The 92034-nt window shown below is 49.5% G+C and carries 89 protein-coding genes, 1 other RNA gene, 3 pseudogenes and 1 other annotated feature; of the genes and pseudogenes, 49 read left to right on the top strand and 44 right to left on the bottom strand.

The genetic code is table 11. From position 1 onward, the window contains the following. Nucleotides 1-241: 241 nt before the first annotated feature. The 3 genes from clpB to rluD all read right to left on the bottom strand — a co-directional run bounded on the left by clpB (nt 242) and on the right by rluD (nt 4651). Nucleotides 242-2815 (bottom strand): ATP-dependent chaperone ClpB, encoded by a 2574-nt coding sequence (clpB, locus tag KO1_RS24900; protein WP_004104610.1) that lies wholly within the window; start codon nt 2813-2815, stop codon nt 242-244. A gap of 127 nt (nt 2816-2942) precedes the next feature. Further along, nucleotides 2943-3674: a purine nucleoside phosphorylase YfiH gene (yfiH, locus tag KO1_RS24895; RefSeq protein ID WP_004104612.1), complete on the bottom strand. Its 732-nt coding sequence runs from the start codon at nt 3672-3674 to the stop codon at nt 2943-2945. Further along, the gene (rluD, locus tag KO1_RS24890) at nt 3671-4651 is read right to left on the bottom strand and encodes a 23S rRNA pseudouridine(1911/1915/1917) synthase RluD (protein ID WP_004104614.1); all 981 of its coding nucleotides are present in this window, start codon (nt 4649-4651) and stop codon (nt 3671-3673) included. Before rluD ends, yfiH begins: the two co-directional genes overlap by 4 nt. 132 nt (nt 4652-4783) lie before the next feature. On the opposite strand from rluD, the gene bamD reads away from it, so the two are divergent. The 4 genes from bamD (at nt 4784) to pheA (ending at nt 7550) form a co-directional block, all read left to right on the top strand. Beyond that, nucleotides 4784-5521, top strand: a complete 738-nt coding sequence (bamD, locus tag KO1_RS24885; RefSeq protein WP_004104615.1) for an outer membrane protein assembly factor BamD — start codon at nt 4784-4786, stop codon at nt 5519-5521. A gap of 271 nt (nt 5522-5792) precedes the next feature. Beyond that, complete coding sequence (gene raiA / locus KO1_RS24880) at nt 5793-6128, top strand: ribosome-associated translation inhibitor RaiA (RefSeq protein WP_004104616.1); 336 nt, start codon at nt 5793-5795, stop codon at nt 6126-6128. A 106-nt stretch (nt 6129-6234) separates the two neighbouring features. Beyond that, nucleotides 6235-6359 (top strand) — a sequence feature (Phe leader region). Beyond that, a complete protein-coding gene (gene pheL / locus KO1_RS28365) occupies nt 6236-6283 on the top strand; it encodes a pheA operon leader peptide PheL (RefSeq protein ID WP_101706155.1) in 48 nt (15 codons plus the stop codon). It overlaps the preceding feature by 48 nt. Before the next feature lie 30 nt (nt 6360-6389). Further along, on the top strand, nt 6390-7550 hold the full coding sequence (gene pheA / locus KO1_RS24875; RefSeq protein WP_004104617.1) for a bifunctional chorismate mutase/prephenate dehydratase: 1161 nt from the start codon (nt 6390-6392) through the stop codon (nt 7548-7550). Here the strand turns inward: pheA and KO1_RS24870 are convergent. From KO1_RS24870 to aroF, 3 genes are all read right to left on the bottom strand, one after another. After that, nucleotides 7547-8419 carry an SMP-30/gluconolactonase/LRE family protein gene (locus tag KO1_RS24870; RefSeq protein ID WP_024274571.1) on the bottom strand — a complete coding sequence of 291 codons (873 nt, stop codon included), beginning with the start codon at nt 8417-8419 and terminating at the stop codon, nt 7547-7549. The genes pheA and KO1_RS24870 overlap by 4 nt on opposite strands. A gap of 68 nt (nt 8420-8487) precedes the next feature. After that, nucleotides 8488-9609 carry a bifunctional chorismate mutase/prephenate dehydrogenase gene (gene tyrA / locus KO1_RS24865; RefSeq protein ID WP_004104619.1) on the bottom strand — a complete coding sequence of 374 codons (1122 nt, stop codon included), beginning with the start codon at nt 9607-9609 and terminating at the stop codon, nt 8488-8490. Between the two features lie 9 nt (nt 9610-9618). Beyond that, complete coding sequence (aroF, locus tag KO1_RS24860; protein WP_004104620.1) at nt 9619-10689, bottom strand: 3-deoxy-7-phosphoheptulonate synthase AroF; 1071 nt, start codon at nt 10687-10689, stop codon at nt 9619-9621. A gap of 344 nt (nt 10690-11033) precedes the next feature. Between aroF and yfiR the strand changes: the two genes are divergently transcribed. The 3 genes from yfiR to KO1_RS24850 are packed head-to-tail and all read left to right on the top strand — an operon-like array spanning nt 11034 to nt 13253. Beyond that, complete coding sequence (gene yfiR / locus KO1_RS27740; RefSeq protein ID WP_004104622.1) at nt 11034-11543, top strand: regulatory sequestration protein YfiR; 510 nt, start codon at nt 11034-11036, stop codon at nt 11541-11543. After that, the gene (dgcN, locus tag KO1_RS24855) at nt 11536-12759 is read left to right on the top strand and encodes a diguanylate cyclase DgcN/YfiN (protein WP_023321443.1); all 1224 of its coding nucleotides are present in this window, start codon (nt 11536-11538) and stop codon (nt 12757-12759) included. Before yfiR ends, dgcN begins: the two co-directional genes overlap by 8 nt. An 11-nt stretch (nt 12760-12770) precedes the next feature. Beyond that, nucleotides 12771-13253, top strand: a complete 483-nt coding sequence (locus KO1_RS24850) for an OmpA family protein (RefSeq protein ID WP_004104626.1) — start codon at nt 12771-12773, stop codon at nt 13251-13253. Between the two features lie 4 nt (nt 13254-13257). On the opposite strand, the gene KO1_RS24845 is transcribed toward KO1_RS24850, so the two are convergent. From KO1_RS24845 to ffh, 7 genes are all read right to left on the bottom strand, one after another. Beyond that, nucleotides 13258-14628, bottom strand: a complete 1371-nt coding sequence (locus KO1_RS24845) for a PepSY-associated TM helix domain-containing protein (RefSeq protein ID WP_016808272.1) — start codon at nt 14626-14628, stop codon at nt 13258-13260. Between the two features lie 53 nt (nt 14629-14681). After that, on the bottom strand, nt 14682-15119 hold the full coding sequence (locus KO1_RS24840; RefSeq protein WP_004104630.1) for a DUF2946 domain-containing protein: 438 nt from the start codon (nt 15117-15119) through the stop codon (nt 14682-14684). Between the two features lie 120 nt (nt 15120-15239). Then, on the bottom strand, nt 15240-15587 hold the full coding sequence (rplS, locus tag KO1_RS24835; protein WP_004104634.1) for a 50S ribosomal protein L19: 348 nt from the start codon (nt 15585-15587) through the stop codon (nt 15240-15242). Between the two features lie 39 nt (nt 15588-15626). Continuing rightward, nucleotides 15627-16394 (bottom strand): tRNA (guanosine(37)-N1)-methyltransferase TrmD, encoded by a 768-nt coding sequence (gene trmD, locus KO1_RS24830; RefSeq protein WP_004104636.1) that lies wholly within the window; start codon nt 16392-16394, stop codon nt 15627-15629. A gap of 45 nt (nt 16395-16439) precedes the next feature. Then, entirely contained in the window at nt 16440-16988 is a 549-nt protein-coding gene (rimM, locus tag KO1_RS24825; protein WP_004104638.1) for a ribosome maturation factor RimM, read from the bottom strand. Nucleotides 16989-17006: 18 nt separating this feature from the next. After that, nucleotides 17007-17255: a 30S ribosomal protein S16 gene (rpsP, locus tag KO1_RS24820; RefSeq protein ID WP_004104640.1), complete on the bottom strand. Its 249-nt coding sequence runs from the start codon at nt 17253-17255 to the stop codon at nt 17007-17009. A 235-nt stretch (nt 17256-17490) separates the two neighbouring features. Continuing rightward, nucleotides 17491-18858: a signal recognition particle protein gene (gene ffh, locus KO1_RS24815; protein ID WP_004104641.1), complete on the bottom strand. Its 1368-nt coding sequence runs from the start codon at nt 18856-18858 to the stop codon at nt 17491-17493. A 164-nt stretch (nt 18859-19022) separates the two neighbouring features. On the opposite strand from ffh, the gene KO1_RS24810 reads away from it, so the two are divergent. Beyond that, entirely contained in the window at nt 19023-19814 is a 792-nt protein-coding gene (locus KO1_RS24810; RefSeq protein ID WP_004104642.1) for a cytochrome C assembly family protein, read from the top strand. Nucleotides 19815-19832: 18 nt separating this feature from the next. Beyond that, entirely contained in the window at nt 19833-21122 is a 1290-nt protein-coding gene (locus KO1_RS24805) for an HlyC/CorC family transporter (RefSeq protein ID WP_004104643.1), read from the top strand. A gap of 64 nt (nt 21123-21186) precedes the next feature. Here the strand turns inward: KO1_RS24805 and grpE are convergent, their stop codons facing one another. Beyond that, a complete protein-coding gene (gene grpE, locus KO1_RS24800; RefSeq protein WP_004104644.1) occupies nt 21187-21777 on the bottom strand; it encodes a nucleotide exchange factor GrpE in 591 nt (196 codons plus the stop codon). Between the two features lie 124 nt (nt 21778-21901). Here grpE and nadK point away from each other — a divergent pair, with 124 nt between their 5' ends. The 3 genes from nadK to bamE all read left to right on the top strand — a co-directional run bounded on the left by nadK (nt 21902) and on the right by bamE (nt 25017). Further along, nucleotides 21902-22780, top strand: a complete 879-nt coding sequence (gene nadK / locus KO1_RS24795) for an NAD(+) kinase (RefSeq protein WP_004104646.1) — start codon at nt 21902-21904, stop codon at nt 22778-22780. An 86-nt stretch (nt 22781-22866) separates the two neighbouring features. After that, a complete protein-coding gene (gene recN / locus KO1_RS24790) occupies nt 22867-24528 on the top strand; it encodes a DNA repair protein RecN (RefSeq protein WP_004104647.1) in 1662 nt (553 codons plus the stop codon). A 147-nt stretch (nt 24529-24675) separates the two neighbouring features. Continuing rightward, nucleotides 24676-25017, top strand: a complete 342-nt coding sequence (bamE, locus tag KO1_RS24785; protein ID WP_004104649.1) for an outer membrane protein assembly factor BamE — start codon at nt 24676-24678, stop codon at nt 25015-25017. A gap of 70 nt (nt 25018-25087) precedes the next feature. Here the strand turns inward: bamE and KO1_RS24780 are convergent, their stop codons facing one another. Both KO1_RS24780 and KO1_RS24775 read right to left on the bottom strand, forming a co-directional pair. Continuing rightward, nucleotides 25088-25378 carry an RnfH family protein gene (locus KO1_RS24780; protein WP_004104651.1) on the bottom strand — a complete coding sequence of 97 codons (291 nt, stop codon included), beginning with the start codon at nt 25376-25378 and terminating at the stop codon, nt 25088-25090. Further along, nucleotides 25368-25805, bottom strand: a complete 438-nt coding sequence (locus tag KO1_RS24775) for a type II toxin-antitoxin system RatA family toxin (protein ID WP_004104653.1) — start codon at nt 25803-25805, stop codon at nt 25368-25370. The genes KO1_RS24780 and KO1_RS24775 overlap by 11 nt, the downstream gene beginning before the upstream one ends. 149 nt (nt 25806-25954) lie before the next feature. Between KO1_RS24775 and smpB the strand changes: the two genes are divergently transcribed. The 4 genes from smpB to KO1_RS24755 all read left to right on the top strand — a co-directional run bounded on the left by smpB (nt 25955) and on the right by KO1_RS24755 (nt 28794). Further along, on the top strand, nt 25955-26437 hold the full coding sequence (gene smpB / locus KO1_RS24770; RefSeq protein WP_004104655.1) for an SsrA-binding protein SmpB: 483 nt from the start codon (nt 25955-25957) through the stop codon (nt 26435-26437). Between the two features lie 143 nt (nt 26438-26580). Then, nucleotides 26581-26944: a transfer-messenger RNA gene (gene ssrA, locus KO1_RS24765) on the top strand. A gap of 165 nt (nt 26945-27109) precedes the next feature. Beyond that, nucleotides 27110-28339: an integrase domain-containing protein gene (locus KO1_RS24760; RefSeq protein ID WP_023329935.1), complete on the top strand. Its 1230-nt coding sequence runs from the start codon at nt 27110-27112 to the stop codon at nt 28337-28339. Between the two features lie 38 nt (nt 28340-28377). After that, complete coding sequence (locus tag KO1_RS24755) at nt 28378-28794, top strand: hypothetical protein (RefSeq protein WP_000448924.1); 417 nt, start codon at nt 28378-28380, stop codon at nt 28792-28794. Here the strand turns inward: KO1_RS24755 and KO1_RS24750 are convergent. The 5 genes and pseudogenes from KO1_RS24750 to hxsD form a co-directional block, all read right to left on the bottom strand. Then, nucleotides 28781-30593 (bottom strand): annotated as a pseudogene (locus KO1_RS24750) (DUF6119 family protein). The gene KO1_RS24755 and the pseudogene KO1_RS24750 overlap by 14 nt on opposite strands. A gap of 68 nt (nt 30594-30661) precedes the next feature. Then, nucleotides 30662-31297 (bottom strand): His-Xaa-Ser repeat protein HxsA, encoded by a 636-nt coding sequence (gene hxsA / locus KO1_RS27730; protein ID WP_023329937.1) that lies wholly within the window; start codon nt 31295-31297, stop codon nt 30662-30664. Further along, a complete protein-coding gene (hxsC, locus tag KO1_RS24740; RefSeq protein WP_000005567.1) occupies nt 31294-32406 on the bottom strand; it encodes a His-Xaa-Ser system radical SAM maturase HxsC in 1113 nt (370 codons plus the stop codon). Before hxsC ends, hxsA begins: the two co-directional genes overlap by 4 nt. Continuing rightward, a complete protein-coding gene (gene hxsB, locus KO1_RS24735; RefSeq protein WP_045395107.1) occupies nt 32399-33787 on the bottom strand; it encodes a His-Xaa-Ser system radical SAM maturase HxsB in 1389 nt (462 codons plus the stop codon). The genes hxsC and hxsB overlap by 8 nt, the downstream gene beginning before the upstream one ends. Further along, a complete protein-coding gene (hxsD, locus tag KO1_RS24730) occupies nt 33787-34059 on the bottom strand; it encodes a His-Xaa-Ser system protein HxsD (RefSeq protein WP_023329939.1) in 273 nt (90 codons plus the stop codon). The genes hxsB and hxsD overlap by 1 nt, the downstream gene beginning before the upstream one ends. Nucleotides 34060-34290: 231 nt before the next feature. Here hxsD and KO1_RS27725 point away from each other — a divergent pair. The 4 genes and pseudogenes from KO1_RS27725 to KO1_RS24715 form a co-directional block, all read left to right on the top strand. Continuing rightward, nucleotides 34291-34560: pseudogene (locus KO1_RS27725) on the top strand (integrase); the annotation flags it as partial. A gap of 151 nt (nt 34561-34711) precedes the next feature. Next, nucleotides 34712-35950, top strand: a complete 1239-nt coding sequence (locus KO1_RS24725; RefSeq protein WP_023329940.1) for an ABC-three component system protein — start codon at nt 34712-34714, stop codon at nt 35948-35950. Beyond that, a complete protein-coding gene (locus KO1_RS24720) occupies nt 35940-36626 on the top strand; it encodes an ABC-three component system middle component 1 (RefSeq protein ID WP_023329941.1) in 687 nt (228 codons plus the stop codon). The genes KO1_RS24725 and KO1_RS24720 overlap by 11 nt, the downstream gene beginning before the upstream one ends. Then, on the top strand, nt 36589-38910 hold the full coding sequence (locus KO1_RS24715; RefSeq protein WP_064407154.1) for an AAA family ATPase: 2322 nt from the start codon (nt 36589-36591) through the stop codon (nt 38908-38910). Before KO1_RS24720 ends, KO1_RS24715 begins: the two co-directional genes overlap by 38 nt. Nucleotides 38911-38979: 69 nt before the next feature. Here KO1_RS24715 and KO1_RS24710 read toward each other — a convergent pair whose 3' ends face one another. Next, a complete protein-coding gene (locus tag KO1_RS24710) occupies nt 38980-40149 on the bottom strand; it encodes a PIN domain-containing protein (RefSeq protein WP_023329943.1) in 1170 nt (389 codons plus the stop codon). Nucleotides 40150-40368: 219 nt separating this feature from the next. Here KO1_RS24710 and KO1_RS24705 point away from each other — a divergent pair, with 219 nt between their 5' ends. The 4 genes from KO1_RS24705 (at nt 40369) to KO1_RS24690 (ending at nt 44053) form a co-directional block, all read left to right on the top strand. Beyond that, the gene (locus tag KO1_RS24705; protein WP_023329944.1) at nt 40369-41208 is read left to right on the top strand and encodes a DUF3800 domain-containing protein; all 840 of its coding nucleotides are present in this window, start codon (nt 40369-40371) and stop codon (nt 41206-41208) included. Between the two features lie 196 nt (nt 41209-41404). Continuing rightward, complete coding sequence (locus KO1_RS24700) at nt 41405-41800, top strand: hypothetical protein (protein WP_045395111.1); 396 nt, start codon at nt 41405-41407, stop codon at nt 41798-41800. Between the two features lie 10 nt (nt 41801-41810). After that, on the top strand, nt 41811-43082 hold the full coding sequence (locus KO1_RS24695; RefSeq protein WP_023329946.1) for a relaxase/mobilization nuclease domain-containing protein: 1272 nt from the start codon (nt 41811-41813) through the stop codon (nt 43080-43082). A 305-nt stretch (nt 43083-43387) separates the two neighbouring features. Further along, entirely contained in the window at nt 43388-44053 is a 666-nt protein-coding gene (locus KO1_RS24690; protein WP_023329947.1) for a hypothetical protein, read from the top strand. A 57-nt stretch (nt 44054-44110) separates the two neighbouring features. Here KO1_RS24690 and KO1_RS24685 read toward each other — a convergent pair whose 3' ends face one another. From KO1_RS24685 to KO1_RS24655, 7 genes are all read right to left on the bottom strand, one after another. Beyond that, nucleotides 44111-44524, bottom strand: a complete 414-nt coding sequence (locus KO1_RS24685; RefSeq protein WP_023329948.1) for a hypothetical protein — start codon at nt 44522-44524, stop codon at nt 44111-44113. 97 nt (nt 44525-44621) lie between these two features. Beyond that, entirely contained in the window at nt 44622-45020 is a 399-nt protein-coding gene (locus KO1_RS24680; protein WP_023329949.1) for a hypothetical protein, read from the bottom strand. Beyond that, entirely contained in the window at nt 45021-46652 is a 1632-nt protein-coding gene (locus KO1_RS24675) for a hypothetical protein (protein ID WP_023329950.1), read from the bottom strand. Next, the gene (locus KO1_RS24670; RefSeq protein ID WP_064407153.1) at nt 46649-47962 is read right to left on the bottom strand and encodes a tyrosine-type recombinase/integrase; all 1314 of its coding nucleotides are present in this window, start codon (nt 47960-47962) and stop codon (nt 46649-46651) included. The genes KO1_RS24675 and KO1_RS24670 overlap by 4 nt, the downstream gene beginning before the upstream one ends. Before the next feature lies 1 nt (nt 47963). Then, nucleotides 47964-49169: a site-specific integrase gene (locus tag KO1_RS24665; protein ID WP_064407151.1), complete on the bottom strand. Its 1206-nt coding sequence runs from the start codon at nt 49167-49169 to the stop codon at nt 47964-47966. 380 nt (nt 49170-49549) lie between these two features. Beyond that, entirely contained in the window at nt 49550-49756 is a 207-nt protein-coding gene (locus KO1_RS24660) for a helix-turn-helix transcriptional regulator (protein ID WP_001075424.1), read from the bottom strand. Nucleotides 49757-49846: 90 nt separating this feature from the next. Beyond that, nucleotides 49847-50704 carry a DUF6387 family protein gene (locus tag KO1_RS24655; RefSeq protein ID WP_023329953.1) on the bottom strand — a complete coding sequence of 286 codons (858 nt, stop codon included), beginning with the start codon at nt 50702-50704 and terminating at the stop codon, nt 49847-49849. Between the two features lie 975 nt (nt 50705-51679). Here KO1_RS24655 and KO1_RS24650 point away from each other — a divergent pair. Together KO1_RS24650 and KO1_RS24645 are read left to right on the top strand one after the other, a co-directional pair. Beyond that, entirely contained in the window at nt 51680-52156 is a 477-nt protein-coding gene (locus KO1_RS24650) for a GNAT family N-acetyltransferase (RefSeq protein WP_029779368.1), read from the top strand. A 230-nt stretch (nt 52157-52386) separates the two neighbouring features. Beyond that, nucleotides 52387-52851: pseudogene (locus KO1_RS24645) on the top strand (PTS transporter subunit EIIC); the annotation flags it as partial. 64 nt (nt 52852-52915) lie between these two features. Here KO1_RS24645 and KO1_RS24640 read toward each other — a convergent pair. The 3 genes from KO1_RS24640 to KO1_RS24630 all read right to left on the bottom strand — a co-directional run bounded on the left by KO1_RS24640 (nt 52916) and on the right by KO1_RS24630 (nt 56441). Then, entirely contained in the window at nt 52916-54613 is a 1698-nt protein-coding gene (locus KO1_RS24640) for an FKBP-type peptidyl-prolyl cis-trans isomerase N-terminal domain-containing protein (protein WP_224226724.1), read from the bottom strand. A 215-nt stretch (nt 54614-54828) separates the two neighbouring features. Further along, a complete protein-coding gene (locus KO1_RS24635) occupies nt 54829-55233 on the bottom strand; it encodes a YuaE family lipoprotein (protein ID WP_004104699.1) in 405 nt (134 codons plus the stop codon). Nucleotides 55234-55529: 296 nt separating this feature from the next. Beyond that, a complete protein-coding gene (locus tag KO1_RS24630) occupies nt 55530-56441 on the bottom strand; it encodes a LysR family transcriptional regulator (protein ID WP_020476661.1) in 912 nt (303 codons plus the stop codon). Between the two features lie 115 nt (nt 56442-56556). Here KO1_RS24630 and speB point away from each other — a divergent pair, with 115 nt between their 5' ends. The 8 genes from speB to KO1_RS24590 all read left to right on the top strand — a co-directional run bounded on the left by speB (nt 56557) and on the right by KO1_RS24590 (nt 64349). Beyond that, nucleotides 56557-57507: an agmatinase gene (gene speB, locus KO1_RS24625; protein WP_024274595.1), complete on the top strand. Its 951-nt coding sequence runs from the start codon at nt 56557-56559 to the stop codon at nt 57505-57507. Between the two features lie 10 nt (nt 57508-57517). Further along, the gene (locus KO1_RS24620; RefSeq protein ID WP_016810054.1) at nt 57518-58366 is read left to right on the top strand and encodes a sugar phosphate isomerase/epimerase family protein; all 849 of its coding nucleotides are present in this window, start codon (nt 57518-57520) and stop codon (nt 58364-58366) included. A gap of 12 nt (nt 58367-58378) precedes the next feature. Next, a complete protein-coding gene (locus KO1_RS24615; protein WP_004104710.1) occupies nt 58379-59455 on the top strand; it encodes an isopenicillin N synthase family dioxygenase in 1077 nt (358 codons plus the stop codon). Between the two features lie 9 nt (nt 59456-59464). Further along, a complete protein-coding gene (locus KO1_RS24610; protein ID WP_004104712.1) occupies nt 59465-60268 on the top strand; it encodes an ABC transporter substrate-binding protein in 804 nt (267 codons plus the stop codon). Nucleotides 60269-60292: 24 nt separating this feature from the next. Further along, nucleotides 60293-61810 (top strand): amino acid ABC transporter permease/ATP-binding protein, encoded by a 1518-nt coding sequence (locus KO1_RS24605; protein ID WP_004104714.1) that lies wholly within the window; start codon nt 60293-60295, stop codon nt 61808-61810. A gap of 3 nt (nt 61811-61813) precedes the next feature. After that, nucleotides 61814-62542 (top strand): class II aldolase/adducin family protein, encoded by a 729-nt coding sequence (locus KO1_RS24600; protein WP_004104716.1) that lies wholly within the window; start codon nt 61814-61816, stop codon nt 62540-62542. Between the two features lie 5 nt (nt 62543-62547). After that, the gene (locus KO1_RS24595; RefSeq protein WP_004104718.1) at nt 62548-63480 is read left to right on the top strand and encodes a 2-hydroxyacid dehydrogenase; all 933 of its coding nucleotides are present in this window, start codon (nt 62548-62550) and stop codon (nt 63478-63480) included. Nucleotides 63481-63554: 74 nt separating this feature from the next. Beyond that, complete coding sequence (locus KO1_RS24590) at nt 63555-64349, top strand: SDR family NAD(P)-dependent oxidoreductase (RefSeq protein ID WP_004104723.1); 795 nt, start codon at nt 63555-63557, stop codon at nt 64347-64349. 56 nt (nt 64350-64405) lie between these two features. Here KO1_RS24590 and KO1_RS24585 read toward each other — a convergent pair whose 3' ends face one another. Beyond that, nucleotides 64406-65599, bottom strand: a complete 1194-nt coding sequence (locus KO1_RS24585) for an MFS transporter (RefSeq protein WP_004104724.1) — start codon at nt 65597-65599, stop codon at nt 64406-64408. A 65-nt stretch (nt 65600-65664) separates the two neighbouring features. Then, a complete protein-coding gene (locus tag KO1_RS24580) occupies nt 65665-66441 on the bottom strand; it encodes an SDR family NAD(P)-dependent oxidoreductase (RefSeq protein ID WP_004104725.1) in 777 nt (258 codons plus the stop codon). Between the two features lie 145 nt (nt 66442-66586). Between KO1_RS24580 and KO1_RS24575 the strand changes: the two genes are divergently transcribed. Further along, a complete protein-coding gene (locus KO1_RS24575; protein WP_004104726.1) occupies nt 66587-67531 on the top strand; it encodes a LysR substrate-binding domain-containing protein in 945 nt (314 codons plus the stop codon). A 15-nt stretch (nt 67532-67546) separates the two neighbouring features. Here KO1_RS24575 and KO1_RS24570 read toward each other — a convergent pair whose 3' ends face one another. From KO1_RS24570 to exaC, 7 genes are all read right to left on the bottom strand, one after another. Continuing rightward, a complete protein-coding gene (locus KO1_RS24570; protein ID WP_004104727.1) occupies nt 67547-68320 on the bottom strand; it encodes a transporter substrate-binding domain-containing protein in 774 nt (257 codons plus the stop codon). 36 nt (nt 68321-68356) lie between these two features. Further along, complete coding sequence (locus tag KO1_RS24565) at nt 68357-69151, bottom strand: CatB-related O-acetyltransferase (protein WP_004104728.1); 795 nt, start codon at nt 69149-69151, stop codon at nt 68357-68359. Between the two features lie 154 nt (nt 69152-69305). Next, nucleotides 69306-70400: a fimbrial protein gene (locus KO1_RS24560; protein WP_024274596.1), complete on the bottom strand. Its 1095-nt coding sequence runs from the start codon at nt 70398-70400 to the stop codon at nt 69306-69308. 18 nt (nt 70401-70418) lie between these two features. Then, nucleotides 70419-72962, bottom strand: a complete 2544-nt coding sequence (locus KO1_RS24555; protein WP_024274597.1) for a fimbria/pilus outer membrane usher protein — start codon at nt 72960-72962, stop codon at nt 70419-70421. A 25-nt stretch (nt 72963-72987) separates the two neighbouring features. Next, entirely contained in the window at nt 72988-73647 is a 660-nt protein-coding gene (locus KO1_RS24550; protein ID WP_032692342.1) for a fimbrial biogenesis chaperone, read from the bottom strand. Between the two features lie 160 nt (nt 73648-73807). Beyond that, nucleotides 73808-74404 carry a fimbrial protein gene (locus KO1_RS24545; protein WP_016810044.1) on the bottom strand — a complete coding sequence of 199 codons (597 nt, stop codon included), beginning with the start codon at nt 74402-74404 and terminating at the stop codon, nt 73808-73810. Nucleotides 74405-75067: 663 nt separating this feature from the next. Beyond that, the gene (exaC, locus tag KO1_RS24540) at nt 75068-76588 is read right to left on the bottom strand and encodes an acetaldehyde dehydrogenase ExaC (RefSeq protein ID WP_004114686.1); all 1521 of its coding nucleotides are present in this window, start codon (nt 76586-76588) and stop codon (nt 75068-75070) included. A gap of 251 nt (nt 76589-76839) precedes the next feature. Here exaC and KO1_RS24535 point away from each other — a divergent pair, with 251 nt between their 5' ends. The 4 genes from KO1_RS24535 to KO1_RS24520 all read left to right on the top strand — a co-directional run bounded on the left by KO1_RS24535 (nt 76840) and on the right by KO1_RS24520 (nt 79968). Continuing rightward, the gene (locus KO1_RS24535; RefSeq protein WP_047720733.1) at nt 76840-78615 is read left to right on the top strand and encodes a sigma-54-dependent Fis family transcriptional regulator; all 1776 of its coding nucleotides are present in this window, start codon (nt 76840-76842) and stop codon (nt 78613-78615) included. Between the two features lie 250 nt (nt 78616-78865). Next, complete coding sequence (locus KO1_RS24530; RefSeq protein WP_004104742.1) at nt 78866-79165, top strand: ArsR/SmtB family transcription factor; 300 nt, start codon at nt 78866-78868, stop codon at nt 79163-79165. A 9-nt stretch (nt 79166-79174) separates the two neighbouring features. After that, the gene (locus KO1_RS24525) at nt 79175-79696 is read left to right on the top strand and encodes a rhodanese family protein (RefSeq protein WP_047720732.1); all 522 of its coding nucleotides are present in this window, start codon (nt 79175-79177) and stop codon (nt 79694-79696) included. Between the two features lie 92 nt (nt 79697-79788). After that, nucleotides 79789-79968: a GDFGVC terminal motif YodC-like protein gene (locus tag KO1_RS24520; RefSeq protein ID WP_004104744.1), complete on the top strand. Its 180-nt coding sequence runs from the start codon at nt 79789-79791 to the stop codon at nt 79966-79968. 46 nt (nt 79969-80014) lie between these two features. On the opposite strand, the gene stpA is transcribed toward KO1_RS24520, so the two are convergent. Continuing rightward, nucleotides 80015-80416, bottom strand: a complete 402-nt coding sequence (stpA, locus tag KO1_RS24515) for a DNA-binding protein StpA (RefSeq protein WP_004104745.1) — start codon at nt 80414-80416, stop codon at nt 80015-80017. A gap of 704 nt (nt 80417-81120) precedes the next feature. Here stpA and alaE point away from each other — a divergent pair. Further along, complete coding sequence (alaE, locus tag KO1_RS24510) at nt 81121-81570, top strand: L-alanine exporter AlaE (RefSeq protein ID WP_004104747.1); 450 nt, start codon at nt 81121-81123, stop codon at nt 81568-81570. A 41-nt stretch (nt 81571-81611) separates the two neighbouring features. Here the strand turns inward: alaE and KO1_RS24505 are convergent, their stop codons facing one another. Beyond that, nucleotides 81612-81962, bottom strand: a complete 351-nt coding sequence (locus tag KO1_RS24505; RefSeq protein ID WP_004104757.1) for a DUF2002 family protein — start codon at nt 81960-81962, stop codon at nt 81612-81614. Between the two features lie 149 nt (nt 81963-82111). On the opposite strand from KO1_RS24505, the gene KO1_RS24500 reads away from it, so the two are divergent. Then, nucleotides 82112-82438 carry a DUF883 family protein gene (locus KO1_RS24500; RefSeq protein WP_004104759.1) on the top strand — a complete coding sequence of 109 codons (327 nt, stop codon included), beginning with the start codon at nt 82112-82114 and terminating at the stop codon, nt 82436-82438. A 69-nt stretch (nt 82439-82507) separates the two neighbouring features. Here KO1_RS24500 and pdxR read toward each other — a convergent pair whose 3' ends face one another. After that, complete coding sequence (pdxR, locus tag KO1_RS24495) at nt 82508-83869, bottom strand: MocR-like pyridoxine biosynthesis transcription factor PdxR (RefSeq protein WP_024274599.1); 1362 nt, start codon at nt 83867-83869, stop codon at nt 82508-82510. 87 nt (nt 83870-83956) lie between these two features. On the opposite strand from pdxR, the gene KO1_RS24490 reads away from it, so the two are divergent. From KO1_RS24490 to proX, 8 genes are all read left to right on the top strand, one after another. Continuing rightward, entirely contained in the window at nt 83957-84388 is a 432-nt protein-coding gene (locus KO1_RS24490; protein ID WP_004104764.1) for a carboxymuconolactone decarboxylase family protein, read from the top strand. A gap of 183 nt (nt 84389-84571) precedes the next feature. Beyond that, complete coding sequence (nrdH, locus tag KO1_RS24485) at nt 84572-84817, top strand: glutaredoxin-like protein NrdH (RefSeq protein ID WP_004104766.1); 246 nt, start codon at nt 84572-84574, stop codon at nt 84815-84817. Then, the gene (gene nrdI / locus KO1_RS24480; protein WP_004104769.1) at nt 84814-85224 is read left to right on the top strand and encodes a class Ib ribonucleoside-diphosphate reductase assembly flavoprotein NrdI; all 411 of its coding nucleotides are present in this window, start codon (nt 84814-84816) and stop codon (nt 85222-85224) included. The genes nrdH and nrdI overlap by 4 nt, the downstream gene beginning before the upstream one ends. Continuing rightward, the gene (nrdE, locus tag KO1_RS24475) at nt 85197-87341 is read left to right on the top strand and encodes a class 1b ribonucleoside-diphosphate reductase subunit alpha (RefSeq protein WP_004114699.1); all 2145 of its coding nucleotides are present in this window, start codon (nt 85197-85199) and stop codon (nt 87339-87341) included. The genes nrdI and nrdE overlap by 28 nt, the downstream gene beginning before the upstream one ends. A gap of 10 nt (nt 87342-87351) precedes the next feature. After that, the gene (gene nrdF, locus KO1_RS24470) at nt 87352-88314 is read left to right on the top strand and encodes a class 1b ribonucleoside-diphosphate reductase subunit beta (protein ID WP_023329965.1); all 963 of its coding nucleotides are present in this window, start codon (nt 87352-87354) and stop codon (nt 88312-88314) included. 345 nt (nt 88315-88659) lie between these two features. After that, a complete protein-coding gene (gene proV, locus KO1_RS24465; protein ID WP_004104775.1) occupies nt 88660-89862 on the top strand; it encodes a glycine betaine/L-proline ABC transporter ATP-binding protein ProV in 1203 nt (400 codons plus the stop codon). Further along, nucleotides 89855-90919 carry a glycine betaine/L-proline ABC transporter permease ProW gene (gene proW, locus KO1_RS24460; RefSeq protein ID WP_023329966.1) on the top strand — a complete coding sequence of 355 codons (1065 nt, stop codon included), beginning with the start codon at nt 89855-89857 and terminating at the stop codon, nt 90917-90919. Before proV ends, proW begins: the two co-directional genes overlap by 8 nt. A 60-nt stretch (nt 90920-90979) precedes the next feature. Next, nucleotides 90980-91975: a glycine betaine/L-proline ABC transporter substrate-binding protein ProX gene (gene proX, locus KO1_RS24455; protein WP_004114704.1), complete on the top strand. Its 996-nt coding sequence runs from the start codon at nt 90980-90982 to the stop codon at nt 91973-91975. Nucleotides 91976-92034: the final 59 nt, after the last annotated feature.

Below are 92034 nucleotides of genomic sequence, written 5' to 3'. Positions count from 1 at the left end.
GTTTAATTTCGCTTTTCTCTGCCGGTATTCATCGCTGAATCCCGCTGACCCGGCGGGCTGTAAGCCGTTATTCCGTGTCAGTGGAGGCGCATTATAGGGCGTAATTTCAAAGTGACAAGCGGTATTTTCAAAAAAAAACTCACCCGCTTAATTTTCAGCCAAATCGCCAGCAGGAAAGAGATTATTGCCTGGTTTTTAAACAAAAACGAGCCCCAGGGGCCCGTTTTTGCTGTTTTGTGATTTACTGCACTGCCACTATCCGGTCATCTTTCACAACCAGTTGCACTGCTTTACCCGGTATCAATTCACCGGAGAGGATCTGCTGCGCCAGCGGGTTTTCGATCTGTTGCTGGATAGCACGTTTCAGAGGACGTGCGCCATAAACAGGATCGTATCCATTTTCGCTCAGCAATTTCAGCGCTTCATCAGACATGTGGACTTCGTAGCCGCGTTCCTCAAGTCGTTTATACAACCGCTGCAGCTGAATCTGCGCGATAGAAGCAATATGTTTTTCACCCAGCGGATGGAAGACAACCACTTCGTCAATACGGTTGATAAACTCTGGACGGAAGCTTTGACTAACCACGCCCAGCACCATCTCCTTCATATGGCCATAATCCAGTGCCCCAAAGCGTTCCTGAATAAGGTCGGAGCCAAGGTTAGAAGTCATGATGACCACCGTATTACGGAAGTCGACCGTTCTCCCCTGCCCATCGGTCAAACGTCCATCATCCAGCACCTGCAGCAGAATGTTAAAGACATCCGGGTGCGCTTTTTCCACTTCATCCAGCAGGATGACAGAATAAGGACGACGACGGACCGCCTCGGTCAGATAGCCGCCTTCTTCATAGCCCACGTATCCCGGAGGCGCCCCAACCAGACGTGAAACGGAATGTTTCTCCATAAACTCTGACATGTCGATACGTACCATTGCATCGTCGCTATCGAACATAAAGTTGGCCAGAGCTTTACAGAGTTCTGTTTTACCCACCCCGGTAGGCCCAAGGAACAGGAACGAGCCAATCGGCCTGTTAGGATCGGATAAACCAGCACGGCTACGGCGAATCGCGTTAGATACTGCTTCCACCGCTTCGTTCTGACCAATAACGCGGCTATGCAAATCCTGCTCCATACGCAGCAGTTTCTCACGTTCACCTTCAAGCATTCTGGCCACCGGAATACCCGTCCAGCGAGCCAGCACTTCCGCGATTTCGGCATCCGTTACTTTGTTACGCAGCAGACGCATCGTTTTGCCTTCAGACTGCGTTGCCGCCGCCAGCTGTTTTTCCAGCTCAGGGATCTTGCCATACTGGAGCTCGGACATTCGCGCCAGATCGCCGACGCGACGCGCCTGCTCAATGGCGATTTTAGCCTGTTCCAGTTCAGCCTTAATGGTCTGAGTGCCGGAAAGCGAGGCTTTTTCAGCCTTCCACTCTTCCTCTAATTCTGAGTACTGACGTTCTTTATCCGCCAGTTCCTCATTTAGCATATCCAGTCGCTTAATGCTGGCGTCATCAGACTCTTTCTTCAGCGCCTGCTGCTCCAGCTTGAGCTGGATGATACGGCGGTCGAGCCGGTCCAGCTCTTCCGGTTTTGAGTCAATCTGCATCCGAATGCTGGAAGCGGCTTCATCGATCAGGTCGATGGCTTTATCCGGCAGCTGTCGATCGGCAATATAACGATGGGACAGCGTGGCTGCCGCCACAATCGCCGGGTCGGTGATCTGCACGTGATGGTGCAGTTCATACCGTTCTTTCAGACCACGCAAAATCGCAATGGTATCCTCAACAGTCGGCTCCGCCACGAATACTTTCTGGAAACGACGTTCCAGAGCGGCATCTTTCTCAATATACTGCCGGTATTCATCCAGCGTTGTGGCACCCACACAGTGCAGTTCACCGCGCGCCAGCGCCGGTTTCAGCATGTTGCCGGCATCCATTGCACCGTCTGCTTTACCTGCCCCCACCATCGTGTGCAGCTCATCGATAAACAGGATAACGTTACCTTCCTGCTTAGCGAGATCGTTCAGTACGCCTTTTAAGCGTTCTTCAAACTCACCGCGGTATTTGGCACCCGCCACCAGCGCGCCCATATCCAGCGCCAGAACTCGACGGCCCTTCAGCCCTTCCGGCACCTCGCCGTTAACGATCCGCTGCGCCAGCCCCTCAACAATGGCCGTTTTACCTACGCCAGGCTCACCGATGAGCACCGGGTTATTTTTGGTACGACGCTGCAGAACCTGAATCGTACGACGAATTTCTTCATCACGACCGATGACCGGGTCAAGCTTGCCCTGCTCGGCACGCTCGGTCAGATCGACGGTAAATTTTTTCAATGCCTGACGTTGATCTTCGGCACCCTGATCGTTCACGCTTTCACCTCCGCGCATTTGTTCAATCGCCTGACTCACGTTGGCGGTTGTTGCTCCGGCAGATTTTAAAAGGTCGGTCAGCGTACCGCGTGATTCAAGCGCAGCCAGAACGAACAGTTCTGACGAAATAAAGTTGTCCTTTCTCTTTTGCGCCAGCTTGTCGCAAAGGTTCAGAATACGCACTAAGTCCTGGGACGGTTGAACATCACCACCGGTACCTTCCACCTGCGGCAAACGGCTTAGCGCCTGTTCAATATTCGTGCGTAGCTCTCCGGCGTTGATGCCAGCCGAAGTTAATAAAGGACGTACCGATCCCCCTTCCTGATTCAGCAAGGCGCTCATAAGATGAAGAGGTTCGATGAATTGGTTGTCGTGCCCAAGCGCAAGGGACTGGGCATCGGCAAGAGCAAGCTGGAATTTATTGGTAAGACGATCCAGACGCATAACTCCTCCCATAACAGGTCAAATTTGCTACTGGAGATTAAATGAGGTCATCCCTCAATTATTCAAGGTTAAAGACCTGAACTATGCAAAAATAAGTTTGCCTTCTGGATCGTCTTAGTTCGGCAGGTTATATCAGCCAGATGAAACTTGCCATACGACCCGTCATCTTGTCGCGGCGATAAGAGAAAAAATCATCCTTTTCGCTGAGGGTACAGCGGTCACCGCCGTAAATCTGCTCAACGCCAACGCCCGCCAGACGCTGACGAGCCAGTTGATAAATATCAGCAAAATATTTTTCGCCCGCGGGACGAAATGCACGTTCCGCCAGGGCATCTTTTGCCATAAAAGCTTCCCGCACTTCCGGGCCGACCTCAAACGCATCCGGCCCAATGGCGGGCCCAAGCCAGGCCATGATATTTTCCGGTTTATCGGCGAAACAGGCGATGGTTTCTTCCAGTACGCCTTCGCACAGCCCTCGCCAACCGGCATGCGCAGCCGCAACTTCAGTACCCGCGCGGTTACAAAAAAGCACCGGCAGGCAGTCAGCGGTCATCACCGCGCAGACCGTCCCCGGCACATTGCAGTACGAAGCATCCGCTCGCTTTGACTCGTACGGCCCGCCATCGAGTCGCAAAACTGCCGTACCGTGAACCTGCTCCAGCCATACCGGATATGACGGCAGGCCGCCAGCGGCGAACATACGCCGACGGTTCTCTTCTACGTACTGTAGATTGTCTCCACAATGGGCGCCGAGATTAAGTGAATCGTATGGCGATAAACTTACCCCGCCAGCGCGCGTAGAACTACAGGCAGCCACGCCTTCCGGCATCGGCCATTGCGGTACAATCAGTTTAGTCATAGCCAGTCGATATCGTCTTTATGGGCTTCAAAATCCGCGCGCATGGCATCAATCAAATCCACCATGTCCTGTGGAATTGGCGCATGCCATTCCATCTCAATTCCGCTGATCGGATGGTATAAGCGTAGCATGGTGGCATGCAGCGCCTGACGATCGAACTTCCGCAGGGCAGCGATGAACTCTTCGGATGCCCCTTTGGGCGGACGCGGGCGACCGCCGTAGACCTGATCGCCCACCAGCGGGTGAGTAATGTGCGCCATATGTACGCGAATCTGGTGCGTACGGCCGGTTTCCAGGCGCAGGCGCAGCCGAGTATGGATGCGAAAATGCTCCATAATCCGGTAGTGTGTTACCGCCGGTTTTCCCATGGGATGTACCGCCATATGCGTACGCTTGGTCGGGTGGCGGCTAATCGGTTCTTCAACCGTTCCGCCAGCCGTCATATGACCAATCGCCACCGCCTCATACTCGCGGGTGATTTCGCGCAGCTGCAGGGACTCCACCAGTCGGGTTTGCGCCGGAATAGTCTTCGCGACCACCATCAAACCGGTGGTGTCTTTATCAAGACGGTGCACAATCCCCGCACGCGGCACGTCAGCAATGGCCGGATAGTAGTGCAACAGCGCATTCAGCACAGTACCGTCAGGGTTGCCCGCGCCAGGATGCACAACTAAATCGCGCGGTTTATTAATTACGAGGATGTCATCATCTTCATAAACGATATTGAGCGGAATATCCTGTGCCTGGAAACGAACTTCTTCTTCGATTTCAACATCGATAGCAATCGTCTCCCCTCCCAGAACTTTCTCTTTCGGCTTGTCGCTGACGCTGCCGTTTACCAGCACTCTCTGGTCAAGGATCCATTCTTTTATGCGCGAACGCGAATAATCCGGGAACAATTCGGCCAAAGCCTGATCTAAGCGTTGTCCGAGTTGATTTTCGGACACCGTTGCGTTGAGTTGTACTCGTTGTGCCATATACAGCTTCTTCGTTTTAACGTTGGGTTTTACGGCTTTGCCGTTTAATATAGTGTGCTATTGTAGCTGGTCTTAATCGGGAGCAGGAACAGAGATTCTCCCGCATAAACATTTTGAGGAAGTCAAAACGTCATGACGCGCATGAAATACCTGGTGGCAGCAGCCACACTGAGCCTGGCTTTGGTGGGTTGCTCTGGCTCAAAGGAGGAGGTGCCCGATAATCCGCCGAATGAGATCTACGCGACCGCTCAGCAAAAGCTGCAGGACGGTAACTGGAAACAGGCAATAACGCAACTGGAAGCGTTGGATAACCGTTATCCCTTTGGACCTTATTCCCAACAGGTGCAGTTGGACCTGATTTATGCGTACTACAAAAACGCAGACCTGCCGCTGGCTCAGGCAGCCATCGATCGCTTTGTACGCCTGAACCCTACGCATCCTAACATTGATTACGTCATTTATATGCGTGGTCTGACAAATATGGCGTTGGATGACAGTGCGCTGCAGGGCTTCTTTGGCGTCGATCGCTCCGATCGCGACCCACAACACGCGCGTGATGCCTTTAACGACTTCTCCAGGCTGGTCCGTGGCTATCCTAACAGTCAGTACTCTACCGATGCTTACAAGCGTATGGTGTTCCTGAAGGATCGCCTGGCGAAGTACGAGCTGTCAGTGGTCGATTACTATACCGATCGTGGCGCATGGGTTGCAGTGGTTAACCGCGTCGATGGCATGCTGCGTAATTACCCGGATACGCAGGCCACCCGTGATGCGCTACCGAAGATGGAAAATGCCTACCGTCAGATGCAAATGAACGCTCAGGCTGACAAGGTTGCGAAGATCATTGCGGCTAACAGCAAGAACACCTGATAGTCGGTCGCTAAACAAAACGGCAGCCCAAGGGCTGCCGTTTTTTTATTCGTTAAATAGTTTAGCTGAAGCGGTTTAGCCCCGAGTTAACTCATCAAATATGGCTCTCTTTCTGCCATTCGACAAGTAAAATCTCGCCTGTTCCTGTCCTTTCTCACAAAACAGATTCGTTGACAAAAAGTGACAATAAAATGTGATTTAAATCACGCTTTTTGACATTAGGCGAGGTATGCTGAATTCACCAAGACGGGAAAGACAAGAGGTAAAATTTATGACAATGAACATTACCAGTAAACAAATGGAAATTACTCCGGCAATTCGCCAGCACGTCGCAGACCGTCTCGCCAAACTGGATAAATGGCAAACTCACTTAATCAACCCGCATATCATCCTCTCTAAGGAGCCGCAGGGTTTTGTCGCTGACGCAACCATCAATACGCCGAACGGTCACCTGGTTGCCAGCGCACGGCACGAAGACATGTATGCCGCAATCAACGAATTGATCAACAAGCTGGAACGGCAGCTAAATAAAGTGCAACACAAAGGGGAAGCCCGCCGCGCCGCCACATCGGTGAAAGAGGCAGGCTTTGTGGAAGAAGAAGAGTAATCCTTAACTTAAGCTTGTGTCATGCCACGCGCCTTCGGGCGCGTTTTTTATTGACAGAGTGAAAACAGTACAGGTACTGTAATCCCCACTAACTCAAGGAATTCATCGTGAAACTCATCCCGTTCTTCTTCGCATTCTTTTTTACCTTCCCCTGAATGGGAGGCAATTCGTCGTGTGATAAAGAATGCGAAGACGAACAATAAGGCCTCCCAAAAGGGAGGCCTTTTTTATTGATAATCAATAACAAGAAAGGCAACACATATGACCGAGGAAAACCCATTACTGGCCCTACGCGATAAGATCAGCGCTCTGGATGAAAAACTGCTGGCGCTGCTGGCGGAACGCCGCGGCCTGGCCGTAGAGGTTGGAAAAGCCAAGCTGGCATCGCACCGGCCGGTGCGGGATATCGACCGCGAGCGCGATCTGCTTGAACGCCTGATGACGCTGGGAAAAAAACACCATCTTGATGCCCACTACATCACACGCCTGTTTCAACTCATTATTGAAGACTCGGTCCTTACCCAGCAAACGCTGCTCCAGCAGCATCTGAATAAAATTAATCCGCACTCTGCACGAGTCGCGTTTCTCGGGCCCAAAGGTTCATACTCGCATCTTGCGGCTCGTCAGTATGCCGCCCGCCACTTTGAACAGTTTATCGAAAGCGGCTGCGCTAAATTCGCGGATATCTTTGAGCAAGTGGAAACCGGTCAGGCTGATTACGCCGTCGTCCCTATTGAAAATACCAGTTCTGGCGGCATCAATGATGTTTATGACCTTCTGCAGCACACCAGCCTATCTATCGTTGGCGAGCTGACGCTGCCTATCGATCACTGCGTGCTGGTTTCAACATCCACCGATGCGCAACAGATTACGACGGTCTACAGCCATCCGCAGCCGTTCCAGCAGTGCAGCCAGTATCTAAGCCGCTATCCGCACTGGAACATTGAATATACCGATAGCACGTCTTCGGCGATGGAAAAGGTCGCTCAGGCAAAATCGCCAACCGTTGCCGCTCTGGGCAGCGAAGCAGGCGGAGCGCTGCACGGTTTGCAGGTACTGGAACATTGCCAGGCTAACCAGACGCAAAACATCACCCGCTTCCTCGTTCTGGCGCGTAAAGCGGTGGAGGTCTCCGATCAGGTGCCGGCGAAAACCACTCTGTTGATGGCTACCGGCCAGCAAGCCGGGGCCCTGGTAGAAGCGCTACTGGTGCTGAGAAACCATAACCTGATTATGACCAAGCTGGAATCGCGTCCTATTCATGGCAATCCGTGGGAAGAGATGTTTTATCTGGATATCCAGGCCAACCTGGAGTCAATGCCAATGCGTAAGGCATTAAAAGAGCTGGCCGAGATAACCCGTTCAATGAAAGTACTGGGATGTTATGCCAGCGAAAACGTGGTGCCGGTCGATCCGGTTTAACGTTCTGTAAACGGCAACTTCTTCATCCCTGCCACGGTCACCGGCAGGGTGAAGATCGCGCCGGAAAGCGGATATTTCGCCCGCTCTTCAGCATCCATATTCTCCCGCGTGGTCGTGATATAGAGCGTTTTCATATCCGCTCCGCCAAAGCACACCATCGTCGGGCAACGCACCGGTAGACGGTACTCCTCCAGTTGCTCGCCCGTCGGAGAAAAGCGCGCAATACGCCAACCGTCAAACATCGCGCTCCAGTAGCAACCTTCAGTATCGATGGCCGCGCCATCAGGAATGCCCTCACCGGGCTGAAAGCGACGAAAGACCTCGCGTTTACCCACCTCGCCCTGCTCATCCAGCGGTGTACGATAGATAACGGCATTGGGCGTATCCGAGGTATACATCCACCGCTTGTCTTCACTAAATGCCAGACCGTTGGCGCCATGAATGTCGCACTGGATAACCTGCGGAGAGAGATCGTTATCAACGCGCATCAAGAGCGCGCCGTTAAAATCTCCCGGTCCCCAGAAAGTCCCGGCATAAAAGCGGCCATCGCGATCGGTTCCGCCATCGTTAAAACGGGCTAATTGCGGATTACTGGGGTTATCGCAGACTTTTCGCTGCAGTAATCCATGAACATCGGTGAGCCAGATACCGCTACGTAAAGCGACGATAAAACCGCCCTTTTCGCGTAGTGCAAAACAGCCGGGCTCTTCGGGAAACTGCAGTACCTGATGATCGCCCGTCTGCACGTCGTAGCGATGAATTTCGCACTCCATAATATCGGCCCAGTACAATGCCTGTTCGGCTTCGCTCCAGGTCGGACATTCCGGTAAATGCCCGGTGTAATCAAACAGCGGTTGTGGTTCAGCCATCGTTTTCATCCCTATAAAAAAAGCCAGCGGGTCACCCCTCTGGCTTTATTGTATACGTCTTTTAACACTTACTGCCGATTATCATTTGCCTGACGCAGCAACGTCCGGCTTTCGCTCTGGAAGCGCTGGGCATAATCACCGAACCAGTGCTCGACCTTACGGAAGCTGTCAATGAATGCCTGTTTATCCCCTTGTTCCAGCAGGCCGATAGCTTCACCGAAGCGCTGGTAGTAGCGCTTAATCAGCGCCAGGTTGTTTTCTGAGGACATAATAATATCTGCGTAGAGCTGCGGATCCTGGGCGAACAGCCGGCCAACCATCGCCAGTTCAAGGCGATAAATCGGTGACGACAGCGCCAGAAGTTGCTCAAGTCGCACGTTCTCTTCGGCCAGGTGCAGGCCATAAGCGAAGGTGGCAAAGTGGCGCAACGCCTGAATAAAGGCCATGTTCTGATCGTGTTCGACGGCGCTAATACGATGGAGCCGCGCGCCCCAGACCTGGATTTGTTCCAGGAACCACTGGTACGCCTCAGGCTGGCGGCCATCGCAATACACCACGACCTGCTTCGCCAGGCTGCCGCTGTCAGGCCCAAACATGGGGTGTAATCCCAATACCGGTCCGTTATGCGCGGCCAGCATCGCCTGTAGCGGTTCCGCTTTCACCGAGGCCAGGTCGACCAGAATGCAGTCCGCCGGCAGCGGCGGCAGTTGAGCAATCGTTGCCGCTGTTGTGTGAATCGGTACGCTGACGATGACCATTCCGGCATCGGCGACGATCTCCTCGGCCCGAGACCAGTCGTCTTTCTCGAGGATACGCACCTGATATCCGGAAAGCGTCAGCATTTTTTCAAACAGTCGCCCCATTTGCCCGCCGCCGCCGACGATCACCACCGGACGCAGATTCGGATAAAGCGTTTTAAAACCTTTATCGTTCTCGCTGGAGTAAGACTCACGCATGACGCGACGCAAAACATCTTCGATAAGATCCGGCGGAACCCCTAGCGCCTCAGCCTCCTCACGGCGGGAGGCCAGCATCGCCGATTCACGTTCAGGGACGTAAATCGGCAGACCGTATTGGCTTTTAACTTCTCCGACTTCCGCAACCAGCTCCAGGCGCTTAGCCAGCAGTTCCAGCAGCGCTTTATCGACTTCATCAATTTGATCGCGTAACGCGGTCAGTTCAGCAACCATATAATCCTCTTACGCCAGACGAGCCGCCAGATGGCCTCGCAGATCCTTATCAAGTTCGCGGAGCAACGCATCGGTGGTTTCCCAACTAATGCAGGCATCGGTCACGGAGACACCGTATTTCATATCGCAACGCGGCTGCTCAGAGGACTGGTTTCCTTCGTGGATATTGCTCTCAATCATCAGACCAATAATGGAACGATTACCATCTTTAATCTGCGCGACGACGGATTCAGCAACCGCAGGCTGGCGGCGGTAGTCTTTATTAGAATTCCCATGGCTGCAATCTACCATCAGAGAGGGTTTCAGTCCCGCCTGAGTCATCTCTTTTTCGCACTTCGCGACATCTTCCGGGCCGTAGTTGGGCGCTTTACCGCCACGCAGAATGACGTGTCCGTTTGGATTGCCCTGCGTTTGCAGCAGACACACCTGACCGGCCTGGTTAATACCGACGAAGCGGTGCGGCATTGCGGCAGCGCGCATGGCGTTAATTGCCGTTGCAAGGCTGCCATCGGTGCCGTTTTTAAAGCCGACCGGCATCGACAACCCGGAGGCCATCTCGCGGTGAGTCTGAGATTCTGTCGTACGCGCGCCGATGGCGGACCAGCTAAACAGATCGCCGAGGTATTGAGGACTGTTAGGATCCAACGCTTCCGTCGCTAACGGCAGCCCCATATTGACCAGCTCAACCAGCAGACGACGCGCAATCTTCAAGCCGCCTTCTACATCAAACGAACCATCCATATGCGGATCGTTAATCAGCCCTTTCCAGCCAACGGTGGTGCGGGGTTTCTCAAAATAGACGCGCATGACCAGATAGAGGCTATCGCTGACCTCTTCGGCAAGGGCTTTAAAACGACGAGCGTACTCAATGGCGGTTTCAGGATCGTGAATCGAACAAGGACCACATACCACCAACAGGCGCGGATCGCGACCGGCGATGATGTCAGAGATGGTCTGACGAGACTGCGCGATCTGCGCTTCCTGCTCAACGCTCAGAGGGAATTCAGCTTTCAACTGATCCGGCGTGATCAAAACCTGTTCGTCAGTAATATGTACGTTATTCAGCGCGTCTTTTTGCATGATTGCGATCCTGTATAGCTCGTTTGCGATAGTTATTGCCTCAGCGAGGATGACGTAACGATACCATATGAAGTAAAGATTTCAATCCATATTCCGTAAATTTTACTTTACAGTTATAAATTAAATCGCGCCAGATTCACTTCATACTGTACAGTTATATTTACAACAAGCATGCAGGTTCAGCACTTCCCCTCTTTTCACTCCATTCTTTTACGAAAAATCCTGGTGAGAATTATCTTAAAGCGGCGGGGCTGGCTAATGACGGTTTTCAGCAATAATGCTATTCTTCGCCCGGGTTTCAGCAATCTGCATCCCCCGCGCTATGACAACCTGACGGATCCGTAATGACAGTTCTTCACCGTCTCTTTTTGACTTTAGTACTATCGCTCGTGGGTATCTCTGCTGTTGCCTCCGAACCGTCTGAAAATGTTCGGACGATCGTTTCGGGAATCGTGACCTATACACGCTGGCCGCAGTTATCCGGCCCGCCAAAGCTTTGTATTTTTTCGACATCACGTTATATCCATAGCCTGGCCGAAGAAGCACCGGAATTATTGCCTTATAAACCCGTGATTGTTCGTAATACGGAAGAAGCCTTACAGACGACCTGCGATGGTTTTTATTTTGGCAGTGAATCTCCGACTCAGCAGTCTGAATTTACAGCTAAATATGGAAACCGGCCCCTATTGCTTATTGCGGAACAAAACACCGATTGCTCTATTGGCAGCGCATTTTGCCTGCTTATAAACAATGAGAGAGTCAGATTTTCCGTAAATCTGGATGTACTGACGCACAGCGGCGTTCGGGTTAATCCCGATGTGCTGATGCTTGCCCGGAAAACATCACATGAATAAGGATTTTTCTCAGGCCCCGCGCCCCACATTTAAAAGAGCGCTACGCCGTATCAGCATGATAAGCGTTGTTATCTCTATGACACTGGTCTGGCTATTGCTCTGCGCCGCTTCCATATTCACACTCAAGCAATACGCACAAAAAAATCTGGAGCTCACCGCCGCCACGATGGGCCGTAGTCTGGAAGCCGCGCTGGTCTTTGGCGATAGCGCGGCGGCTGAAGATACCCTGGCCACGCTGGGCAAGCAGGGACAGTTTTCGCAGGCAATCCTGGTCGACGGTCGGCAGAAGCCCTTTGCCTCATGGCATAACGATGGCCTGGCCAGGCAGGATAAAGTCAGCGACGTTATCAGCAAATGGCTATTCCCGGAACCCACGGTACAACCTATCCTGCACCAGGGAAAAGTTATCGGTGAACTTCGTCTGACCGCGCTGGACAGGCTGATAAGCTATTTCCTCGGTATCTCAATTATTGTGCTAACCGGCAGCATTTTTCTCGCCTCATGCATTGCATTGCTGCTTACCCACTCGCTGCATCGCGGCATCGTGGCTGCGCTGCAGAGTATTACCGAGGTAGTCCATGATATCCGCGAAAATCGCCATTTCTCTCGTCGGGTCCCCGAAGAGCGTATTGAAGAGTTTCACCTCTTTGCCCAGGACTTTAATAGTCTGCTGGGCGAGATGGAGGACTGGCAGCGGCAGCTTCAGGCTAAAAATGCCCAGCTTCTGCGTAGCTCCTTGCACGATCCGTTGACCGGCCTGGCTAACAGAGCCGCTTTCCGCAACGTTATTAATGCGTTGATGAAAGACGAAACCGTCCATGGTAGTTCTGCGCTGCTGTTTCTTGACGGCGATAATTTCAAGCTCATTAACGATAACTGGGGCCATGCTGCCGGCGACAAGGTGTTAATTGAGGTCGCCAGCCGCCTGATGGCCTTTGTCGGCAAACAGCACCAGGCGTGGCGTCTCGGCGGCGATGAATTTGCCGTTCTGCTGCGCAATGTTCATACAGAGGCTGAAGTTCAGGCACTCTGCAGCGCATTGTCGGAACAGTTTATCCCGCCGTTTAATCTCCACAACGGCCACACCGTCAGGCTGTCGCTGAGTATTGGTTACGCATTAACCTGGGAACATGCCTCCGCGGAAAATCTGCAAGAACTTGCCGACCAAAATATGTATCGGATGAAACACCAGCGCTTACAGCGAACGCAAAAATAAAAGGAATCACCATGATCGGGAAATATTTTGCTCCTGCTTTACTGGCCGCACTTTTTCTAAGCGGCTGTCAGGCTCCGCAAGGAAAATTCTCTGCAGAACAAATTGCAGCAATGAAGTCATACGGCTTTACTGAAGCCAATGGCGACTGGTCATTAGGAATATCTGACTCCATATTATTCGACAAAAACGACTATCACCTGCGTGCCGATAGCAAACAGCAAATTCGCACTATGGCTTCGCGTCTGGCCACCACCGGAATTACCCATAGTCGTCTCGAAGGACATACTGATAATTACGGCGAAGACGCTTACAACGAAATGTTATCGCTTAAACGCGCGAACAGCGTTGCGGATGCCTGGGCCGAAGGGGCAAATATTCCGCGCACCAATTTGACCACTCGCGGGCTCGGGAAAAAGTATCCGATAGCCAGCAACGCTACCGCACAAGGACGCGCTGAAAACCGCCGCGTCACGGTGGTTATCAGCACGCCTTAAGCACCTATTCGACTGACTTAGCCTCTGTCATCGCCGTTGCTGCGCGCCAGCGCAGATAATCAACGGCGAGACACAGCGCGAGGCTAATCCCCATTAGCGGCAGCGCCAGCCCCAACATCACTGTGATAACGCCGATCGACAGACGAGCAGGCCATGCTAAGCCCAGCCACGCGTGGAGCAGCGTATTAGCCGGGTTAAAGGCCGAACTCGCGGGACGGCGTATCCACCACAAACGGTACCCCACCACGATCATCACGCAGAGTGCAATCCCGAATACGATAAGCAGTAGCTGATTGGCAAGCCCGAACAAAATTCCCATATGGAAATCCACGCCCCAGCGGGTTAGTTTAGCCATCAGCGGAAAGTCGGAAAAATGAGTGCGGTCCACGACCTGCATATTTGAACCATCGATCGCTACCGCATCAACCTGTGTCGGCCAGCTTCTGTCAATTTCATTTACCGTCCACGCCCGTCCGGAGGCCGACGGAGGACGAATCTCCAGCTTGCCTGCTTCCAGCCCGGACTTGCGAGCAGCCTGCAGGACCTCGTCAAAATCCTCTACGCGAAGTGGGACGTTCGTCTTCTCCATCGCCCCGTGTCTCATATGATGTTCCGCATGTGGATCCTGTATTGCCGGAGTGGTTCTTTCCAGCTGCGCGTTCACCTGCGGCGTCAACCAGCCAAAGGCGGCGCGCATCTTGTCGACGTTACTGCCCGCCCATTGTGACCAGGTCAAACCGGTCGCAGAGAATAACAGCATACCGATTAACAGCGCCCAGCCGAGAGAAACATGCAGGCGACGGTTATTCTGCACTCTATTATTTATACGACGACGCGGTCGGGTCATCGACCACAGCGCGATCCCGCCAAGAGCGGCAACCCACATCCAGGAGGCTGCCAGCTCGCTGTACAGTCGGCCTAAGTTACCCAGCAGCAAAGAGCGATGGGCATAATCAATCCACTGCCGCAGCGGCAAAATACCGCTGGTGCCGTAAACCGGCATATCACCTGTCACGCGTAACGTCACCGGATCGACAAAAATTGCCCGAGTTTCAGACTCGCCAAGATTTGGATCAATAAACATCACTCGGGTAGTATCGCCAGCCATAATCCCCGGTCGAACCGCGTGCAAACGGAGGTTTCCCTGGACCGCCTCCATTGCTACGGTAATTTGCGCGCTCAGCGGCTGCTTTTCGCCGCTGAGCGTCCCCTCCAGAGTCTCTTTATAGAGCCAGCTTTCCAGCTGCGGGGTGGCGACATAGAGCGTACCGGTTAGAGCCGCCACGAAGATAAACGGTCCGATAAACAGTCCGATATAGAAATGAAGACGACGCAGCAGGTTCAGCCATGCCGCGCGCGAGGTGCAGGTAGTCATACTTTTCCTTTTTGAGAGCAAAAGAGAACGTTGCGCAGTGCGCACATGATTTTTTAGTTAAGGAAGCAAGCAGACTGTTGCGGCGGAGCGCGGGTATGAGGGTAAAGCCAGGGAAAGTAGTGCCAGTGTTTCCGTTCCGGACGGAAAACCGGTGCGCTATAGCGTCGAAGCACCAGGCTGATCAGCAGTACCAGCGCAAAAATCATCCCTGGCACGTGGGCTAATAGTACGCAGTAGCCGCAGGCTTCAGCATGATCGACCGGCATGCTGTGCGCGTGTTCCGCAATCGAGGCGTCAGTATGCATCATGGGCATCTGATGTGATGGCATCTCTTGCGTCATTTCCATCGTTAAATGGTGCATACCGCTCATCGGATCTTTTTGCAGCGCGACAGAGATCAGCGGCGCCACCACGATCAGCAGGATCGCAAACAGCGCCAGCCACGCGGCGTGCCGTTGTGATGCCGGGTGATGAAAAATAGTGCTGACCACGGTCCCTCCGAATGAGGGCCATATTGTAAATGATTCTCAATGAAATAGTTAAAATGAAGATAAAAAAAGGGCTGGCCCATCAGGCCAGCCCTCTCATTCAGGATGTCGCGAAAGCGAATCTTAGTTAAGACGCTCTTTGATACGAGCAGACTTACCGGTACGCTCACGCAGGTAGTACAGTTTAGCTTTACGTACAGCACCACGACGTTTGACAGAAATGCTGTCAACTACCGGAGAGTGAGTCTGGAAGACACGCTCAACGCCTTCGCCGTTGGAAATTTTGCGAACAGTGAATGCAGAGTGCAGACCGCGGTTACGAATAGCGATAACCACGCCCTCGAATGCCTGCAGACGTTTTTTGGAACCTTCAACAACCCATACTTTCACTTCCACGGTATCACCCGGACGGAAGGAAGGTACGTCCTGCTTCATCTGTTCTTGTTCAAGTTGCTTAATAATGTTGCTCATAATTTAATCTCTTATCCTGGGTAAACTGATATTGGGGGCTTACGCCATCCCATCATGTTTATGTTGCTGTTGCGCGAGTTCCTTTTTGAACTCCGCCAGCAACCTTGCTTGCTCTTCAGTCAGAGCCAGGTTTTCCAAAAGTTCAGGTCTTCTAAGCCAGGTTCGGCCCAGCGACTGCTTCAGACGCCAGCGACGTATCTCCGCATGGTTTCCCGACAGCAATACCGGCGGTACTTCCATACCTTCTAACACTTCAGGGCGCGTATAGTGCGGGCAATCCAGCAATCCTTCAGCAAACGAATCTTCGATTGCCGAAGCTTCATGACCCAGAACCCCCGGAATAAACCGGGAAACGGAATCAATCAGCGTCATTGCCGGTAGCTCACCACCGCTGAGAACGTAATCGCCGATTGACCATTCTTCATCAATTTCGGTCTGAATTACGCGCTCATCTACGCCTTCGTAGCGACCGCACACCAAAATCAGCTTCTGATTTGTTGCCAGTTCGCTGACGCCAGCTTGATCAAGCTTGCGCCCCTGAGGTGAAAGATAAATCACCTTTGCGCCTTCACCTGCCGCGGCTTTTGCTGCATGAATCGCATCCCGCAAAGGTTGCACCATCATTAGCATCCCCGGTCCGCCGCCGTAAGGACGATCGTCCACGGTACGGTGCCGGTCATGAGCGAAATCTCGAGGACTCCAGCTCTGGATGCTCAGCAGGCCATTTTTTACTGCCCGGCCAGTTACCCCGTAATCGGTAATTGCGCGGAACATTTCTGGAAACAGGCTAACGATACCTATAAACACAAGCCAATCCCCATAGTGCCGTTTTTTACCGTTTATTCGGAGAATTTAAAAACCAGGATCCCAATCTACTTCGATAGTACGAGTAGCGAGATCGACTTTCTTGATAACCTGCCCATCGAGGAACGGAACCAGCCGCTCCTTGATACCAAATGCATCTTTCAGGTTTGCCTTGATGACGAGAACGTCATTAGACCCGGTTTCCATCATGTCGATGACTTTACCGAGGCTATAGCCTTCAGTGGTCACTACCTGGCAGCCCATCAGGTCTTTCCAGTAATAGTCACCCTCTTCAAGCGCAGGCAGCTGCGATGAATCCACAACAATTTCGCAATTAGTCAATAGATTCGCTGCATCGCGATCGTCAATGCCTTTCAGCTTAATGACGATATCCTGATTGTGGTGGCGCCAGCTTTCCAGCTCAACAACCTGCCACTGACCCGCCTTCTGGATAAACCAGGGCTGATAGTCAAAAATGCTTTCGGCGTCTTCGGTGGAGGAAAACACTCTGAGCCAACCACGGATACCGTAGGAAGAACCCATTTTGCCCAATACAATCGGATCAACAGGTGCTTGTGCGGTGTGTTGCTTGCTCATCATGACCACCGTGACAGATTAAGCTGCTTTGTTAGCGGCTTTGATCAGCGCAGCTACGCGATCGGAAACAGTCGCGCCCTGGCCAACCCAGTGAGCGATACGATCCAGATCCAGACGAGTTCCTTCTTCGGTCGCAGAAGCGATCGGGTTGAAGAAACCAACGCGCTCGATGAAGCGACCGTTGCGTGCATTACGGCTGTCGGTAACAACAACCTGGTAGAACGGACGCTTTTTCGCGCCGTGACGTGCTAAACGAATAGTAACCATAACATCCTCTTGTGTGAATAAAACACCGGGCCCCATCGAGGAACGGAGCCCGGTGTCATATTAAAAGCCCGAAAATTTTACTGATTTCTGGGGAAATTGCAATCAGCAGTTATAAACTCTGCTGTGGAAGGGCACCGCAGATACCCTAAATTGGGTACCTGCGAGTAATTCATAGCCAGAGCGCGCCAACAATGGGACAGGAAAGAAGGGCGCGCCGGCAGCAATAGCCACAATACTATCGGCCTCCGGGGAAACCTGGCGGCATCATACCTTTCATTCCACGCATCATCTTCATCATGCCGCCTTTCGACTTCATCTTCTTCATCATGCGCTGCATATCGTCAAACTGCTTGAGCAGACGGTTCACATCCTGCACCTGCATTCCGCAGCCTGCGGCGATACGGCGCTTACGCGAACCTTTAATAATTTCCGGTTTAGCGCGCTCTTTCAGCGTCATCGAGTTGATGATGGCTTCCATACGCACCAGCACTTTGTCGTCCATTTGCGATTTAACGTTGTCCGGTATCTGCCCCATGCCCGGCAGCTTGCCCATCAGGCTGGCCATACCGCCCATGTTTTTCATCTGACGCAGCTGTTCAAGGAAATCGGTCAAGTCAAAACCATCGCCTTTTTTCAGCTTAGAGGCCAGCTTTTCAGCCTGCGCGCGGTCGACCTTACTTTCGATATCCTCGATCAGAGACAGGACATCGCCCATGCCGAGAATACGGGAAGCGATACGATCCGGATGGAACGGCTCCAGCGCTTCGGTTTTCTCGCCAACCCCGAGGAATTTAATCGGCTTGCCGGTGATATGACGAATCGACAGCGCCGCGCCGCCGCGGGCGTCGCCGTCCACTTTGGTCAATACAACACCGGTTAACGGTAGCGCTTCGTTAAACGCTTTCGCGGTATTCGCCGCATCCTGGCCGGTCATCGCATCGACAACGAACAGGGTTTCTACCGGATTAAGCGTTGCATGGACCTGCTTAATCTCGTCCATCATCGCTTCATCAACGTGCAGACGACCAGCGGTATCCACCAGCAGCACGTCGTAGAATTTGAGCTTCGCTTCTTTCAGCGCGGCATTAACGATATCAACCGGTTTCTGGCCAACGTCAGACGCAAAGAAATCGACGCTAACCTGCTCGGCCAGCGTTTCCAGCTGTTTGATCGCCGCGGGACGATAAACGTCAGCGGAAACCACCAGGACTTTCTTCTTGTGCTTTTCACGCAAGAATTTACCCAGCTTAGCGACGCTGGTCGTTTTACCCGCCCCCTGCAAACCGGCCATCAGAACTACGGCAGGCGGCTGCGCGGCTAAATCGAGCGCCTGGTTCTCTTCGCCCATCGCGGCAACCAGTTCGTTGCGCACGATTTTGACGAACTCCTGCCCCGGGGTCAGGCTTTTATTAACTTCATGACCAACCGCGCTCTCTTTAACACGGTTGATGAAGTCACGAACCACAGGCAGAGCAACGTCCGCCTCCAGCAGCGCCATGCGCACTTCGCGCAGAGTATCTTTAATATTGTCTTCAGTAAGGCGTCCGCGGCCGCTAATGTTGCGCAGCGTACGCGACAAACGATCGGTTAAATTATCAAACATTGTCTCTCGCCTGAGGTGGAAACGGTCGGTCGCCGCAGCGACACAAAAACGGAATGGGCGCAGTATAACACGACATAAACGCGAATGTGCTGCAACGGTTGGAGCCAGACTCGCGTGACGTTATACTGCTTCTCTCTACTATTTAGTCAACAGTCGACGCGCATATGCCTGTTTTTGCTCTACTCGCCCTTGTCGCCTACTCCATCAGCCTCGCGCTGATCGTCCCTGGTCTGTTACAAAAAAACAGCAGCTGGCGGCGGATGGCGATTCTTTCCGCAACTATTGCGTTGATTTGTCACGCCTTTGCGCTGGAGTCACGCATTTTTCCCGGCGGCGAAAGCGGGCAAAACCTCAGCTTATTAAACGTGGGATCGCTGGTTAGCCTGATGATCTGTACGGTGATGACCATCGTCGCATCGCGCAATCGCGGCTGGCTGCTGCTGCCCATTGTCTACACCTTCGCCCTGATCAACCTCGCGTTCGCCACCTTTATGCCGAACGAGTACATCACGCATCTGGAAACCACGCCGGGGATGTTGGTCCACATCGGCCTGTCGCTCTTTTCTTATGCTACGCTGATTATCGCCGCGCTCTACGCTCTGCAGCTGGCGTGGATTGACTATCAGTTAAAGAACAAACGATTGACCTTCAGTAGCGAAATGCCGCCGCTGATGAGCATCGAACGTAAAATGTTTCATATCACCCAGATAGGCGTGGTGCTGTTAACCCTGACGCTGTGTACCGGGCTGTTTTACATGCATAACCTGTTTAGTGCGGAAAACATTGATAAAGCCGTACTCTCTATCGTGGCGTGGTTCGTTTATATCGTCCTGCTTTGGGGCCACTATCATGAAGGGTGGCGCGGACGCCGGGTCGTCTGGTTTAACGTGACTGGCGCAGGCCTGCTGACGCTGGCCTACTTTGGTAGCCGCGTATTGCAACAGTTCATGAGCTAAGTCTTTAAGGAATCCCTAGTGGAACATATCTCCACCACCACGCTGATCGTAACGCTGATCATCATGGTGGTTATCTCCGCCTATTTCTCCGGTTCTGAAACCGGCATGATGACGCTAAATCGCTATCGCCTGCGTCATATGGCCAAGCAGGGCAATCGTCAGGCAAAACGCGTTGAAAAGCTGCTGCGCAAACCTGACCGTCTGATTAGCCTGGTCCTCATTGGCAATAATCTGGTTAATATTCTCGCTTCGGCGCTCGGCACCATCGTGGGTATGCGCCTGTACGGCGATGCAGGCGTTGCCATTGCCACCGGGGTTCTGACGTTCGTGGTGCTGGTATTTGCGGAAGTGCTGCCCAAAACCATTGCGGCGCTCTACCCGGAAAAGGTCGCCTATCCCAGCAGCCTTCTGCTCGCGCCGCTGCAAATACTGATGATGCCGCTGGTGTGGTTGCTCAACACCATCACCCGCATTCTGATGCGCATCATGGGCATTAAAACCGATATCGTCATTAGCGGGGCGCTCAGCAAAGATGAACTGCGTACTATCGTTAATGAATCACGCTCGCAAATCTCCCGCCGCAATCAGGACATGCTGCTGTCGGTTCTGGATCTCGAGAAAGTTAGCGTGGACGACATCATGGTCCCGCGCAATGATATCGTCGGTATTAATATTAACGACGACTGGAAGTCCATTGTCCGCCAACTGACCCACTCTCCCCACGGCCGCATCGTGCTGTACCGCGACACCCTTGACGATGCCATCAGCATGCTGCGGGTACGCGAAGCTTATCGCCTGATGACGGAGAAAAAAGAGTTCACAAAAGAGGTAATGCTGCGCGCCGCCGACGAAATTTACTTCGTGCCGGAAGGGACGCCGCTCAGCACCCAACTGGTAAAATTCCAGCGCAACAAAAAGAAAGTGGGCCTGGTGGTGGATGAATATGGGGATATTCAGGGCCTGGTCACGGTTGAGGATATCCTCGAAGAGATCGTCGGCGATTTTACGACCTCCATGTCGCCTACGCTTGCAGAAGAGGTAACGCCGCTTAACGATGGTTCAGTGATTATCGACGGTACCGCCAACGTACGTGAAATCAATAAAGCATTTAACTGGCATCTGCCGGAAGATGAAGCGCGAACCATTAACGGTATCATTCTGGAAGCTCTCGAAGAGATCCCTGCCCCCGGCACCCGCGTGCGCATTGAACAGTATGATATCGATATTCTTGATGTTCAGGAGAATATGATTAAACAGGTGAAGGTTATGCCGGTAAAACCCATTCGTGAAAGCGTGGCGGAGTCATAGCATACCTGGCACGGTGCAGGTCTGAATAGAAAAACGGCTACCTCATGGTAGCCGTTTCGCTTATTTACTTCGCTTTCGCTACGGTTACCATCGCCGCGCGAATAGTACGGCCATTCAAGGTGTAGCCCTTTTGCATAATGCCCAGAACGTTACCTGCCGGTACGTCCTCGGACTCAACCATCGCAATGGCCTGATGCACGTTCGGATCCAGCGGCACGTTAGTATCGCCAATGACTTCCACGCCAAACTTACGAACCACGTCCAGCATCGACTTCAGCGTCAGTTCGATACCTTCAACCATCGGCGCCATATCCGGGTTGGCTTTATCAGCCACTTCCAGGGCGCGGTCCAGGCTGTCGATGACCGGCAACAGTTCGTTGACGAACTTCTCAAGCGCAAACTTATGCGCTTTTTCGATATCCTGCTCGGTACGACGGCGCAGGTTATCTTCATCGGCTTTCGCACGCAGCAATACTTCACGTTCGCGCTTCTGGGCTTCAACGAGCTGAGCTTCCAGATTCGCAATTTTTTCATCGCGCGGATCCACCTGCTCAGCCGAAACCTCAGGCTCTACCGCCTCAACGTCATCGTGCTGCTCCGTGATAATTTCTTCCGGGGCTTGCCCCTCAGGCGTTTTCTGTTCTTTACTACTCATGAATTTCTCCGCGTTTTTTTCGCATTCATCTCGCTAACTTCGCTTATTATGGGGATCAGTTTCCGGGTTTCAAGGGAACGCAGCCAGATTGTCACTATTCATTTAACTCAAGGACATCCAGATCATGAAGAATCACTTCAAGTGTATAGGCATTGTGGGACACCCTCGTCACCCAACCGCGCTGACCACACATGAAATGCTCTGGCGCTGGCTGTCCAGCAAAGGTTATGAAGTTCTGGTTGAGCAGCAAATCGCTCATGAATTACAGCTCAGCAATGTGAAGACCGGGACGCTGGCGGAAATTGGCCAGCAGGCAGACCTGGCCGTCGTGGTTGGCGGCGATGGTAATATGCTCGGCGCGGCGCGGACGCTGGCGCGCTACGATATTAACGTTATTGGCATTAACCGCGGAAATCTCGGCTTTCTGACCGACCTCGATCCGGACAACGCGCTACAGCAGCTCGCTGATGTGCTCGAAGGCCACTATATCGCCGAAAAACGCTTCCTTCTGGAAGCTCAGGTCTGTCAGCAGGATTGCCAGAAGCGTATCAGCACGGCGATTAACGAAGTCGTCCTGCACCCCGGTAAAGTAGCGCATATGATTGAGTTTGAAGTCTATATTGACGAAGTGTTTGCTTTCTCTCAGCGCTCAGATGGGCTCATCATCTCCACGCCCACCGGCTCCACGGCCTATTCCCTCTCCGCCGGCGGGCCGATCCTCACCCCTTCGCTGGATGCTATCACCCTGGTGCCTATGTTCCCGCATACGCTTTCGGCCCGGCCGCTGGTGATCAACGGTGACAGTACTATTCGCCTGCGTTTTTCGCAGCGCTGCAGCGACCTCGAAATTAGCTGCGATAGCCAGATAGCGCTGCCCATTCAGGATGGAGAAGATGTGCTGATCCGCCGGTGTGATTATCACCTTAATCTCATCCATCCTAAAGATTACAGCTATTTCAATACATTAAGCACTAAGCTTGGCTGGTCGAAAAAATTGTTCTGATTTTATAGCCAGCCCCTTTACTGGATAAAAAACCCGATTATACTGTACGAAAACACAGTAATGGTTTTTCATACAGGAAGGCAGCTATGTTGGCACAACTCACTATCAGTAATTTTGCTATCGTTCGTGAGCTGGAAATCGATTTTCACAGCGGTATGACCGCTATTACCGGCGAGACCGGCGCCGGTAAATCGATCGCTATCGACGCGCTGGGGCTGTGCCTGGGCGGTCGGGCGGAAGCCGATATGGTGCGCAGAGGCGCCAGCCGGGCTGATTTATGCGCGCGCTTCTCCCTGAAAGACACGCCGGCCGCACAACGCTGGCTGGAACAAAACCAGCTGGAAAGCGGGCGTGAGTGTTTACTTCGCCGCGTTATCAGCGCAGACGGCCGCTCTCGCGGCTTTATTAACGGTACGGCGGTGCCTTTATCCCAGCTCCGCGAACTGGGACAGCTTCTTATCCAGATCCATGGCCAGCATGCGCACCAACTGTTGACTAAGCCTGAACATCAGAAGACCTTACTTGATGGCTATACCGGTGAGTATGCGCTTACTCAGCTAATGGCTGAGCGCTATCGTCAGTGGCACAAAAGCTGCCGCGATCTGGCGCAGCATCAGCAGCAAAGCCAGGAGCGCGCCGCGCGTGCGGATCTGGTGCAGTATCAACTAAAAGAGCTCAACGAGTTTAATCCGCAGCCGGGCGAATTCGAGCAAATTGATGAAGAGTACAAACGTCTGGCCAACAGCGGCCAATTGCTGTCGACCTGTCAGCATGCGCTGTCGGTGATGGCAGACGGCGAAGAATCCAATCTGCAAAGCCAACTCTATGCCGCAAAGCAGCTGGTGAGCGAGCTGGTTGGTATGGACAGTAAACTCTCCGGAGTGCTGGATATGCTTGAAGAAGCATCTATTCAGCTTAGCGAAGCCACGGACGAGCTGCGTCATTATCACGATCGCCTCGATCTCGATCCGAATCGTCTGTTCGAACTGGAACAACGTATCTCCCGACAAATTGTCCTGGCGCGCAAGCATCAAATTACGCCCGAGGAGCTTCCAGAATTTTACCAGTCACTGCTGGAAGAGCAGCGTCTGCTGGATGATAGCGCCGGTTCCCTGGAATCCCTCAGTCAGATGGTCGTGGAGCATCATCAGTTAGCCCTTGAGACGGCGAAGCAGCTACATGCCCTGCGTCAGAATAGCGCTGATGAGCTGACTCGGTTAATTACGGAGAGTATGCACTCACTTTCAATGCCACACGGTGTATTCTCCATTGATGTCGCGTTTGATGAGCGTCATCTCACCGCTGAAGGCGCAGACCATATTGAATTCCGGGTAACCACCAACCCGGGTCAGCCGCTGCAGCCAATCGCTAAAGTTGCTTCCGGAGGCGAACTCTCGCGTATTGCGCTGGCGATTCAGGTGATCACCGCGCGGAAAATGGAAACTCCGGCATTGATTTTTGATGAAGTAGATGTCGGTATCAGTGGCCCTACGGCAGCGGTGGTGGGCAAACTGCTGCGCCAGCTAGGTGAGTCAACCCAGGTGATGTGCGTTACCCACTTACCGCAGGTGGCCGGTTGCGGACATCATCATTTCTTCGTCTGCAAGGAAACAGACGGTGAAATGACCGAGACGCATATGCACCCTCTGGATAAACGCGCTCGCTTGCAGGAACTGGCCCGTCTGCTGGGCGGCAGTGAAGTCACTCGTAACACTCTGGCAAACGCGAAAGAGTTGCTTGCCGCGTAAACTTTTTGATTTTCACAGAGTCATAGTGAACAGCAAATTGCCGATAGACCTGCAGCCGAAGGTTCCCAACCGGGCAAAGGTCTATTATCATCGGCATATTACAGATGAGCCACGTACTGCTCGGGCCCAAAAAGGAATCAAATCACTATGCGCTGTAAAACGCTGACTGCTGCCGCAGCGGTTCTTCTTATGTTGACCGCAGGCTGTTCCACTCTGGAACGAGTGGTTTACCGTCCTGACATCAACCAGGGTAACTATCTGGCACCAACCGATGTAGCAAAAGTTCGTGTCGGCATGACGCAACAACAGGTTGCCTATGCCTTGGGTACGCCGATGATGTCGGATCCGTTTGGCACTAATACCTGGTTCTACGTTTTCCGTCAGCAGCCTGGGCATGAAAAAGTTACCCAGCAGACGCTTACCCTGACCTTTAACAGCAGCGGTGTGCTGACCAACATTGATAACAAACCTGCCCTGACGGCGGAGTAATAAAGCTATCAATACACAAAAAGCGCTCATTGAGCGCTTTTTTTATATCTGCATCTTTGGTGCGAAACGGTTACTTTCCGGCGTTTTTCTCCGCCCGCTGACGACGTAGCTCTTTCGGGTCAGCAATCAACGGACGATAGATTTCGACCCGATCGCCATCATGGACGCGATCCTGAAGCTTAGCCGGGCGGCTATAAATTCCCACTTTGTTTTTCGTCAGATCGATATCGTCACGTAGCGCCAGAAGACCGCTGGCAACAATCGCCTGCTCGACCGTCGCCCCCTCCTCAAGCTTGACGCTTTGCAGATACTGTTTTTCCGGCAACGCGTAGGCCACTTCAACCACGATTTTAGCCGGCACTGTAGACCTCTTTAGCGCGCGTCGTAAATGCCTGCACCATATTCATAGCCAGTTCTTTGAAGATACGACCAAACGCCATTTCAATCAGCTTATTGGTGAATTCAAAATCGAGATGAAACTCAATTTTGCACGCTTCCGGGCTTAAAGGGATAAATTTCCAGCCGCCAATCAGCTTTTTAAACGGACCATCGACCAGACTCATCAGGATACTCTGGTTACTGGTGAGCGTATTTCGCGTTGTGAAGGTCTTACTGATACCCGCTTTGGATACGTCAACCGCCGCAGTCATTTGCGTCGGCCCAAGCTCCAGAACCCGGCTACCGGTACAGCCCGGCAGAAAATCAGGGTAGGACTTTACATCATTTACCAGTTGATACATCTGTTCAGCACTGAACGGCACCAGCGCGGTACGGCTAATCTGAGGCATAGCAGGTTCCACATATAAACACAGGGCAAATAATATCATTTATCTGCTGCTAAAAAAAACGCTGTACCGCAACTCGTGCTAAGATAGCCCATTACGCCTCGCAGGAAGATTGAGGTACGACTGTTTTAAGACGATGACTTCAGGATACTATGACTAAGAAAAAAGCCCACAAACCTGGATCAGCCACCATTGCGCTGAATAAACGCGCTCGTCATGAATACTTTATCGAAGATGAATACGAGGCGGGTCTTGCCCTGCAGGGATGGGAAGTAAAATCTCTCCGCGCAGGTAAAGCCAATATTGGCGACAGCTATGTCATTTTGAAAGATGGCGAAGCCTATCTGTTTGGCGCCAACTTCACGCCGATGGCGGTAGCGTCCACCCACTACGTATGCGACCCAACGCGTACCCGTAAGCTTCTGCTCAATCAGCGTGAACTGGATACCCTATACGGGCGTATCAACCGTGAAGGTTACACCGTGGTCGCTCTTTCCCTGTACTGGAAGAATGCCTGGTGCAAAGTCAAAATCGGCGTAGCGAAAGGTAAGAAACAGCACGACAAGCGCACCGATATAAAAGATCGCGAGTGGGCAGTTGATAAAGCCCGCATTATGAAACACGCAGGTCGTTAATTGCCCTTCTCTTGAGGGTCAGCCAGCTGGCCCTCACGCTATATTGTTGTTGATGCTGATTTTTCATCCACTCTGGCGCCATAATCCTCAAAACGAGGGCTGGTCAGCGCATTCATAAATCTGTTATACTCAACGTACACATTGGGGCTGATTCTGGATTCGACGGGATTTGCGAAACCCAAGGTGCATGCCGAGGGGCGGTTGGCCTCGTAAAAAGCCGCAAAAAAATAGTCGCAAACGACGAAAACTACGCTTTAGCAGCTTAATAACCTGCTCTGAGCCCTCTCTCCCTAGCTTCCGCTCTTAAGACGGGGATCAAAGAGAGGTCAAACCCAAAAGAGATCGCGTGGAGGCCCTGCCTGGGGTTGAAGCGTTAAATCTAATCAGGCTAGTCTGGTAGTGGCGTGTCCGTCCGCAGGTGCCAGGCGAATGTAAAGACAGACTAAGCATGTAGTACCGAGGATGTAGGAATTTCGGACGCGGGTTCAACTCCCGCCAGCTCCACCACTTTTTAGTTGTTTGAAGTTAAATGAAGTCTACTAAGCCCGCACAGCACAAGCTCTGCGGGCTTTTTTACGTCTATTGTCGTCCAGTGAGAATTGCTGAGAACTACGAGTTATGGCACCCTGAATGGGACCCACTAAGAAGGGTCCAAAAACCGAGGGTCCCAAAATGGCAAAAATCGCTAAGAAGCTCACTGACACTGAAATCAAAAGCACCAAGCCAGCCGACAAAGAAATCAACTTGTTTGACGGAGATGGTTTGATACTACGAATCGCTCCCCTCTCGAAAGGAGGAAAGAAGAATTGGTATTTCAGGTATGCAGTGCCAGTGAGTAAAAAAAGAACCAAAATGAGCCTTGGGACCTATCCTCACCTTACACTGGCAAGAGCCAGAGCCTTACGTGATGAATATCTTTCCTTTCTGGCAAATGGTGTTGATCCACAAATCCATAACAACGATAAGGCGAAGGCATTAAAGAGTGCTACTGAGCACACTCTCCAAGCCGTAGCGCGGAAATGGTTAGATGAGAAGGTAAAGACATCAGGTATCTCACAAGACCATGCAGCAGACATCTGGCGCAGCTTAGAGAGAAATGTCTTTCCTGGTCTGGGTAATGTCCCTATCAATGAGATCCGGCCTAAGCTCTTAAAACAACACCTTGATCCTATTGAGCAACGAGGCGTATTGGAAACTCTACGCCGTATCATTTCACGTCTGAATGAAATCTTCCGGTGGGCAGCTACTGAAGAACTTATTGAGTTCAACCCGGCTGACAACCTTGGTCAAAGATTCAGTAAACCAAAAAAGCAAAATATGCCTGCCCTTCCCCCAAGCGAATTGCCAAGGTTTATGGAATCTTTGACGAATGCGTCAATCCGGTTGGAAACACGTATGCTAATTGAATGGCAATTGTTGACATGGGTTCGTCCGGGTGAAGCCGTTCGCGCAAGATGGTCTGATATTGATACAACCAACAGCATTTGGAACATTCCTGCTGATTTCATGAAAATGAAAAAGCCTCACAAAGTTCCTTTGAGTAAAGAAGCTTTGCGCATCCTTGAATTAATGAAATCAATAAGTGGGCATAGAGAATGGGTTTTCCCCAGCATTAAAGCGCCTCTTAATCATATGCATGAACAAACAGCCAACGCAGCTATCATCCGAATGGGGTTCGGAGGCGAGCTTGTAGCTCACGGTATGCGTTCTATTGCACGAACAGCGGCAGAGGAGTCTGGTAAATTCAGAGCTGAAGTTCTTGAGGCAGCGCTTGCCCACTCGAAAAAAGATGAAATTATCGCAGCATACAATCGTGCAGAATATCTGATAGAGCGACAGAGTTTGATGCAATGGTGGAGTGATTACGTTCAAGCTCAAAGATCAAATGCTCTGGTAGCCTAAGTATCAGAATAGCTAATATAATCCTGAAGGTAAAGAAAATGGAAACCCTATTCAAAGTTTTTGAAAAATTTAGTTCCAGACCACTTTTTTTTATTTTTTTCGGACTCTCACTTTGTGAATTTTTTCAGAAACAATCTGTTCTGATGAATCCATCAGCAGATAACATCGCGAAATTATTCGCAGCCATGATATTAGTTGTTTTTTTTACTTGGGGATTTGAATGGCTAATCTTTAAGTTCAATGTAAACCTTGAACCTCATGATCAAGGCGATATTGGACCAACAATTGGAACGGCTGCTTTAGCTGTATACTTAGTTTATGCCTTTCATTTTCTCAGTGAAAATCCTGAAGCATTAAATTTAAAGTTATTAACTAACTCTGGTTTTATATACAGCACAACTCTATTATTATTCTCATTAGAAAGTATGAAGCTTAGAAGGCTTAAACAAAAGTAAACAACATCATTGCGAGATAAATACAAAAGAGGTATGTCGGTAAATCACCATACCTAAAACATAATAATTTTGGTAGTATCGGTGATACATAATCCACACCAATATTGGAGCGATACTGAGACGCTATAACCTGATATCTTTCTCCATAACCAATTCTAAGTTCAGATTTAAGATGCGTTTTTTTTCTTTCCCTTTTTCTTTTGGGGTTTGTCGTGATGTGAATAATATATCTTTGGTTTCAGATTAAATCCTTCAACAACTTCCTTCCAAGTTTGAACCGCTAATAAAAATTGAATAGAATTGATGTCAATTAATTTTTTAGCTTTTGTAGTAGTTGAGATCCATAAAACCACATCAGTAATTGTCTCTTCAAATTTTACTACTCCTCTTACTATAGTTTGAATTGTGGTTTTTGACTGTTCAATATTATAAATTAGATCATGCGGTTTATCTGATATCTTTACAGCAATAATCTCTCCATTTTTATAAAGATCTGCAACTTCAACATTGTAGTCCTTGCCATTATCACGTAAGGATGGTATTTTTTTTAGCTGGCGATCTAGAAGTATATAACCTTTCTCATCAGACATCTTTTCATTAAAATAATATTCTCTATATTCTAATTTGTCTTTAGAAGTTCCTTCTGCGATTTGTTTTATTTTTTCAGCTTGCCATACTTTGAAGTCGTCTTCCTTAAGAGCATCTTTAACCTCAAATTTTATACTGGCTAAAGAAGTAGACAAATACTTCATAAAAGCAGAGTTAAATCGACTCCATCCTCCCCTCTTAAGGAAGAAGTGCTCGCTGCCCTCGCTATAAGTAATGCTCAATATTTCTTTTAACGAGGCTGTATGACCACTGTTATTTTCATTAGTTATCTTAACAAAAACTTTATTGACATCTTTTATGTTGTTATTTTTTATGAATTTCTTTACATCTGCTATTTTTATGTCATTAATTTTATCTGATGATTGAAGATACTTTCCACTCCCCTCAACTTTTGTGTGCAATTTAAAAAATGTCAAAGAATTATTAATTACAATAGAGGCATCAAAAGATTGAATCTCATCAATAATAACTTTTGCATCATCTGTAATGATCGATTGAAGTAGATAATTATCAAGCTCATCTATCTTTGACTCGTCAGTGATTTTTTCCGATTTAGGAAATTCGATTTTCTCTTTGGTTGCCAACGAAGAATCAATATCATTGAAAACATCGACTAATGCAGTAGGAGCACCATCCAAACTTAGCTGAATTGAATCAGAAAAAGTTATATTATTACATCCCCACTTGTCAGTTTCTTTGGCTTTTGTTTTGAGATGCTCGATGGATTCGCCAGGAAAATATGCTCCTTGAACAAACTGTGAGTATGAGGATGCCTCCTGACTCTTTCCCCCACAAAAGAATCTGCTTTTCTTGAGTAAAATATTTTCATCATTAGCTATACGCATTGCCACATTCAGCCCAAAGTCTGCTTCAATAAACTTGCTGAGATAAAAATGTGATTTACCAAGACTGATAAGATAGCAATTCTCAGGGTCCTTTTCTTTAAATCCTATTAGCAGGCCAAAATAGAATATATTATGAGGCTTTTCAATTTCTTCATTGAAGAAATCACTAAAAACATCCCACCACCATACTTCATTTCCTTTTAATTTATCAGAAAAATAAAATTTGAGTTGATAAGATTGATGTAGAATAGTTTTTTGTTCGACAAGCCCTTCTTTAATGATTTTTTTTGTCAATTCTGGAAGACTCTTATATGGCATTCTATATATGTTATAGCTGACTGACATTTAATCGCCTCTGAAATATATATTCATACAAGTTAATGTTAAAGTGAAAAATTTTTAATATACTTAATTTATCGAGCTAAAATACTCAATGAATTTAACAACTGTATATCCAAGGTTTCACTTGAGGGCACTGGTAGTCCGTTCGCAATGCGATAATTTTTTATTGACTGCCTTGTGGAAGGCCCCATTATACCGTCAATATTCCCGTTGTAATAACCTTTGTCCAGCAAAGCGAATTGAACCCGCATGATTAAGCGCTTACGCTTCTCTGTACCAGAAGTCAGCCCATTACTTGCACGGTTAGCTTCTGTAGTTCCAACAGAATTCGTAGTAGTAGAGTTGTTATTGTCGTTAGAACGAAGCGAACGCACAGAGGAAGAGGACGATGAGGGACTTGTTCCTGAACTTGAAGACCCAGATGAACTTGGTGAGCTGTATGTTTTTGGATAATAGGGAGTGCTGCCACCATAGTACCCGCCACCTGATGATGAACGGTGAGAACTATGGCTCCGATGGGAGCTATGACTGCGATGCCCTGCAATGTAGAATGGAACTTCGGTGTTAAGTGGGGCTATCACTAAATCATGTTCATTAAGAGTCATACCAGGCAAATCACTTGCTCCGGTAGATGAATCACTTGCCCATACAGAATTATTGAGTGCCAAAAACCCCGGAAGTAGAGCAGCAAAATTAAATTTTTTCATAAAATTGGTCTCGGTGGTTGATGAAAACGGCCCGTTGAAGAACTGAAATAACCAGCACAGGAAGACTTCTGAGTGCATTCATCACATTCTTTAGGATAGTAATTTTTCCAATCAGAGATCGACTGAGCAGCAAGCTCCCAGGCTCTTTCAGGAAGATGACACAAAGGATAATTAAAAATTGTTAGAGGTATACCTGACCTGTGTGCAGCGTCTATAGCGGAGGTTATTTTCTCACTATAGCTGCTGTGTTCAATGAAGATTGTTGACCAGTTTTTTCGCGCCCAACCGATAGATTCCAACCCCATAAGGGAAATCTGATTGATGTTGGAGAAAACACGGCCAACGAACTCTACGATGCCATCCAATTCCGTATAGTTAGCCAGTGTCGGAATAACTCTAAGTTCGATATTAATCCCTGAGTTCCCTGCATTGATTAACCCCTTAACCGTTTCATTAAATGCGCCATCACTTCCTACCAAATGATCATGCACAAGTGGTCTTGATGAGTAGAGCGGTATACCAAAGGTGATTTTTATCTTTTTACTTCGCTTTGCCATTTCATGAGTAAAGTTGGTATCAGCAAATTTGCGCCCGTTTGTTAAAACATGCAAAGCAGTATCTGGTGAATTCTCGATGATAAAATCAATGAAGTTAAGCAAATCATCTCCATACAGCAAAGGTTCACCACCGCTGACCCCAACTACTCCATTCAACCCAAATGAAGCGATAGCAAGGGCTGATTGGGTAAGTAGCCAGTCATCATTTGATTTCTTTGGTGGCTGCGAACAAAAGAGACACAAGTTATTGCAGCGTTCCGTTACTAAGACAGTATTATGATTGGCTCTGCGGGACAGAATAACGCGGATCATATTGCCATTGTTAATTACCCCAATATCTCCATCTTCAATTGACTCAAATAATTCAGTGCTAATAACAGAGTAATCAAAGCATGGTAGAATGGCATCATTATTGCTTTCAGCAACTACCAGCAAATTGGGCAAAAAGAATAAAGGGTTCACTGGTTTTTGTTTGCATAACCGATAGAACCCTGTGGGCACATTCTTTTTTGAAGAAAAATGAAAGATATCGTTCCTGATAACCTCAGACATATGCCCATCCTTTTAGCATCTCAGCCTTCGGACCACCTTCAGAGATGGAGTTCATCAGATACCTGAACATTCCCTTGTGATACTGACAAAACGTTGAACGACTCCTATCACCGACAGGCTCACCTTGTACACTTATGTTCTGGCATGGGTCTGCACCGCAAAATGGTTGATACGCGCATGTATCACAACCTGGCAGAGCAAAATTGAACGATGAACTCAATACTGCGTTATAGTAAGGACTCTTGGAAAATGATAGCGTCTTAACCTCACCCGCACTGAACTCCGTTTCAGGGTTCACCTTCTGCAACATACGGCTCTCATCGCTACCATATACTCGACCGTCATAATTGAAAAGAATACTGTTAAGCACGACCCCACTTGGCGACTTCAAATCCGCATAACCACTAAAACCGGGATTGAAGATCCTTTTCAGATGAATGGAGGCCGAATGTTCCACAACCCTTATCCCTTCAATGTTGATCTTAAGGATTTCATCTATCAACGAGGCATAGAAACTTAAGTATTCGTCCATAGAAAAGGTGAACGATGCTTTTTGTGCAAACCCATAGGGACTAACAGGTCGGATAAACATGTCCTTGAGGCCAAGAGATAAGTGAGCCTGGACAATCGATTCAGGGTGCCTGATAAGATCTTTAGTAACTGTAGTAACCGTTGCAACGCGATCAGCGCCTAAAGACCGTTTGATAGCCTCTATCCCTGACACTGTTCTACTGTAAGCAAGCCCATGACCAAGAATTCGATTACTGTTGTGAACAACTTCCTCACCATCAAGCGAAACAGAGAACGTTAAGTTCCTGTCTCTCGACCATTCAAGCATATCCTCATTCAAGACAGACAGGCTTGATGCTACAACCATCTCAAAATCGGTGCTTCCCAGCGTTTCAGCACATTGCTCATAGATAGACTGAATTAAATCGAACCGCAAGAGTGGCTCTCCACCCTGTATCTCTATCTTGTAAGGTGGTGTCGATAGTTTTTTGATAGTAGAAATGATATCAGGGATGAGAGCGGGATCTAGATCATAACCAGAGGCGTTCACGGAAGCTCTACTGACCTGACAATACTTGCAGGTATGGTCGCAACGTAATGTGGGCACAATCATGAAAATTGGCCTGACCGCCAGTTCATTCATCAATCGTTTTGCAAAAGCAGAACTTAAAGCATAGGGAGCTATAGCCGATGAGCTTTCGTTGGTTATGAATAGCTTGCTTTCGAGTGCGTTTGATTGTTCCGCATTGATTTGCTCATTAGAAAGATCAAGCAGCTCTTGCTCATCAATGAAGTGATGAAAACCAGCGAGGTTGCTTATAAACACCTGTCCATTAGGCAATCTGTCAAAATTGAATGGCATCAATTCCATTACGATAGCCTTTCATCGACACTGCGAAGCACTTTATTGACAATAGAATCTCTCAACGCCCCTGTTTTATGCTGTAGTTTTTCTCGCAAAGTGTAATCATTCAGCAGCCTCTCGAATTCATAGAGGCATTCGGGGCTATCGTTTTCAAAAGAGATTGTCCAAGAGGATATATCTTCACAAAGCTTCCATTGAGTAAGAGAAGTCATCCAGTACAGGCTATTGCGTATAACCCATTCAGAATAAACATCTTTTTTTAACGTCCTTTCGCACATTGCCATTGCCTCACAAAACTAATAATCACAATCAGCAACCGCTTTAAAGCGGATTTTTCCTATAGAAATGAGGATACACCATTTAATTAATATGTTACAGGATGTTAGCATCTGAATGGCGATTCTGAAAAATGATGTTGCTTATCCCTATGTAAATAATGATATTTTCCGATTATCATCAGCAGCTCGAACAGGTTAAAATTTAGGAGGCTAACATGCCATTATAAGTATGGGCTTCAAGATCTTTTTGTCGGTCATGGGATGAGAGCTATTGCCTCAACAGTGCTTAAAGAGAAAGGATTTCCTCCTGATGTGATTGAAGCTGCGTTAGCACATATCGATACTTACGAAGTCAGGAGAGCCTGCAATCGTGCTCAATACCTTGAACTGCGTAGAGAGATGATGCTCTGGTGGGGTGAGTATGTAGAAGCAGCATCCTTTGGAAACTCATCAATCAGTGTTATTGGCAAGTTAACCTCAACAGAAGGATATACCGATTAAAATCTTTAGCTGCTCTCATAATTGAACTTTCTCACATTTATGAGCGAGATAGTGAACATTTTGCATTTCAATCGCACTAAAAATGATTAGTATGTCTATGTAAGAATTCTGATTTATAGCTATGTTCAGTAAAATTTTCATAGGATAAAAAATGTCTAACATAGAGGAAACACTGCCAGAAAGTGCGATCAGTTCTTGGGGGGGGTTTGTTTACCAAGGGAAAGTAGCTCTTTATCACTGCCTGAAACTATTAACGGCAAAATCATTTCAACAGAGAATAATTGATAATTTTGAGTTGCAATTAGATAGCACAGATGACTTTGCTATTTATTGTGATGGCAAGGTGATATCAACTCATCAAGTGAAAGCAAAGCTATCGCAATATCGTTCTGAATATGTCAAAGCTATTTATAAAGCAGCATGTATAGCTACTGACTGTGATGAAAATACAATCAGATATTTTCATGTAGCTAAAGAACTTGATAATTTTGAAAATTATACAAGTAATGATGGGAAAATAGTGGAGTTTTACAGTTATGGCGATATAAAATACTGTTTACTATCAAAAATAAATGAATTGATTGATGAGCAAATTGAATTGTTTTTAGATACCAATAAGTTGATTAAAACAAAAAATTTAATTATTGAAAAATCCACTTTACTCTCAGAGCTAATAACTAATAAAGTAATTGTAATTCATAATTTAGTTCACAATGGACAAAAACAAGACTACGCAGCATATCATAATAGAATCGCAAGTAGCATTTTTTGGGAATTACTATCATCTCCCCCACTTAATCGGACAGACGAAATATATCAAGCATTATTAACCAAAGAAAAAATAACAAATATTATTGAAACTGAGTTCTATAATGACTTGGACGCTTTTAGCGTGAAGCAAATTGAATCGATATCAAACGTTTTCAGATTTATTTATAGCTTGAATTATAACTCTGCCATACAATTGCATACCTCTTTACAGCCTCACAGACAAAACAATGTTATAAATGAAGATGATGTCCGGGATTATCTTGATGTAGTATCAGCAATATCCCACATACCAAAACTAATGGGCTTACCTCATTATTCTAAAAAAATAGATAAATATCTCCCAACAGCTTTGACAATTAGAGATGGAAGAAGACGAAACACTTCATTCCAAGAAGAGTTGAAAAATCACATAAGGGATAATGCTACACTTGCATCGTTGCTTTATGAATATAATAATATAATAGCCTATAAAGTATCAGATGATACGATAATTTCAGCAACCTCAGAAAAAATCACAAAAATTAACGACTCTAAAGAGAACAATAACCATATTGTTAGGGAATTTGATTTAAGGGTTATATCTACTGATAAAGCAGAGGCGGAACTAAATGCTAAATAATTTTATAAAACAAGCTATTGAAGATCACCAATTTATAGAAGTTGAAAGTACGCTAGAAAATATTTCTTTTTTTAAAAAGGAGAAAGATGCATTACGTCGATATATAATAACCTACAGAACTGATAAACTTGAAGATGCGAGTTTCATTAATGAGTTAATTATTAACAACACCCCAACTGAACTTTTAGAAGCTCCAGCTTTTGCAAAAAACACTGATCTTATAATAGTTTTTCAACTCGACAAGCTTTCAAATTACAAGCAATATGAAAAAAGTATATTTGATATAGAAGAAAATGCTTATCATTTCAAAAAGTATGTATTGTATTATTCAAATGAAGAGAATCAATTAATTTCCGGGAAGAACTTTAATAATCTTAGAGCAGTTCTCTCAGATCATGAAGAATTCTCCACATATAAAGCAGATCCATCCCGACCCAGCCTGTATAACATGGCAGCTAGAATTTTCATTAAACTACCTTTTTTAGAAATGCCTGATATAGAAAAGGATATTGTTCCAATTGATTTCCAAATCAACACGCTGGTAGATTCATTAAATTTATCTGAGATATATACTAAGATCAGCACAGCAAATAAACAAAGTGATGTAAATTTAGAAATGCTAATTGAGGAATTAATAAATGAAGAACTGGAAGCTATCAAAGCTGAGAATAAATAACTTCAAAGCGTTTGATAAAGTCGAATTCGATTTTGAGAGTTCTTCTTTGTTGACACTTGAAGGCCCTAATGGATATGGCAAAACAAGCGTATATGATGCTTTAGAATTATTGTTTACAGGAAAAATAAAAAGAATTGTACAACTATGTGAAACAATAATGCCAGGAGGCATTAAAAATTATAGTGATAATCTTTTCTGGAACAAAACAAATGGAGAGGATGATATCGAAATCAGTGTCGAGATGTCGAATGATAATAATGAGAAACTTTACTTTTCACGCAGAGCACATGCAAAAGATTTAAAAATAATACAGAATAATAAAGCAGATAATTTTAGCATATTTAAACTCTATAAATTAGGTTTGTTAGACTCTTACGAAAACAGCACCTTAATTACACAAAACGAACTTGATGAAATATTAGGCGAAAAATTCACTGATAACTACAACTTTCTTAACTATCTTGAACAAGGACAGAGTTCATTTATTTTTGCTAACAGTATTAGGCAGCGAAAAAATGCTATTAGTGGTTTGATGAACGTTAGTGAACTAACTGAAAACATAAATTTATGTGGACGAGTTCAAAGTGCATTGACGAGGAAATCAACCAGTCTAAATTTCATTCAAAAGAGGGATTCAATCACATCTCAAATTCAAGCAATAGGTGTACCAGGAACAAATGACAATAATCCTGTGCAATATGAAAAAATATCAACTCATCTGACTACGCCATCATGGGATGTTGAGAACCCTTCAATTTTTTCTGATATTGAAACAACAGAAAAAAATGAGAATAAAATTTCATTACTTAAAAACCTAATTACTAACAAAGAACAGCTTCGCGTAATTATTGATAATGCCAGAATAGAAAATTTCATAAGCAAAAATGAAAAACTATTAACCGAGGTAATTAAAGTAGGACATCATATTGAAGCCTACCCGGAACTGGCTCAAAAGAATAAGATTAACAATGGGATCAATTTATCTTTAAGCATTTTGCGCAAGAAAGAAGATTCCATAAGTCAGGATGATATTGATAAAATTAAAGATAATACAAATATTGATATTATCGATTTCAAAAGACGCTTACAACTTAGGGATTTTTACAAAAAAGAAATAGGTGAGAAAAATGCAATTCTTGTAGAGATTAGCCAAGCAAGAAAGAAATTAACAGAAGAACATCAAAAGAAAACTTCTCTATCAGAAAAACATTGTTTACTTTGTGGGCATGACTGGATAACAAAAGATCTGCTATTGGACGCAATCGATATTAAAAGTAAATCTTTAGAAAGTTCATTAGATAATGTAGGGAAACAGCTACAAGCCGAACTCGATGAAATAAAACAATCTAAAGATGCTGAGATTCTGCGTTTGGTAGAAGCTCAAACTCAGCTTAAATTTGACAAAAAAATATTTGACAGTTTACAAAAGTCAAAAAGCATATTCGAGAAAATAAAAAAAATAAATGAAAGACTTTCACAAATCGGAATATCTTACCCGCAGACCTTTACAGATTCACCAGAAGAAATAGAATTAAGGAAACAATCATTAGTATTGATGATACGTCAACAAAAGAAAAATGAGCTGATTTCACTTCCTGAAGGATGGGAATCAGTCTTGAATGAATCATTCGCTACACCAGATGATGTTTTCAACATAGACTTAGAACAGATCAATCGAAAAGATAAATATTTCTTATACAAAAAGAATGAAGCGAATAATCTTAGACTTAAAACTTTAAAAAAAGAGCTTAACGATTTGTTAGATATGGATAAAGCCTTAACAAATGCTAAACAGAAAATTACCACATTAAAGGAACAACTCACTATACTAAACAAAGATTATTCTAAAAAAACCATTGCTGATATAGAGTTAACGTTCCATATTTATAGCGGTAGACTTATCCAAAACTATCAACGTGGCTTAGGACTATTTATAGATGAAGGGAATGGAGATAGACTGAGGTTCTGCACAGCAGAAAAATCAGAACATGACGCAACCATGTCAATGAGTTCTGGACAGCTATCGGCATTGAGCTTGGCCTTTTTCCTATCACTTAATAAAGTGTATGCGAAGTCCCCCCTTGTTCTGATAGATGATCCAGCTCAATCTCTTGACGAGATAAATATAGCTTCTTTAAGCGACTTGCTACGCTGTGAGTTAAGTAATAGGCAGTTGATACTCTCATCACATGAAGATAATATTTCTTCATATCTCAGGTTTAGATTCATGCGTGCAGGTTTGACGCAAAAACCCTTCAACATGCAATCACATACCGGTAAATAGAAATTTATAGCTAGGGTATTGATATACCTTAGCTATATTAAATTATATAGCGCCTTTCCTTTTTAAAAATCACCCCAAGTAAATATATTGAATACTTATATCTGTAATACTACCATAGTCCTCGTTGTATTCTTTATTTTCCTTTGGTACGTATATGAATGTCGTTTCAATTTGCATAGAGTGATTCATGCTTAAAGAAAAATCATTGCCATAATCATTCAAAGAATGACGTTTCTCATGATTCAACAGGGATTTGTAATAAGTATCATCATTTTTGTCAAACGTAAGTTCAACTTCAACTTGACTGTAATCTAAACGACATCTGCACAATATACCGAAATCACTCAACTCAGTTTGTATTATCTCAAGTTTAACTTTAGAAAATCTGCCTATATAAACAGCCTTAGCCTTAAAATATAAATCTACCTGACCTTTACTGTCAGTAACATTTATATTGTCCGCATTTTTAAAAAATGAATCTTCAAGAAAAGTTCCCAAGTCCATTTCAAACATACCAATTTCAATATAGTTTTTGATATCTACATATGACGTAGGATACCTCTCTTTCTCTACAGAATAGTGGCTCATAAGATTAGATACTGAATGAAAATATTTAATATCTGCTTTTACACCCAGAGAACTAATATCAGCCTTCAGATCATCATGCAAGACTCCCACCCCTATTTTTTTATTAGATATTTGCTCTGGGGAAGAAAAATCATGAGAGTTGTTAGAGACAAAAGCCACTTCCTCATTTTCAACTTTATTTTCAACAAGATAATTCAAGAAAGAAAGCCAAATTAAACTATCCTTATAGCCTGAACCATCGTTTTTGAAAGGCTTCTCAATATTAAACGCTTTTTTACAAATCAATTGATGCGATACTTCATCAGATTTAATAATTATTACTTTATTTTTATCAATATATTTATATATCTGCTTTAAAAAATCATATCTAATCGGATTCCGATCATCTGCATCAGTAAAACCTTCAAAATGTTCAACTTTCGTTTCATCGCCCATAGGGAAAAACCTGTTATACTCATTCAATGCAGAGGTTAGCTTTTTTTTAGCTGCATCGTAACCATCCCGAAAGTGTTTTTCCACTTCTTTTAATACTATATCCGAAATGAGTAATACATGACTCTCATTATTTATATAACTTAACATTAAACGCAAGTCAGCAGATTTGATATAATATGAATTATGAAAGATATTCGTATCAATTAAAATTTTCAAAACTTTCTCCTAAAAACTTCCTTGTATTTAAAGATAATACTAGTATTAGATGTTGACAAATGCTTTTTAAAATGCTAAGGTAAGATTGTATAGTAAGAAAGTGGGTTTAAGGATTTCCTTGCAATCCACGATCGTTGTCGGTTTGTTCTGGCAACACCCCCTACTTAGATGTAGGCAGCGGCCACCACGAGGTGGTCGTTTTTTTATCAAGGATATTTTATGAGATTTTGCTTCATTGATGAGGCTGGTGATTCTCAGCCAATAAACTCTCCAACGCAAAACATCCAACCTCTTCTTGTTATAAGTGGCTTATTCATAGATGGCAGTAAAATTCCATTACTAACAAAAGAATTTATACAATTAAAGAAACGTTATTTCCCAAATAAGTTCTCTACATTAAATCATGATCTTGACATTCTCATAAAAGAGATTAAAGGTGATGAGCTACGAAAGAAAATAAAAAACCAAAACTTCTCATCTTCAAATATTCAATCAATATTTCGATTTATAGATTCAATTTTTACCTTATTAAAAAAATATGATGTTAAGTTAGTTTCTAGTATATGGGTTAAAAATTTTGGCCAACCTTTAGTTGATAAATCTATCTACACACTCACAACCCAGCAAATATGTATTAGATTTAATCATTATCTACACGAAAATAATGACAATGGTGTTGTTATCGCAGATTATAGAGATCCTACTAAAAATCGATATGTTGCACATAGTATTTTCACCAGAAAACATCAGCATAAAGGTGATAGCCTCCCTAGGCTCTATGATGTTCCAACATTTGGTATTAGCGATAATCATGCTTGCTTGCAAATTGCAGATATACTATGTACTACTTTAATATTTCCTATGGCAACTCAAGCTTTTTGTAACGGGATTATAAATAATACATTCATACATCCTAACTTTGAACTATTACGTTCAAAATATAAAAAGAGAATCCGTAACCTACAATATCACTTCAAAAACTCAGATGGTATAATGTATTGGGGTATAAGAGCGAAAGATCCACATAGAAATAAAAAAGCCATTGACCTTTTTAGCTAATTTACATCAATAAGCAAGGGCTAACTCATCGAAGCGCTACGCTGCTTCTTCTGGTTCCCCTTGTTTTTTTCGCCCTTCGGTTGAAAAAAATTAAAAGCAAAATCAGCACACTGCATTGACATTATTTACTTCTGTAATATAAATAAATTAAGCATAAGGAATATGCTTTTATCTAATTATATGAAAAGGAGTTCATATGCTCGAAAATAATACTTTTAATAAGATCGTTGTGAGTAAAAATTCCCGTAATGGAAACGTTAACGAAGCGAAGCTCTCACACAATCAGCTTCGTTCTCATTGCGTCAGTGTCAGATTAAATGATGAAGAGCTAACGCTTCTCAATGAGAAACGTGGCAGTCATCGTAAAGGCGAGTGGCTTCGCTTATCTTTACTTAATAAACTTCCTGCTGTCGTTCCAGCTATCAATATTGAAGCCTGGAAAACCCTTGGTGAGATTTCGCAGAAGCTGAACAAGCTTGTGGCTCACCTTGATAGCAAGAGCTATGAAAGCTCTCTGACGCAAACTGAACTCTTCGCCGTAAAGCGTCATGTCTCAGAGCTTCGCTTGCATTTAATTACCGCTGACCTGTAAAGGTCTGCCAATGAAGGGAATGCAAAAAATCCGCAGGGGTAAGAGCTTCGCTGGTGTAGTGCTTTACGCATTAAAACCAGCTTCTCATCATAAAAAAGATCCGATAGTGATTGGCGGGAACATGGATGGAAGCGATGTCGGAGAGTTGATTGCAGAATTCAATGCGGCTAAAGCGCTTCGTCCAGAAGTCATTAAAGCGGTATGGCACAATTCGCTTCGTTTGCCGAAGAACGAAGCGTTAACAAATTCAGAATGGGCAATCATCGCTGATGACTACATGAAGCGTATGGGCTTCTCTGAAACGCATCTCAGATGCTACGTCCTACATGACGACGAAGATGGCCAGCACATCCATATCATCGCCAGCAGAGTGTCTCTTGATGCCGGAAAGCTCTACCTCGGCAGGAATGAGAACCTGGCAAGCACGAGAATAATTCAGCAACTTGAAAGAGATTACAATCTGACAAGAACCAAAGGATCGAAAGCATCTCCAGCAGCGCCCTCACCTAAACCGAAGCTCAAAAAATCCCGTAATGAACTGATGATGGAGAAAAGGACTGGTGAGCTATGCCCGAAAACCATCATCCAAAACGCTCTGGAAGTATTCCTTGCCGATAAACCGTCAACCACTGAGTTTGTGCATCAGCTTGCCGCACAAAACATCAGAGCAATCCCGAACATCGCTTCTACCGGACGCATGAACGGCTTCTCATTCGAATACAACGGAATTGCTTTCAAAGCATCTCAATTGGGAAAAGGGTATTTCTGGTCTGCCTTGCAAAGCAGAATCGACTACCAACAGGAACGTGATAATGCTTTCCTGTTTAAACTGAAATCATCTGTCAGAGAAACATCTGTTAGTGCAACTCATGATATGGCCATAACTACAGATGCTCCTGAAACCACGACAGAATACTTTAACCGCCCCATAGAAGCACTTATCCTCGATAAACGAGCTGCTGGTCAGGACGAATACTCTATCTCTTCTGTCGAAGCGCTTCTCCCAGAAGCTGTTGCAACTAACAAAGAAGTGATAGCAACCGAAGCGTTAAAAGTAGCGCCCAAGCGAAGCGATGCAGTGTCAACGTTCAGGTGGTTGGAATACATCCCCTACCTAGATGCAATTTATCGTATGTTGAAAAACCTCAAAATCCCAACCCTCAAACGTCCTCGAAAACACAAAACCATCACTGGCGTGAGAATGATAGAGATAACATCATCACCCCCCAAAACTGCCATTGAAACACCACATAAATCGCACAGAGCTTCGCTTTCAATGTAGGGCTAGCAAGCCTTTTTTGATAGGTACAGACCAATGAGTTGATCGTTTATACCGATCGATAATCTGGCGTTGATAGTCAATGTCTATCATTAATCTTTAATCGATCGGTACAAGTGATTTGCCTTTCCTGTAAACCCAGTCAAAATGTGATTTCACATCAAAGAATATAACAGACTGATTTAACTAGCCTATTTACGTATTCAACTAACATGCAGGTTTTGAAATGGCAGATACCATCTCATCTGTAGTCCCTGATTTCTTCATACATCGAATATGAATTTAACATCTAACACAAAGGAACTTGTATGAGCATCTCCACCACGAAACGCCGCAATGAAGAAGTCAACGTTGGTCTTTCTGATCGTCGGAAAGCAGAGATTACAGCCCCAAAGTTTGATCTGTTTGGTGAAACTTTCGAGTTTGCGGAAATTTTCTCTGCGACTGTCATCAGTTCCAACCCAACAAATGCTCAGATCTTGGTAAAAACAAATGATGGCGATGAAAAGCAGATTTCAGCCTATGGTATCGCGGTCAGGAACTCACACAGGATTCGTCTATACGAGCTTCGAAAGTATAGCAACGATAACTCCTGTGTCGTATATGCCGATGCGCTCATTATTAATTCAAACACGGGTGAATATAAAGTAAACTTAAACAGGAAAACCGTCATTATTCCAGCTTTTCTGACAATGCTATCTCATAATGCTTCGACAGCATCTTTCTTCAGAGTAATGCCAGTTCCGAAGTGGTTTTATATTCTCTTCACTTTGCTTTGTTTGGCTTCTTTCATTGCATTTTGCTCATTGCTTGTGGGATTCAAAGATGGATATGTGTGGGATGAGCACAAGTATATGTGGCTCACATATTTCCTATCAAGGATCGGAAGCTTCGTTTGTATCAAATGGATTAAAAGAAGAAGCGCTAGATTTGATCATGAAATCAGAAATCTTATCGATTTAGTAAAAAAATAAAAATAATAAGCAACAAAGAGTTAGCCCGTAGATTCCTACTACGGGCTTTTAAAATAATCACAACCCATATTTTCTTTTCTTCTCTTTGATGGATAACGATCTTTTTAGGGTCGAAGCCTCATATTTCCTTTTCTCATTAGCATAGACTTTCTCTGTTCGGCTACCATTACTGACTATAAAGTTAATCAATGAAGAACATACATTTTTCATACGCTCTTTGTTGATCAAATCATCATCCAGTTTATTTATATGACTATAATAAGAAAGTAGCAGAAAGGTTAAAACAACCTCCCTGTTGGAGAAGGTCATTTTTTCGATACCACTTTGGTATTTGATATAAAATCCTACACAAAAAAGATATGATTGTTCTATAATTCGTTGCTCTGAGAAACCTGATTCAGCGAGTTTATCAACGAATCGATCAAGCAGAAGTAAATACCTTTCCATCAAGTTAATATTTGTGTTATCCATAATATGCATCCTTGCAATAGTGAAATTTTGTCGTCCTGACAAGAAAATAAATAACATAATATTTTACCATGTCAATAGCTAAAACCTATCAATTCTATTAAAGGTATTTTGCAGGTAATGGATTATTAAGTTCTTCAATCGTTATTTGTTTAAGGTGAGCATTATAAAGCCATACTTTGAACTGCTCTAAATAGCGTTCATTTAATGCTTTCAAAGCTTCATTTTCTGCTTCAAGTCTTCTAATTCGTTGAGAAGCCACTTTTAAATTAGCAGGTTTTACAGTGTGTATTGCACCAGATTTGATAGTGGCTTTTTTTACACTGAAGCTTTCTGCAATCCTTACATGACTACTTAAGGATTGTCTTGATGGTCTTTTCCCAATAATCCTTACTAACCTGTCGCACAAAGCATCCCAAGTTAGTTTTTCATCTATAGACCATGTGTTAATAACATCTACAATCTTCTTCTCATAATAACCATTTATATGCTTAGCCATTTATTCTCCTTTTTTTATTCTCTTATGGAATTCATACCATCTATCAGCATTTATGTTCCCATCATTTTTATCATATAGTGTTCTTTTTAAAATTTTATCGTGAATGTTTGAAATCGTTTCGTTATCTAAACCAGAATTCTCAATCGGATAATGTTCACACGGCTTAAACGCATATGAGTGCTTGCAGTAGCCATGTTTTGATACAAGTACTGCGCCACTACTAAGTGATTCAAACTCATTAAGATCAACTACTGGAGCCTCCTTTATTCTGTGCTCGTTAACACACACTGATAACTTTTGTTCTCTAATTGCTTTAGACATTTGAAGATGCGATCTGTGGTCATAAGAAACATTTTGAGAAATAAGCTTACGTCCAGACCAGCGAGCAATACTAAACTCATCCATACCATTTATTTGAGCAAATGTGTTGAGAAGATGCCTCAATTGATGTGTTCTTAGCAAATATGGGCTACCATCTTCATTTATATAACCATGTCTTTTAAAAACATTAAAATACCCTTTTATATAATCAGAATCAACGATATCAGTTTTAAAAAAATTCGTTGTAGGTCTGAATAATTTATCTGACATTTCCTTTTTATTTTGATTTAACTGTCCTTCAGTTAACAAGCAAAGCGCATTAGAATATTTGATTTTCTTCTCTCTATCATACCAAAAGAGATTAGGAGGTATATTTTCTTTAAGGGTTTCCATCGTTGAATTAGAGTAATTCTTTTGAATTTCAGCAGCCAATAACCTCGCTTGACTTGATAATTCTTTTAATCTGCTAATAGCCTTTTTTGCTACAGGTATCATTAAAGTTGGAATCCATTTTATATTGCCTTCATACCCTTTTGCTGAAAAAAATCTTAAACCGTATCTTTGAATGCCCTTTCCATCACATTCTGTGATTTCACAATCCGCTGGCAAAGCTAAAATTTCCGATATCCTACTCGGTGCACACATAAGTAAAGCAAGCACAGATGTAGTAAATATATCTCTTGACGATAATTGTTCATCCCGCTTTGAAAAAATCTCAGCAATCGCAATAACTGATTTGATATCAGGCAATCTAGAATGGCCTTCCAGTGAAGAATCATAACCAGTCCAAGACTGAGTAATCCTATACCTAATTGGATTTACCCAAAATAAATAAAATGAGTTAGTCATCCTATTATCATTTAAAAATGAACTCAATTTCTCAAGTTCTTTCCCAATAGCAAATGCATGTGCTGTAGAATACTTTTCAGAGGCTATCCTTATGCATTCATCAAAGATTGAATTGTTGCAATAGTTTACATTAGCTTCCATATTGATTTTAAGTAAAACGAATTCGACAATCTTCAACATTGATAATGTTGAGTGTTTCGTCTTAGATTTATTGAATGAATGCACATGCAACATATATGCTTTAGCAAAATTAATAAAGCTATCATCTAAGCATTCTTTGCTGTTTAGGTTGTTTTTTGAGTTAAACTTAGTAAACCTATATAAACCTTTCCATTTATTGCTTTCCCAAGAAGTTGTTAAATTATTATTAGAAATAGTACTCTTACAAAACTCGATGAACTTAATAACATTATCGTGAGGGTTGTTTTTATTGCTTGGTTCAAAAATAAATATATTGTTCATAATGCTCTCCAGGGATTGAATTTTTTACACGTTAAACATTTCAAATCCTCTTTCGTATCTTCTAATAAGAAAAATGCATCTGAAACATACTTGATAAAAAAGTTCTTGTTTTCTTCAATCTCTATGCCCATAAGTATATTAGATAAGGGGTTAAAAAACGCATTTAGTCTCTTATCGATGTCATAAACGTTGTCAGGATTATTTTTTATATATATCATAGAAGAGTTTACTGATTTATGATCTAACGCTTTAGCAATCACCTCAATTGAGGCTCCTTCGTTAGCCAGTCGACTTCCTAACGTATATCTGAATCTTCTAGCATTAAGTTCTATATAGCTGTTAGTCCTTTCTGACCTAACATCGAATTTTGACGGAAAGTGTTTTAATAGTTTTGACATAACTGAATTTTTCATATGGAAAAAATCTGTTGTTAAATCAGATAAAAAATCCTCAATCCTTTTTGTTTCCGTAATCTTATCTAAATTCATGAAGATTGGTAATTCGCCTCTATAGTTACTAATCCCAACACTGAATTTATCTTCAACAAACGCCTGATTTTTATTAATTAGCATTGATAAGCTGTCATATAAGAACGGTTCTATCATAACCATGTTAAATTCTTTTCTGAAACATTTTCTTTGTTTTACTTTTGGTACATTCAAAAAGCACCCTCTCTCATTTTTAATGAGATCTTTAGCTTTTAGAGATATTAATTGTAATGGCCTTCTTCCTGTTATTGCCAGCAAAAGGATATAACAATACAAAAAGCATTGAATTTTCTTCTCATGATAAAATTTTCCAACGGCGTTAATGATGTTATTGAATTCCGTTTCAGTTAAAGGTCCTTTATTTGGATCTCGTCTTTTAACTGCATCTCCTGTTTGGTTTGGAATGATTTTTATTTTCTCCAGCATTCTAATGGCAGTCGCTTCTACCCCAGGGTAATTGAGATTTTTCCATTTAATGATGAAAGCCTTAATTAAGTTTAGTTTGTAGTTTCTTTCTGAACCTAAATAAACATTCAATTGATATATTGCTTTGTCATCAATAGTATCGATGGTTATTGCACCAAACCACTTATAAAATAGAGTGTTAATATTTTGTATATAAAAAGAACTATATTCAGACGCATAGTAAGCTAATGTTTTTAAGTAGCTAAGTTTCATTTTTGTAGGCATTATATCTACAACTTTATGAGGGTATACGCAGTTTTCTTTATCAAGTTGCCATTTCTTATCTGACAGTTTGAAACTATATCTATTCATCTTAGCAAAAAAAAATTGCTCACTTTCAATACATTTGATTTCCACATTAAACCCCACTAATTATTTTACTTACTGATTTATAGACCTTTAGGACGACATCCTTCTCTTGTTGGGATATATATTTAAAATTGTATCTATCACACATGATTGACTCCTTTGACCAACCCATTAGATAATTCCTTAAATCTTTCCTTCTACTATATTCTAATTCAGCGCCTTCTATTCCTTTAGAATACATATAATTCCAAGAGTGCCTTAACCTATGACCTGAAAGATTATATAGCTTTGGACTTGCTCGTTTCAGTGTTGATATCACCTTCTCATAAGCTGAAATGCTTAAGGGTTCTCCTGCGTTTTTTCCGGTGCAATGAGCCACCAATAAGAAATTATGCTTTTTCCTTTTTGTCATTTTTTCCCTGCTATTGCTTATGTAATCAAAAATTTCACTGGCTAACTCATCAGATAACGGAATAACCCTTTCTCCAGTCTTTACTAATGGTTGATAAGATCTTCCATCTTCTTTTGAATCATGTCTTCTGACTACACTTAAAGTGTTGTCTCTGAGATCAAAATCATCTATTTTAAGATTGAGCAACTCTCCAGCCCTTAAACCTAAATTTAAGAGCAAGGTAAATATTAGTCTGTTCCTGACCTGTACTTCCTTATGGAAAGGGTTTTCAATCCCGCCAATTTCCAATAGACGGAAAAGCACATTGATCTCTTCTTCGTTTAACGATTTTTCAGATATTTCATTCATATTCAATGAACTGTTTCTTGGAATATGTGCTCTGATACTTTCAATAAATACTTCTACTTCATACTTTGCATGAATCCCCTTTGACGAATGAACTAATCCACATAACCACTTAAGGTAGCGTGAAAAAACGTGTACTCTATAACTAAAGGTTCTCTTCGCAATAAACTTATTACTTGCTGATTTTATATTTATAATTTTTTGTCTATCGAATCTTTGTTTCGCATATCTTACCAGATCATCTATTTCTGCAATACTGAGATACTTTTTAAGCTCAATTCTCTCAACTATATTAATTTTCCTACTATCTAAGAAATTACTAAAAATTAGTAAGTTAGTTGCAACTATTTCCATAGTTGAGGCGGTTGCGCCTCTATTTCTTATGTCTGTAGTAAGAAATAGATTTTGATAGTAAGCTGGTAAATTACTATTTTTATTAAGGATCAGGCATCCTCGCTCCCCATTACTCATGATGAATTTCTTTACTTTATATCCCATTTTGACCTCATTCTTTACAAATTAATATCACTCTCACTTATTAAATATATTCCAATTCAAAATAATTCAAATTTTTTACAATGACTTTAGTTTATTTGGTATATATATTAATGGCTTGAAAAAATTTATTTGACGTCAAATAAACAGGTACGGCTAGTTGTATGTATCCATACCCGATATTAAGAAAACCATCTCTAAACCTTATAGCAAAAGCTCTGCCAGAAAAAAAGTAAAGAATTCCGTTAAATATAGTAATTTTTTAGATTTAAACTTTACAAAACCTCGTTTTTTTTGAAACTCAGTCATTGAACTTATAAGGCCTATAAATTTATTTTCTTAATATTATTAAAAGTTAAAAGATCGATGTAGCAACATTCCTCTTAAGCAACATGCTTTCTTGAATTCTCTATAGTTAATTGAATCCATTCATCGATTTCGCTTTCGATAAAAGCAATAGCACGAATACCGATCTTTACAGGCTGTGGAAACCGATTTTGGCTGATAAGACGATAAATCCAAGCCTTACCAAATCCGGTTTTATTCATCACTTCTGACAGGCGGATAAGACGTGTGCATGGCTGATTCATGGTATTTCCCTCATCTATGTTGACGGAAATGAATATACGATTGAATCACCAGCAAAAAGAGCGACCTTCAGATCGCCAAGGGTATGGATATCAGTCTTTATCAGAATCCGCGATTTTCATCACGTCTGAAACTCTGATGTTTTTGAGATGACTGTTTTTGTTGATGAACAGATGGAACTGACGGATGAAAGGTATACTGGCTGCTTTTATCGCCAGTGGTCTGTCTGTGTCCCGAATTTGGTGATTGAGGCGGGTCTGTTCTTCATCATCATCGTCGGTGTAAAGGAGGCGTGAAAGTCGATCTTCTGATATGCGAACCTTGTGCAGAGTAGACCATACAAGGATGTCAATCATGGGTATGAGTCTGTAGTTGATGATTTTCTTGATGGTTCCATAGCCAAACCTGATCGAATCAGATGTATCGGCTTCAATGCCCCGTACTTTACGCCATTGTGGAAGTGCAGCCTTCAGGGATTCAGCAATCTCTTCATCTGTTCCATTTACCAGGTCGATTTCGACCATGACCGTATCCCTGAACAATTTTGGCAAAACTTCCGATACAGGGCTATCGAGGAATTCACGGTTAACCGAATACTCATCACTCCCATCCCAAAAGAACAGTGAATTTCGCAGTCCAATGATGCTCAACTGTGCCAGTCGTTCGGTGGTTGTGAGAAAAAAGTGCGGGGGCTGATACAATGTGTCCTCTCTTGTGAGATAACCTAAATGCTTTTCTGTGATGAGAAAGGGATTTCCATTGAAGATCCTGTCGATGTAGAGGCTTACGGCCTTCGCTTCAAATTCTTCATGGAAAGGTTTGAAGAACAAGGTTCTTGCAAGTAGTTCATGATAAAGCTGCATGAGCGGAAGCTCTTCGAATCCTCGATATGTATCTATATCCAGCCACTTCTTCACTTCTCTCGTATGCTCAACTGACCAGTTTTTCATAACAATCTCCAACAGGCGGAAGACTTAATGTATGTAGCTAACGTAATCGACATGTTAAAGGAAGACCAATGAAATGAGTTCAGATGACATCAGGAAGTTGAACCAAGAGGTTTGATATTTTTTGATACAGTTTGCCAACGGACTATTTTCAGGGGTTCATGCCGTTACGATTTATGGTTCCTTTATAGAACCAAAGGTAAAGTCAGAAACAACAGTTATCTAGAAAATTCAATCAAATAGATATCTAGTTACAGGGACGCCAGCCCAAAATTCTCCATCGGTGATTACCAGAGTCATCCGATGAAGTCCTAAGAGCCCGCACGGCGCAAGCCCTGCGGGCTTTTTTGTGCCCTCAATTTGTCCCGCGAAGTCAGATGCCAACTAATCAAATCTGAACCTTTTAGGCACCTTGTCAGGCACCTCATAAAGCTTTAGTGTTTTTGTGGAACCTAAAACTAAGCCTGTGCGTCAGAAAAAAACACTTTTTATTCAATGAGATAAAATCAGACATTCTCATTAAAGCGCACTACGTTTTCCTGTTGGGGATGGCCTTGAGCTAATCATCAAATTCAGCGGGTTTATGCTCTGGCCGTTCGCCACATTCGCTCTTTTATTTCGAAATCCTTACCAGTAACGCTGGTTGCATACTTCCCCGCTGTTCATCCTGCCTGTTTCCGCACCACAAGTGGCCGCGACACTCGTTACTGCAGCGGTTCAGCATGCTCCGGACCGGAGACCACATTGATCCGCCCCTGATGAGTAGCCTGGTGGCGGCCTGCTTCTCAATCCTGTATTCGTCTACCTTCCGTTTCCGGATGAAAAGGGATGGCTTCACATTGCATTTATTGACGCAAATAAAAGACAATCATGAGTTGAGATTCGATTATGCTCTCTGGCACTCATCGGCATTGCACGGGCTTGACGTCGCAGGATGGCGAAAAAGACGTTACACGCCCCATTTTCACAGGATCAATTTTGAATATTTACTCAAAACGCTGCGTGATACGACCGTTTAACGCCGATGATATCGAGCCTTTTATGGCATATCGCAACGATGCCGAATGGATGCAGTACCAGGGGTTTAAGGGCCTGACAAAGGAAGCTTATGCCGAGGCGTTGCTGGGAAACGCTTCTCTTACGCAGGGCATGCAGCTCGCGGCGATCGATACCGCGACCGGGACTTTGATTGGCGATCTCTACTTAAAACAAGAAAACGAGACCATCTGGCTTGGCTACACCGTTAGCCCACGGTATGCAGGTCAGGGTTACGCCCTTGAAACTGCGATGGCGGTCATTGACTGGTGTAAGCAGCAAGGTTTTTTAGCCGTAAAAGCCGGCGTTGTGGCAGATAATCTTCCCTCAATAAATTTACTGAACAAACTCGGATTTTCCTGTTCCTGCACGGAGGATGATGAGCAGATTTTTGTTTTAAACATACAATCCGCTCATTAATTCCCCCTACTTTCAGCTTGTCATACTCACATACCTCTATCCCGACAAAAATTTCTCTGATTAATCTGCTGTTACCTTGTTCACACCGCGGAAGGTCACATGCTACTTTCCGCATCATTTGTTTTTAAAACAATAAGATAAATAGCTTACCGCCCCTTCATCCCGCTAGTTTTATGCCTGTGACGCACCCTGTGCGCAGTTCTATAAGAGAGATAACCATGAAATAAGCTGTGAACGCCCTACAAAACTTTGGAAAATCCCTCTATGGGCCGGTACTTATCTTGCCGATAGTGGGTCTGTTTATCGCTTTTGGCAACGTGTTGGGCGACGGCAACCTTGCGAAATATCTGCCCTTGCTCGGCCATCCTTTTATTCAGAATATCGGCCAGCTCATTGCTAAATCAGCGGTATCGGTACTGGTGAACCTGGCGCTGATCTTCGCCGTTGGGATCCCCGTAGGCCTGGCCGCCCGCGATAAAGGCTACGCGGCGCTCATTGGCCTGGTGACGTTTATCGTCTTTATCAACGCCATGAATATCACACTGCAGCTGCAGGGCCAGCTCGCGGCGCCGGAACAGATGAAAGCAGCCGGCCAGAGCATGGTGCTGGGCGGCCAGGTGCTTAAGATGGGGGTCTTCGCCGGGATCCTCACCGGCGCGCTTTCGGGCTACAGTCTTATATCGGTTACGGGTATGAATCTTACGTATTCGGCCTGCCACCCTGCGAATGCGCCAATCTGCCGGTGCCCGCTATCGACGATCAGGGAATGAGTTCAAAGGTAATTGAGATTAACGTATCAGGATTTATGTCAGCGGGCGTCGTGCTGTACAGCGAACCAGCCTGACCATATAGCGTGACCGCGCCGCCTTTTAAGCCCGCAGTTAAAACTTTGGCCATCAGGGGATCGATTTGTTTGTCGTATATCATCCTGGAATTCATCGTATTGAGTATCGGGGTACCATCAAGCTTTTTCTCCAGTATATTCAGGGATAAGGACTCATTCTGCTTGTAAGCTTGCTTCCCTTGTTTATCAATCACGAAATAGACACCATTAGGCAAAACCTCATATTTTTTATTTTTAATTTTGGCCATGATTCTTTTTTCAATATCAACGTACTTAGATGACATTTGTTCATTAAGAGTGTTAACGATGGTTTCTATTTCACCTTCTTTGATTTTCAGCTTTTTATGGTAAGCATCGTTAAAGCCTGAAACCAGCGCCGAAGGCGACAGCTTCACATCATTGTCAGCCATTTTATTCACATCCGATAGCGCCTGAGTCAGATAGAAAACGCCGAGTGCGTAGGCATTTTTAATGCTTTTATCAGTAAGCTTTAACTCACTTTCCTTTATGGCCTGGCTATCAAGGGCAGACTGTAATTTCTGATTTTGATTGTTCAAAGCAGCAACTGACTCAGCATATTTTTTCTGCGCCGCTTCGGCTGCGGCGCTCAGCTCAGCATTTTTTTTGCTCAGCGCGTCGAGCGCGGATTTGTGCTGACTTTCGCCCTGGGTGTTCTGCTTTTGCAGCGCGGCGATCTGCGCCGACAGCGTGCGGGTGGTCTCATCCAGCTTTTTCTGCGCCGCTTCGGCTGCGGCGCTCAGCTCGCCATTCTTTTTGTTCAGCGCGTCGAGCGCGGATTTCTGCTGGCTTTTATCCTGGGCGTTCTGCTTTTGCAGCGCGGCAATCTGCGCCGACAGCGTGCGGGTGGTCTCATCCAGCTTTTTCTGCGCCGCTTCGGCAGCGGCGCTCAGCTCAGCATTCTTTTTGTTCAGCGCGTCGAGCGCGGATTTCTGCTGGCTTTCGCCCTGGGCGTTCTGCTTTTGCAGCGCGGCAATCTGCGCTGATAGTGTGCCAGTGGTCTCATCCAACTTTTTCTGCGCCATTGCGGCGGCAGCGCTCAGTTCAAGGTTCTTGCCCATCAGCGTGTCTATCGTTGATTTCTGAGCGTTCTCACTTTGCCCTTTCTGAGTTTTCAACGCGGCGATCTGCACCGACAGCGTGCGGGTCGTATCATCCAGCTTTTTCTGCGCCGCTTCGGCAGCGGAGTTCAGTTCAGCGTTCTTTTTGCGCAGTGCTTCAAGAGTACTCTTATGCCCGTTTTCGTCCTGTGCACGCTGCGCCTTTAACGCCGCAATCTGCGCCGACAGCGTGCGGGTGGTCTCATCCAGCTTTTGCTGCACCGCTTCGGCAGTGGCGGCCAGTTCGAGGTTCTTTTTAGTCAGCGCGCTCACCGCGGCAGGATCGCCACTCTCTTTCTGTACACCCTGGCTACTCTGTGCCTTCAGCGCGGCGATCTGCGCCGACAGTTCGCGCGTTGTTTCAGCGAGTTTTTTCTCCGCCGTTTTGGCTGCCGCGCTCAGCTCCGCATTCTGTTTGCGCAGAGCGTTAATCGTACTTTGCGTTTTATTGCTCTGATTTATTCTTTTGCTGACGCCATCCTGCTTCGGCGGCATTTTTTTATCACGGCTCTCGTTATTCAGTTTAGACGAGGCCGACTCCGCGCTAGCGGCGCCTGAGGCCGGCGGATTCTTAATTTCAAGTTTCTTGATATTATCAAGGAAGTCTCCCCCCTCGGAACGAGCAGGGAGCATGACAAAAAGGGTAGAGAGAGCAAATACAATCGCAAGACCTCTGAGATCGTATAATTTCAGTTTCCCCTTAAGGCTCATCATCTGGTCAGCCCATCTTTAAGATCGGCTTTCCGGGCGCGGGTTTCGAACTCTTTGATTAATTTCTGAGAAATACTATTACACTTATCATTTATCTTATATTCAAAAAGCGGGGTAATGGTTGATTTTACGCTGGCTGAGGTTTGCCCCGAAACAGAGGCATAAAACTTAGCGTCGTTAATTAAGCCATAGAGTTCACTTGAATCTTTCTGGAACTTGTTATCCAGCTTAACTAAAGCATCCGCATCCTGGATACACTGCTGTAAAGCAGGAACTTGTGCAGGCTGTTCGGTTTGACTCACATCTTTCTTTATTAGTGCGCTATCTGTTTTTTTAATATTAGTACACCCCTGCAATACACCCACAGAAATACACACCAATGCCAATAAGCTATTTCTTATCATTTTCCCATCCATTAGAAAAATAGTGCACAAAAAATATATTTCTCGATTCCAGCAGAAAAAAAATTAACAAACAACGTTACAGGTTGGATTTACTCGTAATTCAGAAAAAACACATAAAAAGGTTATTTCTTGACCAATTGCAGAGTGGGAATTATCCTGGAACCAGGCGATATTTTTATCTGATTTTTTTCTTAATAACATATAGTTAATGATGTGCCGTCTGCTATATGCCTGATATTAAGCGGTCTATTTCCCAATAAAATCAGGCATAAGCTGTTTCTCATTCATTACTAAACTCATGCACTCCACTTCGGCCTGGCTACGGTATTCTTCTTCAGAAGATTGCGAAACTCCTTGAGATAAGGTTCATTGCTGCGCCCGCGCTTGCAGATCGCCGAGAAGGGAGATTGAAAGCCAAACTCATTGGGTAGCAGCACGCGCAGGCGATTCTCTTTAATCCACGGCCAGGCGTAGTGTTCTGGAAGATAGCCGATGTATTTCCCGGACAGGATCAACAGCAGCTGCGCATCGACGGTTTCAACCGTGGCGCTGCCCTTGCTGAACCCGCGCCGCCGCAGATCGCTGGTATTCCAGTAGCTGCGCGTCACCAGTGGACACTGGCTGATGAGATCTTTATCGAGCTGGCGACTAAAGAACATCGGATGCAGGTCGCTGCAGTAGAGCCAGTGCTGCTCGCGGTAGAGCGGTTCGCTGATGATGTTATGCACCCGCGAATTGTAGCTACCGATGGCGAGATCGATATGGTTATTCAGTACTCCGTTCAGCTGTTCCGCCGGGGTGCGAATAATCAGCTTGATGTGTACGTTAGGAAACTTATCGCTAAAGCTGCGCAGCACCACCGGCAGCGACAGCGCGGTTTCCGTTTCGATGGAGTCAAGCGTTGAGATGCAAATCGTGCCGCTATGCTCGCCTTTCAGCAGCGCCGACTGGCGCTCCAGCTCGTTCAGTTCGCTCAGCACGCGGATCGCCTGCTGTAAAAAATGCTGCCCTTTCTCCGTTAACGCAAAGCCGCCGCGTCCGCGCTGGCACAGGCTAAAGCCCAGCTGGCCCTCCAGCTGCGACATCGCGTTGCTGATCGCGGAAACGGAAATCCCCAGCTCCTGCTGGGCCCGGCCATAGCTCTCAAGGCGGGCCACCGCCTCAAAAACCTGGAGCTGTCGAATGTTTAGCGTCGCGTCGTTAAGCATGGCGTTTAGTTCACTGATAAATGAACTAAGTATTTGCGGCGGACGATTTAAAGTCCAGCACATCTTGCGCACTATCCCTGCTGTTGAGTTTTGAATATCAGATTCAGGAGCAGAAATGGATAACGTCTTTCATCAACCGCAGGGTGGCAATGAGATGCCGCGTTTTGGCGGCCGCGCCACGATGATGCGCCTGCCATTTATTGAGGATTTACAGGGGCTTGATGCCGCATTTGTCGGCATCCCTCTGGATATCGGGACCTCGCAGCGTTCCGGAACGCGCTACGGACCGCGCTATATTCGTACCGAATCGGTGATGATTCGCCCGTACAACATGGCTACCGGCGCCGCGCCTTTTGATTCACTGTCGGTGGCGGATATCGGCGACGTACCGATTAACACCTATAGTCTGCTCAAATCGGTGCAGATTATCGAGGATTACTACACCGGTTTAAATAGTTTTCCGCTTATCCCCCTGACGCTCGGAGGCGATCACACCATTACCCTGCCGATTCTGCGCGCGTTGACCAAAAAGCACGGTCCGGTAGGTCTGATTCACGTCGACGCCCACACCGATACCAACGATGAGATGTTCGGCGAAAAGATTGCCCACGGCACCACCTTCCGCCGCGCCGTCGAAGAGGGGCTGCTTGATCTTAAACGCGTCGTCCAGATTGGCCAGCGCGCGCAGGGCTACGCCGCCGGCGACTTCCAGTGGGGCGTCGATCGGGGCTTTCGTCTGGTTCAGGCGGAGCAGTGCTGGCACAAATCCCTGGCCCCGCTGATGGCCGAAGTGCGTCAACAAATGGGAGATGGCCCGGTTTATCTCAGTTTTGATATCGATAGCCTCGATCCGATCTGGGCCCCCGGCACCGGAACCCCGGAAGTAGGCGGCCTGACGTCAATTCAGGCGCTGGAAATTGTGCGCGGCTGCCGCGGTCTGAACCTGATTGGCTGCGACCTGGTCGAGGTCTCGCCCCCCTATGACGTCAGCGGCAACACGTCCCAGCTGGCCGCCAACCTGCTGTATGAAATGCTCTGCGTTCTCCCGGGCGTGAAATATCCATAGAGGAAAAACCATGCAGCTTAACGTCTTTCGCACGCTGTGGGGCGTCACCACCCCGTGGCAGCAAACGGTTAGCGAACTCCAGAGCGTCGGCTGCTGCGGCATCGAAGCGCGACTGCCGCTGACGACAGAAGAGCAGCGAACGCTGGCCCGGCGCCTCGAAGCGTCCGCGCTTCAGTATATCGCCATTGTCTTCAGCGGCGGCGGCGTCATTCCGGCCCAGGCCGAGACGCCCGCGCAGCATCTGGAGCGCTTAAAAGAACGTTTTGCGGCGGCAAAAGCGCTTAATCCGCGCTTCGTCAATCTACTGGCCGGTAACGACCGCTGGCCGCTGGCGCAGCAGGTGGATTTTCTCGGCAGAGCGCATGAACTGGCCGCCGAGTATGAGCTGCTCTGTAGCTTTGAAACCCATCGCGCCACCTCGCTGTATAGCCCGTGGCTGACGCTGGAGATTATTCAACAGCTGCCGCAGCTGCGCTTTACCGCCGATATCAGCCACTGGATCGTGGTCAGCGAACGCCTGCTGGATGACCCTTGCGATGACTTCAGCGCCTTTATCGAACGGGTCCACCATATTCAGGCCCGCGCCGGATACGACCAGGGGCCGCAGGTGCCACACCCGGCCGCGCCGGAATATCAGGCGGCCCTGCGGTTTCAACAGCGCTTCTGGGAGCAAATCTGGCAATCGCAGCGCCGGCGCGGCTACCAGCACACCACGCTGACCCCGGAGTTTGGCCCCGATGGCTATCTGCATCACCTGCCGTTTACCAACGTTCCGGTCGCCGATCTCTGGTCGCTGAACGCCTGGATGGCCCGGCGTGAACAGCAACATTTTGTCGAATTCACCTCGCTAACTGCATAAGGAACGGAAGAGATGACCGCTGCAAAAAGTTCTTTTACTGAATTACCGACCATCGACATCAGCGACCTGACCTGCGCCGATCTCACCCGACGACAGGCGGTGGCCGACGCCATCGGTCAGGCGGCCCGCGAGGTCGGCTTTTTCTACATCACCGGACACGGCATTGCGCCCGAGCTGATTGCCGGCATCCGCGCGGCGGCGAAAGAGATTTTTGCCCTGCCGATGGAGCGCAAGATGGCGTACTACATCGGACAGTCGAAAAGCCATAAGGGCTACGTTCCCGAAGGCGAAGAGATTTACGGCTCCGGCAAGCCGGATCGCAAAGAGGCGTTTGATATCGGCTTCCAGGCCGCCGACGACCACCCGTTGGTCGTGGCTAACACGCCGCTGATTGGCGCCAACGAATGGCCGGATATACCCGAATTTCAATCCCGGGTACTGGCCTGGTATGACGCGGTCTTCTCCCTTGGACATCGCCTGTTTGACGCCTTCGCTCTGGCGCTTGGCCTGCCGGAAGGTTATTTCAGGTCGATGGTCACCTGCCCACCGTCAAAGCTGCGCCTGATCCACTACCCCTTTGACGCCAGCGCCGAAGATGTTCCCGGTATTGGTGCACATACCGACTATGAGTGCTTCACTCTGCTGCTCGCCGACCAGCCGGGCCTTGAAGTGTTGAACGAAGATAGCGTCTGGATCGACGCCCCACCGCTGAAGAACGCGACCGGAGAAGAGGCTTTCGTGATCAATATCGGCGACATGCTGGAAGTGCTGAGCGCTGGCACATTTGTTGCAACAGCACACCGCGTACGTAAGGTGCCGCAGGAACGTTACTCCTTCCCGCTGTTTTTCGCCTGCGACTACCACACGCTGATCCGCCCGCTGCCGGGCTTCCTTAAGGCGGGCGAAGCCAGCGAGTATCAAGAACTGAGCATTGGTGAACATATGTGGAGCCAGGCGTTACAGACCTATCGCTACCTGCGCGAGAAAGTCACCCGCGGCGAGCTCCAGCTCCCCGAACGCGCCCGCGGCACCAACACCTTTGGCCATCTGAAAAAACAAGCCCAGCAAAAAACCGTTAATAACCCGTGAGGATAAATGATGAAAAGAACGCTAAAAAAACTCTCGCGCCGTGTGGCTTTGACCATCGCCGTCACCGCTTGTTTTTCACCGCTGACTCAGGCCGCAGAGCTGCTGACCGAGGGCGTATTTAAGGTCGGGATGGAGGTGACCTATCCGCCGTTTGAGTCCTACGACAGCAATAATAATATCGTCGGCATCGACCCGGAATTTGCAGCGCTGATCGCCGAACAGCTGAAAGCCAAACCGCAGCTTATCGACACGAAATTCACCAGCCTGATTTTAGGTATCGGTAAAAAATACGATGCGGTGATTTCCGGAATGTACGTGACTCCCGAGCGTCAGAAGCAGGCGGATGCGATTCCTTACGCCCTGTCCGGCGCATCAATTATTGCCCTGAAAAACAGCACCATTCAGCCCAAAACCGAAGATGAGCTGTGCGGCGTGAAGGTCGGTCTGCAGGCGGGTACCGCCTGGGTTTCCAGTCTCAAAAAACACTCCGACGAGTACTGCCTGAAAAAGGGTAAACCGGCGATTAGCGTTCAGGAGTTCCCCACCGCGCCGGAAGCCTCCCAGGCCCTGCTGTCGAAAAATATCAACGCCCAGTTAGAAATCGCCCCGGCGGCGCAAATTATCGTCGAGAAAAGCCGCGGCCGCCTGGCCATTAGCTCAAATCGTCTGGTCTATCCGCTGCCGCTGGGGATCTACGTCGCCAAAGGCAATACCGAGCTGGCCGAGGCCATTAAATCAACGTTAGCCACCCTTAAAGCCAACGGCAAATATGACGCCATCATCAAGAAATACAGCTTAGAAAGCATCAATTAATACAATAATTAAACGGGAGTCGCTATGGAGTTCGATTGGGGATATTTTTTCTCATTATTTAGCGTTGGGGCATTCTGGCAGGCGTGCATTACCGTCATTGTCGTCAGTTCATTGTCCTGGTTTATTGGCCTGATATTAGGTTTTCTTTTAGCCTGCGCTAAGCTCTCCGGCCCGCGCTGGCTGAAGGTTCCCGTCGAACTCTATATTTGGTTTTTTCGCAGCGTACCGCTGATGGTGCTGCTGGTCTTTGTCTATAACCTGCCGCAGCTGTTTCCGGCCACCCAGCCGCTGCTCGGCATTCCGTTTATCGCCGGGCTGGTATCGATGACGGTGACCGAAGCGGCTTATATGGCGGAAATCCATCGCGGCGGCCTGCTTTCGGTCGCTAAAGGGCAAAGCGAAGCCGGGCATGCCTTAAGCTTTAGCTTTATCGGAATTCAGCGCTTAATTATTATTCCGCAGGCGTTTCGTATCTCCCTGCCCACGCTGATCAACGAATATATCACTATCATTAAGCTCAGCTCGATTCTGTCGGTTATTTCGCTGCCGGAACTGCTGCTGACCGGCCAGCGCCTGTACGCGCAGAATTTTCTCGTAATGGAGACGCTGCTGGCGGTCGCGGTCTATTACGTCATGGTGGTCACGGCCTTTACCTGGCTCTTCCGGGCGCTGGAAAACCTGCTGGATATTCAGCGCAAACGTCCGCAAACGCTCAATGAAACGGAATGCGAAACCCTGCGTCAAAACCTGAAGCCGCCGGTGCAGACAACAAAAGCGCAGTCCGCCCGCGGCAACCCGCCGGCGCTCGATTTGCAGGGTATCGAAAAATCCTGGGGCCAGCACCACGTCCTGAAGGGGATTGACCTGAAAGTAGAAAACGGCGAGGTGATCAGCATCATCGGCCCGTCCGGCTCCGGCAAAACCACCCTGATCCGTACCATCAACGCTCTGGAAAGCATTGATGGCGGCGAGATCATTCTTTACGGCGAAGATTATCTGAAGGGCGCCTCCATTATCGATAAACAGCAAATGCGCGCGGGCGTGCGCCGCATCGGCATGGTCTTTCAGGGCTTCAACCTCTTTCCTCATCGTACGGTGCTGGATAACGTGATGCTCGCCCCGCTCTATCACAAGCTCCTTGACCGCCCCGCTGCCAGAGAGCAGGCGCTCTGGCTGCTGGATCGCGTCGGTCTGCTGGCGCACGCCGAAAAATACCCGTACCAACTATCCGGCGGTCAGCAGCAGCGCGTGGCCATCGCCCGCGCCCTGGCGCTGAAACCGGACATCATGCTGTTTGATGAACCCACCTCGGCGCTGGACCCGGAGCTGGTTGGCGAAGTACTCAAGGTCATTCAGTCCCTCGCCCGTGAAGGCATGACGATGCTGATCGTGACCCACGAGATGGACTTCGCCTTATCGATTTCTGATCGGGTGGTGATGATGGAAAACGGCGTCGTGCAGAGCGATGTGCCGCCGCAGCGTATTCGCAGCGATGCCGCCGAACCGTCCCTGGCCCGCATTCGTGAATTTATGGGAGTGTAATAAATGACAACTGAACTGGAATTACGCCAGCAGCTGGCGGGCGCCTATCGTCTGGCGGCGCTGTTCGGCTGGGAAGACACGCTCTATACCCACTTCTCCGTTCGCCTGCCCGGCGACGGCGAGCCGCGATTTTTGATTAACCCCTTCGGCATGATGTTTGATGAAGTGACGGCCAGCAACTTAATCGTGGTCGACATGCAGGGCAAAGTCGTCGAAGGCAGCGCACCGGCAAACTCGGCGGGCTTTACAATCCACAGCGCGGTCCATATGGCTCGCGAAGACGCCCACTGCGTGATCCACACCCACACGCTGCCGGGGATGGCAGTCGCCGCCTGTGCGGAAGGGCTGCTGCAGCTCAACCAGATCAGCACCGAGTTTTATCAACGCGTCGGTTATCATCCTTATGAAGGCGTGGCCTTCGATCTCGATGAACGCGTGAGGATCCAGCGCTCGCTCGGCGAGAATATCGCCCTGATCCTGCAAAGCCACGGCCTGCTGTCGGTCGGCCGCACCGTCGCCGACGCGTTTTACATCATGTATTACCTGAACCGCGCCTGTGAAATCCAGATGGCCGCCGCGCAGCTGGCTTCGCTCGGCTCCATTCATACGATCCCCGATCGCCTGAGCCAGCACGCCTGCGAGCAGCTGAAGGGAGTCGAACATGAACGCCAGCTGGTGTGGCAGGCGTGGCTGCGTCGCCTCGACCGTCTTGATACTTCTTATAAGAGTTAACGCCTATGACTCCGTTCACTATCGTCGTGGATTGTAACGATCCTCAATATGCCCAGGAGATTTGCGCCGCTTTCGCGCCATTTCCGCAGGCAAAAGCGGTCCTGCCTGACCACCCCGCCGCTCGCGAGGCGCAATACGCCTGCTGCTGGTTTCCCGATCCGCAGATCCTGGCGCGATCGCCGCAGCTAAAGCTGATCCAGGCAGCGTCCGCCGGCGTCGATCATCTCCCGGCCAGCATTTTCGCCAGCGATGTTCCGCTCTGCCGGGTGGTTGACGATGACTTTCGCCACGGCATGTTTGAATACGCGCTGTGGGGCGTGCTGTGGTTTCAGCGCCGCTTTGACCGGGCGCTGGCTCACCAGCGCAAGCGCATCTGGAAGATGTATCCGCAGCGCGCGGCGGCCGATTACCACGTTGGCGTCATGGGCCTCGGTGAAATTGGCGGCTATATCGCCTCGCAGCTCGCCGGGATGGGGTATCGGGTTTCCGGCTGGGCGCGTAGCGAGAAATCCCTTGCCGGCGTGCGCTGCTTTCACGGCGACGCGCAGGCCGGTGAATTTCTTGGTCAGCTGGATGTGCTTATCAACGTCCTGCCGTTAACCGAGCAGACGCGAGGTATCCTCGCCCACCCTTTACTGGATCGGCTCCCCAACGGCGCGGCGTTGATAAACTGCGGCCGCGGCGAGCATATGGTGAACCAGGACGTGATCCGGGCGCTGGATAGCGGCAAGTTATCCGGCGCGGTGCTCGACGTCTTCCCCGTCGAGCCTCTTCCCCAGGAAGACCCGCTGTGGCAACACCCGCAGGTAGCAATTACGCCGCATATGGCCTCCATCGCCCAGACGGAGGCGATCGCCCGCCAGCTGCTGGACAACATCCAGCGGCTACATCGGGCGCTGCCGCTGAAAAACCGGGTGAACAAACAGAGTGGTTATTAAGCCCGAAAACGTCAAAAGCATAATATCCGCTGCTACGCTTAATGGTCTGTCCAATAAAAAATAAGGCTGGCAGCATGAATATTGATCTATCGGGGAAAGTTGCACTGGTTACCGCCTCCACCGGCGGCATTGGTTTCGCCATCGCCAAAGGTCTGGCGGCAAGCGGCGCGGAAGCGATCGTGAATGGCCGCAGCGAGCGTAGCGTGAATGCGGCCATTGCCCGCCTGCAGAGCGAGGTTCCCGGCGCGAAGACCCGACCGGCGATAGCCGATCTGAGCGACGCAGAAGGCGTGAATCAGCTGATACAAGCGGTAAACGGCGTCGACATACTGGTGAATAATGCGGGTATTTATGGCCCGCAGGATTTCTATGCCACCGACGATGCAACCTGGGAAAGATACTGGCAAACCAACGTGATGTCCGGGGTTCGTCTTTCCCGCGCGCTGCTACCGGCCATGGTACAGAAAGGCTGGGGTCGGGTGGTTTTTATCGCTTCGGAATCGGCACGCAACATCCCGGCGGATATGATTCACTACGGGGTCACTAAAACCGCTCAGCTATCGCTGGCCCGCGGGCTGGCGAAATATGTTGCCGGCAGCGGCGTCACCGTGAACAGCGTCCTGCCGGGACCGACCCTCTCGGATGGCTTTGCCGAGATGATGAAAGATGAAGTCGCTAAAACCGGCAAATCGCTGGAGCAGTTGGCCAAAGAGTTTGTGATGGCAAACCGCCCCAGTTCGGTGATTCAGCGCGCGGCCACGGTAGAAGAGGTCGCCAGTATGGTGGTTTACGTCTGTTCGACTCAGGCTTCGGCGACGTCAGGCGCGGCGCTGCGCGTGGATGGCGGCGTAGTGGATGATATCGTCTGACGCGCTGCGCGCGGATAACAAAACGTTCAGCGCGCAGGCGTTTATCTTGAGCAAAGTTAGCGCCTGCGCGCTGCCCTTTCGCCGACCAGCAGCAGCGCCAGCGCAACCACAACCGGGACCAGCGATCCCCACAATACGGCGTTCCAGCCGAAGAGGTTCATCAACGCGCCCGAGGAAAATGAGCCAATCATCATGACGCCGAAAACGATAAAATCGTTCAGCGATTGCACCTGGTTTTTCTCTTCCGGTCGGTGGAAATCCATAATCTGCGTCGACGCGCCGGTAAAACCAAAATTCCAGCCGATGCCCAGCAGGATCAGCAACAGCCAGTAGTGCATAACATCAATACCGGCCAGGCCAACCATCACCGAGAGCGCCAGCAGAATCAACCCGGCAGCGTTAATACGCCGGGCGCCGAAACGAGCGATCAATTTGCCGGTGAAAAATCCGGGGCCGTACATGGCGATTACGTGCCACTGGATACCCAGATTCGACGCCTGCTGCGACAGGCCGTGCATATGCATGGAAAGCGGTGCGGCGGTCATCAGGAAGTTCATTACCATGTAGGCGATTGCGCCGCTAAATACCGTTCGGGAAAACCCGGGCTGGCGCACAATTTCGCCCAGCGGACGCCCGCCGGACTTCGCCTGCGCCGCCGGTTCGGCGGTTTTTACTCCCAGTAATACCCACGCCGATACCGCTGCCACCAGCCCCTGAGCAATAAAGGTCATGGCAAAGGTGTGCGGCGGCCAAAGATTCATGGTGCCGGTCACCAGCATCGGACCGATGACCCCTGCCGCCACTCCGCCCCCCATCACCAGGGAGAGCGCACGCGCGCGCCGTTCGCCGCTGACGCCGTCAGTAGCGGCAAAGCGAAAGGAAACCGCCACCGCCGCATAGGCGCCGCCGAAAAAGGCCGCGATGCAGAATAGCCAGAACGAACTTATGACCACCGCCGTCGCCGCCAGCAGTCCCGTCAACATACCGGCGCCGGTCCCGACCATAAACACCGTTTTGCGTCCGCGCCTTCTGGCCAGCGCGCCAAACGGCAAAATACAGGCCGCCATGCCCAGCACAAAAATGGTAATCGGCAGCGTGGCCAGGGTTGGAGAGGGCGCGATGGCGTTGCCAACAATCGCCCCGGTAGCGTAGAACACCACCGAGTTTGCCCCAGCCAGCGCCTGCGCCGTCGCCAGGCGAACAATATTCTGGTTTTGCTGCCTGACGGGCAACGTCATTTCAGCGCTCATAGATTTTCATTATCCTGAATTCATTTTTCGTTATGCCAACGCCCAGGATGACATAATGAACGTAATCAGGCATTTCGACCAGCCATCACGCCGCCATCAATATCCCATACCGCGCCGGTCACCCAGCGGGTGCTATCGCTAAGCAGAAACGCTACGGTTTGCGCGATATCGTCAGGCGTACCGACGCGGCCAATAGGATGGAAGCCGTCGAAGCTACTCATCACATCCTTCACAGCATCTTCAGGTAGAAAGGCTTCATATATCGGTGTATGCACTACCGCCGGAGATACCGCATTGACGCGAATCCCGCTGCTGCCCAGCTCAATTGCCAGATTTTTGGTCAACGCATGCAGACCCGCTTTTGCCATTGAGTAGGCTGACGACGGCGTTGCGCCAATCGCCTGCTGCGCCCACATCGATCCAATATTCACAATTGAGCCTTTGATATTATTGGCCAGCATATTGCGCACCACGTCGCGGGTGATAAAAAAGGTCGCGCGGTTGAGATTCATATACCGATCGTAATCGGCCATTTCATGTTCGATGAACGGCTTCGGGAAGAAAACGCCAGCGGCGTTAACCAGCAGGCTGATATCCTGATGTTTCGCGTTGATGCTCTCCATAACCCGCGCCATACCCGCTTCGCTCATCAGGTCAGCGACGATGATCTCCACGTTACCCTCAGCCGCCAGCGCCTGACGGGCCTGCTCAGCCTTCTGCTGGCGATTGCCCACCAGCACGACCTGACCGCCCTGTTCAACAACCCGTCTGGCCGTTGCCAGCCCCATACCGCTGGTTCCGCCAACCACTAACAATTTTTTACCGGCAAACGCTGTGTTCATCATTAACCTCTTTATGCTTGATTTGGATGACCTAAGCATGCCTTTGCAGAGCCGCGCTGACGAATGAGAAGAAATCGCGTCACAATAAAGAAAATCTATCTTGATGGATTATACTCATGCCAAAATTCATTGATGGATATTCAGCATGCGCTCGCTTAACCGACTGAAATGGCTTCACGCTTTTGAAGCCGCCGCCCGCCACGGCAGCTTTACCGGCGCGGCCCGAGAGCTGGGCGTGACGCCTGCCGCCGTCGGGCAACTGGTTAGGGCGCTGGAGGATTGGGTTGGCCATCCGCTGCTGCACCGCACCCGCAGCGGTAAAGAGCGTCTCACTCTGGTGAACGAGGCGCAGGAGGCGCTGCAGGATATTACTCAGGGGCTGGATAAGCTGGAAAGCGGGCTGAATAAACTTCGCGGTCGCCGGGCGCGTTCCGTGGTAGTGATCACCGCCTCACAGGTGCTGATGATGAACTGGCTGATGGAGCGGTTAAACCGCTTTTCCGAAGCCTATGAAAACATCGACCTGCGCCTCAACGTTACGGAAAAGCTGATGGATGTTGCCCACGGCGAAGCGGATTTAGGCATCCGCTGCGGTCGCGGCGACTGGCCCGGTGTGGATAAAACCTGGCTAATGGATGAAGAAGCAGTGCTGGTGTGCAGCCCGCTGATCGTTCCAGCGGGCAAATCCGCCTGCGGCGACTGGCTGGCACAGCAAAAGCTGATCCACGATGATACGCCGCACCCGGGAGCCCGTTTTCCTTCCTGGGAGGAGGTTCTGCAGGCCGCTCAGGCCCCAGCGGCGCGCGATAGCGGGCTGCATATCAACTCAACGTCGGCGGTCATTCTGGCCGCGCTCAGCGGGCGCGGCGTCGCCATTGTCCGCCGGGCGCTGGTAAAACAGCTTCTCGCCACCGGTCAGCTCGTTCAGCTACATCCGGCCTACCGCTGGCCCCTCAGCTGGTCCTACTATATCGTGACGCCCCGGCATGCGGCCATGCGCCCGGAAGTGAAGGTATTTCATGACTGGCTGCTTCACGATGTGCTGGCGGAGAGCGGGAACGCTGATTTTCTGCCGCTGACCCCGCCATAGAAAACCTTTGTTGTTTTATGGGTTGACCTGGTCATGGATGCGCCACTTCTGTTTGAGCACATTTTTGTCCTGGCTATCCAGCCACTGATTTACCTTTTCCAGCAGCTGCGGGTTATCTTTATTCATCATATAGACTTTGAAGCTGGCGGTGCCCGGGAAGGGTTGCTCATTGGCCACGCAAAACACGCCCGGTTCATTGCTTTGGTAATACACGCCTTCGATCAGGTCGGTTACCATCATATCCGCCGTTTTCTGCCGCAGCGCTTCAAGGTTATCCACGTTATTTTTCACACGAATAATCTGCGCCTGCTTGAGATGTTCATCCACAAAGCTTTGATTGGTGCCGCCCGGGTTCACTACCACCTTCACGTTTGGCTGGTCGATTTTTTCCAGGCTGCCGAGAGCGGGCGCCGCCGCGCAGTTAGCCAGCGCAATTTTGCCGTTCGGCACGACCGGCTGGCTTAAGGCGAATTCCTTCGCCCGGGCCGCAGTTTCCGTCACCCCGCCCATAGCAATATCAAACTTATCCGCTTTCAGGTCCGCAGAGAGCGTTGGCCAGCTGGTCGGCACAAAGCTTACCTTTAGCCCAAGCCGCTTGCCGAGATCCTTCGCCATATCAACATCGTATCCCAGCAGTTCTCCGGCTTTATTATGAAACGCCAGCGGCGCGTAATCTCCCGGTACGCCGACTTTAAGTTCGCCGCTTTGTTGAATGCTGTTCATGTCGCGCGCCTGGGCGCCGAAGGCGACAGCAGCGATGACGAAAGCAATACCTGACTTCAACTTCATCTTTATATCCTTGTTCAAATGTGAACCGTTTTATGATTATCCTGCGCTGCGCAGCGGATTCTGTTTATCGTTCATAAAATCTTTAATCATGGATGCCGTCAATACCGGCGGCGAAAAACGCGAGATCGTTCCGTCGGCCGCTTGCCCGGCGAGCTGCTCGCAAAAGCGCTCAACCTGATTAACCGGACAGCCGGCAATATCCTGGGCGGAAAAACGCCACCACCGTAGCGCCAGCAGCTGCTCGATAATCGCCTCGCTAAAGCGCATGCGGATAACTTTCGCCGGGTTACCGCCGACAATGGCGTAAGGCGCGACATCTTTGACCACCAGCGCGTTGGCGGCGACAACTGCGCCATCGCCAATAGTAATGCCCTGCGCCAGAGTGACGTTCTGGCCAATCCAGACATCGTTGCCGATGGTTATCGGTCGGGGAGTTTTTTCAAAAGGGTAAAACTGGTTGGGCCTGCCGCTATCGGCAGCCAGCGTCGCCATCACGCCGGAGTGATGGGCATAAAAAACCGGGCTGGCGCTGGCCCACTCCAGGGGATGCCGATCGCCAAGTACCTGTAACCGGTCGGCAATCGATGTGTAGCGCCCCACTTTAATCAGCGCCGGCAGCAGGGTTCGCGTATAGCTAAAAGCGCCCAATGAGGCCAGCCGTTCGCCGCAGCGCCCCCAGTAGGTGGTATACGCCTCGGTGGTTAAATTTTCCGGTATCTCGATCGGCAGATCGTCACGGTAAAAGGCGTGGGCGCAGACCAGCTTCTGCCCGCCGACAAAAATTCGCTGCGCCTGCAACAGGGGTTTAAGCTCCCCAAAGGTGATTTTCATGATCGATTTCCCGCACCAAAGTATTTCCGGTCAGCCGCTTCATCTCTCGATCATTGATAGCGTACCGATCCGCTCGCCGCGCGAAAAATCCCTATGACATCTCTTTTTTGTGAGCTACAACGCGAAAGCGTTGGGCCGTAATCGCCTGCGATCGTCAGTTATACTCCAGCGCAAAGGTCACCATGCTATTGGCGGTGCCGGCGGTCACCGCATCATCGGTCTGAACGTACTGGGCGTTGAAGTTGATATTCTCCGCGCTGCCGGCGCTGCTGGCGTTAACCCGCTTTAGCACCGGGAGATTGCTGGCCTCGTTGATTTTGACGCTGGTCCCTGCCGCAGGCGCCGGGGCGCTGTTATTGCCGTACGTGAGCCTGACGCCCACCCCGCTCGCAGAGGCGTTGGCTTTGCTTAACGCGAGGGTATCCGTACCGCCGCCTGGTGAGGTGACGCCAAAAAAGCCTATGCGGATATCGGTTGGCGTGGAGCAAAAGACCGGTATGGAGAAGCTTTTCGCGCTGCCGCCGGTGGTGCTTTTACCCTTGAACTCCGCTTTATTCACCGTCCCCAGGCTAACGTGAATATTCGTGGTTGAAACCTGACAGCTACCGCTGCTGCCGATATCGACGTTCAGCGCCGCCATATCGAGCGTAACCGGCGAGCTGGCGACAAAACCGGCGCGGCTGTCGGCCTGCTGCTGGATCGTCAGTTCGCCAATCTGCGGCTGCGCCGGAACGTTAGCGTGGTTACCGCTGACCAGGGCGACATCCCCGGTCTTATAAAACGTCACAAAGACTTTCACCACAATCTGCTGCTGGTTCAGCAGGTTAGCCATCTCCTGGCTGTCACACACCGTCACGGATTCCGCACTATCAGCCGCGTGGCTGCCATCAATAAAGCGAACCGCGCCGCCGCCGCACTGGAAGCCCAGTGAGTATCCGATACCCTCCAGCGCCGAGGGGAACACATGCTGACCGCCGATGGAAAGCGGCGATGAGGCCATTTTTAGCTGCCGATAAACCAGACGCTTTGCCGCCGCTTTCGGCACCTGAAGATCGCAGGAGAAATGAATCCCGCTGCCGTTATCCGCCATCACGCCGGTCATCTGCGTATTCAGCGGCAGCGTGGGCAGGTACTTGATATTCTGGACGTTCACGGTCATCTGGCCGATATCCCCTTTGCAGGTTTCCGCCCAGCCGCTGTGGCTATAGATGCCCGCTATCAGCAGGAATAAAAACGATACTATGCGCAAAATCACCTCTGTGCAGACCTACTGGCAGAAGCCAGAGACGGTTTTAACCGGACTCTGCCTCTGCTGTACGGTATCGGTAAGATGGAAATGCAGCGCGCATCTCCGTGAGATGTTGTCGGCATTCCAGGCGACATCCAGCGTCCCTTCCTGCGGAATGCCGCTCAGATAGACCTGCCCGCCGTCGGCCACCATGCCGCCCGGGGCCCCGCCAGGATCGCCTTCAGCTTTCCGCAAGCGAACGCTGGCGCCGAACGGCAGCGGCCCGTGACTATCGCTGAGGGTAAACAGCACGCGGCTGCCGATATGGGTCTGGTAGTTCGCCTGCACCACCGCCCCGCCGCCGGGGATCACCGTCTGTCCTTCAAGTTCGACATCGGCATCGTCGGCCAGCGATTCGGTATCAAGTGTAATGGTGTTTTTGCGATAGGCCGTCAGCGAAGGCACCACCGCATAGCCTCGCCAGTCGGTATGCACATTGCTGCCGTTCTGAATCGCCACCTCAGCAGCGCCCGGCGCACGCACGATGGCAAAGCTTTCGCCGACGGTCTGCCCGAGCGTCACGCCATGAGGATGGGCGACAACGGAGCCCGATGCGCCCCAGGTAAGCTGCTGACTGGCGCTATCGTGGCGATAGCCGAGCTGCGCGGTTCCGTACCCGCCGTGGTAATCCAGTGCGGCGCTGCTGTTACTGCCCTGGCCGCCGTTAACGTAGCCCTGCTGGAGGGAGTAGTAGAAATTGGGATGATGTGGAAGCGAACCGAACAGCGACGCCTGCTGCGAAGTACGTCCGCTATTGTCGGAGGTCGTGCTGTAGCTGATCGCGCTCTCGGATAGCGGGCCGAAAAGCGGAACGCTCAGATTAAAGGACCACGAACGATCGGCTTTTTGTCGATCGGATGATTGGGTGTAGTAATAACCCACGCCCCACGTCACGCCTCGCCAGGCGCTGTAAAATCCGAGATGCAGCGTTTCATCGCGGCTATGACTGTGCCAGTACTCCTGCGACCAGGCGGATATCGCCAGGCTGCTGATACCGCCAAAGGCCTGAGAAAGCGATATTTCTTCGCGGCTGCGCTTGTTGTCGAGCAGCCCGTTGCGGCTTTCAAGCGTATTCGCTTCGCTGAAGTCATAGTAGCCGCTGGAGGAGTAGCGATAGCTGGCGAGACTGAATGAAGTCCCCGTGCCGGCAAAATCCTTCTGATACTGCACGCGCACCGAATGACCTGCCGAGCGCTTTCCCGACGGCGCTGTGGTGTTTGCCCACGTCGCATCGCCTCCGATCGACCCCAGTTCGCCCAAACCGCGCCCGACGCCAAGCGCCCACGCCTGGTAATCCTGCGCCAGCTGGCTACCGCCGTAGAGCGTGAATTCAGCCGGTAGCCCATAAAACAGCGTGCCCTGTAAAAACGTCGGCGACTGCCCCTGGCGCTGCGCTGAACGGAAGCGCCCGGCGCTCAGGTTGTATTTAACCCGCCCTTCGCGCAGCATAAACGGTACGGCTGAAAAAGGTTGCGTAAAGGTTCGCACCGAACCGTCGCTCTCTTTCACCTGGACTTCGAGGTCGCCGCTTTGCGCCGTCGGATAGAGATCGTTTATTGCAAACGCCCCCGGCGAGACGAACGTTTCATAGATCACGTAGCCATGCTGGGATATCGTCACCTTGGCATTACTATGCGCCATCCCGCGGATCGTTGGAGCGAAGCCGCGCTGGCTGTCCGGCAGCATTTCATCATCGGACATTAGCTGAATACCGCGAAACTGCACGCTGTCAAAAACGTCGCCGGTCGTAAAGGTATCGCCCATTCGCAGCAGGCTTTTGAGGGATTTCACATCGCGCTGTAGCCAGGTGCTCTGCGAATTCCAGCGCCGGGTGCGATCGTACTCCATCGACGATACGTTGCGCAGGCGCCAGGCCCCAAGGTTAACCCCGCTGCGTAGGTTCAGATAGCTGGATTGGCTATTGTCATCCGACTGCCGGGTTTGCGACCCGGTCAGGTTGTAGTTAACAAACGCCGCCGGGATACCGTCGTCCCAGCGCGCTGGATCCACGTATCCGCGGCTCTGGACGTTCATGGCCGCCTGGGGAATGCTTAAGATCAGGCGCTGATCGGCAAAATCGAAACGGCTACTGGCATCAGGAATGTAGCGCTCGATGTGGGTGAACGCTTGCCCCTCATGCAGCGATTGAAAGGCAGAAAAAGCGCTGACGTTCACGCCATATTCCGCCAGCTGCGCCGGGGTTAACTGCGGCTGCAGCGCGCCGTTGCTGTCGATAAACGTCACCTCGCCCCGGGTTATTTCCTGATTATTCACCCAAATGCTGACTGAATAAGTCCCCGGCTGCTGGCCGCCTGATTTTGCAAAATAGCGTAAGTCAGCGGTCTTTTGCTGCGGATTGGCAAATTCTAATGCTGCCGGATCGAAGTACTCATCCGCCCGCGCGATGCCGCTTTGACAAAGCAGGAAAAGCGCCGTCGGCACCGTCGCTAATAATGAAATCCCGCCGGTTGGCGCAGCGATCGCCGTATAACCGGAAGTCATACCAGAGGGGTTATTTTTCACAATATCCTGACCAGACGAAGCAAAATTACTGTTGCGCGAAATCCGTCATCCCGCCGAAATCATTAATGGCGCGCCACTTAATAATGCCGGTGCGATGAATCGGCCACTCTTGCTGGCTAAAGGGTCCAATCATGCCGGGTTCAGTAATCTCCTTGCCGCCCACCGAAAGGGTAAAAAATGAAACAAAATAGGGCGTCGGGTTTTGCGCTACCAGCCGTGAGCCGTCAATTTTAAACGTCAGCTTGCGCCATGCATCGGCTGGGTCACCCGTCAGGCCATTCGGGCGATAGAAGATCTTAAATTTTGATTTAATATTGACCTGTAGCTTATTCACTTCATCTTTTTTCGTTGGCGCAATACTTTTTACATTGAGCCAAAATACCGATTCCCGATCCGCGGGCAGCGTTGCGCCAATGAAATTAATACGCAACACGTTCTGCTGTTCTGGATCGAGCCGGAATAACGGCGGCGTAACGATAAACGGCACCCGGCTCTTATTATTCTCCGCATAATTTTCCACCCACGATTGCACCAGATAAGGCGAATGGCTATCTGCATTAGTAACTGATATTGCGGCCTCTCGCTTCCCTTCCTGATAGATTACCCGGGTTCCTCCCATGACAATACCGGCGTGGGCCGCAGTGGATAATATTAACAAGGCTAGCGCGGCGATCGTTCGTTTCATAATCATTACCGTCCGGGAATAATAAAAGCGGGTATCAGTAACAAAGCCTGATAATAAATATGGATAAACCAGAGCGCCCGTCTTTCAGCCAGGCAGAAGCTAACGCCTTGCCCGGCCCGGGCAAGCTTTAATAACCGTAGCGTTACCCGCTTTTATTTTATTAGTTGTAAACCATATTGAAGTTAGCTGTACCGTTGGCAGAACCCGCGGTAACCGCACTGGTCGAGACATAGTCAGCAAAGAATTCGAGATCGGCGGTTCCGGTAGTGGTGCCGCTGGCACCGGCGGTAACGCTATGGCCGCGAGAAACGTCGCCAAGCTCAACCGGCGTCGATTTGTCATCTTCATACAGCTTAATCGCTACCCCTTTTGCGGTACCGTTAATCGCCAGTAGATCGCTATTGTTGCTATCGCGGGTACCGTCAAACAGCACCGAGACGGTGGTGACGGTGGAAGGACAATCTTTGACTTTGATATGAAAGGAGGTTTTGGTGGTTTCTGAACCCGTGCCGGTAAAATAGCTGCTCGCCCATTTTCCCAGATCGACGCTTTGATTCGCGCTGGTGCTATCAACATTACAGGAGGAGTCGGTAATGGAGCCGGTAAATTCCACCTGACCGCCCGTTCCTTGCGTGCCCGCATTCGAGCCGGGATTCACGGTCATTGCCGAACTGGCCGGCTGTGAAGGCGTAGATAATGCGCTGCCAGACACCAGAGCACCGACAAACATTGCCATAATACGAAATTGCGTTTTCATTATTTATCTCATCTCTAACTTATATTTTTACAGACTCCGCGCTAAGGCTTAAGGCCGCGCAAATCTGCATACAGATCCTCCATGTTAATAGTATTGGCGTTCCGTCCGCTGGCCATCAGGAAAAAACCCGTGCCGCTCAATTGATCATGCGTAATAAAATAAAAAGTGCTTTTAGCGAAATTGACTAACCATTTATTCAGGGAACAAATAAATACTATCCCTACCCATTACAAATCGCAATATTTTGTTATGTTAATGAAATGCTGTTTTATTTCACATATAAAAATAATATTAAAGACATTGCGCTTTTTGTTAATTAACGCAACCAAAAATCACGATACAACAACATCAAATCGCAACATTGGATTGCACAATTTAACAAAAACAACGAATTTAGCCGCTATTTTGCGGCAATAAATCCGTGAGCACGCGCGGCATTTATTAAATATTAGGATTAATCTTAGGTTGCGTTCAATCTTATTTTCGTAAACGAATAATCAATAATCACGTGAGTAATTATTAATAATCAATATGGAAGAAGCTTTTTTAAGCGGCAAGCGGCTGGACGCAAAAGCAATAACAGTACTTTTTTTATGGAATAAAAACCCGCAATCAAACAAGATTGCGGGCGGTATTGAAAAATGAATAAATAGCAGGCTTCGATCAGAACAGGCCCAGCGGCGCGGTACCGTAGCTGACCAGCAGGTTTTTCGTCTGCTGGTAGGCGTTGAGGGCCATTTTATGCGTTTCACGCCCTACGCCGGACTGTTTGTAACCGCCGAATGCGGCGTGCGCAGGATAGATGTGATAACAGTTGGTCCACACCCGGCCGGCTTTTATGCCGCGCCCCATGCGATAGGCAAGATTGGTATCCCTCGTCCACACCCCAGCCCCAAGGCCGAACTGGGTCTGATTAGCGATAGACAGCGCCTCAGCTTCATCCTTAAAGGTGGTCACGCCAATCACCGGGCCGAAAATCTCTTCCTGGAAGCTGCGCATATCGTTGCGTCCCTGAATCAGCGTCGGCTGAATATAGTAGCCGTTATCCAGTTCGGCAGAGATGCTGGCGCGTTCGCCGCCGGTCAGGATGGTACCGCCTTCATCGCGAGCGATCTTGATATACGAGAGTATTTTATCGAACTGCTGACGTGACGCCTGCGCGCCGATCATCGTACCGGTGTCAAAGGGGTCGCCGCGGCGAATTTGCGCCACTTTGTCCATGACCCGCGCCATAAAGGGTTCGTAAATAGACTCCTGAATCAGCGCGCGGGACGGGCAGGTACAAACCTCCCCTTGGTTAAAGAAGCCCAGCACCAGGCCTTCCACCGCCTTCTCGATATACTCTTCTTCCCCCTCCATCACGTCGGCAAAGTAGATGTTCGGCGATTTACCGCCCAGCTCAACGGTGCAAGGGATAATGTTTTCCGCCGCGCAGGCCATAATATGGCGGCCAACCGGCGTCGAGCCGGTAAAGGCGATTTTGGCAATGCGTTTACTGGTGGCCAGCGCTTCGCCCGCCTCTTTGCCAAAACCCTGAACCACGTTAAGGACGCCCGCCGGGAACAGATCGCCAATAATCTCCAGCAGCAGCGTGATGCTGAGCGGCGTCTGCTCCGCCGGTTTTAGTACCACGCAGTTACCTGCCGCCAGCGCCGGCGCCAGTTTCCAGGCGGCCATTAACAGCGGAAAGTTCCACGGGATAATTTGTCCGACCACGCCAAGAGGCTCATGGAAATGGTAAGCCACCGTCGTTTCATCAATCTCCGCCGTGCTCCCTTCCTGCGCGCGCAGGCAGCCGGCGAAGTAGCGGAAGTGATCGACCGCCAGCGGCAGGTCGGCGTTGAGCGTTTCGCGGATCGGTTTGCCGTTATCCCAGCTCTCCGCCACCGCCAGATACTCGAGGTTGGCCTCAATACGGTCGGCAACCTGCAGCAGCAGATTGGCGCGCTGCTGAGCCGACGTTTTGCCCCAGGCGTCGGCGGCCCGATGCGCCGCATCCAGGGCGAAGTCGATATCTTTGGCATCCGATCGTGGAAACTGACCAATGTTGCTACCGTCGACCGGGGAGGTGTTCATAAAGAATTCGCCGCCAATCGGCTCGACAAATTTACCATCAATAAAGTTACCGTAAGCAGACTTCAGTGAAACCAAAGCGCCCGGCGTGCCAGGATGTGCATAACGCATCGCGAATCTCCTTCATGTAGGGTTGAAGCGCAGCGGCGTATTAGTTTTGTCCGGGGGCTCGCTGCGTCTTCAGACCATTGCAGGGGGCGTGCCACCTTTTTCGCCACCAAAAATATTTCTATTTTTCATATTGATAGCTTATAAATCTCGCTTTCTGTTGCACTGAATGTTCCTTATGTGTTGCAAATCGCAACACTAACAAAACCTTGTAGCTACAATATTGCAACACTAGTGAGATGACGAGGTGTCCCGTGCCAGGAAATCCATTTGCCCTGACGCCAGAGATCAAAGCGAGCCCGCTGCTGAGCGACTCCTGGTGCCGCAGCCAGCGCTATGGCATCGACCCCGCTACTGACGACTTCCCTCGCCTGCACGCCAGCGAGCTGGCCGACAGGCTCGCCAGCCATAGCCGTCTGCAAAAGCTGGCCCAGCCGGTGGTTAATGCCTTGTCCAGCAAGGTCAACGATCTGCAATCGGTGGTGATCCTCTCTGACGCCAGCGGACTGGTTTTGCAAACCTTTGGTGAGACGCAGGCCATGCAGAAAGCGCAGCGCTTCGCTTTAGCCCCGGGCAACCTGTGGAGCGAAAGCGGACGCGGAACCAACGCCATCGGCACCGCGCTGGCGATAGACGACAGCTGCGAAATTGATGGCCGTCAGCATTTCCTCACCAGCAACCAGGGCCTGTATTGCGCCGCCGTACCGCTGCAAAATCCCGAGGGGAAAATAGCCGGGGTGCTGGATATCTCCGGCCCGGCCCACTATCCGCACGCCCGGACGCTGGCGTGGGTAAAAGGCGCCGCGAAGCAAATAGAATATCTATGGGTGAAACAGAGTCTGCACCCGCAGCAGTGGCTGATGAGCCTGCATCCCCGGGCGGAAAAACTCGACAGCGTAGACGAACGGCTGCTGGTCTTTACCGATAACGTGCTGACGGCGGCTAACCGGCTGGCGATGCGCGAATTCGACCTCGACGCCGCCCGGTTTGGTCATCTCACTTTCCAGCAGCTTTTTTCGCAGCTGCGGCAAACCGCCGTTAGTATCCCGCTGCCGGTCGCCGTCGGAGGGCACAACTACTATTACCGTCTGCGTGCTCCCGCGACCGCCAGCGTGGCGACGACCGCGCGCCCGGCACTCGATCTGCCGTTCTCCAGCCCGCATGAATCAGAAAAGCTGCTGCGTCTGCTTAATGCCGGGATTGGCTTATGTATCGAAGGAGAGACCGGCTGCGGCAAAGAGTACGTCAGCCGCACGCTGCACCGGCACAGCCGCTGGAGCAGCGGCAAATTCGTCGCCATCAACTGCGCCGCTATTCCGGAATCGCTAATTGAATCAGAACTGTTTGGCTACCAGCCCGGCGCGTTTACCGGGGCAAACAAAAACGGCTATATCGGCAAAATCCGCGAGGCCGATGGCGGCATTCTTTTTCTTGATGAAATTGGCGATATGCCGTTAGCGCTACAAACCCGGCTGCTGCGGGTCTTGCAGGAGAAAGAGGTCACGCCGCTAGGCGCCAGCCGGAGCTCGCCGGTGAACTTCGCGGTCATTTGCGCGACCCATCGCAACCTGGCGCAGCGGGTGGCCGAAGGCGTCTTCCGCGAAGACCTGCTCTACCGCCTGCGTGAGTTTGCCCTGACGCTGCCGCCGCTGCGCAAGTGGCCTGAACTGCCTGCGTTTATTCAGCGGCTGTGGCGCGAGCAGGGCGGAGAGAAACGTCGCATCACGCTGGCCCCGGAGGTTATACAACGGCTGGCGGCTCAGCCCTGGCCAGGCAATGTGCGCCAGCTGCAAAGCCTGATGAGAGTATTGCTGGCGCTTGCCGAAGATGGCGAAACGCTGGGGGTCGATGATTTGCCTCATGAGTACCGAACCCCGACCGCCGCGCCGGGTGGGCTACAGCAGCACGATGCGCAGCTGATTGCCGACACCCTGGCAAGCTATAACGGCAATATCACTAAGGCCGCGCAGGCTTTAGGCGTCGCACGCAGTACGCTCTATCGCCGCGCCGCCCGCCGCGGAGGCCAGTGAGCCAGCCATGGAGATTACGTCAGGGCATGAAGCGCGGCGGTAGCCAGGCGAACAGGCGTTTACTTATCGTTTCGCACAGGGAGGTTAATCGTCGCCCGACGCCTGCCAGACAAGCTGCGCGCTACCGACGCCACAGGCTGAAATAAATCGTCGTGGACTCAGCCAGGCTATTTAGCCTCACAACATTCATGACTGGCGTAATGCGCTTTTTTATTTTAGTATTTACTAAATTTAGAAAAGACTAAAATAAATGAATACACCAGAACAGCTACAGGCCAGCGCGGGCGAAGCCGCCGCGCTGCTGAAAGCCATGAGCCATCCCAGCAGGCTTTTGATTCTGTGCATGCTGTGCGATTCGCCGGGCACCAGCGCCGGCGAGCTGGCGCGGATCACCGGATTAAGCCCCTCCGCCACATCTCAACATCTGGCGCGAATGCGCGATGAAGGGCTGATCGGCTGCGAGCGTCAGGCGCAGCGGATCCACTACTTCATTACCCGGCCAGCGGTGCAGCAAATCGTCACCGCGCTAAAATCAATTTACTGTCCTTAAGGAGCGTCTATGACTATCGCTACACTTTCTCCCGCCGAAGCCCGGGCGCTCATCGCCAGAGGCGCCCGGCTGGTCGATATCCGCGATGCCGATGAATATGCCCGTGAGCATATTCCCGGCGCACAACTCGTCCCACTGGAAACCTTGAACAAAGGCGCAGCGCTGCACGCCAGCCCCGAGGAGACGATTGTTTTTCACTGTCAGGCAGGTTCGCGCACTCAGAATAACGCCGCCCGTCTGGCCGCCTCCGCCGCGCCGGCGCAGGCCAGGCTGCTGGCTGGTGGAATACAGGCCTGGAAAGCGGCAGGTCTGCCGGTGGAAGAGGATAAATCACAGCCGCTACCGCTGATGCGTCAGGTTCAAATCGCCGCAGGCGTCCTGATTTTGCTTGGCGTCGCTTTAGGTTATGCGGTTAACAGCGGCTTTTTTTTGCTTAGCGCATTCGTCGGCGCCGGACTCGCCTTCGCCGGTATCACCGGCTTTTGCGGCATGGCGCGGCTTTTGGCGCTGATGCCCTGGAATCGTCGTTAACCCCTACCTCTTTCGGTCAGCTGTTGATAACGCTTTTGCTGAGCTATGGTTATTGTCAGCGATGATTTTTATCAGCACACAGGAGAAGAAGTATGTTTACAGTCGGTGACCTGGTACAGCCGCGCGCAGGCGGACCAAAACTCAAAGTCGTTGAAGTCCAGGGCGACAGCATTATTGCCGTTCAGGCCGGTAACGAGCAGGGGGAGAAATATACGCTGAAAGCAACCGAGGTAACGGCTTATAAAGAAGACGGCGATTTTGGTGTGTGCTGATTAAGCCGGGTAAAAATAACGGTGGGTTTCCCCACCGTTCTGAATATTAGATCAGGAAGCTCTCAAGGGATTTACCCTCAGCGACGGCTTTAGCGAGCGGCTTCGGCATACGTCCCTGCCCGGTCCAGGTTTTCTCGGCGCCGGTATGATCGGTAAAACGATATTTAGCCGGACGCGGCTGGCGCTTTTTGCCGCCTTTTGAAGTCGCGGTCGCGTGGCCCACTAATTCCTCTGGGGTGATACCGTCAGCGGTCATTAATTCCAGCCAGGTGTTTATTTTTTCCTGATATTCCGCCTGCTGTGCCTGAGCAGCCTGCTCTTCAGCGCGTTTTTCTTCAGTGACGGTCCTTAGCTTTGCCAGCATATCTTCAAGCACGTCAATGGAGAATTCACGAGACATGGCGCGGAGTGAACGAATATTATTCAGTTTCTCTAATAGTAATGACATATATTTCAAAAAATTCCCAAATAGCAAATAAAACAAAAGTGACGGCAATAGTTTAATTGATTCGATTATTTATTTCCAGCCCTGGATAATTCTGTATATCCATCCTCACTTAGCGACAACAAATATGATAAACAAACCGATAACAGGGTAATTATTAGCAATGAATAAGCGCTGAAAGATAGCGCAATATGAATAGCGGCCATTCTTTGATGTAATACCTGTAGGCTCAGCGAGTTATCAGAATATTCCGCTTAGCCAGGCAAAATGCGGCAGGCGTCTGTACGGAATATTCATGCATGAGTTATGAATAGCCACCCAAATAGTTATACAGCATATCATGCTAGCTTTATGCTCTTTGATACGTAAAAAACTCCAAAAGTGACCCCGTTCACATCAGAACCCGATTCTGTCGCGAAACGACGCTGTTACCCATTGCCAGAGGTATCGTCCATTCTACGCGCAATAAAATTAACCCATTGATAAATAATAACAAATAAAGCAATGACAACAAAAGTAGCGTAATGAACAAAAAACAGCCAGTTGCAGAGTATTTTATCGACAAAAAGCCTTTAAATAAAAATTTATAGCTAGTTGCCACTTTTAATGCAGAGATATACTCTACGCACATCAAAACAGGCAACCCAAAACGCTAAACAAAAGCGAATCTTTTGGCATTATCGACTTCATTTTCGAGGAGCACACCGATGTTCTCTGCGCAGTCCCGCTTGCGTCATGCGGTAGCAGACACCTTTGCGATGGTGGTTTACTGCACCGTTGTGAACATGATGATCGAAATCTTTCTCTCCGGAATGAGCTTCGAGCAGTCGTTATCTTCAAGACTGGTGGCGATTCCGGTGAACATTATTATTGCCGTCCCCTACGGTTTTTATCGCGATTTTGCGATGCGCCAGGCGCGCCGCGTCAGCACATCAGGCTGGATGAAGAACATTGCGGATGTGGTGGCCTATGTGACTTTCCAGTCGCCGGTCTACGTGGCGATTTTGCTGGTTGTCGGCGCTGACTGGCATCAGATTGCCGCGGCGGTAAGTTCAAATATCGTGGTGTCGATGATGATGGGCGCAGCGTACGGCTACTTCCTCGACTACTGCCGACGCCTTTTCCGCGTCAGTCCCTACCAGCAGGCCAAAGCCTGAGTTAATGCGAAAAAGCGACTGGTTCCGCCAGCCGCTTTTTGTCAGCTGTATTGCGCTTCGCCAAACAGGCCACTCAGAAAACGCTCAAGCGCCATGCGCGAACTGAACCCGTGTGGAATACCATAATGCTGCTGAGCGTCTCCCGCTAAATACAGCGGAAACTGCTCGTAATGATCGCAGGTTTTGATATCCGACGCGGGCTCCGCAAGCGTAGTGCTGCGTTCTTTTAAAGCCGGATGAATAATTAACGCGGTACGCCCCATACGAGCTTCACGGTTCACGTAAACATAATTATCGCCACGGCGATAGCCATAGGCTTTTTGCGTCACAACATCCATGGTGAAGCCGGCTTTTTCAAGAACTCGCGCCACCTCATCGGGTCTTAAATACATACTAATTCCTCATTATCTTTTACCGCACGTTAACCTTACCTTATTCATTAAAGCCAACGCTTTCGGAATATTCCATAAAGGGCGATTTACAGCATAAAGCAAAATCTTGTCCTACACTTATAGACTCAATGGAATAAAGGGAGAAACCAATGGCTAACCGAGCAAACCGCAACAACGTAGAAGAGAGCGCTGAAGATATCCATAACGATGTCAGCCAATTAGCGGATACGCTGGAAGAGGTGCTGAAATCATGGGGCAGCGACGCCAAAGACGAAGCGGATGCCGCGCGTAAAAAAGCGCAGGCGCTGCTAAAAGAGACCCGCGCGCGCCTTAACGGCAACAACCGCGTTCAGCAGGCGGCATGCGACGCCATGGGCTGCGCTGACAGCTACGTGCGCGACAAACCGTGGCAAAGCGTTGGCGCTGCAGCAGCCGTTGGGGTATTTATTGGCGTATTGTTGAATTTACGTCGATAATAAAACTGCCAGACCAATGAAGATAACAAATACGCGTCCACCCCTGCCTACTCCGGTATGCAGGGGTTTTTATTTGTCCTGAGAAGCGAGAGCCCGAGTCAGCTTTCGTACCACCTCGCCCGCCATCTCCGCTGAGGTTAAATTGGTGAAGCTCATCAGCAGCGCCCCTTCTCCCCGGCTATCCATTCGCCAGTCGCTTAACGCCTGGATGGCCAGACCGGCCTGTCTGCCGCGCAGGGCCAGTTGACGATCGTCGCCGCTTACCCTGACGACCATCTGAATGCCGCCCGCTTGCGGAACCACCGCGATACCGTGCTCCCGCAGCGCCGATTCAAGCCACTGACGACGCTGAGCATAGCTGGCGCGCATTTTCTTCAGATGGCGCCAGAAATGGCCTTCGCGGATAAAATCAGCCAGCGTCTGCTGCCACAACGTCGGCACGCTACAGCTCATCAGCGCCGCCTGTTGGCGAAACTGCGCCACCAGCGGTTCCGGCACCACCAGCCACGCTGCGCGTAATGCCGGGAAAAACGTTTTACTGAACGCACCGGCGTAGATGACGCGCTGCGGGGCGTCGAGGCTTTTTAACGGCGGCAGCGGCTTGCCGCGATAGCGGAATTCGCTATCGTAATCATCTTCGATAATCCACGCGTTATTCTGCGCCGCCCATAGCAGTAACTGTCTGCGCCGGGTCAATGAGAGCGCAACGCCGAGCGGGCTTTGATGAGCCGGCGTCAGCAGCGCAAAATTCGCGTTTGGGTAATGCCGCTGCGCCCAGCCAATATCCATTCCGTCTTCGTCAACCGGAACCGGGCAGATCGCCACCCCTTCGCCGCTCACGATCGGCCGGATAAGCGGAAATCCCGGATCCTCCATCCACATTTGCTGGCCCGGCCGGGACAGGGTTCGCAGAATGAGGCTCATCGACGCCGGGTAGCTACCCGTCACCAGCACCTGCTCAGGACGACACTCTATACTGCGCGACAGGCGCAAATAATCGACGATCGCCTGCCGAAGCGTCGGGTCCCCGCAGGGATCGCCGGGCGCGAGATCGAAACGCGTTTGCGTACGCAGCCGGCGCCCCATGATCCGCGTCCACAGACCGCGTGGAAACAGATCCAGCGCGGGCAGCCCAAGCTGAAGCGGCAGCGGCGCTGTCGGTTCATCGCCGGTAACAGAGCGTTCAGGCACGCTTTGCTGTGGGCTGAGGCGATCGCTGACAAAGGTTCCCGCCTGCCCGCGCCGCTCCAGCCAGCCCTGCGCTACCAGCTCTCCCCAGGCGTTTTCAATCGTTGCTCGCGATACGCCAAGCTCCTGAGCATAGACCCGACTCGCCGGCAGCCTGCTGCCCGGCGCCAGCTCGCCGCGCTCAATTGCCTGCTTGAGCTGTCGGGCGATACGCTGGTAATGCGGGATTTTTTTGGCATCCATCTTGGTCTGCTTTTTTCATCACAATATGGCTATCTTATGCAGTCCATTATAGTGCTATTTTCCTCGCGTCTTAATGAGGAGAGTAAAATGAACACACTACGTCAGCCGTACAATGAACTGAGCCCGGAAGTCTATAACGCTCTGGTTAAGGCCAAGATTACGCTGGAAAAAAGCGAGCTGGACGGCGCGCTGATAGAACTGGTGTATTTGCGGGTATCGCAAATCAACGGCTGCGCCTTCTGCCTGGAGATGCACAGCAAAGCCCTGCGTCAATCCGGCGTGGCGCAAAACAAACTGGACGCCCTGGCAGGCTGGCGGGTGAGCGCCCATTTCAGCGATGCGGAACGCGCGGCGCTGGCGTGGGCTGAATCGGTCACCCATATCGCCGAAAGCCATGCGGAAGACGCTGTTTATCTACCGCTCCTCGATCATTTTAACGCCCGGCAGATTAGCGATCTGACTTTCGCCATCAGCCTGATGAACGCCTTTAACCGCCTGGCGGTAAGCATGCGTCTGTAATTTTTCGGTAAGAAATCCCGTCCCCCGGCGGATCTTTCCTCGGGGGCCAGTCTTTACAAAAACCATATATATTGAGTTGTTGAACTTTTAAATAACTACATCTAGTATTTCCTTCAACGATAACCCATAGCACGCGACGCCAGTTTTTGCGTCGTGCTGTTATCTTAAATGGAAATACGAATCATGCGCATTACTATTTACACTAAAAATGACTGCGTGCAATGCCATGCCACGAAACGGGCCATGGAAACCCGCGGGTTTGAGTTCGACATGGTCAATATTGACCATCATCCTGAAGCCGTCGATATGCTGCGCGAGCAAGGCTTCCGCCAGCTACCGGTGGTGATTGCCGGAGAGACCCGCTGGTCCGGCTTCCGTCCCGATATGATTAACCGCCTGCGTCCAACAGCCTCAGCGGCCAGCCTATGAGCCTGATCGTCTACTTCTCCAGCAGTTCCGAAAACACGCATCGGTTCGTCCAGCGTCTGGGGCTGCCCGCCGTGCGTATACCGCTTAACGAACGCGAGCGCATTCAGGTAGACGAACCCTACATTCTTATCGTCCCCAGCTATGGCGGCGGCGGCACGGCGGGCGCAGTACCCCGCCAGGCGATCCGTTTTCTCAACGATCCGCATAACCGCCAGCTCATTCGCGGCGTCATCGCTGCGGGTAACCGCAATTTCGGCGAGGCCTACGGTCGGGCGGGTGACGTCATCAAGCAGAAATGCGGCGTACCGTACCTCTATCGCTTTGAGCTGATGGGCACCCCGCAAGATGTCGACAACGTGCGTAAAGGAGTAAGCGAATTTTGGCAACGACAACCGCAGAACGTATAACCACCGAGGCGCCGGATTTCCATGCCCTCAACGCGATGCTGAACCTCTACGACAGCAATGGTCGCATCCCGTTTGACAAAGATCGCCAGGCAGTGGCGGCGTTTATGGCCAACCACGTTGAGCCGAATACCGTGCCCTTCGCCAGCCAGGACGACAAGCTGACGTGGCTGGTCGCCGAAGGCTATTACGATGCCAGGGTCCTGGCGCGCTACGATCGCCAGTTTATTCTTGAGCTGTTTACCTATGCTCAAAACGGCGGTTTTCGCTTCCAGACCTTTCTCGGCGCATGGAAGTTTTATACCAGCTACGCGCTGAAAACCTTTGATGGTAAGCGCTACCTTGAAGGCTTTGCCGACCGCACCTGCATGGTGGCCCTGAGCCTGGCGCAGGGTAACGAGGCGCTGGCCCACCAGCTAACCGATGAGATCCTCTCCGGGCGTTTCCAGCCCGCTACGCCGACGTTCCTCAACGCCGGTAAACAGCAGCGCGGCGAACTGGTCTCCTGTTTCCTGCTGCGTATCGAAGATAATATGGAATCGATTGGCCGGGCGGTGAATTCGGCGCTACAGCTATCGAAACGCGGCGGCGGCGTGGCGTTTCTGCTCTCTAATCTTCGCGAAGCCGGGGCGCCGATCAAGCGTATCGAAAATCAGTCCTCCGGCGTCGTACCGGTGATGAAAATGCTCGAAGATGCCTTCTCCTATGCCAACCAGCTCGGCGCGCGTCAGGGGGCCGGCGCGGTCTATCTGCATGCCCATCATCCCGATATCCTGCGTTTCCTCGATACCAAACGCGAGAATGCCGATGAAAAAATCCGCATAAAAACGCTCTCGCTCGGGGTCGTCATTCCGGATATTACCTTTCAGCTAGCGAAGGAAGACGCGCAGATGGCGCTGTTCTCGCCCTACGACGTCGAACGTCTGTACGGTAAACCGTTCGGCGATATCGCGGTAAGCGAAATGTATGCGCAACTGGTGGCCGACGAGCGGGTATGCAAGCGCTGGATCCGCGCCCGCGATCTGTTCCAGCGGCTGGCGGAAATTCAATTTGAATCCGGCTACCCGTACATCATGTTTGAAGACACGGTTAACCGCGCGAACCCAATTGCCGGGCGCATCAATATGAGCAACCTGTGTTCGGAGATCCTGCAGGTCAACGCGCCTTCCACCTTTGATGAAAACCTGGATTACGCCAGCATCGGCCAGGATATCTCCTGCAACCTCGGCTCGCTGAATATCGCCCACACCATGGACTCTCCCGACTTTGCCCGCACGGTCGAAGTTGCCGTGCGCGGTCTGACGGCGGTGTCCGATATGAGCGATATCCGTTCGGTGCCGTCGGTCGCGGCGGGTAATGCCGCTTCACACGCCATCGGCCTCGGACAGATGAATCTGCACGGCTATCTGGCGCGCGAGGGCATCGCCTACGGTAGCGAGGAAGGGCTGGATTTCACCAATTTCTATTTCTATACCATTACCTGGCACGCGCTGCGCACTTCAATGCTGATAGCACGTGAAAGAGGGACCCGTTTTGCCGGATTCGAGCAGTCGCGGTACGCCAGCGGCGACTATTTCCGGCCCTACCTGGAAGGCGACTGGCAGCCGAAAACGGCAAAAGTCCGCGCGCTGTTTGCCCGCTCCGCGATTACCCTGCCCGACCGCGATATGTGGCGGCAGCTGCGCGATGACGTGATGCGCTACGGCATCTATAACCGCAACCTACAGGCGGTGCCGCCCACCGGATCTATTTCGTACATCAACCACGCGACCTCCAGCATCCATCCGATCGTGTCGAAGATAGAGATCCGCAAGGAGGGGAAAACCGGACGCGTCTATTATCCGGCGCCGTTTATGACCAACGACAACCTGGCGCTGTATCAGGATGCTTACGAAATCGGCCCGCAGAAGATCATCGACACCTACGCCGAGGCGACGCGTCATGTCGATCAGGGGCTGTCGCTGACTCTGTTCTTCCCCGATACCGCGACCACGCGCGATATCAATAAAGCGCAAATTTACGCGTGGAAGAAAGGCATCAAAACGCTCTATTACATCCGTCTGCGCCAGCTGGCGCTGGAAGGTACCGAAATCGAAGGCTGCGTGTCCTGCGCGCTGTAAGGAGAACAGGATGACCCATTTATCGCGCGTCAGCGCCATCAACTGGAACAAAATTGAAGACGATAAGGATCTGGAGGTCTGGAATCGGCTGACCAGCAACTTCTGGCTACCGGAGAAGGTGCCGCTGTCTAACGATATCCCCGCCTGGCAAACGCTTTCCCCGGCGGAGCAGCAGCTGACAATTCGCGTCTTCACCGGCCTGACGCTGCTTGATACCATCCAGAATACCGTTGGCGCCCCGGCGCTGATGGCCGACGCCCTCACCCCGCACGAGGAGGCGGTACTGTCGAACGTCAGCTTTATGGAGGCGGTACACGCTCGCTCCTACAGCTCCATTTTCTCTACTCTCTGCCAGACTAAAGACGTCGATGCCGCTTACGCCTGGAGCGAACAAAACGCGCCGCTGCAGCGTAAAGCGCAGCTGATGCTGGAGTACTACCAGGCTGATGAACCGCTGAAGAAAAAAATCGCCAGCGTTTTTCTCGAATCATTCCTTTTCTATTCCGGCTTCTGGCTGCCGATGTACTTCTCCAGCCGGGGGAAGATGACCAACACCGCCGATCTGATTCGCCTGATCATCCGCGATGAAGCGGTACACGGTTATTACATTGGCTACAAATTCCAGAAAGGGCTGGAAATAGTCAGCGCCCAGAAGCGTGAAGAGATGAAAAACTTCGCCCTCGATCTGCTGATGGATCTGTATGACAACGAGCTGGCCTATACCCGCGAGCTGTATGGCGATAGCGGCTGGGTTGAAGAGGTTAACGCCTTCCTGTGCTATAACGCCAACAAGGCGCTGATGAATCTCGGCTACGAGGCGCTGTTCCCGGCGGAAATGGCTGCCGTCAACCCGGCGATCCTCGCTGCGCTTTCGCCGAATGCCGACGAAAACCACGACTTCTTCTCCGGCTCGGGTTCGTCGTATGTCATGGGAAAAGCGGAAGAAACCGTCGATAGCGATTGGGACTTTTAGCCTTACTTTCACCAGGAATATATCTGCATATTTCCTGGTGATTTATTTCACATTATTCATTTTCATCCCACTCAATATCTTTCGGTCATCACTGCGTCATATTCAACAGAATGCCATCGATTTCCGCCCGAATTAAGCTAACATAACTAAAAAATATCAACCATGAGCAATTCCCGCTCAGCCCTTATATCACGGGGGATGAACCGGAATTGTCCCTTGTGCATTCCCGCAGTAATTCGCCATAAAGGGTTGTCACAGATTCTCAGTATGTTAGGGTGTAAAAAAGCAATTATCACCACCGGGTACCATATCGATATTAATAAATAACAGGAAACGCTCTATTGCATGGCAATTAAATTAGAAATCAAGAATCTCTATAAGATATTTGGCGAGCACCCGCAGCGGGCTTTCAAATATATCGAAAAAGGACTATCGAAAGAACAAATACTGGAAAAGACGGGGTTGTCGCTTGGCGTAAAGAACGCCAGTCTGACCATTGAAGAAGGCGAGATATTCGTCATCATGGGGCTCTCCGGATCGGGGAAATCGACCATGGTTCGCCTTCTCAATCGCCTGATTGAACCCACCCGCGGCCAGGTTCTGATCGACGGTGTCGATATCGCTAAAATCTCTGAGGCCGAGCTTCGCGAAGTGCGCAGGAAAAAGATTGCAATGGTTTTTCAATCATTTGCCCTTATGCCGCACATGACCGTACTGGATAATGCCGCTTTCGGCATGGAGCTGGCCGGCGTGCCGACTCAGGAACGCCAGGAGAAAGCGCTGGAGGCGCTGCGTCAGGTAGGTCTGGAAAACTACGCTCACGCCTGGCCGGACGAGCTCTCCGGCGGCATGCGTCAGCGCGTTGGTCTCGCCCGCGCGCTGGCGATCAACCCCGATATTCTGTTAATGGATGAAGCCTTCTCGGCGCTCGATCCCTTAATTCGTACGGAAATGCAGGATGAGCTAACTAAATTACAGGCCAGACATCAGCGCACCGTGGTATTTATTTCCCACGACCTTGATGAAGCCATGCGAATTGGCGATCGCATTGCCATTATGCAAAATGGTGAAGTGGTTCAGGTCGGTACGCCGGATGAAATACTCAATAATCCTGCCAATGATTATGTTCGAACCTTCTTCCGCGGCGTCGATATTAGCCAGGTATTCAGTGCCAAAGATATTGCCCGCCGTAGTCCGGTTGGCCTGATTCGTAAAACGCCAGGTTTCGGCCCGCGTTCCGCGCTGAAATTACTGCAGGATGAAGACCGCGAATATGGCTACGTCATTGAACGCGGGAATAAGTTTGTTGGCATTGTTTCCATCGATTCCCTGAAAGCCGCGCTGAGCGAGGGTCAGGGAATTGATGCGGCGTTAATCGACTCCCCACAGGCGGTGGATGCGCAAACGCCGCTCAGCGAGCTGCTCTCTCACGTTGGCCATGCACCGTGCGCGGTGCCGGTTGTCGATGAAGGGCACCAGTACATCGGCATCATTTCAAAACGCATGCTGCTGCAGGCTTTAGATCGCGAGGGGGCAAACAATGGCTGATCAATCTAACCCGTGGGACACCGCACCGGCGGCGGATAGCGCCGCGCAATCCGCCGATGCGTGGGGTACTTCTACGCCAGCACCGGCCGATGGCGGCGGTGCCGACTGGCTAAGCAGCGCGCCTGCGCCGCAGCCGGAACACTTCAATATAATGGACCCGTTCCATAAAACGCTGATTCCGCTCGATAGCTGGGTCACGCACGGCATCGACTGGGTAGTGATGCATTTCCGTCCGATTTTCCAGGGGATCCGCGTACCGGTGGATTACATCCTGAGCGCCTTCCAGCAGCTGCTGCTGGGCATGCCGGCGCCGGTGGCGATTATTATTTTCTCGCTGATTGCCTGGCAGATTTCCAGCATCGGCATGGGCGCGGCGACGCTGATTTCGCTGATCGCCATCGGCGCTATCGGCGCCTGGTCGCAGGCGATGGTAACCCTGGCGCTGGTGCTGACCGCGCTGCTGTTTTGTATGCTGATCGGCCTGCCGCTTGGGATATGGCTGGCGCGGAGCCCGCGGGCGGCGAAGATTATCCGTCCGCTGTTGGATGCGATGCAAACCACCCCGGCGTTCGTTTATCTCGTGCCCATCGTCATGCTGTTCGGTATCGGTAACGTTCCGGGCGTGGTAGTGACCATTATCTTCGCCCTACCGCCGATTGTTCGTCTGACTATTCTGGGGATTAACCAGGTGCCGGCGGATCTGATTGAAGCTTCGCGCTCCTTCGGCGCCAGCCCGCGTCAGATGCTGTTTAAGGTTCAGCTGCCGCTGGCCATGCCGACCATTATGGCCGGGGTTAACCAGACGCTAATGCTGGCCCTGTCGATGGTGGTGATTGCCTCAATGATTGCCGTTGGCGGTCTCGGCCAGATGGTACTACGCGGCATCGGTCGCCTTGATATGGGTCTGGCCACCGTTGGCGGCGTCGGGATTGTTATCCTCGCCATTATTCTTGACCGCCTGACTCAGGCCGTAGGACGGGACTCGCGCAGCCGCGGCAACCGCCGCTGGTACGCAACCGGCCCTCTGGGGCTGATTACTCGCCCTTTCTGTAAATAAGAGCACATCCCCCCGCTGCCGGGGGGATGGACTTCCCTTCTGACAAATAAAGGAACAACGATGCGACATACAGCGATCCTTGCCACAGCGTTTACCGCCCTCATTTCCACCACCGCCTTCGCGGCGGATCTGCCTGGTAAAGGCATTACCGTAAAACCAGCACAGAGCACAATTTCGGAAGAGACCTTCCAGACCCTGCTGGTCAGCCGCGCGCTGGAAAAGCTCGGTTATACCGTCGATAAGCCGAGCGAAGTTGACTATAACGTCGCCTACACCTCGATCGCCGCAGGTGATACCACCTACATCGCCACCAACTGGCAGCCGCTGCATGACGATATGTACGCAGCCGCCGGCGGTGATAAAAAATTCTACCGCGAAGGCGTGTTTGTGAATGGGGCGGCGCAGGGCTACCTGATTGATAAGAAAACGGCCGAGCAGTACCACATCAAATCTATCGACCAGCTAAAAGATCCGAAAATCGCCAAACTTTTTGACACCAACGGCGACGGCAAAGCCGATCTGACCGGCTGTACGCCAGGCTGGGGCTGTGAAGCGGTCATCAACCATCAGCTTGATGCCTACGGCCTGAGCAATACGGTAGTGCATAATCAGGGCAATTATGCGGCGATGATGGCCGATACCATCGCCCGCTATAAGGAGGGCAAACCGGTGATCTACTACACCTGGACGCCTTACTGGGTCAGCGACGTGCTGAAGCCGGGTAAAGATGTCGTCTGGCTGCAGGTGCCGTTCTCTTCCCTGCCGGGCGAACAGAAAGATATTGATACCAAACTGCCAAACGGCATGAACTATGGCTTCCCGGTGAACACAATGCATATTGTCGCCAACAAAGCCTGGGCCGAGAAAAACCCGGCGGCGGCGAAACTGTTCAGCATCATGAAGCTGCCGATTGCCGATATCAACGCCGAAAATGCCATGATGCACGCGGGACATGGTTCTGAGGCAGATATCCAGGGCCACGTCGATGGCTGGATCAAAGCCCACCAGCAGCAGTTTGACGGCTGGGTGGAAGAAGCGCTGGCCGCGCAGAAATAGTCTCCCAATTTATAGCCAATTCCCGGAGGCGATACTACACATCTGTCCGGGCTACAAAA

It is taken from the genome of Klebsiella oxytoca NBRC 105695 (assembly GCF_001598695.1).
Lineage (GTDB): Bacteria > Pseudomonadota > Gammaproteobacteria > Enterobacterales > Enterobacteriaceae > Klebsiella > Klebsiella oxytoca.
Note: the sequence above shows the minus strand (reverse complement) of the source record. Positions and strands in the feature narration are given on the sequence as shown.

Coding starts and splice junctions, on each gene's coding strand:
- nadK (WP_004104646.1), top strand. CDS start 21,902: ATGAAGAATCACTTCAAGTGTATAGGCATTGTGGGACACCCTCGTCAC.
- nrdI (WP_004104769.1), top strand. CDS start 84,814: ATGAGCCTGATCGTCTACTTCTCCAGCAGTTCCGAAAACACGCATCGG.
- raiA (WP_004104616.1), top strand. CDS start 5,793: ATGACAATGAACATTACCAGTAAACAAATGGAAATTACTCCGGCAATT.
- KO1_RS24665 (WP_064407151.1), bottom strand. CDS start 49,169: ATGGGATATAAAGTAAAGAAATTCATCATGAGTAATGGGGAGCGAGGA.
- rluD (WP_004104614.1), bottom strand. CDS start 4,651: ATGGCACAACGAGTACAACTCAACGCAACGGTGTCCGAAAATCAACTC.
- KO1_RS24850 (WP_004104626.1), top strand. CDS start 12,771: ATGATCGGGAAATATTTTGCTCCTGCTTTACTGGCCGCACTTTTTCTA.
- proV (WP_004104775.1), top strand. CDS start 88,660: ATGGCAATTAAATTAGAAATCAAGAATCTCTATAAGATATTTGGCGAG.
- KO1_RS24530 (WP_004104742.1), top strand. CDS start 78,866: ATGAATACACCAGAACAGCTACAGGCCAGCGCGGGCGAAGCCGCCGCG.
- proW (WP_023329966.1), top strand. CDS start 89,855: ATGGCTGATCAATCTAACCCGTGGGACACCGCACCGGCGGCGGATAGC.
- exaC (WP_004114686.1), bottom strand. CDS start 76,588: ATGCGTTATGCACATCCTGGCACGCCGGGCGCTTTGGTTTCACTGAAG.
- KO1_RS24610 (WP_004104712.1), top strand. CDS start 59,465: ATGAAAAGAACGCTAAAAAAACTCTCGCGCCGTGTGGCTTTGACCATC.
- aroF (WP_004104620.1), bottom strand. CDS start 10,689: ATGCAAAAAGACGCGCTGAATAACGTACATATTACTGACGAACAGGTT.
- hxsB (WP_045395107.1), bottom strand. CDS start 33,787: ATGGAATTGATGCCATTCAATTTTGACAGATTGCCTAATGGACAGGTG.
- KO1_RS24680 (WP_023329949.1), bottom strand. CDS start 45,020: ATGGCTAAGCATATAAATGGTTATTATGAGAAGAAGATTGTAGATGTT.
- KO1_RS24775 (WP_004104653.1), bottom strand. CDS start 25,805: ATGCCTCAGATTAGCCGTACCGCGCTGGTGCCGTTCAGTGCTGAACAG.
- nrdF (WP_023329965.1), top strand. CDS start 87,352: ATGACCCATTTATCGCGCGTCAGCGCCATCAACTGGAACAAAATTGAA.
- KO1_RS24635 (WP_004104699.1), bottom strand. CDS start 55,233: ATGATAAGAAATAGCTTATTGGCATTGGTGTGTATTTCTGTGGGTGTA.
- KO1_RS24755 (WP_000448924.1), top strand. CDS start 28,378: ATGGAAACCCTATTCAAAGTTTTTGAAAAATTTAGTTCCAGACCACTT.
- hxsC (WP_000005567.1), bottom strand. CDS start 32,406: ATGTCTGAGGTTATCAGGAACGATATCTTTCATTTTTCTTCAAAAAAG.
- pheA (WP_004104617.1), top strand. CDS start 6,390: ATGACCGAGGAAAACCCATTACTGGCCCTACGCGATAAGATCAGCGCT.
- KO1_RS24585 (WP_004104724.1), bottom strand. CDS start 65,599: ATGAGCGCTGAAATGACGTTGCCCGTCAGGCAGCAAAACCAGAATATT.
- KO1_RS24500 (WP_004104759.1), top strand. CDS start 82,112: ATGGCTAACCGAGCAAACCGCAACAACGTAGAAGAGAGCGCTGAAGAT.
- KO1_RS24810 (WP_004104642.1), top strand. CDS start 19,023: ATGCCTGTTTTTGCTCTACTCGCCCTTGTCGCCTACTCCATCAGCCTC.
- recN (WP_004104647.1), top strand. CDS start 22,867: ATGTTGGCACAACTCACTATCAGTAATTTTGCTATCGTTCGTGAGCTG.
- KO1_RS24725 (WP_023329940.1), top strand. CDS start 34,712: ATGTCTAACATAGAGGAAACACTGCCAGAAAGTGCGATCAGTTCTTGG.
- rpsP (WP_004104640.1), bottom strand. CDS start 17,255: ATGGTTACTATTCGTTTAGCACGTCACGGCGCGAAAAAGCGTCCGTTC.
- KO1_RS24640 (WP_224226724.1), bottom strand. CDS start 54,613: ATGCCGCCGAAGCAGGATGGCGTCAGCAAAAGAATAAATCAGAGCAAT.
- pdxR (WP_024274599.1), bottom strand. CDS start 83,869: ATGGATGCCAAAAAAATCCCGCATTACCAGCGTATCGCCCGACAGCTC.
- KO1_RS24545 (WP_016810044.1), bottom strand. CDS start 74,404: ATGAAAACGCAATTTCGTATTATGGCAATGTTTGTCGGTGCTCTGGTG.
- KO1_RS24605 (WP_004104714.1), top strand. CDS start 60,293: ATGGAGTTCGATTGGGGATATTTTTTCTCATTATTTAGCGTTGGGGCA.
- KO1_RS24685 (WP_023329948.1), bottom strand. CDS start 44,524: ATGGATAACACAAATATTAACTTGATGGAAAGGTATTTACTTCTGCTT.
- dgcN (WP_023321443.1), top strand. CDS start 11,536: ATGAATAAGGATTTTTCTCAGGCCCCGCGCCCCACATTTAAAAGAGCG.
- KO1_RS24660 (WP_001075424.1), bottom strand. CDS start 49,756: ATGAATCAGCCATGCACACGTCTTATCCGCCTGTCAGAAGTGATGAAT.
- KO1_RS24720 (WP_023329941.1), top strand. CDS start 35,940: ATGCTAAATAATTTTATAAAACAAGCTATTGAAGATCACCAATTTATA.
- alaE (WP_004104747.1), top strand. CDS start 81,121: ATGTTCTCTGCGCAGTCCCGCTTGCGTCATGCGGTAGCAGACACCTTT.
- KO1_RS24870 (WP_024274571.1), bottom strand. CDS start 8,419: ATGGCTGAACCACAACCGCTGTTTGATTACACCGGGCATTTACCGGAA.
- KO1_RS24615 (WP_004104710.1), top strand. CDS start 58,379: ATGACCGCTGCAAAAAGTTCTTTTACTGAATTACCGACCATCGACATC.
- KO1_RS24760 (WP_023329935.1), top strand. CDS start 27,110: ATGGCAAAAATCGCTAAGAAGCTCACTGACACTGAAATCAAAAGCACC.
- hxsA (WP_023329937.1), bottom strand. CDS start 31,297: ATGAAAAAATTTAATTTTGCTGCTCTACTTCCGGGGTTTTTGGCACTC.
- KO1_RS24845 (WP_016808272.1), bottom strand. CDS start 14,628: ATGACTACCTGCACCTCGCGCGCGGCATGGCTGAACCTGCTGCGTCGT.
- KO1_RS24580 (WP_004104725.1), bottom strand. CDS start 66,441: ATGAACACAGCGTTTGCCGGTAAAAAATTGTTAGTGGTTGGCGGAACC.
- KO1_RS24630 (WP_020476661.1), bottom strand. CDS start 56,441: ATGCTTAACGACGCGACGCTAAACATTCGACAGCTCCAGGTTTTTGAG.
- rplS (WP_004104634.1), bottom strand. CDS start 15,587: ATGAGCAACATTATTAAGCAACTTGAACAAGAACAGATGAAGCAGGAC.
- KO1_RS24705 (WP_023329944.1), top strand. CDS start 40,369: ATGAGATTTTGCTTCATTGATGAGGCTGGTGATTCTCAGCCAATAAAC.
- yfiR (WP_004104622.1), top strand. CDS start 11,034: ATGACAGTTCTTCACCGTCTCTTTTTGACTTTAGTACTATCGCTCGTG.
- rimM (WP_004104638.1), bottom strand. CDS start 16,988: ATGAGCAAGCAACACACCGCACAAGCACCTGTTGATCCGATTGTATTG.
- KO1_RS24550 (WP_032692342.1), bottom strand. CDS start 73,647: ATGAAACGAACGATCGCCGCGCTAGCCTTGTTAATATTATCCACTGCG.
- KO1_RS24655 (WP_023329953.1), bottom strand. CDS start 50,704: ATGAAAAACTGGTCAGTTGAGCATACGAGAGAAGTGAAGAAGTGGCTG.
- KO1_RS24575 (WP_004104726.1), top strand. CDS start 66,587: ATGCGCTCGCTTAACCGACTGAAATGGCTTCACGCTTTTGAAGCCGCC.
- KO1_RS24570 (WP_004104727.1), bottom strand. CDS start 68,320: ATGAAGTTGAAGTCAGGTATTGCTTTCGTCATCGCTGCTGTCGCCTTC.
- KO1_RS24675 (WP_023329950.1), bottom strand. CDS start 46,652: ATGAACAATATATTTATTTTTGAACCAAGCAATAAAAACAACCCTCAC.
- tyrA (WP_004104619.1), bottom strand. CDS start 9,609: ATGGTTGCTGAACTGACCGCGTTACGCGATCAAATTGATGAAGTCGAT.
- KO1_RS24590 (WP_004104723.1), top strand. CDS start 63,555: ATGAATATTGATCTATCGGGGAAAGTTGCACTGGTTACCGCCTCCACC.
- nrdH (WP_004104766.1), top strand. CDS start 84,572: ATGCGCATTACTATTTACACTAAAAATGACTGCGTGCAATGCCATGCC.
- KO1_RS24565 (WP_004104728.1), bottom strand. CDS start 69,151: ATGAAAATCACCTTTGGGGAGCTTAAACCCCTGTTGCAGGCGCAGCGA.
- KO1_RS24690 (WP_023329947.1), top strand. CDS start 43,388: ATGAGCATCTCCACCACGAAACGCCGCAATGAAGAAGTCAACGTTGGT.
- KO1_RS24700 (WP_045395111.1), top strand. CDS start 41,405: ATGCTCGAAAATAATACTTTTAATAAGATCGTTGTGAGTAAAAATTCC.
- hxsD (WP_023329939.1), bottom strand. CDS start 34,059: ATGTGCGAAAGGACGTTAAAAAAAGATGTTTATTCTGAATGGGTTATA.
- KO1_RS24620 (WP_016810054.1), top strand. CDS start 57,518: ATGCAGCTTAACGTCTTTCGCACGCTGTGGGGCGTCACCACCCCGTGG.
- KO1_RS24595 (WP_004104718.1), top strand. CDS start 62,548: ATGACTCCGTTCACTATCGTCGTGGATTGTAACGATCCTCAATATGCC.
- proX (WP_004114704.1), top strand. CDS start 90,980: ATGCGACATACAGCGATCCTTGCCACAGCGTTTACCGCCCTCATTTCC.
- KO1_RS24600 (WP_004104716.1), top strand. CDS start 61,814: ATGACAACTGAACTGGAATTACGCCAGCAGCTGGCGGGCGCCTATCGT.
- KO1_RS24525 (WP_047720732.1), top strand. CDS start 79,175: ATGACTATCGCTACACTTTCTCCCGCCGAAGCCCGGGCGCTCATCGCC.
- KO1_RS24520 (WP_004104744.1), top strand. CDS start 79,789: ATGTTTACAGTCGGTGACCTGGTACAGCCGCGCGCAGGCGGACCAAAA.
- speB (WP_024274595.1), top strand. CDS start 56,557: ATGGATAACGTCTTTCATCAACCGCAGGGTGGCAATGAGATGCCGCGT.
- KO1_RS24695 (WP_023329946.1), top strand. CDS start 41,811: ATGAAGGGAATGCAAAAAATCCGCAGGGGTAAGAGCTTCGCTGGTGTA.
- smpB (WP_004104655.1), top strand. CDS start 25,955: ATGACTAAGAAAAAAGCCCACAAACCTGGATCAGCCACCATTGCGCTG.
- ffh (WP_004104641.1), bottom strand. CDS start 18,858: ATGTTTGATAATTTAACCGATCGTTTGTCGCGTACGCTGCGCAACATT.
- yfiH (WP_004104612.1), bottom strand. CDS start 3,674: ATGACTAAACTGATTGTACCGCAATGGCCGATGCCGGAAGGCGTGGCT.
- stpA (WP_004104745.1), bottom strand. CDS start 80,416: ATGTCATTACTATTAGAGAAACTGAATAATATTCGTTCACTCCGCGCC.
- bamD (WP_004104615.1), top strand. CDS start 4,784: ATGACGCGCATGAAATACCTGGTGGCAGCAGCCACACTGAGCCTGGCT.
- clpB (WP_004104610.1), bottom strand. CDS start 2,815: ATGCGTCTGGATCGTCTTACCAATAAATTCCAGCTTGCTCTTGCCGAT.
- KO1_RS24505 (WP_004104757.1), bottom strand. CDS start 81,962: ATGTATTTAAGACCCGATGAGGTGGCGCGAGTTCTTGAAAAAGCCGGC.
- bamE (WP_004104649.1), top strand. CDS start 24,676: ATGCGCTGTAAAACGCTGACTGCTGCCGCAGCGGTTCTTCTTATGTTG.
- KO1_RS24715 (WP_064407154.1), top strand. CDS start 36,589: ATGAAGAACTGGAAGCTATCAAAGCTGAGAATAAATAACTTCAAAGCG.
- KO1_RS24490 (WP_004104764.1), top strand. CDS start 83,957: ATGAACACACTACGTCAGCCGTACAATGAACTGAGCCCGGAAGTCTAT.
- grpE (WP_004104644.1), bottom strand. CDS start 21,777: ATGAGTAGTAAAGAACAGAAAACGCCTGAGGGGCAAGCCCCGGAAGAA.